The organism is Mesorhizobium sp. WSM4849, from assembly GCF_055811385.1.
This window is the reverse complement of record NZ_JBVVPW010000019.1, coordinates 56,872-142,808: the sequence shown is the minus strand read 5'-3', so window position 1 is coordinate 142,808 and position 85,937 is coordinate 56,872. Positions and strand designations below refer to the sequence as shown.

At 60.6% G+C, this 85,937-nt stretch carries 65 protein-coding genes and 3 pseudogenes (1 of these 68 running past the window's edge); 30 read left to right on the top strand and 38 right to left on the bottom strand.

What is annotated here, in order from left to right; all coding sequences use genetic code 11:
- Positions 1-313: 313 nt before the first annotated feature.
- Positions 314-2,107, top strand: a complete 1,794-nt coding sequence (locus tag AC0L3L_RS21945) for a type I secretion system permease/ATPase (RefSeq protein WP_473639080.1) — start codon at positions 314-316, stop codon at positions 2,105-2,107.
- A 238-nt stretch (positions 2,108-2,345) separates the two neighbouring features.
- On the top strand, positions 2,346-3,599 hold the full coding sequence (locus AC0L3L_RS21940; RefSeq protein WP_473639083.1) for an HlyD family type I secretion periplasmic adaptor subunit: 1,254 nt from the start codon (positions 2,346-2,348) through the stop codon (positions 3,597-3,599).
- Positions 3,600-3,816: 217 nt separating this feature from the next.
- Here the strand turns inward: AC0L3L_RS21940 and AC0L3L_RS21935 are convergent, their stop codons facing one another.
- The 6 genes from AC0L3L_RS21935 to AC0L3L_RS21910 form a co-directional block, all read right to left on the bottom strand.
- Positions 3,817-4,035 carry a hypothetical protein gene (locus AC0L3L_RS21935; protein WP_473639079.1) on the bottom strand — a complete coding sequence of 73 codons (219 nt, stop codon included), beginning with the start codon at positions 4,033-4,035 and terminating at the stop codon, positions 3,817-3,819.
- Between the two features lie 110 nt (positions 4,036-4,145).
- On the bottom strand, positions 4,146-5,141 hold the full coding sequence (locus AC0L3L_RS21930) for a nucleotidyltransferase family protein (RefSeq protein WP_473639078.1): 996 nt from the start codon (positions 5,139-5,141) through the stop codon (positions 4,146-4,148).
- On the bottom strand, positions 5,138-6,310 hold the full coding sequence (locus tag AC0L3L_RS21925) for a PqqD family peptide modification chaperone (protein ID WP_473639077.1): 1,173 nt from the start codon (positions 6,308-6,310) through the stop codon (positions 5,138-5,140). The genes AC0L3L_RS21930 and AC0L3L_RS21925 overlap by 4 nt, the downstream gene beginning before the upstream one ends.
- A gap of 305 nt (positions 6,311-6,615) precedes the next feature.
- A complete protein-coding gene (locus AC0L3L_RS21920; RefSeq protein WP_473639082.1) occupies positions 6,616-8,061 on the bottom strand; it encodes an exopolysaccharide biosynthesis polyprenyl glycosylphosphotransferase in 1,446 nt (481 codons plus the stop codon).
- A 431-nt stretch (positions 8,062-8,492) separates the two neighbouring features.
- Positions 8,493-9,653, bottom strand: a complete 1,161-nt coding sequence (locus AC0L3L_RS21915; RefSeq protein WP_473639076.1) for a glycosyltransferase — start codon at positions 9,651-9,653, stop codon at positions 8,493-8,495.
- A gap of 34 nt (positions 9,654-9,687) precedes the next feature.
- On the bottom strand, positions 9,688-11,346 hold the full coding sequence (locus AC0L3L_RS21910; RefSeq protein ID WP_473529713.1) for a GMC family oxidoreductase: 1,659 nt from the start codon (positions 11,344-11,346) through the stop codon (positions 9,688-9,690).
- Positions 11,347-11,541: 195 nt separating this feature from the next.
- Between AC0L3L_RS21910 and AC0L3L_RS21905 the strand changes: the two genes are divergently transcribed.
- Positions 11,542-12,756 carry a hypothetical protein gene (locus AC0L3L_RS21905; RefSeq protein ID WP_473639075.1) on the top strand — a complete coding sequence of 405 codons (1,215 nt, stop codon included), beginning with the start codon at positions 11,542-11,544 and terminating at the stop codon, positions 12,754-12,756.
- 37 nt (positions 12,757-12,793) lie between these two features.
- Here the strand turns inward: AC0L3L_RS21905 and AC0L3L_RS21900 are convergent, their stop codons facing one another.
- The 9 genes and pseudogenes from AC0L3L_RS21900 to AC0L3L_RS21860 all read right to left on the bottom strand — a co-directional run.
- Positions 12,794-13,198: a recombinase family protein gene (locus AC0L3L_RS21900; RefSeq protein ID WP_473489142.1), complete on the bottom strand. Its 405-nt coding sequence runs from the start codon at positions 13,196-13,198 to the stop codon at positions 12,794-12,796.
- A complete protein-coding gene (locus AC0L3L_RS21895; protein WP_473639074.1) occupies positions 13,195-14,388 on the bottom strand; it encodes a glycosyltransferase family 4 protein in 1,194 nt (397 codons plus the stop codon). Before AC0L3L_RS21895 ends, AC0L3L_RS21900 begins: the two co-directional genes overlap by 4 nt.
- A gap of 296 nt (positions 14,389-14,684) precedes the next feature.
- Positions 14,685-15,866: a glycosyltransferase family 4 protein gene (locus AC0L3L_RS21890; protein ID WP_473639073.1), complete on the bottom strand. Its 1,182-nt coding sequence runs from the start codon at positions 15,864-15,866 to the stop codon at positions 14,685-14,687.
- A gap of 22 nt (positions 15,867-15,888) precedes the next feature.
- Positions 15,889-17,187, bottom strand: a complete 1,299-nt coding sequence (locus AC0L3L_RS21885) for a polysaccharide biosynthesis/export family protein (RefSeq protein WP_473639072.1) — start codon at positions 17,185-17,187, stop codon at positions 15,889-15,891.
- Between the two features lie 306 nt (positions 17,188-17,493).
- Positions 17,494-18,804 carry an O-antigen ligase family protein gene (locus tag AC0L3L_RS21880; RefSeq protein WP_473489146.1) on the bottom strand — a complete coding sequence of 437 codons (1,311 nt, stop codon included), beginning with the start codon at positions 18,802-18,804 and terminating at the stop codon, positions 17,494-17,496.
- A complete protein-coding gene (locus AC0L3L_RS21875) occupies positions 18,801-20,525 on the bottom strand; it encodes a Wzz/FepE/Etk N-terminal domain-containing protein (RefSeq protein WP_473529708.1) in 1,725 nt (574 codons plus the stop codon). Before AC0L3L_RS21875 ends, AC0L3L_RS21880 begins: the two co-directional genes overlap by 4 nt.
- A 10-nt stretch (positions 20,526-20,535) precedes the next feature.
- Positions 20,536-21,855 (bottom strand): oligosaccharide flippase family protein, encoded by a 1,320-nt coding sequence (locus AC0L3L_RS21870; protein ID WP_473489148.1) that lies wholly within the window; start codon positions 21,853-21,855, stop codon positions 20,536-20,538.
- Between the two features lie 160 nt (positions 21,856-22,015).
- Positions 22,016-22,822, bottom strand: a complete 807-nt coding sequence (locus AC0L3L_RS21865; protein WP_473489149.1) for a WecB/TagA/CpsF family glycosyltransferase — start codon at positions 22,820-22,822, stop codon at positions 22,016-22,018.
- 170 nt (positions 22,823-22,992) lie between these two features.
- Positions 22,993-23,115, bottom strand: a pseudogene (locus AC0L3L_RS21860) (bifunctional Delta(1)-pyrroline-2-carboxylate/Delta(1)-piperideine-2-carboxylate reductase); the annotation flags it as partial.
- Between the two features lie 178 nt (positions 23,116-23,293).
- Here AC0L3L_RS21860 and AC0L3L_RS21855 point away from each other — a divergent pair.
- The 10 genes and pseudogenes from AC0L3L_RS21855 to AC0L3L_RS21810 form a co-directional block, all read left to right on the top strand.
- Positions 23,294-23,911 carry an SIS domain-containing protein gene (locus AC0L3L_RS21855; protein ID WP_473489150.1) on the top strand — a complete coding sequence of 206 codons (618 nt, stop codon included), beginning with the start codon at positions 23,294-23,296 and terminating at the stop codon, positions 23,909-23,911.
- Positions 23,908-25,176 (top strand): HAD-IIIA family hydrolase, encoded by a 1,269-nt coding sequence (locus AC0L3L_RS21850; RefSeq protein WP_473489151.1) that lies wholly within the window; start codon positions 23,908-23,910, stop codon positions 25,174-25,176. The genes AC0L3L_RS21855 and AC0L3L_RS21850 overlap by 4 nt, the downstream gene beginning before the upstream one ends.
- Positions 25,169-26,224 carry an NAD-dependent epimerase/dehydratase family protein gene (locus AC0L3L_RS21845; RefSeq protein ID WP_473639071.1) on the top strand — a complete coding sequence of 352 codons (1,056 nt, stop codon included), beginning with the start codon at positions 25,169-25,171 and terminating at the stop codon, positions 26,222-26,224. Before AC0L3L_RS21850 ends, AC0L3L_RS21845 begins: the two co-directional genes overlap by 8 nt.
- Before the next feature lie 33 nt (positions 26,225-26,257).
- Positions 26,258-27,340 (top strand): GHMP family kinase ATP-binding protein, encoded by a 1,083-nt coding sequence (locus tag AC0L3L_RS21840; protein WP_123147937.1) that lies wholly within the window; start codon positions 26,258-26,260, stop codon positions 27,338-27,340.
- 103 nt (positions 27,341-27,443) lie between these two features.
- Positions 27,444-27,977 carry a dTDP-4-dehydrorhamnose 3,5-epimerase gene (rfbC, locus tag AC0L3L_RS21835; RefSeq protein ID WP_352963810.1) on the top strand — a complete coding sequence of 178 codons (534 nt, stop codon included), beginning with the start codon at positions 27,444-27,446 and terminating at the stop codon, positions 27,975-27,977.
- 46 nt (positions 27,978-28,023) lie between these two features.
- On the top strand, positions 28,024-29,361 hold the full coding sequence (locus AC0L3L_RS21830; RefSeq protein ID WP_473529706.1) for an NAD(P)H-dependent oxidoreductase: 1,338 nt from the start codon (positions 28,024-28,026) through the stop codon (positions 29,359-29,361).
- A 41-nt stretch (positions 29,362-29,402) separates the two neighbouring features.
- A complete protein-coding gene (locus tag AC0L3L_RS21825) occupies positions 29,403-30,191 on the top strand; it encodes a phosphatase PAP2 family protein (protein ID WP_133254760.1) in 789 nt (262 codons plus the stop codon).
- Positions 30,192-30,958: 767 nt separating this feature from the next.
- Positions 30,959-31,531, top strand: coding sequence for an FkbM family methyltransferase (locus tag AC0L3L_RS21820; protein WP_473489156.1), 573 nt, complete (start codon positions 30,959-30,961; stop codon positions 31,529-31,531).
- 463 nt (positions 31,532-31,994) lie between these two features.
- Positions 31,995-33,065, top strand: a complete 1,071-nt coding sequence (gmd, locus tag AC0L3L_RS21815) for a GDP-mannose 4,6-dehydratase (RefSeq protein ID WP_473489157.1) — start codon at positions 31,995-31,997, stop codon at positions 33,063-33,065.
- 15 nt (positions 33,066-33,080) lie between these two features.
- Positions 33,081-33,335 (top strand): annotated as a pseudogene (locus AC0L3L_RS21810) (NAD-dependent epimerase/dehydratase family protein); the annotation flags it as partial.
- Positions 33,336-33,790: 455 nt separating this feature from the next.
- Here AC0L3L_RS21810 and AC0L3L_RS21805 read toward each other — a convergent pair.
- The gene (locus tag AC0L3L_RS21805; RefSeq protein WP_473497008.1) at positions 33,791-34,492 is read right to left on the bottom strand and encodes an alpha/beta fold hydrolase; all 702 of its coding nucleotides are present in this window, start codon (positions 34,490-34,492) and stop codon (positions 33,791-33,793) included.
- Positions 34,493-34,678: 186 nt separating this feature from the next.
- Here AC0L3L_RS21805 and AC0L3L_RS21800 point away from each other — a divergent pair, with 186 nt between their 5' ends.
- Positions 34,679-36,238, top strand: a complete 1,560-nt coding sequence (locus tag AC0L3L_RS21800) for a winged helix-turn-helix domain-containing tetratricopeptide repeat protein (protein ID WP_473497010.1) — start codon at positions 34,679-34,681, stop codon at positions 36,236-36,238.
- Positions 36,239-37,275: 1,037 nt separating this feature from the next.
- Here AC0L3L_RS21800 and AC0L3L_RS21795 read toward each other — a convergent pair.
- A complete protein-coding gene (locus AC0L3L_RS21795) occupies positions 37,276-37,506 on the bottom strand; it encodes a hypothetical protein (protein WP_473639084.1) in 231 nt (76 codons plus the stop codon).
- 404 nt (positions 37,507-37,910) lie between these two features.
- Here AC0L3L_RS21795 and AC0L3L_RS21790 point away from each other — a divergent pair, with 404 nt between their 5' ends.
- Together AC0L3L_RS21790 and AC0L3L_RS21785 are read left to right on the top strand one after the other, a co-directional pair.
- A complete protein-coding gene (locus AC0L3L_RS21790) occupies positions 37,911-38,045 on the top strand; it encodes a helix-turn-helix domain-containing protein (protein WP_473639070.1) in 135 nt (44 codons plus the stop codon).
- 265 nt (positions 38,046-38,310) lie between these two features.
- On the top strand, positions 38,311-38,607 hold the full coding sequence (locus tag AC0L3L_RS21785) for a hypothetical protein (protein WP_473497013.1): 297 nt from the start codon (positions 38,311-38,313) through the stop codon (positions 38,605-38,607).
- Positions 38,608-39,031: 424 nt separating this feature from the next.
- Here AC0L3L_RS21785 and ligD read toward each other — a convergent pair whose 3' ends face one another.
- A complete protein-coding gene (gene ligD / locus AC0L3L_RS21780) occupies positions 39,032-39,460 on the bottom strand; it encodes a non-homologous end-joining DNA ligase LigD (RefSeq protein WP_473497015.1) in 429 nt (142 codons plus the stop codon).
- A 508-nt stretch (positions 39,461-39,968) separates the two neighbouring features.
- Here ligD and AC0L3L_RS21775 point away from each other — a divergent pair.
- Together AC0L3L_RS21775 and AC0L3L_RS21770 are read left to right on the top strand one after the other, a co-directional pair.
- Positions 39,969-46,151 carry an AAA family ATPase gene (locus tag AC0L3L_RS21775; RefSeq protein WP_473639069.1) on the top strand — a complete coding sequence of 2,061 codons (6,183 nt, stop codon included), beginning with the start codon at positions 39,969-39,971 and terminating at the stop codon, positions 46,149-46,151.
- On the top strand, positions 46,148-47,776 hold the full coding sequence (locus tag AC0L3L_RS21770; RefSeq protein ID WP_473639068.1) for a hypothetical protein: 1,629 nt from the start codon (positions 46,148-46,150) through the stop codon (positions 47,774-47,776). The genes AC0L3L_RS21775 and AC0L3L_RS21770 overlap by 4 nt, the downstream gene beginning before the upstream one ends.
- 230 nt (positions 47,777-48,006) lie before the next feature.
- Here AC0L3L_RS21770 and AC0L3L_RS21765 read toward each other — a convergent pair whose 3' ends face one another.
- Positions 48,007-48,912, bottom strand: a complete 906-nt coding sequence (locus AC0L3L_RS21765) for a BrxR family helix-turn-helix transcriptional regulator (RefSeq protein WP_473497021.1) — start codon at positions 48,910-48,912, stop codon at positions 48,007-48,009.
- Between the two features lie 608 nt (positions 48,913-49,520).
- On the opposite strand from AC0L3L_RS21765, the gene AC0L3L_RS21760 reads away from it, so the two are divergent.
- Genes AC0L3L_RS21760 through AC0L3L_RS21745 form a run of 4 tightly spaced genes read left to right on the top strand, consistent with a single transcriptional unit; the run spans position 49,521 to position 54,084 of the window.
- Entirely contained in the window at positions 49,521-50,792 is a 1,272-nt protein-coding gene (locus tag AC0L3L_RS21760; RefSeq protein WP_473497023.1) for a nucleotidyltransferase domain-containing protein, read from the top strand.
- A complete protein-coding gene (locus AC0L3L_RS21755) occupies positions 50,789-52,495 on the top strand; it encodes a ThiF family adenylyltransferase (RefSeq protein ID WP_473639067.1) in 1,707 nt (568 codons plus the stop codon). Before AC0L3L_RS21760 ends, AC0L3L_RS21755 begins: the two co-directional genes overlap by 4 nt.
- Positions 52,492-52,953 carry a Mov34/MPN/PAD-1 family protein gene (locus tag AC0L3L_RS21750; RefSeq protein ID WP_473497027.1) on the top strand — a complete coding sequence of 154 codons (462 nt, stop codon included), beginning with the start codon at positions 52,492-52,494 and terminating at the stop codon, positions 52,951-52,953. The genes AC0L3L_RS21755 and AC0L3L_RS21750 overlap by 4 nt, the downstream gene beginning before the upstream one ends.
- 12 nt (positions 52,954-52,965) lie before the next feature.
- On the top strand, positions 52,966-54,084 hold the full coding sequence (locus tag AC0L3L_RS21745) for an SAVED domain-containing protein (RefSeq protein ID WP_473497029.1): 1,119 nt from the start codon (positions 52,966-52,968) through the stop codon (positions 54,082-54,084).
- 851 nt (positions 54,085-54,935) lie between these two features.
- Here AC0L3L_RS21745 and AC0L3L_RS21740 read toward each other — a convergent pair.
- Positions 54,936-55,202 (bottom strand): hypothetical protein, encoded by a 267-nt coding sequence (locus AC0L3L_RS21740; protein ID WP_473497031.1) that lies wholly within the window; start codon positions 55,200-55,202, stop codon positions 54,936-54,938.
- A gap of 135 nt (positions 55,203-55,337) precedes the next feature.
- Positions 55,338-55,451: pseudogene (locus tag AC0L3L_RS21735) on the bottom strand (IS3 family transposase); the annotation flags it as partial.
- A gap of 955 nt (positions 55,452-56,406) precedes the next feature.
- On the opposite strand from AC0L3L_RS21735, the gene AC0L3L_RS21730 reads away from it, so the two are divergent.
- Positions 56,407-56,766, top strand: a complete 360-nt coding sequence (locus AC0L3L_RS21730) for a helix-turn-helix transcriptional regulator (RefSeq protein WP_473497048.1) — start codon at positions 56,407-56,409, stop codon at positions 56,764-56,766.
- Here AC0L3L_RS21730 and AC0L3L_RS21725 read toward each other — a convergent pair.
- The 6 genes from AC0L3L_RS21725 to katG all read right to left on the bottom strand — a co-directional run bounded on the left by AC0L3L_RS21725 (position 56,747) and on the right by katG (position 65,025).
- Positions 56,747-58,000, bottom strand: coding sequence for a tyrosine-type recombinase/integrase (locus AC0L3L_RS21725; protein WP_473497050.1), 1,254 nt, complete (start codon positions 57,998-58,000; stop codon positions 56,747-56,749). The genes AC0L3L_RS21730 and AC0L3L_RS21725 overlap by 20 nt on opposite strands.
- Positions 58,001-58,317: 317 nt before the next feature.
- On the bottom strand, positions 58,318-59,880 hold the full coding sequence (guaA, locus tag AC0L3L_RS21720; protein WP_473639066.1) for a glutamine-hydrolyzing GMP synthase: 1,563 nt from the start codon (positions 59,878-59,880) through the stop codon (positions 58,318-58,320).
- Positions 59,881-59,936: 56 nt separating this feature from the next.
- Positions 59,937-60,602, bottom strand: a complete 666-nt coding sequence (locus tag AC0L3L_RS21715) for a 5'-methylthioadenosine/S-adenosylhomocysteine nucleosidase (protein ID WP_473639065.1) — start codon at positions 60,600-60,602, stop codon at positions 59,937-59,939.
- A gap of 4 nt (positions 60,603-60,606) precedes the next feature.
- Complete coding sequence (locus AC0L3L_RS21710; protein ID WP_095494954.1) at positions 60,607-61,065, bottom strand: PaaI family thioesterase; 459 nt, start codon at positions 61,063-61,065, stop codon at positions 60,607-60,609.
- Between the two features lie 96 nt (positions 61,066-61,161).
- Positions 61,162-62,451: an RsmB/NOP family class I SAM-dependent RNA methyltransferase gene (locus AC0L3L_RS21705; RefSeq protein WP_473639064.1), complete on the bottom strand. Its 1,290-nt coding sequence runs from the start codon at positions 62,449-62,451 to the stop codon at positions 61,162-61,164.
- A gap of 378 nt (positions 62,452-62,829) precedes the next feature.
- Complete coding sequence (gene katG, locus AC0L3L_RS21700; RefSeq protein ID WP_473639063.1) at positions 62,830-65,025, bottom strand: catalase/peroxidase HPI; 2,196 nt, start codon at positions 65,023-65,025, stop codon at positions 62,830-62,832.
- Positions 65,026-65,188: 163 nt separating this feature from the next.
- Here katG and AC0L3L_RS21695 point away from each other — a divergent pair, with 163 nt between their 5' ends.
- Together AC0L3L_RS21695 and AC0L3L_RS21690 are read left to right on the top strand one after the other, a co-directional pair.
- The gene (locus AC0L3L_RS21695; protein ID WP_473639062.1) at positions 65,189-66,097 is read left to right on the top strand and encodes a hydrogen peroxide-inducible genes activator; all 909 of its coding nucleotides are present in this window, start codon (positions 65,189-65,191) and stop codon (positions 66,095-66,097) included.
- 345 nt (positions 66,098-66,442) lie between these two features.
- Positions 66,443-66,967 (top strand): hypothetical protein, encoded by a 525-nt coding sequence (locus AC0L3L_RS21690; protein ID WP_473639061.1) that lies wholly within the window; start codon positions 66,443-66,445, stop codon positions 66,965-66,967.
- 371 nt (positions 66,968-67,338) lie between these two features.
- On the opposite strand, the gene AC0L3L_RS21685 is transcribed toward AC0L3L_RS21690, so the two are convergent.
- From AC0L3L_RS21685 to AC0L3L_RS21665, 5 genes are all read right to left on the bottom strand, one after another.
- Positions 67,339-69,090, bottom strand: a complete 1,752-nt coding sequence (locus AC0L3L_RS21685) for a TRAP transporter large permease (RefSeq protein WP_473639060.1) — start codon at positions 69,088-69,090, stop codon at positions 67,339-67,341.
- Positions 69,087-69,755: a TRAP transporter small permease subunit gene (locus tag AC0L3L_RS21680; RefSeq protein ID WP_473639059.1), complete on the bottom strand. Its 669-nt coding sequence runs from the start codon at positions 69,753-69,755 to the stop codon at positions 69,087-69,089. Before AC0L3L_RS21680 ends, AC0L3L_RS21685 begins: the two co-directional genes overlap by 4 nt.
- 75 nt (positions 69,756-69,830) lie before the next feature.
- A complete protein-coding gene (locus AC0L3L_RS21675; RefSeq protein ID WP_473639058.1) occupies positions 69,831-70,970 on the bottom strand; it encodes a TRAP transporter substrate-binding protein in 1,140 nt (379 codons plus the stop codon).
- Positions 70,971-71,304: 334 nt separating this feature from the next.
- The gene (locus tag AC0L3L_RS21670) at positions 71,305-71,778 is read right to left on the bottom strand and encodes a VOC family protein (protein WP_473529801.1); all 474 of its coding nucleotides are present in this window, start codon (positions 71,776-71,778) and stop codon (positions 71,305-71,307) included.
- 354 nt (positions 71,779-72,132) lie between these two features.
- Entirely contained in the window at positions 72,133-72,315 is a 183-nt protein-coding gene (locus AC0L3L_RS21665; protein WP_473639057.1) for a cysteine rich repeat-containing protein, read from the bottom strand.
- Positions 72,316-72,433: 118 nt separating this feature from the next.
- Between AC0L3L_RS21665 and AC0L3L_RS21660 the strand changes: the two genes are divergently transcribed.
- Entirely contained in the window at positions 72,434-73,600 is a 1,167-nt protein-coding gene (locus tag AC0L3L_RS21660) for an efflux RND transporter periplasmic adaptor subunit (protein ID WP_473529803.1), read from the top strand.
- A complete protein-coding gene (locus AC0L3L_RS21655; RefSeq protein WP_473639056.1) occupies positions 73,597-76,746 on the top strand; it encodes an efflux RND transporter permease subunit in 3,150 nt (1,049 codons plus the stop codon). The genes AC0L3L_RS21660 and AC0L3L_RS21655 overlap by 4 nt, the downstream gene beginning before the upstream one ends.
- Before the next feature lie 295 nt (positions 76,747-77,041).
- On the opposite strand, the gene AC0L3L_RS21650 is transcribed toward AC0L3L_RS21655, so the two are convergent.
- The 5 genes from AC0L3L_RS21650 to hisS form a co-directional block, all read right to left on the bottom strand.
- The gene (locus AC0L3L_RS21650) at positions 77,042-77,461 is read right to left on the bottom strand and encodes a VOC family protein (protein WP_473487130.1); all 420 of its coding nucleotides are present in this window, start codon (positions 77,459-77,461) and stop codon (positions 77,042-77,044) included.
- Positions 77,462-77,581: 120 nt separating this feature from the next.
- Positions 77,582-79,354 carry an AMP-binding protein gene (locus tag AC0L3L_RS21645; RefSeq protein WP_473639055.1) on the bottom strand — a complete coding sequence of 591 codons (1,773 nt, stop codon included), beginning with the start codon at positions 79,352-79,354 and terminating at the stop codon, positions 77,582-77,584.
- Between the two features lie 197 nt (positions 79,355-79,551).
- Positions 79,552-80,253 (bottom strand): ATP phosphoribosyltransferase, encoded by a 702-nt coding sequence (hisG, locus tag AC0L3L_RS21640; RefSeq protein WP_473639054.1) that lies wholly within the window; start codon positions 80,251-80,253, stop codon positions 79,552-79,554.
- Positions 80,250-81,371 (bottom strand): ATP phosphoribosyltransferase regulatory subunit, encoded by a 1,122-nt coding sequence (locus AC0L3L_RS21635; protein WP_473639053.1) that lies wholly within the window; start codon positions 81,369-81,371, stop codon positions 80,250-80,252. Before AC0L3L_RS21635 ends, hisG begins: the two co-directional genes overlap by 4 nt.
- Positions 81,372-81,650: 279 nt before the next feature.
- Positions 81,651-83,180, bottom strand: coding sequence for a histidine--tRNA ligase (gene hisS, locus AC0L3L_RS21630; RefSeq protein WP_473639052.1), 1,530 nt, complete (start codon positions 83,178-83,180; stop codon positions 81,651-81,653).
- Positions 83,181-83,541: 361 nt separating this feature from the next.
- Here hisS and AC0L3L_RS21625 point away from each other — a divergent pair, with 361 nt between their 5' ends.
- Positions 83,542-83,793: a hypothetical protein gene (locus AC0L3L_RS21625; protein WP_473639051.1), complete on the top strand. Its 252-nt coding sequence runs from the start codon at positions 83,542-83,544 to the stop codon at positions 83,791-83,793.
- A 52-nt stretch (positions 83,794-83,845) separates the two neighbouring features.
- On the opposite strand, the gene AC0L3L_RS21620 is transcribed toward AC0L3L_RS21625, so the two are convergent.
- Positions 83,846-84,481 (bottom strand): DNA-3-methyladenine glycosylase I, encoded by a 636-nt coding sequence (locus AC0L3L_RS21620; protein ID WP_473639050.1) that lies wholly within the window; start codon positions 84,479-84,481, stop codon positions 83,846-83,848.
- Between the two features lie 211 nt (positions 84,482-84,692).
- Here AC0L3L_RS21620 and AC0L3L_RS21615 point away from each other — a divergent pair, with 211 nt between their 5' ends.
- Both AC0L3L_RS21615 and AC0L3L_RS21610 read left to right on the top strand, forming a co-directional pair.
- On the top strand, positions 84,693-85,439 hold the full coding sequence (locus AC0L3L_RS21615; protein WP_473639049.1) for a L,D-transpeptidase: 747 nt from the start codon (positions 84,693-84,695) through the stop codon (positions 85,437-85,439).
- Positions 85,440-85,696: 257 nt separating this feature from the next.
- A protein-coding gene (locus AC0L3L_RS21610; RefSeq protein ID WP_473639048.1) for a bifunctional 5,10-methylenetetrahydrofolate dehydrogenase/5,10-methenyltetrahydrofolate cyclohydrolase crosses the window boundary here: on the top strand, positions 85,697-85,937 show its start. Its footprint extends 680 nt past the window's final position; 241 of the gene's 921 nt are visible here — the first part of the coding sequence; the start codon lies at positions 85,697-85,699; its stop codon lies off the right edge, out of view.

Here is an 85,937-nt window from a genome sequence, read left to right as displayed (position 1 = left end):
CGGCCGCGCCGCCGCGGCCGCCCCCCCCCCCCCGGCCGCCCGCCCCCGCCCCCCCGCCCCCCCCCCCCCCCCGCCCCCCCCGCCCGCCGCGCCCCGCCCGCCCCCCCCCCCCCCCCCCCCCCCCCCCCCCCCCCACTTCAGCACGGTGAGATGGGGCAGGGCTCGCGCTCGGACCAACTCGGCGGGTGGTTCCGTCGGGGGATTTTTGCATGAGACCTCGCCCTGCCCTGCCGCCTTCCTCCCTCGTGAACAGAGACCTGAAGATGGCCAGGGTTAAAGCGCCCGCGACCGCTTCACTGGATTCGGATAATAGATGACAAATTCCTCCGTGCACGTGCCCTCGCCGCTCGCGGGAGCCTTGCGCGAGATCCGTCCGGGCCTCTTCGCGGCCGGCGGGCTCTCGCTCTTCATCAATCTTCTCATGTTCGTGTCTCCGCTCTACACGATGCAAATTTATGATCGCGTCCTAACGAGCCGTAATGCCGTCACGCTCGTCATTATTTCGGTGATCGTGGGCGTGTTGCTGATGACCTATGTTGCCCTCGAACATTATCGGGCTCGTATCCTCCAGCAGGCTGGCGTGCGGTTCGACCGGCTCTTGTCCGGTCCCGCCTTCGAGGCGGCGCTTTCCTCGGCGCTGCGTGTCCGCGGATCGAATCATGCACAGACCCTGCGCGATCTCGACCTCATGCGCGACATTCTTTCGGGCGGCGTCATCATGGCGCTGATGGACGCGCCCTGGGCTCCGATCTACATCGTGATCTGCTTCCTACTTCACCCGTTGATCGGCCTTGTGGCCCTCGTCGGCGCGGTGGCGATAGTGACGATCGCACTCGCAAATGAGCGAGCGACGAAGGGCTTGCTCTTGCGAGCCTCGCTCACGAACACTCGCGCGATCGACAGGCTGGGCTCCTCGCTGCGCAATGCAGAGGCAATTCGGGGGCTCGGGATGGGGCCCGCTATCCGGTCATGGTGCACCGGAATCCGCGAGGAAGCGCTAGGTTACTCCGTCAGCGCGGGCGAGCGCGGCGGCACCCTTCTTGCGTTGTCCAAGTTTCTGCGCATGGCCATTCAAACGGCCATGATGGGCGTCGGTGCGTACCTGGCTATTAACCAGGAAATCTCCGGGGGCGTCCTGTTTGCGGCGTCGCTTATCATGGGTCGGGCGCTTGCCCCGATTGAGATCATGGTGGCGCAATGGAAAAGTATCGTGTCCGCGCGCAGCGCCCACGCGCGCCTGGAACGCATATTCGAGGAGAACCCGCCCATTGCCGGACGCGTGCGTCTGCCTGACGTCAGGGGTACGGTTTCCGTCGAGAACCTTTTCGTCCTCGCCCCCGGTACGAACACGCCGGTCGTCATGGGCGCGACGTTCACGCTGAAGGCGGGAGAGGTCGTCGCCCTCGTCGGGTCATCGGGCTCGGGCAAATCCTCGCTCGCGCGTGCGCTTGTGGGTGCGTGGCCGCCGGCGCAAGGATGCGTGCGACTCGACGGCAACGATTTGCGCCATTACGATCCGGACCAACTCGGCACCGCACTCGGTTACCTGCCCCAGGATATCGAGCTGTTCTCCGGTTGCGTGCGCGACAACATTGCGCGCTTCCGAGCGGACGCGGCCGATGCGCAGGTGACCGAGGCGGCAACACACGCCTCTGCGCACGAGATGATCCAGCGCCTCCCCAAAGGGTATATGACTGACATCGGGGAGGATGGAGTCGGACTGTCGGGTGGGCAGCGGCAGCGGGTCGGTCTCGCGCGCGCCCTGTTTGGCAAGCCGAGCTTCGTCGTGCTCGATGAGCCTGATGCCAATTTGGACAGCGATGGCAATCGCGCACTGATCCGGGCCATCGAAGGGTTGCGGGGAGACGGAAAGACCGTTGTGATCGTGACCCACAGGCCGAACCTCCTGTCGGCGGTGGATCGAATGATCATCATGCAGGAAGGACGAATAGCGCAGATGGGCAGTCGTGACCAGTTGCTGCCGTCGCTCGTCGGCCCGAACGTAGCGCCGGCACCGCGGCGGCCCGTCTGGGATGGAGGGCGCGCCGGACCGCCGGCGTCAGATCCAGCGCACTCTCTCCTCCGCCGGACACGCGTCGATGCATAACGAGTCGAGACCAATGATGATGATGCCTGACACCTCGAAAAGGACTGCAGTCATAGCACGCGTTCGCGGGCTCCCGACGCGGACGGCCCGCTCCGGGCCGACACTTTCCGCGCTCTTGCGTGCAGGACGGGTGACTCGAGCTAGCTTCCCGCAGATTTTCGCGCCGTTAGATTTTGCCGGCCCAGACCACAAGCCGGCGCACGCAAACCTCTCCGGCGACTGGCGCAAGCCCGCGCGGATGGGCTTTGGCATCGTCGTGCTGACCTTCGGCATCCTCGGCGGGTGGGCCTCTCTTGCCAGCCTCGACAGCGCGGTGATCGCTTCGGGTACAGTTGTGGTCGAAACCGACCGCAAGGCGGTTCAGCACCTTGCGGGCGGTATCGTGCGTGACATTCTCGTCTCGCCCAACGCACACGTGACCGAGGGTCAGGTGCTCGTGCGCCTTGATCTCACCGAGGCGCAGGCGCAGGGCGAAATCGCGAGGTCCGCTGTCTTCTCGCTACTCGCCGAGCAGGCACGGCTGCAGGCGGAACTGGACGGAGCCGAAATGGTCACTTTCCCGCGCGAACTCACGCTAGGGAGCGCCCCCCTGGCCCAGCGCGCGATGGAAGACCAGTTGCGACTGTTCAACAAGCGCCGCTTGGCCCGTACGAACGAAGTTCCCATTTTGCAGGAGCGCATCGCCCAGTCCGAACGGAAGATCGAGGCCGTGCAATCCCAAAGCGAGGCTGTCCGTTTGCAGATCGAGAGTATCACAGAAGAGCACGACATGCTGGCGCCCTTAGCCCATAAAGGCATCATTCTGGGCACGCGGCTGACCGCGCTCAAACGGCAGCAGGCCGATCTCCAAGGTCAGCTTGGTGCCTTCCTTGCCGGAATAGAGGGCGAGCGCCACACTATCGGCGAGGCGCGACTCCAGATCGAGCAAGTCGGGCGGGACGCCATCGAAGAGGTCTCGGCACAGTTTGCCGAGACCAGTGCCAAGCTCGCTGACGCCGGCGAAAAGCTGCACGTTGCAGATGACGTGCTCAACCGCACCGAAATACGCGCACCGCGGTCCGGGCGCGTTGTCGGCTTTAAGGTACACACGATAGGAGCCGTGGTTCGCCCCGGCGAAACCTTGATGGAGATCGTCCCTGATGACGACACTCTGATCGTCTCGGCGAAGATGTCGCCGGTCGACATCAACAATGTTGCCGAGGGCCTTCCTGCCGAGATCCGACTGCCTTCGTTCAAGGCTCGCTCGACGCCGGTCGCGATCGGCGAGGTGCAGACCGTTGCCGCGGACGCGCTCCATGACGAAGTGACGCGTGAGCCCTACTACGAGTTGAAAGTTTCCGTGCAGGTCTCTCAGTTCCCCGAACAGGTCCGCGAGAAACTTAGGCCCGGCATGCCGGCGGAGGTGATCGTTGCTACCGGCGAGCGGACCGTGCTGTCCTACTTGACGCAACCTCTGACGGACGCGTTCCGTCTCGGCATGCGCGAAAATTGAACCTTTGCCGGGCTGCTGGCATCCCTGCGGTCGACCCCTTCCTTAGACGGGGTCAGGGTAGACCGCAGAGACGCGGCAATATGGCAGGATCGATAACCGCTGGGGCAAAGATCGGGCGAAGCGCGCTTCCGATTCCACGGCCGCCTCAACCGGGTATTAGGCGTCTATCCGGATTACGCGTCATCTATGATCGGCCAGAATGACCAAAGAAACCATTCTAACGCTTGCGGCCAGGAGAGCGTTTCTTGCTGCCCCATCCATGTCCGGGACGTGCGCCATGCGATGCGGCAATAGCTTGCGAGTTCAAGCTCGTGCCAAGCAACAGAGCAATGGATGGAGGTGTTACAACAGCAAAACGCCCGGCATTCTTTAGAAATTCACGACGTGCCTGTTCTTCCGGGACAAGTTTATCTGTCTTTCCTTTGGAATATTTCATCAAACGTACTCCAGGCCATGCTGAGAATAACAACTCTAACCACATAATCTAACATATGCGGTCGTGAACACACCGCGCCATCGGGATACAATTCAGGAAATTAAGTATTACTACACTTTTGACCCGAGATCGCCGTCAAGGAGGATGCTAGTGGCGCGGCGTCCAAAGTCGAGCGGATGGCTCAAGCCATCGCCATGTAGGAGTCGCCACATACCCCACAGCGAATTGCCGACCAGGCGCAATGGAACGCCGAGGACGGGATGGTACAAGGGGAAGACACGCCGCCAGTGTTGAAAGCGAACCAATGGGCGCCGCACATATTGCGCCGGTGCTCTGACGCCAAAGAAGTGACTCAACGCCAGGAGCTGAGTATCGAACGCGTTCCGCGCGCTCTGGTCGGGCAAGGATGTTCGGAGCACCGCCCAATCCAGCTTATGCTGTTCCGCCAGCCGTGCCAGATCATAAAGGTGGCGAAAGTCGGTCCTTCCGCGCCAGTAGTCCGCCTCCTTGATGAGATCGTGCATGATCCAGTGGAGGGCCCGCGACTGTGGGGCGGGGATTTTCGCCCTAAGGCCGTGACGGCGGGCAAGCCTCGGGGACTCGCGGTCAATCTCCCGGTACGGCCGGAGCTCCAGGAGACCGACGTCTTGCGGGCGCGCCATGCCACCATCGACCGTCACTTCGGCATAGCCAAGCTTTGCAAGGCAAGCCCGGGCAGCCCCTTCTTTGGCCGTTTCCACAGCCACGTCGAGATCGCTCATGATCCTGTCGGGAACCCTGCCGCTCGACGAAAGGAACAAGGGAACGGCCCCTTTGAGCAGGACCGGAACGACGCCCCCCTGATTGAGGGCAGCAACGGTTTCATTCAGCTGCCTGCGCAAGCGCAAATTGCGTTCCCGGTTGCAGCGGTAAATGAACTGAAGATACTGGCCCACGTCTTCGGGGAGCCGGTCAAGCTGGCCCGTGTGCGCAAGAGTGGCTAACAAGACGGGCGTAAGCAGAGTGTGGTTGGCGAGTGCAATTACCGCCTGCCAGTCGGCCGTTACCACCAGGCGGCCGCTAAGTCCCGCGATCAGGGCCTCGAGCGCATCCCTGGTGGGCTTCATCGGCACGCCGCCTTCAGCAGTTCCAACGCGTCATCCAATTTGGCATAGGTCAGGCAAAAGCCCTGTGCCGATCGGATGACTTGGCAAAGAACGTCGAACGCGGTGCTGCTTAGCTCTTTATTCCGCGCAAAGGCGCCGTTCAGCAAGCCACCCAGGATGTCGGTCGGGTCAATCACCCGCAGTGAAGGTTTGGCATCCTGCGTCCGACAGAGCAAGACCACCCAGCCCACGGGCCGGGGAACGGGAGGGACATGATCCTTAGGCACAAGAAAGCGCACGCGCCTGCGATCGGGGCGCCGGTAAACCGGAGACCTGCCGAGTTCGGGGAAAAATTGTCCGAGAATGGACCATGATCCCGATTTGACTGCAGGCGCAAAAGCAAGGCCGATACCCTGTCCGGCCGAGTCGAGAAGTGTCACATCGTCTGCCGCGAAGCCAAACCCCGCGTGGACCAGCGCCAAGGTCAGCGTCGTCTTGCCCGAGCCGGGGTTACCACAAAGGAGGAGCGTGCGGCCGTTCTTGAAAAGCGCCGCGGCATGGAGGGCGAGTTCATATTCACTGTCCCCAAGCACTTCGGCCAGCAGTTGCCCTTTGACCATAATGGGTATCTCGTCTCGACTACAGGAATCAGTCCAGTGGCCATCCCGGAACAGGTGGATCCGCTCCCTGCGCTCAACCAGATGGAATAGAACGTCGACGGCCCTGTTTCGAACTTCGAGATGCTGAAATACGGTCGCGGCCGGAAAGGCGACGGCCGCCGGATACAGTATGCGCACACACACGCCTGGAACAGCAACGACCTGGCAGATATATTGATGAGCTGCGGTTGGGCACGGCGGTGGAGCAGGCTGGATTAGGCCGAGTTGTTCCCAGTCTTGAAGGGCAGCCTCGACATAGCCACAGGCCTCTTGCCTATCAACGCCACGGGCTGCCATCTCGCCCAAGATAGCCTCGACCGGCACGCCTTCTTCAAGCGAGCGCCAGATATCCGCCGCAGTGTCATTGAGCGCAAAAACTACCCCCTGCGTTGAACTGAGCAGGAAATTTTGTCCTTTGATGCATGCAAGCCGACCTTGGGGAACTAACCTCGCCGTAGCATACTCGACAAGGGGAGGCCCCGCGGTTCGGTCAGTGGTTCGGGTTTGTTGCGGACTCACAGAAGCCGTCATCCTCGTTTGTCTGGGCGTGGAGATCGTTCCATTCGAGTGGAACTCACGACCAGAGAGACACGATCTTCGTCAATCGCCCGAGTCATAGCATTCCTCTCCGCTCCCATAGCGGTACCTTGCCAACGCCGTTGCCGTGCGGGCACTTTTGCTTGAAGTCGCAGGTTATGCATTGAGCGGTCGCTGTGTTTCGCACTGATCATCGCTTGCATTCAGATGTTCTGTAACAGCGCCAGCCGCCACTCCTTGCAAATCAATCACTTGCCACACAAAATCGCCTCCAGCGGCCTCGGACCGGCAAAGTTGGGCTAGAAGGCGTTTCGCCCCGTCCAGATGCGGGGGATGGTCAGAAGCAGGATCTTTATGTCGAGCCAGACCGACCAGTTGTTGACGTACCACATATCGTGTTCGACACGCTTGATCATCATGTAGACATGCGGCGTCGCGCCGCGGCAGCCATTTACTTGTGCCCAGCCGGTGATCCCCGGCTTCACCTTGTGCCGAGCCGGATAGAGAGAAATGATCTGGCTGTATTCGCTGTCATGCGCCAGCGCGTGCGGCCGCGGGCCTATCAACGACATGTCGCCCTTCAGCACGTTCCACAGCTGCGGAATCTCGTCGATACTGAACCTTCTCAATATGCGCCCAACGCGGGTGACGCGGGGATCGCCCCTGCAGGCTTGAGGGACAACAGGCCCGTCCTCCAGGATCGTCATCGTTCGGAACTTATAGATCTTGAACGTGCGGCCATTGAACCCGGCCCGACGCTGACAGAAGAGCACCGGCCTCCCGGATTCGAGCGCAATTAGCCCCGCTACAACGGCCAGAGGGGGCAGAAGAAATGGAAGGGCGGCAGTGGTCAGCACAAGGTCGAAGAGCCGCTTCGTAAGCAGCTGAGGCGTCGTTAGGGGCGCGCGTTGCAGTTCTATCGCCCTCGTCCCCCCCAGGTTGACGACAGGCCGCTTCAAGAGCGCGCTAACGACGTGGTCCGGAAGGAGCCTTACGGGTACCGGAACCACGCAAAGGTGAGCCGTGATTTTCTCAATCAGGGATATGTCAGCCCAACTGACAGCAAGGACTATCTCGTCGACAGAACGCCGACGCACATGTTCAATGAGCTTATCCATACATTCAAGGAGCGAGCCCTCGCTGGATGCCGCCGGCAATGTAATCGTTTGGCAGACGTCGCATCCGGAAGCCTCGATTGCCTGGACTACGCCACTTGGCACGCGCACGTCCGATTGCGTTACGATCACTACTTGCGGTTTGGCAAGCATGTCCGACCTGGTCAAGGAGGCAAACAGTCGTCCGGCGCCCAAGCGCACGAAGATGATGCCGCCAAGTCCCGTCACGAAGAACAGCATGACGGCTTGGCGCGAAAACATGTCTCCCACCTTGAGTGCAAGCGCCACAACCGACAGGCAAAGAAAGACCGCCGTCCAGATAAGCACGACCTCCTTGATCTGAGAGGCCAGCGACCGCGGCTCGGAACTCAGATATGGGCAGCGCGCATATGCGGAAGTCGAAAAAAGGGCGGCTACAACAACACCGAGCCCGAAGTTCCGGCCGTACTCGCCGAGATGTCCGAAACTCACAAGATCATATACCATTCCCGAGACGATGCTGAGCAGCACGACGGACATTGCCTCGAGAAGCGGAAACGACTGCAGAAGAACATTGCCCTTGAGGGGCACGTTCCACCGCGGTGCGTTTGACGTGGCGCCCGCACGGGGGCCTTCATGAAGAAGTGCCATGACGTTCACCTGCGTTCAAAGCCGCATCCATCCACCAATGTCGTGACGACCGCCCCCTCCTCGGCTGAAAACCGCCGAAATGCCCAGCGTGACTGCGTCCGCCGCCTGCGGTCATTGCCCCTTCACGCGAAGTTCGATTGCCGTGGCTGCGGTAGCACTCGGTTCTTGGAGTTGAGAGAATGGCAGCGACACTGTGCGAATCCAATTCGGCATAAGCTCTAACCCCAAAGGGCAGAGCCGGCGGACACACGACCTTCTCCTTGCCCGCTTCCGGCGCCTGTTAGCCCTTCGGAGTACGTCGAAATGAAATGCTCTCGCGCGCAGCACTGGAGCGGCGGACGCTCCGACGGAAGCAACCGGTTCGGAACTGCCGCTCTTTCATCGTTTGAGCACCGAACCCGAAACCGGTTCCCACTTTCGGGCCTGATCGTCTAGGCGAGCGCCATCGCATCGGCGGCGATCTGTCGCAGCAGGGACTTGCGAATGTGGAGTCGCGGGAACGGCTCCATTCCGATCGTGACAAGGATGTGCTCCCAACGGTAAACCCAATCGTGCATCTCTAGGCAACGGACCGCGTTTGTTCGGCGCAACAATTCTGTGCGGCGGGGGTTTGCGTCGAGTTCGCCAATTACGTCTGCGATACTGCTCGAGTCTGGTGATACCTCGATCACCGCGTCTTGCCAGTCAAAGTGCTCGCCGAATTCGGCGCATTGCGGCGCGGTCCCAAGCATGACGGCGCCGCCCGCGGCCCCTTCGAAGAGACGGGCAGGCAGCACCTGCTCGCCGGCAACCGTGACGGACTTGGAGTTTGCAAGTGCCGCAGGACTGAAAGCCATGAAATAGCGCGTGCGCCTGATGATATTGGCGAGCAGCAACCGATGCTCATGCCAGTCCCTGACCCGGGAATCTGTGCTTGCGAGCGTGTCGTAGAGATAGAAGAAGTCCCGCTCTTCGGCCAGCTTCAGAAGCTGCCGGTGCATTTTCGCGGCTCGGTTGCCGAACGAGTATACGTCGACCACGCGTTTGACCGGCGACAAATACGGCGTTGAAATAAGGCCGTCGACACCCGTGGCAAGAAAGGAACAGGGCGTGCGGGTGTATTGAGGCAGGCGCGGTATGCACGCGCTGTGCAACAGGAACACGTGATCGAACTGGTCCAGGAGCTTCAGATATTGGCGGTCCTGTTCGAGCGTGCTCGACCAGAGTTCGAACAGATACGCGACAGCAACCTTGCAGCGGCCGCGCCAGTCGTGGATCCGAGACAATTCAACAAGACTTTGCGGGCTCCAAGCGACGAAGAAGAAAAGGTCATAGTCTTGGGTGAGCCGAACATGCTCCATGGTTGGTGCGTTCCTCAAGCCTAGCCCTTTGCGAATCGCGCTCGTCAGTCTGTTGAAGTCACGCTGGACGTTGTGAGGGTCGTGCTTTGGCAAGATGGCGTGAAAGTGTCTCGTCAGGTAGTTGTCGATGCCGGGGGCGATCAGATCGGCATCCTCGCATTCGGCAACGATGCGGCAAAACTCATACGCCAACGCAAAGTGAGCCCGGTCCTTCGCATTGAATTCAGAGGCAACCAGTGTACGTCTCTTCAAGGAATTCTCCCGGCACTTGTCGTTCGACTTTCAACTATTCGGCCGCCGCAGGTTGGACCGGCGCATGGTGTTCCAGTGCCGGGAGGGGTTGCCGACCCAGGATCATGTCTGCTGCCTTTTCCGCGATCATAAAGACAGCGGCCGAAGTGTTGGCCGAGGGAACGGAGGGCATGATGGAAGCATCAATGACCCGCAGGCCCTTGAGGCCGTGGACCCGCAACTGGTCGTCCACGACAGATTCAGCACTGTCGGACGGGCCCATCCGGCACGATCCGCACAAATGATAGGCAGTCAGCCCGATTTCGCGGGCAAACTGCAGACGGTCGGCGTCGTCGGCTATTTTCGGGCCGGGAAGCTCTTCCGTGCAGTTGTAGCGCCTGAGCTCGGGGGCCCGAAACAGCTGCTGCACGGCCTTCATGCCGTCGACGACGACCTGTCGGTCCCGATCATCGGCGAGATAGTTGGGCTGGATGAGCGGAGCTTGAAACGGATCGGCCGAGATCGCCCGAACATGTCCGATGCTCTTCGGCCGCAACTGATAGTAGCCAAGCTTGATGACCGGAAACCGCCGCGCGCCGTGGTCGGTATAATTGCCCAGGGTAAGTTCAAGCTGGATATCGGGGGTGGACTGAAGATCCCGCGAGTTGATGTACCCGTAGACGAGCGACGGACTGACGGCGAGAAAGTTCGGGCGGCCCAGCATCCATTTGGCCGCCTCGCGCAGGAGGGCGACGCCGTGTCCGCTGACCGTTTCAATGCCCTCCACCCGGGCGATCAGGTGGACGGTGTAGTGATCCTGAACCTTTGTACCGACACCGGACAATTCGTGCACGACCGGAATTCCAAGCCCCGAGAGCATACCCGCAGCACCGACGCCTGACAGCTGCAGCAATTTTGGTGAGTTCGCGGCCCCAGCCGAGAGGATCACCTCGCCACGGGCCTTCACACAGCTCGTTGGATGACCCGGCCCTCCTCGTGCATATCGAACGCCGATGGCACGCTTTCCCCCGAAGAGGACGGCAGTGGCCTGCGCGTTCGTGCGGACATCCAAGTTCTTCTTTTTGGCGATCGGCCGTAGGAAAGCCCGCCCTGCGCTCACGCGCCATCCCTTTTCTATATAGCGCTGATAGTAACCCACGCCGGCTTGGTTTGCCGCATTGTAGTCGGGATTGCGCGGGACACCGGCATTTAGCGCGGCCTCGATGAATGCATCACAAAGCGGATGTCGCCAATCGCAGTCTGTAACCGGAAGCAGCCCGTCAGTCCCGCGGTAGAAGGGATCACATGCCCCAAGCCTGCGCTCGGTTCTCTTGAAATAGGGCAGCAGGTCGGCGTAGCCCCAGCCTCGATTGCCCTGGCGGGCCCACTCGTCGAAGTCCGCAGCGGCGCCACGGTTGTAGATCATCCCGTTAATTGCGGTCGACCCGCCTAGTGTCTTGCCCTGCACCATTGGAATGGAACGATTGGCCGTGCCCGGGCTCGGCTCCGTTTCGAATTGCCAGGTATATTTCGGATTCGAGCATGTCTTGTAGAGTCCCGCCGGAATGTGCAGAAGGATGCTGCTGTCGGACGGTCCCGCCTCGAGCAGGCACACCGAATTGGTCCCGTCAGCCGCCAGACGATTGGCCAAGACGCAGCCTGCCGCCCCGGCTCCGACGATCACATAGTCAAAGACATCCGCCTCGACCGACATCGGTTCGCGCTCCGCTTATCGCCAGCTTCAGAGAATGGCAGGAAATCCGGCAGATGGCACTTTGCCCATCGGTATTAAGACCTATGAAGGGCTTTCGCGGCGGGCTGAATGGAGAGATGCTGTGCGGGCACAAGCCTGCCGCCAATCTGCATTCTTGGGGAACCTGCGCCGGCCGGCGCACAGGGGAGATGGGGGATGCCTGACGACAATCTCGCCGAGGAAGCCGCCTTGCCGAGAGGACGGATGCGGCATGCCCATCCGCATCTCGTCGGCGACCTCGACGTCTCCGCACAAGCGGAGCCGACGTCTGACACCCGAACGGGTCGCGCGGCCAGCAATCTCTTGAAGTCCCGCCCTAATCGGCGCTGTCTCCTTGCCGGGCTGGCGCTGCCCGTCTCGGGCGTCGTCGGCGCAGCGCTGCATCTGGGCATAGGGCGATCGGGCGGCGGTAAATGGTTCGGGGGCGCGGCCACCTTTCTGCGTCCAAGCGGACCGGTGCTCTCGCGCGCAGATGGGCAGATCATTGAAAATCTTGACATCTATGCCCCCCATGGCAACGGGATCACGGCACTCCATCAGGGCGTCATCGTCCGCAGCTGCCGCATTCGTCATGCCATGGGCAGCGGGATATACGCTTGCGGAGCCGCCGGAATACGCTTGCAGGATCTCGAGATCGATCATGTCGGCGTTCCCCCCTCGGGGACCGGACCAAGCCAGAACCGCAACAACATAGAGCTGGAAAGCTGCCCCGATGCGATCATCATCCGTGTCAAGGCGTCCCGCGGCTCCTCCAATATCTATGTCGTCGACTGTCCGGGCACCCAGATGAGCTTCCTCGAACTGCACGACGCGCGCGGGCCGTTCCCGCGTGGACAGAATGTGCAGTTCAACCGCTCTTCGGATACGAGCCTCGAAGAATTCTCGGCCGAGAACGGTCCCACCTCCTGGACCGAGGACAATATTTCCGCCTTTCACTCGGATCGCTGTACAATTCGACGTGGACTCGTCTTCTACAACAACAGCCCCACGGGCGCTGGCGTCATGCTGGAGGGAAGCTTCAATTGCCGGGTCGATGACGTCGATGCCGTTCAACAGGGCAACGGCGCGTTCTCGGCCGTTCCGCAGGGTAAGGTCGGCAGTGGCGGTTGCTCGTTCAACCGCTGCCGGAGCCGGGACACCTACAATGAGCCACGGGACGGCAGGGACGCCCCGACATCCAACGGCCTGTCGTTCCATACCCGGATATCGGAAGGCGCTGAAAAGCACAGCGTTAGGGACTGCTGCGTCTACGCGCTCGCCAATCCCGGCAACATCATCTGGGAAACGGCGGCCGTGCATGCCGGGTGGTCCATCGAGCGCAAGACATTTGATCCTAGGCCGCCATTGCGGCTTGCCTTCGACTGGCGGTGAGCGGAGGGTGCGCTGGCGCATCGCCTCCGACCATGCCCTACCGACGACGACGCCAAAAGAGAAACAGGTCTGCTAGCATTGACCGCGGCGGGGACATCCCAAGCGTCCACAGAGGCGCTGATGCAAGGATCATGCGTCCCGTCGTCGTGCTCGTATCGATAGGTGTGTCGACGATGCGAAGACCGACATCCTTGGTGCCAAGCCTTTCGATGAGCGCCAGCACTTCGCGGGTTGTGCGCGCAACACGGTACGGCTTCGTGACCGCAATCACGTCTCCCTTCCTGGCACATGCGATCGCCCTCTCCAGCTCCGGCGTCGAGCCGAACATACTGGCCTTCTCGCAGAAGAAGTTCTCGGCTCCCAACCGGGCAAGATAAAGCTTCTGCGCCTCCAGCCTGGCAGCGGGTTCGAAGGAGTTGATACGACAGTAGCCGATGATCATCGCATTCCCCAACCGTAAGAAGCTTTCAGGGAATGGGATGCAAGGGGCCCGACAAGCCGCTGACGATCTGCGAGCCGCGGTTCGGCAGTCCCTTTGTCTTCCTCCCCCTTCACCGAGATTCCGATGTTGGACCGCAATCCGGAGGGGTTCGCGAGCTCCAGATATTGCTTTGCAACACTGTGAGCATCGAACTGTCTAACCCTCTCGCGGGCACCCGCCGACAAACGCGACCAAAGGTCATCATCGTCCAGCACCGCCTTCAGCGCTGCGGCCATCGCCTCGGCCTGTGGTTCGACCACTGCCCCATTCACGCCATCCGCGAGCAGATCCCGGCTGAGCCTTGAAGACCCAACGATGGGCGTGCCGGTGGCGATCGCCTCCATCACCGTTGCCGAGGCGACAGGGACCGTATAGCGCGTGGGGAAAGCGGCGACGCGAACGCGGCTGTGTAGTTCGCGAACGCGTGCTCCCTCTGCCATGCCGAGAAGCACCACGTGCCCCCGTATCGCTTCAGGAAGAGCGTCGACCGCCTCCGTCACCGGTCGTGTGATGTCACCCGTCACGTAGAGCCGTACGGAAGGGTCGTTGAGGGCGCCGAATGCACGGATCGTCGCCTCCGGCGCCTTGTAAGGCGAGGTGCCGGCATGGAGGATTGCCCGCTCGCGATCTGCCAGTCCACGCGACGCATATGACTGGCGATCGATGCATTCGGGAATTTTGAGGATTTGGTCCCTTGGCAGACCAAGATCTAGCACGAGTTCTTCCTGTAGCTCGGACGTAGTGGCGACGACGTGGTGGGAGCGCCGCGAACTTATCCGTCGAATGGCTCGCCAGACTGCCGCGAGCGTCCCTTTCCGCCTCTGAAGATCGTGGACGACCTGCACGATCGTGCCATGCAGCGGAAGCGGCACCGTCTCGCTGTGGATGATAACCTCCGGCCGGAAGCGATTGATGATGCCGATCGCCCGCAGCCACGCCGCGACTGAGGCCGGCCCGGTCAAAGGCACACGGCTCAATCCGATTATCGGCAGCTCGAGGCGAGGCGAAAGAAGTCGCTGGAATTTTGCGCGGCTTTCGAAGGTGCCGACCACGATCTGCACCTGGTGCCCCAGTTCGAGCAACGCCTGGGCAAGTGCCACAATGAAGATGCTCACACCGTCAGGCGAATCCAAAGGTTCGCGCCGGGTCAAGACAATGCGCATTCGATCAAACCCCTCGCATAGGTGCCTGCGAGCGGGCCGCAGCCTCCCGTCGCACTCGCGGCTGTTTCAGTAATGGAAACAAAAGAGGTAGTCATGGGCACGCGCTGAACCTCTCCGAAGTGCACGAGGCGGTAGGATCGATCCTCGGGGCAAATCGATCAGCGACTAATAGGGAGTACCCCGGCCCGCCGGCATGGCCGCACTGCGCTCGTTGACGCGTGAAGCTTGGTGTGCCCTGTGGGCAGTCCTGGCCGGTTCCTGCCGGCGCATGTTCCGGGCCCACCTCACGACACTGCCGCGAAGGCCCGGATTGGGCGCCTGACCAGGGGTTCATAGATGGCCATCAGCCGATTGAAGTTTGCTTCGGGCGTGTACTGCTCCTGATAGGCGGCATAGGCCCGGCCTGCCAAGTCCTCCAAGGCAGATCGGTTTGAAAGCGCCCAGCGCACCTGATTGGCCAATGCGCCGGCATTGCCGACAGGAACGACAAGGCCGGTGACGTCTGGCTCCACGACCCCTTTGATCCACGGCAGCTCCGAGCAGATGACCGGCAGCCGGCTTGCGAAGGCCTCGATGACGGTCATGGGAAACAATTCATACCCTTTAGACGGAAAGAGCAGGAATGCTGCAGCCTGCATCTCCTTCAGCACCGTCTCGCGCGACTGACGCCCGAGATATTCCACGCGCTCGCCCGCAGATTGCTCGACGAGCGGAGCCAACGGCCCGTCGCCGATGATCCGCAGCGGATAGTCGATCTCCTTCCACGCCTCGAGCAGCGTGGCCACTCCCTTGTGGTGCTCATCCAGTCGTCCGACGAACAGCCCTCCATTGCGACGAAGGTCACCGAAGATCGGCGGCCTGGCAACTGCGTTCGGCTTGACGACAATGCGTTCGGCCGGCAGGCCGCCTTCCACAAGCTTGCGCCTGGCCCAGTCGGTAAGGGCAATGAAGCGGTCGACCTTGCGGGACCAGGTGCCGACTCTCTTGTGAAACTCGACCATTGCGGCAAGGGCGAGCGTACCCGCCAGGGAATTCCTGTAGACCTTCTTCGGAACAGTCCACCAGCAGGCGTGGCGGAGACTTCGCTCCCGAAGCCTCTCATCGGGATAAAGCAAGGCGCTGGGACAGAGGATCCTGAAATTGTGCAAGGTCATTACTGATGGCACGCCGGCCTCGCGGCACGCATCCAGGATCGAGGGGCTCAGGAGAGGAAAGAAATTGTGGATATGGACGACATCCGGTGAAAATTCCGCCAATTTTCGGGACAGGGCCCGCCGTGAATGACGGTTGTAGACAACCCCCAGGGCGGTAGAAATCTTGCGCGCGACCCGCACGATATCGTCATTCGTGGCGGAGAACAGCTCGACGTCGACCCCATTCTGCTTCAGGCACGCGAACTCCTCCCGAACCACGCTGTCCTCTCCGGCCCTTATCTGGTAGAAATTATGAACCATTAAGACGCGCATCGCAGTCCGCCCCGTCCGAATCTCAATTCGGCATCCCGGACGCCCGTGGCGACGACGCGACGGCTCCGGCAAAGTCGGCCTTTGGCAAAACGACCTCCACAACGTCGCCGGGCGCAAGCCCGAGATCTTCGCTGCCGGGGAGCGTCTCTGCGCCCTGCTCTCGCTTTCTATGGACTGTTATCTCGGGCCGACCCGCGGCTATCAGCAAGGTGGATTGCGCTTGACCTGTAAGCGCCAGCTTCTGCGCGGTACCCTCAAGACGCGCCGAGATCTGGGCCAGATTCATATAGGCCTCCTGTAGCTCCCCCAAGGCCGCGATTTGTCGTTCACTGTCGATCTTGTTCATCTGTCTGACATATTCACCGCGCTGGCGCTCGATGTTCGATGCCTGGACGATCGTGTCGAGCAGTTGGGTTGATGACATAAGCACCGCTCGACGGGCTTCAGATAGACGCGTGGTCGGCGCCAGGCCCTTCTGAAACAGCGTCCTGACGCTCTCGTATTCGTCGGCGTCGGCCTGGCTTCCCTCTTCGTCCTTCTTCTTCTTTTCAGACAGGAGCCCCAGTTGCAGGTTAGTCTCCTCGACAGCACGTCGCAGAAGCTCCTTGTCCTTTTCACTGTCTGACAGACGAGCTTCGATATGCGCTGTTGCCGTTTGCTTCAATCGTTCGGCGAGCGCCTCAGGCACTGGCACGTTCTCGACATGTTTGACTTCTTCGCCGAGTTCGGTGCGAAGGCGCCAAATGCGAGCCTGTTCCATTGCGAATTGCGCCCATAGGGCTTTGTACTCGGAACGGAAATCGGCCGCTTCCATGAGCGGATTGGCGATGCGAACCTGGGCAGCGCTGTAGCCACCCGCAACCGCCACAGCCTGTCGGACGGTCATACCCGGCCGGAAGATGTACTCTCCCGGCTTGGCCACATCACCATAAACATAGATGGGCCGGTATTCGGCAAGCGAAACGAAGACCTGGTCGGTCTCGATCAGGTGCGTTATTTCACGGCCGTCCGCGGTCCCCTGCCGATACTGCTTGCTGGCGAGACTGCCAGCGATTATTTCCTGCGCTTGTTGAATGGAAAGGCCGCTGACTTGAACCGCTCCAACCAGCGCCAAGTTCACCTCGCCGTCCACTCCGATCAGCAATCGCTGCCTGAAATCCGGAATACCAGGGACCGATACTTCCAGCGTATCTCCGGGCTGTAGCGTGTAGTCGGCAAGTGCCGCTGTCGGAATCAGAGCGATGGCGCCAGCCAACGAAGCGAGGCGGGTCGAAGCCATGGTCATCCACAGCGCCGACAACAAGGATCTCAACAGCTTCATGGGTCCCCCAACGGTTGCCCCCGTATCTCTACGGGCGACTTAGCACGGGTTTCTCCGGCGCGGCCGAACCTGCGCAGTGGATGGCCCTATACTACCAGAGGAGGCATAGCCAAGGCCGAGGCAAAATGGCTGGCTCGCTGGCTCTTTCGAGGCACTCCTCATGGAAGCGGCACGGGCGCCGCCGCATGAGCGGGCACATCAGCGGACGGCTCTCCTGCTCCTGCCGCGCCAAAATCGGTACAACGCGATCCCCTTCTACCGAGAACGATAGCCCGCCGATGTCGGGTGGGCCGCATCCATGTTCGGTCAGATGTATGAACAAGCGCAATGCTGCGTTCGACCCGCTTCAACTGGAGGGGGTTCCACAGCCAAGGCCGGAACGCTGGCGCGAAGTGCAATCAAATAGCCGTATGAGAAAGCAATTCCCACAATCTGTACAGGGCTCTCCAGGACTGGATTGACGAACATGGCGAGGAAAATCGTGATGAAGACTGTGGACGCATGATTGCTAACACCGCGTGGCAGTCGATTTGGCGGGAAGGCCACCAAAATGGCAGACACGATCAAAATGAAACCAATGACCCCCGTCCGCAATATGGCTTGAAAGAACGAATTGTGAATTCCTGTCGAGAGTATCTCAAGCATTTTGGCATGCGTAATATTCCTGGTGTCAGGAAGAAAGGTAATATCCTCGAACCCGGGAAACTCATATCGCCATCGGACCGATTCCTTCCCAAATCCGATGCCAAATCCGTATGTATCCGCAAGGGATGCGAGTGCGTCCGAAATGAACGCGAGTCGGATCCCGGAATTCGGGTCCAGAGCAAAGGTTTGAGGTATGAAGTTCAGCCCGACGGCATAGGCCGAAGTCAGTGCGGTCGCCAGAGCTGCGGCCATCAACCGGCCAGGCACGCCAATTAGAATGACGATCATCGTGACCGCGAGCACCTTGAACTGAGCCAAGGGGCTGGCGAGGGCTATTCCCAATAAGAGCAAAATGCCGCCGTATCGGCGCCAGTCATTCGTCAGAAAAATACCGCCTGCAATGAAAAACGCGGCAATGACCATGTTATTGATCAGCGAACCATAAAGAATCGGTATCGTGGCTTGCGGAGATGCGCCCTGATATTGCACGTCCTGCTGAAACATCACCGCCGGAGCGACAACGAGAGACAGGAACAGGAAAACGGGTGCACCAAAAAAGGCATTGCCATTCATCAGCCTGCGGCGGAAATAAGCCTTGGATGCCCATGCGACGGCGAAGAATCCCACAATCGGGACGATTTGCCTTATGACTGCTTCTTGAAGGAAGTGAACCTGCCAGGAATCCGGCATCAGCCCGTATCTGGACAGCAGGGCAATGAAGAGGCAGAAGGCGGTGTAGACCGCCAGCAGACGAGGCGGCACCGTCTGCCGCAGCACGGCATAGGCCAGACAGACACCGACCGGGATCACTATGAAGAAAGGGCCAAGCAGGCGCAGGGATATTGCGAGGGCGCAGGCCAGCCAAATGCCGGAGAGAAAGAGGGTGTAGTCGAGCACGTCAGGGGAATGGCTGCAAACGAGGTCGACCGGCTCTGAACCCTTCCTGCGTGACAATGTCGCTGGCGAGGTCATGGCCTGTATTCCCGGTTAGGACTGAAAGCCGCACGGTTGATCCTGGTCAAAATTACTGCCGAGAGTTTCTCTGCAGGGATGATGCGCAGGATTCCCTCAAGGTGGTCCGCGAAAGTGCGGCGTGCCTTCAGCACCAGGAGGACCTCGCTGATGACGCCCATGGCCGCTTCCAGATCAGCGGTGCGGTCGGTGCTGTGAAAATCAACCACTATACAACTGTATTCTTGCTGCAGATGCTGGAGTGCAGCGGAGATGGAGAGCGAGGCATTCAAGTCGGAGATTGACCCCGTGGGCCTGAGAACCAGAACTTCCAGCCCTTCCTGATCCGCGGGAATGGTGGCAAACGCCCTGGCGAGCTTGCGACCTGGCTCCGCGTTCAGCATTGGCTGGTCCATTGATGGCTTTTGCCAATTGGCATCAACGAGCAGTGTCTTTTGCCCGGTCGCCGCAATGATCCTTGCGAGATGAACCGCCACCGTGGAGCTTCCGGACCTGCCGAGGGGTGAAGCAACGCCGATTACAAATCCGCTTTGGCGGCCCTGAACTCCGCGCATCCGGGTGGCAATCTTACTCAGCGAGCTGTGAAGCTCGGGAGCGTCCTTTGAGTAGACGGGCTGCAAAGACTGCTCGCATGGCCCCACAACATTCCACCTGCGGCGGGGAATTCTGGGTATGCCTACAATCCGATCAAGGCCGGTCGACCTGTGCACATCCTCGACCGTTATAAGGCGGTGGTTCATTGCTTGCCTGATCAATGCATGACCAACGCCGGCAACCCCACCGGCCATAACGGAGAGCGCTACCATCAGGACCGTTGGCGGCCAACTGCGTTGGCGAGGCGGTTCGGCCGCCGTGATAACCCTTGCGCTCGGGATCAGCGACGAGGCGCTAAAATCGGAGTGGGTCCGCTGCAGAAGGGCATTGTAAAGCGAGCGATAAACCTCGGCCGCGCTCTGCTGCTCGCGGAAAAGGACTCTTGCCCTCTCCGCAGATTCAGGGTCTGATGGGGGTTTCTTCAGTGGTTCGGTCACAAAAGCCTTTTCCCGAAGTTCCGCCAGCCGCTTGTGCAGATCAGAGGCTTCTTCCGCGCGAGCCGCCTGCCGGCTCTCGCGCTGACTTCCGATGTAACCGCCGGCGATCGCGTTCGCGAGCATGGCCGAGAACTGAGGATCGGAAGAGGTGGCCCCTATCTCGACGGCGCGGGAGGAACCCAGCTGATGAACGGAAAACGCGCGTCTCACAAGGACCATCGCCTCATGCCGAATATTTGGCTCCGCCGTCGGCAGTTCGGTGCCGAAGAGAGACGCCAATTGGCTCCGCACATAGCTGGAGATCCGCGCGCGCAAGCTGTCATCCATCACAAACTCTTCGTCTTCCGCTAAGCCAGTGTGGTCAACAACGCGTCCGACGACCTCGTCCGACTGAATGACCTGTATCTGGCTCTCTACATAGACCCGCTCATCTGCCTCAGCTTCGCCCGGTTGCGAAGCGGGCGGAGATGAAAGGAGGATCGTCGCATAGGCGGTGTAATATCCAGGCGAAAGGACCGCATATGCGCCGCCGACACCAAGGCTCACAACCATCCAGAGGAGGCAAAGGCGCCAACTGCTTCGAACAAATCTCAAGATGTCTTTCGCGGTCAGCTCGTCGCGATCCTTGGGGGGGATCGGCTGGTGAGGCGACCCGGACGGCTGAACGACAAAGTGATCAGTGGCGAACATACATGCTCTCCTACGACCGGAAACGATCGGCCTCGTGCTCCAACGGCGCGGATTGGGACGCCGGCGGATATCCTCGCACCCGGCCTGCGTCGCAAGCCGCCGCCGTGCGAAGGACGGCCGCTCCGCCAATGAGGAAGAAGCCGGCTGAAACCACCAGCACGACGACTTCCTTCGCCACCATCGCATAAACAATGGCTTGCTCCGCCATGACGAAAGACAAAAAATATGCGGCCACCAGGAATACTAGCAGACCGGATGCGTTAAGGGCGGTCCATTCATTTTCATACCCGTAACTAAACATGAATATATTTGATGTGAATGTATTTATGTTCATCAGCAATGGTATAATTGCCATTGCGCGCACGATAGGTGTCGCTCCTGAAAATTCATCTCCAAAGAGGATCAATATTATATTTGGAGCAACAAAGAACATTCCAATACTCATCGCCGTTCCGCCTGCTATGGTGAATAGTGATCTCCTTATCAGTCGTATCCCGGCAGCAGGGTCGACATGAGCGTAGTATGAAACCCTCGGGAGGAAGGTATCCATAAGCAACTTGAAAAATACCCGCGCGGCTAATAGGAATTTTTCGGCGACAGAATATTGTCCGGCTGCGACATAACCTTCGAAATGCTCGACAAGGGCGACAGGGAGGGTGACGAGGGCAGCGTCCATGGCTACGAAGAGGCATCCGCTCCAGCCATTGCGCAGCTGCATTCCAATCGTCGAAAGCGTCACGGACCTGAAGCCGCCGAACCCAATCGGAAGGATGAAAGGTAAGCAGATGACGCCACTGACGACGGGAACTGCGCTTTGGATGGCAACGGCGAGCGCGACCTGGTCAGGTGATGCGACCAAGGCGACGAAACAGACTAGCGCCAGAACGCGAGCAACAACCACCGCGACGGCCGCCTGCCAGGCGCGTTCCAGGCCGACGAAGAGCCAGGCCGGAAAAATAATGCTGCCGGCGGCCGCGAGCATCGCGCACAGGAATGTCGGCCTACTGAGCGCCAGGACGTCGCCGGCCAGCACAAGGCCAACCAGGCATACGGCAACGAACAGCACTGCCTTGGTGGCCATGACCTGAGCAGCGAGTGACGCGATCGCCGCCGGCTCGTATCGAAGGGAAGCAACCCTGCGCTGCGCGGTCCAATGAAATCCATAGGCCACGACGACGGCAGCGAGTTGTCCGATGGCGAGCGCATATGCGTACTGCCCGAAACTCATGGGTCCGAGGACACGCCCGGCATAGGGCAAGATGATCAGCGGCTGCAGGACGTCGGTGACATGCAGGACAGCCAGACTGGCGGCCTGTTTGCTCAGAGTCATGGTAGCCTCCAGTCAGGTGCCTGTCGAGGCAATGCAGACCACACCGTCCAGACATGGGCAGCGCCGCCTCCCAGCAGCGCCAAAGAGCAGCCGCCCGTGAAGGAGTTGGCGCAGATCAGCAACACGGCGGTCCGAGTGTGTTCACTGGTTCCGCCTCCCTCTAACCGTCACGAAGTCTGCGCCTGGGAAGCAGCGACGCCTGCAGCAAAGCCAGGATGAACAGGCTGTTCGTCACGAGATACCTGCTCGCCAGGCGGCGGGGATCCTGGAAGAGCCGGTGCAGCCATTCCAGCCCGCTCTTCTGCATCCATTGCGGCGCCCGCTTGACGTCTCCGGCGTGGAAATCGAAAGCTGCTCCTACCCCCAACATGACCGCATTGATCCGGCCGCGATGCGCCTGCATCCAGCTTTCCTGCTTGGGACATCCGAGCCCCACCCACACGATCCTCGCGCCGGACTGATTGATCATTCTGACCACTGCCTCATCTTCCTCGGCCGACAGAGGGCGGCGCGGAGGTGAGTAAGAGCCCACGATGTTTATGCCGGCAAACTCGGTTCGAATGCACCCTCCGAGACGCTGGAGGGTGCCCGGGCTGCCGCCGTACAGGAACATTGGCGTGCCGAGTTCCGATGCCCTCCGGCAACAAATCCACATCAGGTCCGGTCCGCTGATGCGCGGCTGATCCGCGTGTCCCTGCCGCCTCAGCATCCAGGCCACCGGCGCTCCATCCGGCGCGACAAGGTCGGCGCTATCCATCGCTTCGGCATGGGCGCGATTGCGGCGGGCGGTGACGACACTGTGGACATTGCACAGGAAAACCGTTCGGCTCTCCCGCCGTAGGGCCCAGTCGAAGACGCAGTTGACTGCCTGCGCCAAGCCCAGGGCGTGCACGGGTACCCCAAGCACTTGCTCGCGCAACTGTCCCTGATCGATCGCGTGTCCCTGATCGATCGCGAGCTCTGTCATGCCACACCCTCGATTGCTGCAATAGGTGAGCCATCATCACAGCGTGCGAGCACTTCGAGTTCAATTGCTATTCCGAACGGGAAGCTGGCGGGCGGCGCGCTCACCGGAGGTAGCTAAAAGGAATATCCCTTGTTCTCTCCGTGGTGCCGAAAGAGCGCATGAAATGCGCAGCCCGTCCCGCCGTCGAGCAGGAGGTAAAGCCCCATCACCGCGGGTTTGCCTACGGCATTGTTGTCGGGCGACACCGTGACGATCTTGACGCCGATATGGCCGCCTGCCGACGTGCCGGCCGCAACGGAGAGAACAAGGGATTTAGGTACCTCCGATGAGCGCCGCCCGCCAGCTTCCGTTCGGAATAGCATTCGGAATAGCAATTGAACTCGAAGTGCTCGCACGCTGTGATGATGGCTCACCTATTGCAGCCATCGACGGTGGCATAACAGAGCTCGCGATCGATCAGGGAGTGGTGGGATGTCGCAAATGTTCGCGTATGATGCCCTCTGGTTGCAGCCTAAAGAATTCACGCAGGATTATCTGGCATCGCTGTGCATCGCATTGGCGCAGATCGATACGGATGCCGTGCAGGAGGCGATACAGATGCTGCGCGCCGTACGCGATGCGGGCGGCACAGTCTTCGTCGCCGGCAACGGCGGCAGCGCAGCGACCGCCTCCCACTGGGTCAATGACCTCGGTAAGGCCACGAAGCGCTCGGGAAGGCAGCCAATCCGGGTCATGGGCCTGACAGACAACGTCTCCTGGATGACGGCGCTCGGCAATGACGAAGGCTACGAGCGTATCTTTGCCGGCCAGATGGAGAACTTCGCCAAGCCGGGTGACGTGCTCATAGTGATTTCAGCCAGCGGGAACTCGCTTAATCTCGTGCGGGCAGTCGAACTCGCTCGCGAAAGGAAGGTAGCCACCATCGGCATTGTCGGTTTTGACGGCGGCACGCTTAAAGAGCTCGTCGATCAGCCAGTATGGGTGCGGTCTGAAAAAGGCACCTACGAACTCGTCGAGGACGCCCACGCCGCGATCTGTCATGCCATCACGCGATACCTCGTCGCCGACCGACCGGAGCGCGGTCAATGAATATTGTCCTGCCGAGCTCTCCCTGCCTGCAAAAGGCAGATGTCGAGGGCCGCACCTACAGCCGGCCGCGCCAGGCGGTCATCCTGGCCGGCGGGCGTGGCACGCGCATGCGGCCGATCACACTCGACCGCCCGAAACCAATGGTGCCGGTGCTCGGCCGCCCTTTTTTGGAATACCAGATCGAACAGCTGCGGCAGGAGGGGTTCGAAAGGGTTCTTCTTCTACTCGGGTATTTGTCCCATGTGGTGATGGACCACTTCGGCGACGGCAGCAGGTTGGGCCTCAGTATCGAATATGCCGTCACCCGTCCCGACGACCTCACCAGCAGCCGGGTATCCAATGCCCGTCACCTCATAGATCCGTGCTTCCTGCTGCTGTATTGTGACAATTACTGGCCGATGCGCATGGAGCGGCTGTGGCAACGCTTCTGTGCGGCCGGCAAGCCTGGAATGATCACGGTCTACAGCAACAAGGACGGCTATTCACGCGGCAGCGTGATCCTTGATGCGGACGACAATGTGACCGTCTTCGACCGGCTCCGCACCACGCCTGGGCTGCAGGGAGTCGAGATCAGCTATGCCATACTGACCGATCTCGCCCTCGAACTCCTGCCCGACGAGGACACCCTCTTCGAGGAGGCCATCTACACGCCGCTCGCGACGCAGCATCGCCTCGCCGGCTTCGTGAGCGAGCACCGCTATTACAGCGTGGGCTCGATCGAGCGTCTACCCGCGACGGAGCGCTTTATGAGGCGCGAAAAAACCATGCTCGTAGATAGGGACGGCGTACTCAACTGCAGACCGCCACGGGCTCAATATGTGTGTTCATGGGACCAGTGGGAGTGGGTTCCGGGTGCAAAGCAGGCGTTGGCCCTTCTGAACGAGGCCGGCTACCGCATAGTCATCATCTCGAACCAGGCAGGGATAGCGCGCGGAGCGATGACCGCCGCTGATCTCGAGGCGCTTCACCAGCGCATGTGCGCCGAGTCCGAAGCCGTCGGCGGCAAGATCGCGGAGATCTACCACTGCCCACACGGCTGGGACGACGGCTGCGACTGCCGCAAGCCCAAACCCGGCATGCTGTATCAGGCACAGCGCGACTTTGATCTCGACCTCACACGCACTCTCTTTGTCGGCGATGACGATCGTGACCGTCAAGCGGCCGAAGCCGCGGACTGCCTATATGCGCAAGTAAGCGAGCAATGCTCGCTTCTGGACCTCACCCGTCAACTCCTTTCGAAAGCGGAGCAGGGCAGACATGAATGAACCAACACGCGTTCTCGTCACCGGACACAATGGATATCTCGGTTCTGTCATGGTGCCCGTGTTGCAGGCGGCGGGCTATGAGGTGGTCGGGCTGGACATGGGATATTTTCGTGCGTGCACCCTGGGAGCCGACAATACCAGTGTGCCCGAGATCACAAAGGATCTGCGCGCCATCGAACCCCCGGATCTCCAGGGCTTTGACGCGGTGATCCATCTGGCGGCACTCTCGAACGACCCGATCGGAAATCTCAACGCGGATTGGACGAGGCAGATCAATGCGGAAGGGACAGTTCGTCTGGCCACGATGGCCAAGGCGGCCGGCATCCGGCGGTTCCTATTTTCCTCCTCCTGCATCATGTATGGCATGTCGAAAGCCGCCGTCGTCGACGAAACCGCCCCGCTGGCGCCGCAAACAGAGTACGCAAGATCGAAGGCTGTTGCCGAAGAAGCGCTGCGCGCGCTGGCGGACGACCGGTTCTCGCCCATCTATTGCCGCAACGGCACCGTCTATGGTCTCTCGCCGCGAATGCGCTTCGACACCGTGCTGAACAATTTCATGGGCAGCGCCTTCACAACTGGACACGTCGAAGTCCATAGCGATGGCACGCCATGGCGGCCCGTGGTTCATGTCCAGGATGTCGCGCGCTATTTCAAATTGATGCTGGAGGCGCCGCTACAGGACATCCACAATGAGGCGTTCAACATGGGTGTTGAAAGCCTCAATCTTCAGGTGCGCGAGATAGCGGAGATCGCCGTTGACGCCGTCCCCGGCGCGCAGCTCACAATGACACCGAAGCCGGGCGCGGACCAAAGGACCTACAAGGCGGACTTCAGCAAGTTCTCACGGACTTTCCCGGATTTCGAGTTTCAGTCGACGGCGCGAAAGGGAGCGCAGGAGCTTTACGAGGCGTTCCGCTCGATCGCACTTAGATTTGAAGACTTTACCGACAAGCGCTTCACGCGGCTGCGCTGGCTCGATCATTTGCTCAAGGCGGGGATGCTCGATGATCAGCTGCGCTGGCGAACCGCACAGCCGCGTGTTGCCTAATTTTCATTCCGTTGATTTTCGAGAGGGCAAAATATGGAACAGCTAGACGATACCAAAGCCGTGGGGCGCCGCTCAGGACTGGACCTTCTGACCATCATCGATCGCGCTGCACAGCGTCTACCGTCTCTCGTCCTGACGCGCACTCCTTTGCGCGTCAGTTTTGCTGGCGGCGGTACCGACCTGCCCGATTTCTACAATCTCGATTGCGGCGCGGTCTTCAGCGCGGCAGTGGACAAGTACATCTATGTCACCGTCAAGCGTCACAGCGAGATCTTTAATGAACCCATCCGCTTGAACTATTCACAGACAGAGCAGGTAAACACCATAGGGGAGATCAAGAACAACATCGCTCGCGAATGCCTGCGTTTCCTGGAGATCGAACCGCCGATTTACATCTCGACGGTCGGAGACATGCCGGCCTCGACGGGCATGGGGGGGTCGAGCTCGTTCACGGTGGGACTGCTCAACGCCCTACATGCATTCCGGGGAGAACGTGTCACCCCTGGCCAACTCGCCGAAGAGGCATGTCACATCGAGATGGACATCCTCAAGGAGCCGATTGGCAAGCAGGACCAGTATGCCGCCGCGTTCGGGGGCATGAACCTGTTCCGCTTCCAGCCTGGCGGCGCGGTAACGGTCGAGCCGCAGCGGGTGCGCAATGGCGCCGTCGAACATCTCTTCAGCAACCTGATGATGTTCTGGACATCGCATCAGCGACCGGCCAGTTCCGTGCTGGCAGAGCAGAAGGCGAACACGTCAAGCAATCTCGATACGCTCAGGCGGATGCGGGACGATGCCTTCATGCTTCAGGAGATCTTTTCGGAGCCCGTCATCGACATAGAACGCTTCGGTGCCGTCCTTCACGCAGGGTGGGAGATGAAGCGGAGTTTGGCGTCCCGCGTGAGTAACGCGGCGATCAATGGCCACTACGACCTCGCCAGGGACGCAGGTGCGGAAGGCGGCAAGCTGTGCGGCGCCGGCGGCGGCGGATTCCTTATGTTCGCGGTCAAGCCGGAACGCCGGGAAAGCGTAAGACGCGCACTCTCACACCTAGCCTATGTGCCTATCGGCTATGAAGTCCACGGCTCGCGCCTCTTGCATCCGGCGCAAGTCTGATGCCGTCCCGCGATCGCACAAGCGGACCGCCGGCGCGAGCAACCCTCAGGAGAGCGTCGGAGATGCGACCCGACGTGACACTCATTTGATCAATCGATCTACGATGCTTTTCACAAAGACCGATATTCCCGGCGCCACCCTGGTGGAACTGCAGAAATTCGAAGACGAGCGGGGCTTTTTCGCACGCGGCTGGTGTTCGCGGGAATTTGCCGAGCAGGGGCTTCCGGATCATGTCGTGCAGATGAATATTTCATACAACAGGCACAAGCATACACTGCGCGGCTTCCACTACCAGCTGGCTCCCCATGGCGAGGACAAGATGCTTCGCTGCATACGGGGCAGCCTGTACGACGTGCTGATCGACCTGCGGCCCGAGTCGCCCACCTATAAGCAGCACCTCACTGTGGAACTTTCCGCGGCGAACCAACGGATGCTGGTGATACCGAAGGGCTGCGCGAACGCCTTTCTCACCATTGAGGACCACACCGAGGCCACGTATCTCGTCTCCGAATTCTATGCACCTGCAGCCGAACGCGGTGTTCGTTGGAACGATTCTGCTTTCGCCGTGAAGTGGCCAGTGGATGAGCCGGCGGTGATCTCAGATAAGGACCGAACTTGGCCGGACTACGCCGAATGACCTTTCTCGGCGACGAACTTGCGGGAGCGCTACAGAGGAGACGCAAATGTTCATCGTCGACAGGGAGTTGGAGTTGCTCCAGGCTGAGGGGCGTCCAATTCGCGTGGGTATGGTGGGGGCCGGTTTCATGGCCCGAGGCATCGCGATGCAGATGCTGCGACATGTTCCGGGCATGAAACTCGCAGCCATTTCCAACAGACACGTGGAAAAGGCGCGAGAGGCCTATGCCGCTGCGGGCGCGGACGATGTGACGGAGGCGACCAGCACCAAAGCGCTTGAGGATCTCGTGGCCAGCGGCCGCCGCGCGATCACGGCGGACCCGATGCACATTTGCGAGGCCGAAGGCATCGACATCGTCGTCGAGGCGACAGGCGCGATCGAGTTCGCTGCCCACGTCACAATGCGCGCGATCCGGCACGGCAAGCATGTCGCCCTGATGAATGCCGAACTCGACGGCACGATCGGCCCAATCCTGAAAGTGTATGCCGACCAGGCAGGCGTGGTCCTCACCAATGTGGAGGGGGATCAGCCGGGCGTCATCATGAACCTCTACCGTTGGGTCAGGGGCCTGGGCATACGTCCCGTGCTTTGCGGGAACATCAAGGGCCTGCACGATCCCTACCGAAATCCGACGACCCAGGAGGGATTTGCCAAGAAATGGGGGATGAAGGCCCCGATGGTCACCTCCTTCGCGGACGGCACGAAGATCTCATTCGAGAATGCCATCGTCGCTAACGCCACAGGCATGCTGGTGGCCAAGCGCGGCATGTACGGGCCTGTGGTCGAGCCCGGGACCCCGATCCAGGAGGCGGTCGGCTGGTATCCGCTCAATCAGCTCCTCGAGGGGCCGGGGATAGTTGATTATTGTGTCGGCGCCACGCCCAACCCCGGCGTCTTCGTTCTTGGCACCACAGAGAATGCCGTCGAGAAACACTATCTGTCACTCTACAAGATGGGCCCCGGGCCGCTCTACTGTTTCTATTGGCCTTATCATCTGTGTCATTTCGAGGTGCCCTTCACGGTGGCGAGGGCCGCGATCTTCCGCGATGCTGCGATTGCGCCCCTGGGCGCGCCGACCGTTGACGTGGTGGCCGCCGCCAAGCGGGACCTTAGTGCCGGAGAGATCCTCGATGGCCTCGGACATTACATGACCTATGGCCTCTGCGAGAACGCGCCGACGGTGCACGCCGAGCGGCTTGTGCCGATCGGGCTCGCCGAGGGCTGCCGACTGCTGCGCGACGTCAAGCGCGACGAGGTGCTCGGCTATGACGACATCGAGCTTCCGGTAGGGCGGCTGTGCGACGCGCTGCGCCGGGCGCAGGATCTTGTCTTCTTCGGCAGCTCTGCCGCGTCACCGCAGCGCGAGGTTCTTACAACCGCTTAGTTAGCGGGATGTTCCGCAGACCGAGCCCGAGGAGGTTCGAGATGGCCGAACCGATGGCGCGAACGCTATCCGACTTCCATTACCTGAAGCATGCCGCCGCGCTTTGCCTCCTCTTTGTGGGTACGACTTTCCTGGCCCTTAACCCGGATTGGATCGACAGGCCCCTCGTAAAGGCCATTAACACCGTAGCGAGCAATCAGCCCTTCGCCAGCCGGCTCGCTTTCGGTGCCGTCTACCCAACAACCGAGGGCGCTATAGTTGTGTCCTTGCTTTGGTATTGCTGGTTCGCCCATGACAGGCCGGAATCGAGGGCAAGGCTGGTGAGCGGCGTCTGCGCAGCTGTCCTCGCGGCGCTCGTCGCGCATTTCCTGCAGGGCACTCTGCCGACGACGCCAAAGCCGATTTTTGACGCCGCACTTGGGCTTCATATCCCGGAGGTTCTGGGCGACGCTGCCGTTCTGCGCTCAGCGCCGTTCGCCGGCAGCCCCGGGTTCCCCAGCGAGCGAGCGGTTCTGTTCGCGGGTTTAGCGATCGCCATTCTTCTCGTTCGCTTCGAACTCGGACTCCTCGCCCTGGCCTGCACCTTGGTGATAGAGCTTGCGCGAGTCTACTTGGGGCTGCATTACCCGACCAATGCTCTGGGTAGTCTCGCCTTGGCCGCGACCCTGGCATGGCTAGCACAAACGCGCCCGAGCCTTGAACTCGGCGCCTTGTTTCTCCGGTGGGAGCGCGGCGCCGCACCAAGCTTCTATCTGTGCAGCTTTCTGGTCTCATACCTTGTTATTGCGTTTCAGGACTTGCGCGAACTTGCCAAAGGGCTTCTCCAGTAGGAACTGGTGTGAAGCCATGCTGAAGGGTTCGCAACAGCGGCGAATTACCACAATGCAACGGATCAAAAAATATGCATCCGGCAGCTGGATAAGGCCCCCCATACGGCTTCCACTGGCCCTATTACCTCTGCCATTTCGAGTACCCACTACGTCGCGCGGCCGCTGTTCAAAAAGCCCGATCGCTCCGCTCGGCGAAGCCCAAGGTCAATTTCGTTCGAACCGCGAAGGCCCGCCCTCCCCTGCGTTCAGCTCCGCAACGAACAGGATCACCACTCCTTCGGCTCCGCAAGTAGCCGGCACGCAGCCCTCGGACAGGGCATCGGCGTAGGGACTCGTGAGCCGGCGATCGCAGCGGGGCGGCTACTTCCTATGCAGCGGGGCGAAGACGTTGGCCGAGCCCAAGGCGACGCTCCCGCAGCATCTGTTACGAACGCCGAGCGATGGGGATTACCTCCTTTTGCTGGAGTGCCTGCCACAATGACACTCTGGTCGCGGGAGGAAATGATGTAGAATTCACAGGGCGATAGCCGCTCCGCGTTGGGCCAGACTGAACCCATCTGGCGCTCTTGTCCATTTTGGACATGGTGAGGAAGGCGCAGTCAAGCGGAACAGCTACTACAAATAAGCCAAAGGCACTATTGATGTACAATCCAGATTGGCTCCGGTATTGTAAGCGCGTTGTAAGAGCGGCCTTAGGCTTCGATCATCTTCTCCGGCCCGAATGCTCTGTTCCTACACAAAAACTCGGCTCCGTATATGGAGGTTGGGTGGTTGCGGTCGAGCCTCTTCTAGGTACTCCATCCCCTATTGTTCTTTCCTTTGGCTTAGGGGACGACATTTCATTTGATCAGGAAATCAGCAAAGTATTCGGCGCAAAGGTCTTTGGGTTTGATCCGACTCCGGCCAGTCTTGACTGGATTGCCGCTCAGGAATTACCCCCCACTGTGCGGATCTACCCCCTGGGAATATCTAATTTCGACGGGGAGCAGACGTTTGCTGTGTCCGAAGATGATACACGCAGCAATTTTTCCACGAAGATGGTTACGGGCAAGAGCATTATCTGCAACGTGAGGCGTTACTCTACTATCCTGGATATGCTCGGACTGGCAACTATCGATGTGCTGAAACTCGACGTTGAGGGGGCAGAGCACGACGTCCTTCCAGAGGTGCTTGGATCTGATGTCTTACCGAGACAGATTCTCGTCGAGTTTCACCACTGGTGGCACCGCACTCCGGTGGAGCAAACCTACCGAACAGTGGAAGCGATAAAGGGCCAGGGGTACACCCTGTTCCATGTTTCTCCTGCGGGCCACGAATTGTCATTTTTGCTGACGCGATAACAAGCCTTACGAGAACTTTCGACAAGCCGCCGTCGGTGGCGGGGATCGTCGGCAACAAGCGCCCCGACGCCACGCTTGCCAGGTGACCCGAGATGCAGGCTGGACGCGAACGTTTCTCAGCCGGCATGGCCCGCGCCGCACTGGTCAGACGACCCACATGTTCGGCATTGCCGACGGCAGCATGGGCGGCAAGCAGCTCGCGGAGAAGCGGTGGCGCAAGCGCTTGTGAACTGACGGCTCGCGGCAGGGCGGCTACGTCCGACGAGGCTAGCCAAGCAGAAAGGGGACGCACGGGAAGTAGCTGTGACGGGCATTGAGCGGTGGGGATTACCTCCTTTGCCGGCGTGCCTCCCACAATGACACTCTGGTCGAACAAAGCGCTTTCGCCTTTCATTTGAGGAGTGCGGGGGCGGACCGTCGGTCGACGGCGCCACCACGGCCCTCAACGATTGGATGGGGCACGATGACAGATCGCATTGCGCTCATAACTGGTGTGACCGGTCAGGACGGTGCCTACCTTGCCAGACTGCTGCTGGAGAAAGGCTATACTGTCCACGGACTGAAACGCAGATCCTCCTCCTTCAATACCGAACGCATCGACGACATCTACGTCGATCCGCACGAACCGGACGCACGCTTCTTTCTCCACTACGCCGACCTGACCGATGCGACTAATCTCATTCGCATCATTCAGGAGACGCGCCCTACCGAAATCTACAATCTTGCGGCCCAAAGCCATGTCCAGGTAAGCTTCGAGACGCCGGAATATACCGGCAACGCCGATGCCCTTGGCACACTCAGGCTGCTTGAAGCCATACGCATCCTGAAGATGGAAGAGCGGGTGCGCTTTTATCAAGCGTCAACCTCCGAGCTGTTCGGCAAAGTCCAAGAGGTGCCCCAGACGGAGAAGACGCCGTTCTACCCGCGCTCTCCCTATGCGGCGGCCAAACTCTATGCCTATTGGATCACGATCAATTACCGTGAAGCGTACGGAATGTTCGCTTCCAATGGCATACTATTTAATCATGAAGGCCCCACGCGCGGCGAGACGTTTGTGACCCGCAAGATCACACGTGCGGTTGCAGGTATCCAGCGAGGCTTTCAGTCCACCCTCTATCTTGGAAATCTGGACGCGAAACGCGACTGGGGGCATGCTCGCGACTATGTGGAGGGCATGTGGCGGATTCTTCTGCACGCCGAGCCTGACGACTTCGTCCTCGCCACGGGCGAAACCCATTCGGTGCGCGAGTTCGTGGAACGTGCCTTTCGGGCAGTCGGCCGCGTCATCGTCTGGGAAGGTAAGGGGGTGGACGAGATCGGCCGGGATGGCAAGACAGGAGAGATCCTCGTCCGAGTCGACCCACGCCATTTCCGTCCGACGGACGTCGATCTCCTGATGGGAAATCCGGCAAAAGCCCGCTCAAAGCTCGGCTGGTCGCCTAAGACGACGTTCAGCGACCTCGTGGCGGAAATGGTGGCCGCCGATCTCAAACGTCTGGAGCGAGAGAGCTGGCACATGGACAGTAGCGTCTAGAGAGGGCCACCGGTCATGGACTACACTTATCGGCTCGACGCAAAACGGATATTCGTGGCTGGCCACCGCGGCATGGTCGGCTCGACTGTGGCGCGGCGATTGGAGGAGGAAAACTGCGAGGTCCTAATGGCTCCGCGCGACGTTCTCGACCTTCGAAATCAGGACGCCGTGCATCGCTGGATGACAGAAACCAGGCCCGACGCCGTGGTCCTCGCAGCCGCAAAGGTCGGCGGGATTCTCGCCAACGATCGCTATCCGGCCGATTTCCTGCTGCCGCACGCCTGGACCAGCCAGGCTGCGCTCCTCGGCTTCTGACGCCCTCCCTCAAGCATCTAACTCGCAACGCCAACCATCGCTTTGGCAAACACTTGGCTACGGGATTCGCCTGACGGAGACGGATGGCCAAAAGCTAGGTGATTTCGGCGCTCACTGCGGCGTCTCAGCCAAGTGTTGCCCACTACTCGGTGCTAACCTACGGAAATGTCGACGCCATTCTGAGACGGGTGAAAAACCCGGAGATCGAGCAGACTGTATGGTGGGCCCGGAGGATGTATTAAGATTGTTGATTTCATTGTCTTTTTCGCGGGCCAAAATCAGAAATCTTCCCGTATCGCTCCGTATGGTTCCGCGCTTGGTTAGACTGGTCAGCCGGAGACGATACGTTCAGAGCAAGAAAAAAAGGGCCTGGGCGCCGCCGAGCGCCCAGGCAGCCCATCATGGCCGGTTCACTTCTTGCCGACATCGGCGGCCGCCTGCTTGATGAGGTTGGCGACAGCTGCGGGATCGGAGACGTAGACAGCGTGGCTGCCGGGCACCTCGACGGTCGTCGCCTGAGCGCGGCTGGCCATCTGGCGCTGCGCCGGCGGCGGGATCATCTTGTCGTCCTTGGCAACGAGATACCACGAGGGCTTTGCCTTCCAGGCCGGAGCGGTGACCTTGCCTTCGAGTGCCGCCACACCCCACGGCACCTGCGAATCCGCCATGAAGGAGGCGAGCGAGGGACGAACATCGGCGGCGAACGAGGCGGCGAACTTTTCCTTGTCGAGCATCAGGAAGCCGTCGACGGGCGGCAGGATCGGCGGCACCGGCGCTCCGGGCGGCGGGTTGGCGATCAGGCTCGAGACCGACTCGCCGGCGTCTGGCGCGAAGGCCGCGATATAGACGACGGCAGTCACCTTGGGATCGGTGCCGGCCTCGGACACCACGACGCCACCATAGGAATGGCCGACCAGAATGACATTGCCGGGAGCGGCGGCGATGGCGCGCTTGGTGACGGCAACGTCGTCGGCGAGCGAGGTGGTCGGGTTCTGGACGATAGTCACGTCGTAGCCGTCCTTCTTGAGGATCTGGTAGACGCCGTCCCAGCCGGAGCCATCGACGAAGCCGCCATGCACGAGGACGACGGACTTTGCTGCAGTGTTCGACATGTGAGTTCTCCTTTTCAAAGCGTTGGTTGAGCGTTTGTTGCAGGAAGACTATGCGGCAGGGCTGAGGGGCGCGCTTTGAGGCGGCCTTCAGGACCTCTTGATTTTGCATTGAGATCGCTTTGATTTTGCGTCCACGACGCGGCTACAGTGTCGGTCCATTTGGAGCGCGATCTGGAGCGAGTGATTTTGCCGTATCTTTTTGAGGATTTTGCTCTGGACGGCGATCGCCGCGAACTGCGTCGCGGTAACGACCTGATCTCCGTCGAGCCGCAGGTGTTCGACCTGCTGCAGTATCTGATCCGCAATCGCGAGCGGGTGGTCAGCAAGGACGATCTGGTCGATGCGGTCTGGCAGGGGCGCATCATTTCTGACGCCACGCTCGCCAGCCGCATAAATGCCGCCCGCAATGCGCTCGGTGACAGCGGCGAGGAGCAACGCCTCATCCGCACCATCCTGCGCAGGGGCCTTCGCTTTGTCGGCACTGTCCGCGAGGAGGTCCAGATGTCGGAAGCAGGGGCGATCGCCTCGATGGAGCAACCGAAGCCTGGCTCTGGCATTCCCGCCCGTCCATCGATCGCGGTGCTGCCCTTCGTGAATCTGAGCGGCGATCCGGATCAGGACTATTTTGCCGATGGCATGGTGGAGGACATCATTACTGGGCTGTCGCGGATCCGATGGCTCTTCGTCATCGCGCGAAATTCCTCCTTCACCTACAAGGGCCGCGCGGTCGACGTGAAGCAGGTCGGGCGCGAGCTCGGCGTGCGCTACGTGCTGGAGGGCAGCGTGCGCAAGGTGGGAAGCCGTGTCCGCATCGCCGGCCAGCTTATCGACGCCGAGGACGGTAGCCATCTGTGGGCCGAACGCTACGACCGCGACCTGACCGACGTGTTCGCGCTGCAGGACGAGATCACCGTCAGCGTGGTCGCGGCAATAGAGCCCAATTTGCGCCGGGCCGAGATCGAACGCGTCCGGCGCCGGCGCCCCGACAGTCTCGATGCTTATGATCTTCTGCTTCGTGCGCTGTCCGATGTCTACACCTTCATGCCGCAGGGGGCGTCCAAGGCTCTGCCCCTGCTCGATCAGGCTTTAGCCATCGAGCCGACCTATGCCCTTGCCCACGGCTTTGCCGCCTGGGCGCATCAGACGCTGTTCATACGCGGCGGCATGCAAGCGAAGCACCGCGAGAAGGCGGCCCGCCATGCCCATGCGACGATCGAGTACGGTTCGGGCGACGCGATGGCTCTCGCTCTGGCCGGGTTCACCATCGGCCTGGTGGAGCATGACCGCAGGCTGGCCGACGAGGCGTTCGCGGCAGCCCTGGCGCTCAGCGCATCCTGCGCCTTCGTCTATGCCTTCGGCTGCGTGCCGGTGGCCTATGGCGGCGACGCGGCGCGGGCGATCGACTGGGGCGAGCAGGCGATGCGGCTGAGCCCCCTCGACACGATGAGCTGCGTGCCGCAAGGCATCATCGGCTTCGGCAATTTCCTGTCCGGCCGACACGAGCAAGCCGTCATAGCAGGCCGGCGGGCGGTGGAACTGAACCCCGGCTTCAGCATCCTGCACGGATGGCTGGCGGCACCGCTAGCCAGGCTCGGGCAGCTCGACGAGGCAAAAGCCTCGGCTGGGCGGCTGCTCTCGCTCGACCCGCACTTCACCATCGGGCGCTGGTCCGCTGCCGTAGGAATTGCGCCTGATATCATCGATGACGTCACCGACGCCATGCGTATGGCAGGTTTGCCGGCATAGGCATAGCCAGTAAAGGCGCATGCCTAAACAGCGCACTTCGGTCGCCGCCTTGACGAAAGAAAGAGCCTCGCGGCGACCCTGCGCAAGTCCATCGCGACGAGACAATTCCGACTGGATGCCTGGAAGGTTCCGCAGGGCGCTGCACGGCGATCGGTGGAGTTGCGCCGCCACGCCATGCAAGCCGCGCGGCAGGCGATGTTCGAGCTTGCTTTCAACAAAGAGTGCCGGACGTGCAGGCGGCAGATCGAACGGGATGAACGCATCGACGTTCTCTGCGCCTGCGGTTACGCTCTCGTATCGGCCCGTTGTTCGCTTCGGCATTTTTCGACGCTCAATTGGGACCAGCTTCTTTCGGATCGTGGCGCCAAGGAACGACTGCGTTCCTTGCCGCCCCCTCTGGGAATGAAGTCGTTACTAACGGTGAGCGTTAGTCAAGAAAGCGTTCTTAGCGCCAGTGCCTTAGATTGTCGCCGACGACCCGGGCGGTTTTTTTCGGTCCCTGATGTGGCCCTGCCCTCACCTACCGCCGAAGCTGCCAACCGCGCAGTTGGTCGGTTCGATGATCGAGGGAGGCATACATGAGGGTCAAGCCTACGCAGTGAGGAAGGACTCGACGCGGGGAGTTCGAAGGGCTTCGTTGCGCCAACTTCGGTCGTTCAGAGCGGCCGCTACAAAGCGATGGATTTGGTGGGCCCGGAGTACGTGTTTAAACCATTGATTTCATTGTATTTTTCGCGGGCAAAAATCAGAAATCTTCCCGTATCATTCCGTATGGTTCCTACGCTGCACAAGATGGGGCTTCATGCAGGTCCCAGGATGTGGGCTTTGCGTGGTATGATTTCGCGGTTGTTAGCGATCAGCCGCCGCTGTCCAATTCCGTTCCGGTTCGCAGGCACTCCAGATAGGCGCGATAGGCGAAGCTGCGATCGCGCTTCCTCCCCGTGGTTTCCACGAGAATGTGGCTTCGGTAAGAGCCTCGATCGCACGGATCGCGGTCGGCTTGCTTGCGCCGATCAACTTTATGGCCGAGGCAACACTCACGATTGTCGCGGCAATTGCTCGAACAGTCTCACTGCCGGGACGGAGGCGAACTGGGCTTCGAGCAGTCGCACCCGGCCCGCAGATACGAGATTGAACAGTTCCCGCGCCAAAGCGACGGCTTCATCGGAAATCGTGGCGACCCCATCGAGGAAGAAGTCGATCCAGTCCTCCCAGTCCCCTTCGAGCCGGACCAGATTGAGGCGCCGGCAGTTCTGGCTGCGGCGCACGTCTCCGGGCTGCTTGTTCGAACCTGCACGCCGCGCATCAACCGCTTGTGTGCCTCGTTCAGGAGCCGCATGGAAATCGGCAACCGCTGCTTCGACGCTAGCTGGTCGCGGGCATAGGCGAGCGCATCGAGATAATTCGTGACTTCTTCCACATCGGCATTGGGTGCCGGCCTCTCTTCGGCCTCGAAAGCGAGAAGGTCCACGAGTGATGCCTGCGTGCCCTCGATCTGCGACGAGATCACACTGCCTCCTTGCGCACGAAGGCATAGCTGAACCAATCGAGGGAAGGCACCATATCGCCTCCGAGATCGAGCCGAACGAGCGCCTGCTCGGCTTCCCGCAGACGATGTTCGAGCTTGCTTTCAACAAAGAGTGCCGGACGTGCAGGCGGCAGATCGAACGGGATGAACGCATCGACGTTCTCTGCCCCTGCGGTTATGGGAGCGTCCGAGATAGCAAGGGCCGTGGGATGCTCACGAATGCAGGTCTATCGCATCATCCAGAATTATGCCCAGAGCATTTCGCGTTCAGACCTGTAGCCAGCTGTTTCGATGTTTTTGCATTCCTTTGGCGACGGCTTGGAGAGCGCGCAGCGTTCCGGCCTACAAGGAGAAGTCTAGTGTGGCCTATCTCGCAAAGCTGCTTCGCAAATATCAGGACGACGAGTTGTTCCGGTCCTGGCTATTGGTTCGGTTGCCATCCGGCCAAGGCCGCCCGGATTGGCTTTTCGGTCTCGCAATCTCTGCGGTAAACCGATTATGCTGCTGACCAAAGCAACTGCCGCCATAATCGGAGACTGCCCTGATGCATGAACGGAATGAAAATGCGAAGCGCGCCCGTGAAATCCTGAAGGCATGCGGGATCGATTTATGCACAGCCTTCGAGGCGCTAGATGGGCGGCAAATCGATGCGCTGCTCGCACATCTGGATCAGCATCGGTTCAACAAATACGGCCCTATGAGCAAACTTCGCCAACCGCCGGGCAGCGTCAATTCGCGAGTGCGATCGTTTCACGGCCTGCTTCAGGGCCGCGCTGCACTCCGGCAGCCTCGAATCGCTGCATCAGTGGGTACTGAACTCCGGTCGGAGACTGAAGAGTAGCTTGGTGACCAAGCGCTCCTTCTCCTCCCGCGACCACCGCCGGCGTCTCTCAACCGACGTGATCACCTCCACCCGCGGCATCGTCTAGGGCTACTCCTAGGATTATGCCTAGGGCTTCCGACGTTCGCCCTTAGCCAACAAGGCGGCCCTCACCGGAGGGGTACCAAAAATGGTGCGCTAGACGCGTTTGAGATCGCACCTTGAAAATTTCGAGGTGGCCGGAGCTTGCTTGCCGCGAGGTCCGGTTGCAGAGACAAGCCAATTCCGCGACGCTTGGCGCATGTGCAATCGCTACACATCACTACGTCGCAAGAAGCCATACGCCAGTGGACCTGCGCCCTGCGCGACATGCCCGCCCGACATCGGCAAATACACAACAGAGACCACAGCCACGTGTGTGAGCCACATGGAGGTCCAAGCCCGCCTATGCGGCCTTTTTTGCGACCGGTTTGAACGGGTTGCCAATCGGGAATGAGTCCGGCCGAATTCCGCGCTCGACCTGCATCCAGGTCACCGGATGAGCAATTGGTAGGCCGAGCCGCGCTCTTGGCGAGAACGCTCCCACGGCTGTGTTGCCGCGTCCGTTACGCAGATAGTCAATGAAGATTCGGCCTTTTCGGACCGCGGATGCGGAGGACAGCAGGTAACGATCAGGATCTGCATCAACGAGACACTGGGCAAGCGACTTCGCCAATTGTCGCGCACCGTCGTGGGTCATCTTTGTCTCTAGCGGTGCCGTTAAATGGATGCCCTTGGGGCGCTTGAAAGACCTGATGATCGATCTCCGCAACCCCTTTCGTGTCTCAGAATCGGGGTGCACTACACCATGTATCCGGTTCAAAGTGTTACCCATCTATCAACTGGACAAAGAGCATCTCTCCCCCTTCGGGATATCGTCTGATGCTTGAGCACATCTCACATCCGATAGGGAAGTTGCCATGCCGATGCGGGCAGGTTCGCAGTTCGACACTTCGCGATCGCTCGTCGCGTCGAATCCCATCTGCCACCGAGCGGCGTCATGTCCATGTCTTCTGTCGAAGGGTTCTCAGCAAGATTGCGTTGGACGGCGAACGCAAAGGCAAAATATGTGTTGAGATCGCGGAGTTTAGACAGTCTAGTATCGGTTTAATAATAGAGCCCGATTCAAGCTTGGGCTAGGGGGGAACTGTCGAGATGCCAAGTGCAGTAGAAGTGTCCAGCTTCCGTCTGCTGAGACCGATAAACGCAGAGGTTTGCGGAAATTTCTGCTTCTGTCGTGCGCGAACATCCCTTCAGCAAGGGCTCGCCATCCGAAGGCAAGCACCAAAAACACCACGTACGGCCCGGCTTATCTGCGCAGGCACTTTCTTGGCGAATCGTCGATGAAGAATCCTTTTGGCTTCGACGCGAGTAAGATGACGCCAAAAGGGTCTCCCGCGCTCCCAACCATGGATCTCTCAGACACCCCGGCAGAACCCTTTCTAATTGATACGATTAAGGATCATGAGAGGCTTCGCAGCCCAATCCTCAGTCTTCCGGCCGGCATCGATTCCAAATGGTTCGAACGCTGGATTTCAGTCTCGAATAGGAGCGTTCGGCTATTCCACAACAAATGGTCATCGAGCGTTACACAATTGACGGGCTTCCGGTGGCCAGAGAGTCGCCCTGACGTAGATTGCCTTTTCGAGATGCTGCCTGAAGGGTCAAAATACCCATTCTTTCTTCGACTCCTCGTCTCGGAACTTCAGGTCATCACAGGAAAGGACTCGCAGTACAGAAAGTTACTGACTGAGTATCGAGGCGCGTTGCAGAAGGCCAATCTTCGTCCTCTGAGAGTATCGCCGGAAGAGGGTGGGGGTAGAAAACAACTCGCGCAGTTAGCGGCGGCTGGCCAATGGGAGATCGTCAGCGCGGTCGTTCTCCTAGATTGGGCAAGTCTTCCCGCTCCCGACAAGGTTCCTGCCATGGCAGAGGTCGCAACGCACTACCCGGCCCTTGCCGACTACATTCGAACAGTTATGGCATGTGACTTCAAAGAGTTCGATAGGATCGTCCAGGTTGCCAAGCGAGGATCACAGGATGCCCCCCTGTCGGTCGAGAAGCAGCAGGAGAACGAGACTTCGACTTTTGACTCCGGGTCCGTGCAACGTGCCGCGACTGCCAAGCCAGGTTTAGAAGAAACACGGACGATGGATGTTCTTTCTGGAGAGGCGACCATCGACCTGGGCGACAGCACGATCGACAACAACGAGCCCCTCAGACGCGCATCGCAAGCGTGGGTGGCCGACCTCGCCGAGATTATCAGAACGTCCGAAAATGCGATTGCCGCCCCCCCGCGCCTGTCGGCCGCCTCGGAACTCGCACGCCTAATAAACCGTGTACACGAACATGCAGCCGGCTATGAGGCGGCCCTCCCGAAAGACGTCAATACGCATGAACTTGTTGGTCGCATGGGTGCCACCCTTGATTTTGTAAGAGACATGTTCGTCCACATGGAATTAGACGGCGACAGCACAGACGAGAGGATTGCGCAGGGCGCGGAATTGATCTCGCGTGCGCCAAACACGGCTGCCATTGTTGCAATTGAGGCAATTGAGGCCCGCATCGCGAAGGCAGAGGCGGCTCAAAAGGATGCCAGGGCAGCGATGGACGACGATGATCGCGCAAAGCTGCTGCCGCGCAAAGAGCGCATCGCTGTGGCTGCAGGGATCATCCACCGAGCCGAGAGCGCCGCAAACCTTGCTCTTGATGAGATCATCGCGGCAGCGGCGGCGCTTACAGACGCAGTTCCTGTCGCCTCTCCTGAAATGTTGGAAACGCCGCAGAATGATCCTTTGGGCGTACCGGCGACGGATGGGCAAGGTGTTGGGTTCTCCACAATTGTTGAGCCTTATCAGTCAATAACCACTCCCGTCTCTCCGGTGAGTCCCCAAGAGGATATCGCTCCAGAAGCTCTGTCTGAATTTGCCGGAAACGATCAGGAACTAGCCATTCCTGTCATTGCGCCTGTCCAGGCACCTATAGCCGTGGACGAGGAGGTCGATCCGCTGCTGCTTGATGCGGTGGGCACAGCTGACACATTGTTTGAACATCAAGAATTTGGGCTCGCGTATCATTTCGTCAGAGCCTGCGAGCGGGTCCTCGGCGAAGGGTCAGGAGTTCCCTACGGGGCCGACGAACTCCGGCTCATCGCTCTGGGCGCTCGGATGGCGGGGCACTCGCGCCACGAACCGGAAGGTTTCCGAGCTTCTTTGAATGCATGCGCCACTGGTCATGACTTTTCTGAAGATGGAGGCGCTCGACAGGAAGCTCGGCGGGTCGCCGTGACGGCTGCCGTAATCCCAACTGCACTTTTCAACGTGGCGGACAGCAGCGCAGCGTTCGCAGTTATCGACAGAATCCGCCCTACCGGGAGCTGCTCCGGTTTTTTTCAGCTGTACGAGACGCTGGAGGAGAACAGGCGATTGGGGTTTCCCCTCACCGTCGCAAGCGTCAGAGCCGCAAGCGCTGCGCACGCCGACCTTTCCTATGTCGACGAACGCAAGCGCGCAGTAGTTGAGCAGATCAGGGCTCTGCAATCCGCGACATTTCGCTTCGTGCTGGGCCAAAAGGTAAAGCATGCATTATTGTCCCCGCATGGGCCGGTGGGGGTACTAAATTCAGCTTTGTCAGGAAGTAGTGGGGCCAATGCGGCTGCCAAGTTCGCCGGGCTGTACAGGTCGCGAGAAGACATCGTCGCGACTTTGATTAAGTCGGCCAATGAGGTGGGCAACGGGCAGGTAATCGATGGTGCCGCGCGCGAACGGCTTGTTGCGTTAGTTTCCGATATCTCAGCGCTTAGCTTGGAATACGCGGAGGCCGCCCGGCAAGTCGAGGACCTGCGTTCTGCCGGTGGTAAGATGGCTCTGATACGCCGGCTCATAGACAACTTCATCAAGGGAATCGAACACTTTCGCAATGAAACATCGGCGCCGACAGGCGACTCATTGTTGGATGCGGCCAACACCTACGCGAGGCAGGTGTTGGGGCAGATAGGGAAAACCCTCAAGGGCAAAGCCGTAGCCGAATTTGACCGCAAAGAAGCTAGCCTTGCACTTTATGTTCCCCTGTTGTGGCTACCAGGCATGACTTGGAGCCACGCATGGACCCCGTCGCCTAACGACGCTTCTAGGCTGATGAGAGCGATTGCTGACCTTCCGTTGCCCAGGATAGTAGGAGACCCGACAGAAGCGCTTGAGACCGCCATAGATAAACGTTGCGAAGAGGACGCTTTCGTACCGGCGAAGATTCTCCTCTCCTTTGCGAAGCGCTTTGGCTGGAGCGATTCTCGCGTGGAAGACATCCGCGCGAGAATCGAGACAGCCGAGAGCACCCGAAAGGGCCAACTCAAGGCTAAGCACGAGCAGGTATCCAGCTTGGTCGAAAAAGTTCGGCGCATGGCCCTCGGCAGTCTGAAGGGATCATCTGAGCTGGAAGAGCGACTCCGCAACGTCCCGCTAGACGAAAAGCCAATAGTTGTGGCTGCCGAGTTCATGCCTGAGGAAATAGAGGGCACACATGTCTCGGACGTCAATGCCGCCTTCCACAGGTTGGAAGACCTAGAAAGGGAAGCTCGAAAGCTCTTAGATGAGGCCAAACGGGAGTTTGTCAAAAGCATCGACGACCTCATTCAAGGCGACAAGATCGACGAGGCCGCTCGGGATAATCTGCGCAGACTCTTAGATACGGACGATCTTGCCACACTCTCGGACTGGATTTCTGTTTTCAGTGCGGATGACGAACGGCGACCGGTGCTAGGCGGCAACATCGTAAATCCCGCACTCGACCGGTTCCTCAAGATCTGCGAAAGCACCAAGGGCGTAGATTTAGTGGCCCTGCAGCATTCTGTTGCTGCCGGAAAGGATGACGGTCCCTTCCAGTTTTCCCTTATCGAGGAAGAGCGCCGTGAGGAAATCGGAAGCGCCATCCGTGCCTGGCTTGATTTTAAGCGGAACCTGAGAGGCAATGCCGGCCTCGCGCATTTAGGGCCGAAGCTCGTCAGTCTTCTGTCTCAAATTGCGTTCGAAGCACAGATGGTGGACCTCAACAAGGAAAGAACGGATCAGAAAAGGTCCGTATTCGTCGTAGACGCAAAAATGCGCATGCCACTCGATGCTTCATCCTTGATGTTGCCTGATTTTGGCAGCTCTACCAACGGGGGATGGCGGGTCGCAGCTGCCCCGAACACGGTCAGCAATGTCGAAATCCTTAATCTTGCGGAAGGTGCGGAGCCTCGCGGCGCCATGGTTCTGGTCTTCGGGCACCTTTCACTCGAGCGACGATACCAGATAAAACTCGAATGCCTAAAACGGAAACGGAAAGTGGTCGTAATCGACGAAATGCTGCTTCTCGCAGCACTTTCGTCGCCCGAGCGTCGGCCGTTAATGCTGTTCGAAATCGCCCAAGCCTTCACGACAGCAACACCGTACCAAGATTACGGTCGGTCCGCTCAAGTGCCACCCGAAATGTTCAAGGGTCGAGCAAAGGAGTCCGCGAGCATCGTCAATCCGTTCGGCTCGTACATCGTCTATGGTGGTCGCAGGCTGGGCAAGACAGCGTTGCTGCGCCACATTTCACGAAACGCTCCAGAACATGCGCTGTTCGCATACCTCGATCTGGTAGACTCGCCGTCGGACCTATTGTGGGAAAGGGGTTCAGAGGTTCTTCTTGAGGTGTTCGGCGGCAAGCAGGCAGCCACGGCCGACGAGTTCGAAGCGGGAGTCAAAGCATATCTCGCTGGCGATGACAGGCGTCGAATTCTCCTGATGCTCGACGAGGCGGACAATTTCGTTCGCGAGCAGGCATCTGAAGGAATTCGTCACCATCATGTTCTTCGGCTGCTGACCTTGATGGCCGATACCGACCACCGCTTCAAGTTCGTGCTTTCCGGCCTGCACAACGTCTCCCGCACCTCACGTTCAGAGAACTCTCCTCTAGCGCAAATCTCAAACGACTCGGTTCGCATAGGGCCTCTCGTCTATGGCGATGCTGGCGACGCCGAGGAATTGATAAGGGTGCCCCTGGCGGCCTTGGGCTATGAATTCGCACGCAGGGAGGACGTTTGGCGCATCCTGAGTTTCGCCAACTATTACCCAATCCTGATCCAAGTCTTCTGCCAAGGACTGCTGACGAATGTCGAGGAACAGCAGCGCCGCACACAACGCGAGCTGAGACTGATCACGACTCAGATGGTCGATACCGCGATGAAGAGCCCGAGCATCAAGGCCGCGCTCTACGGCAGTTTCGAGAAGACGATCCGGCATATCGAGCAAAGGTATGAACTACTGACGTACATCGTGGCCGAGCGGGCACTAATCGACGCGGTCGAAGGCGCCGATGGCGATGGTATGACTGCGAGTGAAGTGTCTGAACGCGCCGGGCGCTACTGGCCAGAGGCATTTCCTAAGGGCAGCGATCCTTCGGAAATTGAGTACCTGCTCGACGAGATGGAGGGCTTCGGAATCCTCCGATGGATGCCATCTGGAAGGTGGGCTTTGCGTTCCCGCGTTCTACTCGATCTCATGGTCGAAGACGAGGAGGACCTGCTAGGCCGCATCTATAGCTTCAAGGGAAAGCCGCTGGAGGCCCCTTTTGATCCTAAAAACAGCCGGACGAAGATTTCGGGAACTGGGAAAGCCGAAGTCGAGGGCAAGGTTTCGCCGCTGACCGACGGACAGGAAGCTGAAATCATGTCGCCGGTTCGCGAGCACGGCCGCGCCACTGTGCTGTTCGGCGCCCCAGTTTCTAACGTCGAGCATGTTCGTTTTGCCCTTGAAAGGTCGCGGACAGCCCGAGGCAAGGGTTCGCCGGACGTCAAGGTGGAAATCCGCGGATGGAACCGCAGCGACCTCATGCAGGAGATCCGCAAGGGAAAGCACGGGAAGGGTACAAAAGTACTTGTTATAACCAACCTCACGAACTGGACGCCGGAATGGGTCGTTGATGCTGCGCGTCATCCCAACGTAGCCAAGGGATTGGTCAGGCCACTCTTCATTGGCAACGCGAAACACGCTCTGTCTTGGGCGAAGGCGTACCCGCTCGGATCAAAACCGCCATCCCGAGTTAATGTCGAGATATTGCGGCCGTGGGCGCGTTCATACTTGGCGACGCGGCTCGATGGCCTGAATGCCCTCAAGACGACGACCGTGGACAAGATTCTCAAAACAACGGGAGGATGGAACGAACCTTGTCAAACAATCTTTGCGCACGCCATGACAGGTGCGCAGCTGGAAAAGGCAATCAATGAGGCGGGTTCTGCGCTGGAGAAGGCAGGCGTAACAAGCCTGTTTGGCATAGAGCCCGAACTCGTGCCCGCCTATCGCACAATGGCAACCTACTGCGAAGACGGTACCCCCGCCGACGAAATCGCTGACTTGATAGCAGACCCATCGGGTTCCTCGGTGGCCATCCAGTATGGAGCTCTCGCTGGTATCCTGACACTGTCGGTAGATCCATTGAACGCAGGCAAATTGGTGAGCATGAACGCCCTAGCTCGTACTATGTTCGGAGCTGCACGAGACAAATGAGAGAAGGATTTGAATGGTGGACCTTGCCTGGGCCAGCGGGCTTTGTCTCCCGGGTCATGTCCGACCTGTGGACCTCCGGCATTGCCGTTGTTGAGTGTCCCAGGCCGCTGCCGGTTGGATTTCAAAATGCGCTAGCACGAAAGCTCACTGACGAGCTTGCCGCAGAGGCTGTTTCGTTCAATGCATCCGACGCGGAGGTTGGTAGTTCGATTATTCATTCATTGGCGCTGGCGCGCGGCGTAGCTGGCGTTGCCATCGGTACGGTAGCAGACTTCCTGTCAGATCCGGACTTGGAAAGAACCGCGTTTGTCGTCGACGGCGTTACCCGGGAAGAGGTAAGCGTATGGGGAGCATTGCTCCGCACGTTAGTGCTCGAGCGAAAAAGGCAAGCCATTACCTCTGGACCATACCTTGTTGTGTTCGCTCCTACTGGCCTTGGTAAAGATGACGCCAGACGGCTCAGAGGCGCAGTAACCCCGCGTAAGATGATTGGCACAGTTACATCTCTCGATACCGGCGCGTGGGTGGCAGCAAGCGGCATTCGCATCGGCGCAGGTATCATAGAACGTCTTGCTGTGGCCACGGTCATCGAAGTGGCGGCTTGGTCGCGAGAGTTACTTGAGATGGGCCTGGCGTGGGAGGAAGAAGATCAGCTTGCGCCGATCTCGCGGCTTCAAGTTCTGGCAGGATCGAGATCTTGGCCCTATCCGTGCTGGGAAAACGGCCTCGTGGACCTATGGGATGACTTGCCGGTGCCTCACGCTGCGGCGGCTGTCGCACATAATCTCCTTGATGAGATTGATCGCCGGGTTTGGGCAGCCCAAGCGCGGGCGTTGCTTCCTATGGTTGATGCCGTTCGGCGAGGTTTGATCCGAAAATATCTTGACGAGCTTGAACGCCACGCCGGCCCCGAGAACCCTTACGTCAAACAGATAAATGATCGAGTTCTTCGTTATCATAGTCCGTGGCAATTCGAGTGGTACGAAATTCTCACATTACTCGAGCCCCACATGTCCCACGATGAGCGGAACGGTGCGCTAGCTTTTAAAAGGGCCCGGGATTGGCTATCGCACGGCAAACCCGCCGCCAATTCTCACCTTTTTCAGCTTTCCGAATGGTGGGAGCGCTTGGCCGACTCGCTTCCCGCCTCAGTACCAGGATGGGACTGGCCTCGAGTTGGGCAACGCCTAATGATGACGGTGGGGCCGGCAGCGTCGGGGAAGAGTAATTGGGCCGCATCGCAAGGACTCCCGGTAGTCTCAACGGAGAGCATCACACTGGAACTCCACAGAAGTCTGTCCGTAGGAGACCTCGGGCAGATATTTCGCGTAGCCAGAAACCGGGCCGGCGACTTACTGCGCACAGGGTCCGACGTGGTGTTGGATGCCAGGCACATCGGAACTTCCGACAGGGTGCGAAATGCAAAAATGGTACCGAACGATCTTCCCGTCGAGTATGTGGTGATCGATCGCGACCCGTCCGAGGATATCTCTTCACAAGGGATGGGGAAGACAGGTCTCACAGAAGTTCCCCGTTTGCAGTTTCAAGACCCCGAAGCGGGGTGTCTTGCCGGTGATAGCCTTCCCAATGTCCGGGTCATCGATCTGAGAAATGTCGATCGCTAATTTACATGGCCAGTGGGTCTCACCCACCTCTCCCGCATTTTTAAATTAGCGGCTCATTTGGGCGGCGTCTTGCGTGCTTTGATCAGCTCGAACTGCATTCAAGACTTGCAGGTTGAGATCATACGTCGAGGACCCGCTGCCGTGACTCAAAACTGAGCCAATGGATCGTCAGCCCACCTAGGACCGGGGGCGGTGGCGTGTGTTTTGATCGCGCCGGGACAAAACAGTGCCTACACTTGTTCTACCACTCTCGCATCCGCAATCTCCGCACGATCCAGCGCTGCTTGCACGGCCTCTTTATTCAGCAAAACTATGTGCTGCGCCCGCGTAGGCTCCTTCTCGGCATCTCGAAGTAAACCGAGCCTCTTCAGCACATAGAACAGCATTGAACAGCGCACCGACAGCACCGCTTTATTGCCGGTCATACCGTAGTCCTTCGCCACGACCTTCTTCTGATTTTCGGTGAGAGCAGGATGCGGCGTGATTTCGACATGGATGCGCTCGTGCCATCTGAGATCATCTTTGCTGTGCGCGCCAGTCGGGCCAGAGGCTCGTGCTTCCAGAATGCGCGGCAGTATGAAGTCTTTGAATTTAGCATCGGTATGGCAGTATGCCCGCGCATGCCAGCGAAACCCGTCGTAGCCGAAGGCGTGGGGCGACATGCGCCGCCAAACGGGATCGGTTCGCACGCGGCTCATAGACTGATACAGAACCTCCACCGATTTCTTATCGCGCATTGCGTCGAGAACTGCTCGCAGCACGGCGGTGTCGACCTCCCGGTGCGGTGTAAGGGCGATATCAGAATCGGGACAATACCCTAGCCAGGATTCGGTTGGCTTTGACAATCCTTCCGCAAGGGAGCGCAACCGAGACAGGTACGCGTCGGGGTCGCGGGTCAGGAATTTAGGCTCGAAACTTCGTGACGGTATGTAGCGTTTCCCGCTCTTGTCATACTCAACATTTCCCGGCGCTTGATCCTGATACAGCGTCAGGTCTTTCGATGCCTGCGGCACCGAAACGCCAAACATCTTAATAATGTCCGCGCGGTTCACGCCGCCTTCCCAGAACAGCCGAAACTCTATGAATTCCAGCCTTTGTTCAACGCCCCACCGTACACCGGGTTTTTCGTTTTCCATCAGAACCTCGATATGGGTATAAAAACTATATTGACATCGAAAGGTGATGCGTATAATTCATATACCCATCAGCGCGGACGGTCAAGCTGTTGATCCCCAAGCCGATACGTTCGGAGGCTCCAACCGAAAGCGAGGCACATCAAGCTCGACGAGGTAATAGACCGCCATCCTGACCTTCCACCCCTCGGCAACGCCGACTGCACCCGAATCGATTTTGCCATGGCAAGAACATGCCTGGTCGACGATGCCAACACGTGCAATCCCGATGATCCTTATCACAAGCGTGTTGACTGCCTGAAGAACTGAAATCGGATCTCAGGGCTGCGCAGCGCAATCAACTCGATGTGGTCTGTTTCACTCATCTCGGTGACGACCTTTACTGCGGTTCCGGTGACTTCTCGTGGCTCGACCTTCCGGCCAAGTACCAAGGCAGGGCCGGAAGCCAGAGGTGAATACGGCGCAAGAAATCTGCGGGCCTGAACGACGAACGCGCTTCAATTTCAGCGCCACAGGGCCTTCCTCGACCTCAATCGCAGATAGGAATAAAAAGTGTATGGACATATTAACACTATCCATGTACTAATGCTTCTCATTGACGCCCTTCAACAATGATCTGGGCGATTTTGGCCCGTATCGAACGGATCGGGAAACAGAGGGAATTGAAGGTGACAAGCGCAAACGATCAGGTTGAGAAATTTCTTCAGGCACTCGTGGGAGAGCTCGCCATTCCGGTGTCTCGGTATGAACAGGCCGAAACGAGCTACAAGTCCCTGGGCGATTGGTTTCACCGGCCCGAGAGCACGGTAAGGAATTTCGACCCAGCGGTTTATGTACAGGGATCGTTTCGTCTCGGAACAGCGATCCGACCGATAAGCGACGCCGAGGAATATGACGTCGACTCTGTCTGTGAGTTGAAGAAGCTCACAAAAATCGAGCTGACGCAGTTCGACCTGAAGCAGCTCTTGGGCCACGAAATCAAGGCTTATCACGAGGCCAAAGGGATGACGAAGCCGGTGCGCGAAGGCCGGCGTTGCTGGATCCTCTCCTATGCGGATGGCGCCCAGTTCCACATCGACATCCTTCCCTCGTTGCCGAATGGCTCGGAACAGCGGCTCCTTCTGGAACGCGCGCACTTCGATACGCGGTGGGCGGACACTGCGATCGCCATCACGGATCGTGATGTGCCGACCTATCGGGTGCGGACGGTCAACTGGCCGCGCTCCAATCCCAAGGGATATGGGGAATGGTTTAAGTCCCGGATGGCGTCGGTCCTCGCCCGGCGCAAGCAGGTCCTCGTGGAGTCGTTGAGGAGTCAGGGGGTCATGGCTAGCGTCGAGAAGCTGCCGGACTATCGCGTGCGGACACCGTTGCAGGCCGCGGTGATGCTCTTAAAGAGGCACCGGGACAATATGTTCATCGGCGAACCCGATCTGAAGCCCATCTCTGTCATAATCACCACGCTGGCAGGCCACGCATACGGAGAACAGGACGCGATCTCCGGCGCCCTCTTTTCGATCCTGGAGGGCATGGACCGCTACATCAGTCACGATGGTACCAAATACATCATTGCGAATCCCACCGACCCGTTCGAGAACTTCGCTGACAGATGGGAGAAGGACCCGCGCAGGGCGAAGGCCTTCTTCCGGTGGCTCGAACAGGCCCGGCAGGATTTTGGACGCGCCGCCCACGCCACAACCTTGCAGCGCATGAACGACGCGGTCTCTGCCCGGATGGGCACGGCGTTGACCGACCGAGCCGTGACAAAGATTAACGGAAACGGTGGAGGACTGCTGCGCACGCCGTCCGTTGCCCCCACAGTGGCCATCCCGACCTTCGGAAACGCGCCTCGGGTGCCGACGACGCCGAAAGGATTTGCATGAGCTGGTGGCTGAACAACGCTTCCCGTGCGAGGTCCGAGCAGGTCGCGCTCGCACAGTTGCTGGAGCGCGCCGGCTGGCTGTCGGCTGTCGGCTGGAGGGTCGGCGACGACCTTCAGCTGATCGTGGATTTCGACATCCAGCACAACGGTGAGACGTTCAGCCTCTACATGGCGTATCCGTCGACCTTCCCGGATACGCCGCCCATGGTGTTATCACGGGACGGTAAGCGGCTTACCTGGCACCAGTACGGGGCCGGAGGAGAGCTCTGCCTCGAGTTCCGGCCGGACAATTGGGATCCGTCGATCACCGGGGCGATGATGGCTGAGAGCGCATACTTTCTCCTGTCGGGTGAGAGGCCGGAGGGAGACGAGGGCGGCGTTGTTCCATCGGCTCATAAGGCGTCGATCGGCCGGGACGCCCGCAACGAGCCTATGAGGTTCGTGCTTGACGGAGGCGTCATCGAAGTCCTCGAAGGACTTCCAATCGATACTGCTGTACCCATCATCGCCTGGGACCGATTCGAGAAACCGACGTGGGTTGCATCTCTCGTCAGTGTCGGGGACGAAGGCTCGATATGGTCGAACAGCGGTCCAGAGCCTTCGCGCTCCTCAACCGCAAAGGGGTTCGCCTTTCGGACAACGCGGGAGACCGACGGCTTTGGGACAAACCCAGGACGTTTCGCCGAGCTGTTACCTGCTGAGTTTCCCGAACTTGCGGAGCTACTGGAAAGCCCCTTTGACGGTTTCCTGCTGCTCGGGGACGCAGACCGGTGGATCGCGCTGAACCTCTATCCGCACGAAGGCAAGCAGACTGTCTTCAGCTATAAGATGATTATCGCACCCGGTACATCCGGCCGCTTGCCGGCGAACCACGTCGGTCTTGCAGAGAAGCGGGTCGCGATCGTCGGATGTGGCTCGGTTGGATCGAAGATCGCTACCACACTTGCCAGATCCGGCGTCCGAAAATTCACGCTCGTCGATGACGATATCTTCTTCTCGGCAAATCTCGTCAGGAATGACCTCGACGCAAGAGCGATTGGCCAACATAAGGTCGACTCCTTGACCGCTCGCCTCAAGGACATCGTCGCTAATGCCGAGATTTCCGTGCGGCGCGTGGCGATAGGTCAGCAGGAGAGTGCCGGCACGACCGACTCCGTCATGGAGGAATTGGCGCAGGCCGACCTGCTGATCGATGCGACCGCCGATCCGCGAGCGTTCAACCTGATGGCGGCGGTCGCGCGCCGGCACCGCAAACCGATGATTTGGTGCGAGGTCTTTGCCGGAGGGATCGGAGGTATCGTCGCGAGGGCGAGGCCAGAGCTCGATCCGATCCCGACGATTGCTCGAGGCCAGATACGCGCCTGGTGCGATGGCCATGGTGTGCGATGGGCGGCTGCAGCTCAAGTGGAATATGGAGCGCATCAGGAGGAAGGCTCCCCGCTCGTGGCCGACGACGCCGATGTCAGTGTCATCGCCGGCCATGCTTCGCGATTGGCGTTGGATGTCCTGACGCGCGAGCGAAGCATCTTTCCGTCCTCGGCCTATGCGATCGGATTGGCTGCGGAATGGATCTTCCGCGCAGCCTTCGATACTTGGCCGATCGACCTTCTGCCGGAAGGAAAGTGGGGCGAAGCCCAAGATGGTACGTCCAAGGAAGACCTGAAGGAGCTTCTCGCCTTTCTCTTCCCGGAAGCCGCGGCATGATCCGGGTGGGAGTCTCCCATGAGGTGCGCGATTGTATGAAGCCGGCTCTTCGACGAGCAGGATCGCGTGAGATTGGCGGCATCCTCATGGGGCAGGAAGTCGCGCGCGGTCATTTTGCGGTCATCGATTTTTCTCTGGACGAGATTTCGGGAGAACGAGCTCACTTCGTTCGCGACTCCGACCATCACCGGCAGGCTTTGGAGAACTTCTTCGATCGGACAGGTCACAACTATCAGACGTTCAACTATCTCGGCGAATGGCACTCGCATCCAAGTTTTTCAGCGCAGCCGAGCGTCACGGATCTTCGTTCGATGCAGGATCTGGTTGACGGAGAAAGGGGTATCGAGTTCGCCGTGCTCCTGATCGTGAAACTGGGATTTTTCCGGCGCTTCATTGTGTCCGCAAGCCTTCATAGGCGCGGTCGGGAGCCCGAACCTGTCGAACTGACGACCAACTAAGGAAACCGCAGAATGCGCTGGGATACAGTTGATTTTGTGATCCAATCGGCCGCCGGATGGTTCTTTCGAGCGCGCAACTCGGAGAGTTGGATTTTCCGCGGTGCTGTCGCGGTGGTGATTGCAGTTCATGGTGCGAACTGGGTATTCAAATATTCAGGCCCCATCTGGGGCACCGCCGGCTCCGTCGAGATAGGAACGGGCGGCGCTGTCTCCAACGGCATTCTCTGGGCCGTCACTGTGGTTTGCGCTCTGCTGATGATCGGCTCAGCGGTCTGGGCGTGGACGCGCTACGCCAATGAGCAAAAGAGACTCTCACGGAAGAAGGTGTTCGTCATTGAGGGCAGAGGTTTGCGCGACGACGATGGTTCGCCATTGAAGGCCGCCGTTCCCGACAGCATTGTTGGTGCTCGCGTGGATTTGGTTATGGATCTGCGCCAGCACAAAGACGGTGTCATCGTAGACCCCGGAGACCTGCTCCAGCCCGTTGCCGGGATGAAGACTTTGTTCCATCAACTCCAAAAGGGAAACGACAGAAGCGACCTGACGACTGTCTATGGTGGACTGACAGCCGTGCCGTTTACCTTTTTGACCGGTGTGCTTCTGGATGATGAGGGAGATGTCGTCGTCATGGACTGGGATCGAGGCGCAAGTCGGTGGCGGTTGCTCGATGGACCGGACGATGGTTTACGTTTCGAAGTTACAGGGAGTGATGAAGCTGGGGGCGCCCGAGAGGTGGTGCTGGCTGTCTCGGTTTCATACACTGTGAAATCGGAAGATTTAGCCACCACCTTCGCGCATCCGATTGTCCGCATGATGCTGCCCGACCCGCAGTCATCACATTGGTCCCAAGTCAAGCAATCGGCACTTGCCGATCAGTTTCTCGGGGTTTTGAAGCAACTCGATGCGGCGGGAGTCGAGAGGATCCATCTGGTCCTGGCTGCGCAAAACAGCGCCGTCTTCAACCTAGCTCGCCGTTATGACAAACGAAATCTGCCTAACCTGGTCGTCTACCAATTCGAACGCGCGCAAAATCCGAAGTACCCGTGGGGTATCGAGATGCCTGTTGCAGGTGTGGGGACTGCTCGAGTCGTTCATGGCGTTGTATCTGAGGCGCAATCTCAGGGAGGCTAGCTGTGCGTATGAGAATCAGACCGCGTCGATGGTCGGTGGAGCAACAACCATCCGCCATGGCGCGCGATGCCGCGAAGCTTCAATTGCTGCTTGCGACTGCCCGCCTGACCAACCTTCTCAACGAGGGTTTGAAGTAGCGCGCATCCTATGAAAGATGTCGGCGCCGGCGGCTGGGCGGCGCTTAAGGAAAGAACGGAGTATATGCCGCAGTCCTGCGCGCGTCCGCACCAGCGGATGATTGTCGCGCGTGGGACGAAGGAATTCGCCCCCGCCGCGGGCGGTGAACAGGACAGCCGTAGGAGCGTCAGCACAGCGCCGGCCGCAGGACGGGGCGCGGGACCGACTGTCCCCGACCGCGGTGGTCCGCGTGTTGCCTCGGAGATAGAAGCCAATCGGCCGAGATCTCGCGCAGTTCCAGTTCTCGACATCCGGCAACTGATCGAACGGATTGGCATCGTGGGGCAAGGGGATGAGCCGATTGCTGAGGATTGAGCCTCGGCGGGCGCCCGTGCGTGGAGGAAGGCGCCTCCAGCCGAATTGCGCGCGCTCATGAAGGAATTGGCGAGTCTGGATCAGCAGTGTTGCAACTTTGATCGAAGCGCCAGCGCTCGAGCTTGCTCGCATAGGAATTAATTCATCGCCATTGTACCAGCCCGTCGCCGGGCCGCATGCCTTCCCGCTTGCACGCCTTCCGAGTCGTTCTTGAAGTGACGAGTGTAGCGCTCGCGGGGAAATAGGAAGCCATCGCTGCCGATTTAGTATTTCTCGAAGGTCGGATTATAGTCTTTGCAGGCCATCTCGCTCAGAATAATTCGCGGCGCAGGGCACGTAGCAGAGATGGGTTCGCAAGCTCAATCGACGCCATCTTCTCTGTCGAAACGCCAATCGTGACGCGCAGAAGAACGGCGAACGCGTGACGAACGAGATCGAGAGAGTGTCGGCCCATAGTCGCTGGCGATGTCATTCCTGATCGCAAATGCAAGAATCTGAAGAAGGGTGCGCTCGTCTCCCGCTGGCGGGGTTGACGCGAATGTTTCAAGCATCCCGATCAAATCAGAGATCTTCGCGTCGATCTCGGGTCGAATGCCCTTTGGATTGACGCCCTTGAGCTTCCACAACGCCCGCTCCCCAGGTGGTGTTGTATGCTGGCGGGGAAGATGATGATCGGCGCAATGCGCTGCCCAACGTAACGGCCCTTTCATAGGTCATTCGCGATCTCGCGACACCTTGCCCGGACGGGGCGGACCATACATTTTCGCGGCGGCATCCTTCAGGATCGCATTGTCGAGCATCTGCTTCGCCAGCAGCTTCTTGAGCCGCGCGTTCTCGTCCTTCAGCGCCTTCAGGCGCCGGGCGTCGGACAGTTGGCGCGCTTCTGAATGAGGCCAAAGAACTGCTTCATGTTTGTCAAACCGGCGCTATTTCTTCTTTTTCACCCTTTGCGTAAGAGCGGATCCCGCGACCGATTTGACTGCCTTTGAGGAGCTCTTAGAACGAAGCAACTTGGATGCCGTAGAAGCAATTTTCTTGCTCGTAGTCTCATTAAGTTTCTTTGCCATTGGTTATCCCCGCGCGGTTGAGTTGGCGTAATACGCATTGTGATGCGTCTGCAATCAACTGCCGGAGAGCACTGTCCCCAACTTTCATTTTCCAACACTCGGTCCGGTTCCGCAAACAACCAAGCGGAGCAGGAACTATGCTCGCCTTCACTGTCTTTCACCTTTTGTCGGTCGGCATCGGCTGTTCTGTCGTCCTCCGCGATCAGCCACGCCTGGCACGCAGGAATTCGAAATATGCGCGCACATCTTCGATGAAGATGTTGGCGATGCAACGTTTCTCATCCCAGCATTTGACAAGGTAGCCGTTGCGACCGCCGAGCCTGCTGCCGTTGAACCAAAGACCAAGTCTCGCTGTCCATGTCGGCATCTCTCATTATCGGTGAGATCGGCGACGGCATAACTGCGAAGCCGGCGGCGCTTCGCGTTATCGCGGCTGTGAGCGTGATCTCGCGGCGCTTCCCCTCCGCTGCGATCTATCCGCGCCGGCCGATTAACGCGTCAATTCGCGCAAGGTCATTGTAAGAGCGCAGCTTGAGATATTCGGGCCTCGACAAGCCGGCAGCGAGGATCGCCTGTCGGATCTTATGCAGCGCCTGCTCGATGGAAACCCATTGGTGGTGCGGTCCTGACATAATCCGCAGTGGAATGCCCTTGAGTCTTCACGTCAGTAGGCGAGGATACGTGGTCGCAATTGAGGGCTGTACGAAACCTCGAAAAGTTGCGCGATTGTTGGCCAGCAAGGCAACCCATCCCGGTCACGCAAATGGTCAAACGGCAGCAGTTTTCCGAGGTCGATAAATTCAAGGGCATCGAAATCGGGCAGCCGGACCCACTTCCGGTTCTGCCACACATCGGGTCGTGTCGAGTAGTGCGAACTGTTCGCCGGTCGCAGCTGCGAGAAATCGTTCCGCTGTCGGATACGACTGTTTATGAGATGGAACAACGTGGTGAGTTTCCACGACGCTTCAATCTCACTCCCCGCTGCGTTGTCTGGGACTTGGCAGAAGTCGAAGCTTGGATCGAGGAGCGGCGGAATGCGTCATCTGCCGGAAAAATCGAGACCAGCCCTGCTCCTGACGTAAGACTCCGAAAGACGCGACCCGTCAAGTCGGATCAAGGATAATCGCTGCCTCCGCAGGCGGCTGAAGTGTGGGGGTGTGCTTTTTGCCTGCCGCCCACGCATCAATCATGTCCGCCCATTCCTGCAGCATATGACGACGCTGCAGCTCATATTCAGCTCTGTTGTAGACACCTCGAGAGGACCGGCTGTCGTCGTGGGCAAGGCATTTCTCAATCCAGTCGCGATTAAATCCGATCTCGTTCAGGAGTGTTGAACCGGTGCGCCGAAGGTCGTGCACCGTGAAATGCGCGAGCGGAAAGTCTTGCTTCTTTGCCCGCTCGACAATCGAAGTGGTTACCCGATTGAAGGTCGCGCGCGACATGGGCTCATCGGCATCGTAACGGGACGGCAGCACATATCGGGAGTTCGCCGCGCAAGTCTTGAGCGCGATCATGATGTCGAGGGACTGGCGTGACAGGTAGACGTTATGCGGCTTCTTCCGTTTCATTCGCTCTTTTGGGATGCTCCAGACGGCGTTCTGGAAATCGACCTCGTCCCAAGTCGCCTCGAGTAGTTCACTCTTCCGGACCATCGTGAGCAGGATGAACTTTAGGCCGAGCCGAATGGTCGGCAGCGTCGGCACGCTTTCCAACTCTTTCAGCATAATCCGGATTTCTGCAGGCGACAGAGCACGGTCTTTCGCCTCGAACGTGGCAATTGAGGCCGGTCCCACCTCGTCCGCGGGGTTGGCGATCTTCTCCCCGTGCAGAATGGCAAAGCTATATATCTGCTTCACGATATCGCGGATATGAACAGCGGTTGCCGGCGCACCACGGTCCTTCACCTTTGCGCAGAGCGCCCGCAAGTCGTCAGATGTTATCTCGGTTAGTTGTCTTTTCTCCCAAATCGGCAAAATGTCGCGATCGAAAATGGCCTTGCGCATCGAGCGGGTGCTATCCGCCATCTTCGCTTCCTTGAACCAGCGCTTGCCTTCATCCCCGAAACTCGCCGTGGCTGACAGGCGACGCTTTGCGCGCTGCTTTTCATGCGCCGGCGACTTTCCGGCTGCCACCATTTTTCGCGCGGCAAGGCAGCGGTCGCGCGCCTCTGCCAGCGTGAGGCCTCCCTCCCCATATCGGCCCAGCGTCACAGTCTCTCTCCGACCATTCGTCCGGTAGTCATACCGAAACGCAATCTGCCCAGTCGGAGACACCGCCGCGTACATACCGTCACGGTCGGCAACTTTGTACATTTTGTCTCTTGGTTTCAGCCGCTTAAGGGCAATATCTGTTAGCATAATGACAGAGGATCGGATCACAACTTGGGTTTCTCGGACGCCAATTTTACCGTCATTGATTTTACCGTCAACTGTTAGGAAGAATCCTTGTATTTCAATGCCTTGATGGGCAAGAAGTGAGTGCGCTTGCAATCGGCGGGACGACGGTATCGCATGGCATGAAAGAGAACGCAGAAACGCATGCCGTCAAATTTACCGCCAAATGATTCCGCTTCGAGGCGATAGATGGCGATAGATGGAGTAAGGAAAACAAAGTTATTTCAGAGGTTTATACAACTCTGATCGATAGTTACCGAAAGCTCGCTAATGGTGCACCTTTATTCCCACTCGATTGTGCCCGGCGGCTTGCTCGTCACGTCGTAGACGACGCGGTTGATGCCGCGCACTTCGTTGATGATGCGGGTGGCGGCGGCGCCCAGGAACGCCATGTCGTAGTGGTAGAAATCCGCCGTCATGCCGTCGACCGAGGTGACGGCGCGCAGCGCGCAGACGAATTCATAGGTGCGGCCGTCGCCCATCACGCCGACGGTCTGCACTGGCAGCAGCACGGCAAAGGCCTGCCAGATGGCGTCGTAGAGGCCGGCCTTGCGGATCTCGTCGAGATAGATGGCATCGGCCTCGCGCAGGATCTCCAGCTTTTCGCGAGTGATGCCGCCCGGGCAGCGGATGGCGAGACCGGGGCCGGGAAACGGATGCCGGCCGATGAAGCTGTCGGGCAGGCCAAGCTCCTTGCCGAGCGCCCTGACCTCGTCCTTGAACAGTTCGCGCAGCGGCTCGACCAGCTGCATGTTCATGCGCTCGGGCAGGCCGCCGACATTGTGGTGCGACTTGATGGTAACCGACGGGCCGCCGGTGAAGGAGACGCTTTCGATGACGTCGGGATAGAGCGTGCCCTGCGCCAGGAAGTCGGCGCCGCCGAGCTTCTCGGCCTCTTCCTCGAACACCTCGATGAACAGCCGGCCGATGGTCTTGCGCTTCTTTTCCGGGTCCGTTTCGCCCTCGAGCGCGCCGATAAAACGGTCAGAAGCGTCGACCAGGATGAGCGGCAGATTGTAGTGCTGGCGAAACATCTCGACCACGCCTGATGCCTCGTCCTTGCGCATCAGCCCGTGGTCGACAAGGACGCAGGTGAGCTGGTCGCCAACCGCCTCGTGGATCAGCAGCGCGGCGACCGAGGAATCGACGCCGCCCGAAAGCGCGCAGATGACCTTGCCCTTGCCGACCTGCTTGCGGATCGTCTCGACCGCGTGCTCGCGGTAGGCGCGCATCGTCCAGTCGCCCTCGATGCCGGCGATCTTATGGACGAAGTTTTGCAGCAGCCGGGCGCCGTCCGGCGTGTGCACCACTTCGGGGTGGAACATGATGCCGTACATCTTGCGCTCGACACTGCCGAAGATGGCGAACGGCGATCCTTCCGATTTTCCGAACACCTCAAATCCCTTTGGCAAGGAGATGACGCGGTCGCCATGGCTCATCCACACCTGGTGGCGCTGGCCGGGCGCCCACAGGCCCTCGAACAGCGGGCTGTCCTTCTGGATCTCGACGAAGGCGCGGCCGAATTCGCGATGGTCGGAGCTTTCGGCGACGCCGCCCATCTGCACGCACATGGCCATCTGGCCATAGCAGATGCCGAGCACCGGCACACCGGCGTCGAAGACGATCTGCGGCGCGCGCGGGCTGCCGATGTCGCCGGTCGAGGCCGGGCCGCCGGAGAGGATCACCGCCCTCGGATTGATGCGCTTGAACGCCGCTTCGGCCGACTGGAACGGCACGATCTCGGAAAACACGCCGGCCTCGCGGATGCGCCTGGCGATGAGCTGCGTGAACTGGCTGCCGAAATCGACAATCAGGACGGTGTCGGGATGATTGGCTATCTTCATGGCGAGCGTTTAGAGAAAGAAACGAGTCGGCGCAATGGGTTGAAAGGGTGTCTGTCTCAATCCGATTCCGCGTTTTCATGCGACGGTCGAAATTCCAGGATGCCGGACCCGATCGCCTGTTCCAGCCGCATGACCGCATCCGCCAGCTTCTCGTCGATGACGTGGAGATACTCCTTCCAGTCGCCGACATGCCTGAGATCGGCGGCGCCATCGGAAATGCCGCGCAGGCCGACGAGCGGCACGCCGAACAGTTGGCAGGCTCGCAGGCAGGCGAAGGTCTCCATGTCGACCATGTCCTCGGCAATCGCATCATAAGCGCTGCCGGAAATGATGGCTGCGCCGGTCGACAGCGTCGCCTCTCTTATGCCTGGAATCCTGAACGGCAGCGGCACGGTCACCGGCAGGTCGAGAAACGGCGTCGCACCCTTCTCGAAGCCCAGAGGCGAGGCATCGATGTCGCGGTAGGCGACCGAAACGGCCTGGTAGATTTCCGTCTGTTCCAGTGTCCGGCTGCCGGCCGAGCCGAGCGAGACGACGAGGTCCGGCAGCGCCTTTTCAGTCTTCAGCCATGACAGTTCCGCGCCCAGCCTGACACCCGCCTCGACCGGCCCCACCCCTGTCATGACAGGCGTGAACAGCCGCTGCAGATGCGGACCGTATTCGGCCTGCGCCGCCATCACGAAGAGGACGCCCCTGCCCGCAATTCTGACGGCCTTGCGCATCGGATCAGCCTTCAATGCCATCGCGACCGACCACCGTCATCATCGTTCCGGTCATGGTGGCGATCAGCTTGGCCTCGCCGTCGACGGCGAAGGCATAGGCCTGGCCGTCGGCGACGATGATGGTGCGGCCAGGCTTGGTCACCGAGCCGCGGAACAGGAAGCGTTCGCCCCGACCCGGCGCCAGCAGATTGACCTTGAACTCGATGGTCAGCACACTGGAGCTTTCCGGCATCAGCGAGAACGCCGCATATCCGCAGGCTGAGTCCAGCGCCGTCGAAATGACGCCGGCATGAAGAAAGCCATGCTGCTGGGTCAGCGCCGCCGAATAAGGCATCTCGATCTCGATGATGCCGGGCGTCACCAGCGTCAGCTCGGCGCCGATGGTGGTCATGGCGTTCTGGCGTGCGAAGGACGTCCTGACGCGATCCTCATAGTTGGGGGCGGGTACGATCTCTGCTGCCATGGCTTGTCACGCTCCTGTCAGAAGAGCTTATTGCAGAGGCATGAGCGGCAGGCAATCGCTATTGCTGCACTGCAGCAATAGGCCCGCCGGCAACGTTCAGCCGCCCTTGCGCAGTGCGCAGACATAAAACCCATCGGTACCGCTCAGCGCCGGCGACAGCGAAATGCCGCCTGCTGCGCCGATACGCGCGGCCGTCTCGTGGCCCGGAAAGCGGCTGTCCCAGAGCTGGCGATGATCGACCGGGGCAAAGCCGCTGTTACGATCCAGGAAGGCAGCGACCTGCTCGCCATTCTCCTCGTCGAACACCGAGCAGGTGATGTAGACCAGCAGCCCGCCGGGTTTGACGAAGGCTTTGGCCGCGTCGAGGATCGCCGATTGCTCGCCCTTGCGCGCATCGAGCTGCTTCTGCGTCAGCCGCCATTTGGCATCGGGCCGGCGCCGCCAGGTGCCGCTGCCGGTGCAGGGCGCATCGACCAGGACGATGTCCATGTGGCCCGAGAGGGTGCTGAGTTCCGCCGGCTTGGTGACGATTTGCACGTTGCGGTTTTCCGAGCGGCGGATGCGGTCGAAGATCGGCGCCAGCCGCGCCTTTTCGGCATCATGGGCAAACACCTGGCCGCGATTGTCCATCGCCGCCGACAGTGCCAGCGTCTTGCCGCCGGCTCCGGCGCAAAAGTCGAGGACCTGCATTCCGGCCTCGGCGCCAGCCAGCATGGCGGCGAGCTGCGAACCTTCGTCCTGAACCTCGAACCAGCCTTTCTGGAAGGCCGGTTCCGCCTGTACGTTCGGGTGCCTGCCGTCGCCCGCGATCGGCGGGATGCGGATGCCGTGCGGTGCGATCCGTGCGGCCCTGGCGCCGGCCTCGGCCAGTTCGGCAAGAACCTTGCCGCGATCGGCCCGCAGCGTGTTGACCCTGAGATCGAGCGGCGGGCGGGTCGCCAGCGCCGCACCTTCTTCGACCCAGCTGGCGCCGAAGGCCCGTTCGAAAAGCGGTTCGCACCAGTCGGGAATGTCGGCGCGCACCGCTGGCGGTGCATCGTCAAGCCGGCGGCCGGCAACCGCCTTCAACTCATTGTCGTTGAGCAGCGGCGGCGCGAATTTGTCGCCATCGAGCGCTTCATTCAGAGATTGGGCTGTCTGGTTCCATTCGAGCAGCAGCGCGCCGAAAGCGACGGCGCGCGGCGTATCTTCGCCCAGCAAAAAGCCGGCCGAGCGCTTCCGGCGCAGCCCGTCATAGACGATGTTGCCGATTGCGGCCCGATCGCCGCCGCCGGCGAAGCGGTGCGACAGGCCCCAATCCTTCAGCGCATCGGCCACCGGCCGGTGCCGCCGGCCGATATCCTCCAGCACTTCGATGGCCGCCGCCAGCCGTCCGCCCAGTCTCATCTTTGTCTTCCGTTACTCAGCAAATTAATTCCGGCCCTGCTCTAAAGCGCGCGACTGGCGCACACAAGCGGGGAGAGCCTTGGAGGCAGAGGGCAATCGCTTCAGGTTTGCGCTGCCCCTCACCCTTACCCTCTCCCCGTGAACAACGGGGAGAGGGGGGCGCCGCGTGGTTGCCAAGACACGCATTTTCGAGAAGGACCGACGGCTGAAGGAAACCCCAATACAAAAAGGCGCGGGGCCAAGCCCGCGCCTTTTTGTTGCCAGAGCGCCTTGGCGCTAGAGTCCCATCCCGATGGAATCGGGATGGGACTCTGTCTTTTTATTGAGCATGATCTTTTCCGAAAACCGGATTCCACTTTTCGGGATCATGCTCCTAGATCAGGCGAGTTCGAAGCGATCGGCGTTCATCACCTTGTTCCACGCCGCCACGAAGTCGTTGGCGAATTTCTCCTTGGCGTCCGCGGTCGCATAAACTTCTGCTAGGGCGCGCAGCTGCGAGTGCGAGCCGAAGATCAGGTCGACGCGGGTGCCGCTCCACTTGAGCTCGCCTGTTGCCCGGTCGCGTCCTTCGAACACGTCCTTGGCGTCCGATCTCGACTTCCACACCGTGCCCATGTCGAGCAGGTTGACGAAGAAGTCATTCGTCAGCGTCTCGGGCCGTTTGGTGAAGACGCCGTGCGTTGACTGGTCGGTATTTGCGCCGAGCACACGCAGGCCGCCGACGAGGACCGTCATCTCCGGCGCCGTCAGCGTCAGCAATTGCGCCCGATCGACCAGCGCCTCCTCGGGCGACAAACGCTGCGGGCCGCGCAGATAGTTGCGGAAAGCGTCGGCGGTCGGTTCGAGCGGGGCGAAAGAGTCGACGTCGGTCTGCTCCTGCGAGGCATCCATGCGACCCGGCGTGAACGGAACCTTCACGTCGTTGCCGGCGTCCTTCGCGGCCTTTTCGATTGCGGCGCCGCCGCCAATGACGATCAGGTCGGCAAGCGAGACTTTCTTGTCGCCGGACTGCGAAGTATTGAACTCCTTCTGGATCGCTTCGAGTTTCTCCAGGACCTTGGCCAGCTGAGCCGGCTGGTTGACGACCCAATCCTTCTGCGGCGCCAGGCGAATGCGCGCGCCGTTGGCGCCACCGCGCTTGTCGGAGCCACGGAACGTCGAGGCGGACGCCCAGGCGGTCGACACCAGTTGCGGCACCGAAAGGCCGGAGGCGAGGATCTTCGCCTTCAGGGCGGCCACGTCCAGCTCATCGACCAGCACATGGTCGACTGCCGGAGTGGGATCCTGCCACGGCAGCTCTTCCTTGGGAACAAGCGGGCCGAGATAGCGCACGATCGGGCCCATATCGCGGTGGGTCAGCTTGTACCACGCGCGGGCGAAGGCATCGGCGAACTGGTCCGGATTCTGATGGAAGCGCCGCGAGATCTTTTCGTAGGCAGGATCGAACCGCAAAGCGAGGTCGGTGGTCAGCATCGATGGCGCGTGACGCTTGGCCGCGTCGTGCGCATCCGGCACGGTGCCGGCGCCGGCGCCGCCCTTCGGCGTCCACTGGTGCGCCCCGGCCGGGCTCTTGGTCAGCTCCCATTCGAAGCCGAACAAATTGTCGAAGAAGTTGTTGCCCCACCTGGTCGGCGTCGTCGTCCAGGTCACTTCCAGGCCGCTGCCGATCGCGTCACCGCCTTTGCCGGTGCCAAACGTGCTCGCCCAGCCGAGGCCCTGCTCTTCGATGCCAGCGGCTTCCGGCTCCGGGCCCACCAGCGCCGCATCGCCGGCGCCGTGGGTCTTGCCGAAGGTGTGGCCGCCGGCGATGAGTGCGACAGTCTCTTCGTCGTTCATGGCCATGCGCGCGAAGGTCTCGCGAATATCGCGCGCCGCGGCCAACGGATCCGGATTGCCGTTCGGCCCCTCCGGATTGACGTAGATCAGGCCCATCTGCACGGCGGCGAGAGGGTTCTGGAGATCGCGGTCGCCGCTGTAGCGCTCGTCAGCCAGCCATTTGCCTTCCGGACCCCAGTAGATGTCCTGTTCGGGCTCCCAGACATCGGCGCGCCCGCCGGCAAAACCGAAGGTCTTGAAGCCCATCGATTCCAGGGCGACGTTGCCGGTGAGAATCATCAGGTCGGCCCAGGAGATCTTGCGGCCATATTTCTGCTTGATCGGCCACAGCAGCCGGCGGGCCTTGTCGAGGTTGACGTTGTCCGGCCAGCTGTTGAGCGGCGCGAAGCGCTGCTGGCCGGCTCCGGCACCGCCACGGCCGTCGCCGATGCGATAGGTGCCGGCGCTGTGCCAGGCCATGCGGATGAACAGCGGCCCGTAATGGCCAAAATCGGCCGGCCACCACTCCTGCGAGTCCGTCATCAGCGCATGCAGGTCCTTGATCACGGCGTTCAGGTCGACACTCTTGAATTCCTTGGCGTAGTCGAACGCCTCGCCCATTGGATCGGACAGTGCGGATTGCTGGTGGAGTACCTGCACATTCAGCTGGTTCGGCCACCAGTCACGGTTGGCCCTGGCGATAGTCGTGTGCACGACCGGGCATTTTCCCTCGCTGGTGTCATCGGTCTTTGCGTCCATCGTTCTCTCCGATTTGTCTTTTTCCGGGATTTGTTGATTTTCCGGGGATTTGTTGATTTTCCGGACGGGCCCTGAGCCACGCCATTCTGGAACGGTTCCAGACTAGGCCGCATTGCCGATAAAAACAAATTGCCTTTCCTGTTTGTTGCGATAGGTTTTCCTTATGATTGGTCTCACCGTCCGGCAAATGCAATATTTCGAGGCGCTGGCGCAGACACTGCATTTCGGCCGCGCGGCAAAGCTGGCCGGCGTCAGCCAGCCGGCGCTGTCGTCGCAGATCGCGGAAATGGAGCTGCGGCTCAACTGCCGGCTGTTCGAGCGCGGCGGCAAATCGGTGCGGATGACCGACGAGGCACTGGCCATGCTGCCGCGTATCGAGCGTATTCTTGCCGACATCCGCGAAATCGAGACCACGGCCCGGCGTGGCCGCCCCGCCATGGAAGGGCGCTTCCGGCTCGGCATCATCCCGACGGTGGCGCCCTACCTCCTGCCGCATGTGCTGCCGGAGCTGAGACGTCATTTCCCGGCCTTGCAGCTCGAATTGCGCGAAGCGGTGACCGCCTCGCTGGTCGAGGACACCGCCCTGGGAAAGCTCGACGCCTTCATCGCGGCCCTTCCCCTCGATCAGCCTGGGCTGATCACCGAGCCGCTTTTCTCCGACCGGTTCTTCCTTGCCGTACCGGCCGGCGACCCCGCCTTCGCCTCGCCGCCGGTTCCGCCGGAAAGCCCGGCATTGGAAAGGCTGATGCTGCTTGAGGAAGGCCATTGCCTGCGCGAACAGGCGCTTGCCGTCTGCGGCAGCGTGCGGCCGGTGGCAATGGCAAGCTATGGCGCGACCAGCCTGACGACGCTGCTGCAGATGGTGGCGCACGGGCTCGGCGTCACGCTCATCCCGGAAATGGCCGCAGGACCGGCCAGCGCCATGCGCGACCTGAAGATCGTGCCGTTCCAGGAGCCGATGCCGCAGCGCACGATCTGCCTCGCCTGGCGACGCAACAAGGCCCGGCACGACGAATGTGTGGAACTGGCGAAGATTATTCGTGGGCTGGACGAGGCGGTGCTGGCGGCGTGAGGCGCGTCGCACCATCCAATGGAAAGTCTGCTATGACCCAAAGCAAATGTTCAAATCATCGCACTGAGAGTCAGGAATACGCCAAGGGGACGAAAGCAGCCCCACCTCCTGAAGGATGGCGTTCGGGATCTCAGGCATTCCAGGTGGAGCGTGCAACGGGTGCGGAGAGAGTTAGGGAGCGCAGTCAGTGTACGCTACGGGGACGTATCATTCCCCGTCCGCTCGGCCTGGGAAACATCAACTTCAATCAAATCACCGTGAATTGTACCGAACGCCCGGAACCGTCGACGCGTCTACGGCATTGATTTTGCGGAGAAGTCTGCGTCCAGAACAGGGAGCAGTATGATGGCTTACCGTGATTACATCCATACGCCAGTGACGCCGCGCGACATCCGATGGGGACTCCAGCAGGGGGCCGTTGCGGGCATTGTCGCAGGCATCGTCTTTGCGGCGTTCGAAATGACGGCGAGTGCGTTCATGATGGGGGCGGAAGCGTTCTTCATGCCCCTGCGCATGATCGGCGCCATCGCACTTGGACCGGAAGCTCTCGATCCCGGCTACCCGCTCCTGACGGCCAGCATCGCCGGCGTGATCGTGCATTTGATCCTGGCCATCGCCTATGGGATCGTGTTCGGGGAGATTGCCGCAATGCTGCGAGGGAGAGCAGCCTTCATTGGTCTCGGCAGCATCTTTGGCCTCGCCTTGTGGCTCGTCAATTTCTATGTGATCGCGCCGATCGCATTCCCCTGGTTCCTGCAAGCAAGCCCGGTCGTGCAGTTCGTTGCCCACACATTCTTCTTCGGTACCGTCCTCGGCTGGTTCCTGTGGGAATCGCACGAGAGAAGCGGGCTCGAAGGACCGGCGGTTTAGCCTTTGCCAACATGCGCGATCTGAAGATCGTGCCGTTCCAGGAACCGAATCCGTAGCGGCGCAACAAGGTCCGGCACGACGAGTATGTTGAGATGGCCAAGATCATCCAGGGGATTGGATGAGGCGGTGCTGGCGGCGTGAGGCGCGTCGTACGATCCAACGGAAACTCTGCTATGAGCCTATTGCCGAAGCTCGTTCGTCCTCGGCCGAGCCCATGATCTAAGCCGTCATTCGCTCGCGTCGATTATCGCCCGAAAGTAGACCTTCCGATCGCCTGTATCTCCGAGATCCTGCTTTCAATAGAACATACCGTGGGTCGAAGCGGCCGAAAACACGCGATCCGCCGAAAGCGTCCGAGAACAGAGTCTTTCTCAGCCGCCGTAAAGATAGTTCGGAAGCCAGAGCGCCATGCCGGGCCAGATATACATGAGGATCATGCAGAGGATGACGATCAGCATGTAGGGCATCATCCCGGCGAATATCTGGTTGAGCGTGACATGCGGAGGCGAAACGCCCTTGAGATAATAGGCCGACATCGCCACTGGAGGTGACAGGAACGCCGCCTGCAGATTGATGAAAACGAGAACGCCCCAGAGAACCGGATCGATGTCGAAGTGGCTCAGCATCGGTAGGAAGATCGGCACGAAGATGATGATGATCTCGGTCCATTCGAGCGGCCAGCCGAGAATGAAGATGATCGCCTGCGACAGGATCATGAACTGCACGGGCGTCAGGTCGAGCGCAAGCACCCATTGCTCGAGAAGTGCCTGGCCGCCGAGGATCGCAAAAACGGCGGAGAACAGCGCCGAGCCGACAAAGAGCCAGCAAACCATGGCTGTGGTCTTGGCCGTCAGGAACACTGCTTCCTTGATGCGCTTCCAGTCGAGCGTTCGCGCCTGTAACGCCAGCAGAAAGGCACCAGCGGCGCCGACTGCCGCGGACTCGGTCGCCGTCGTGATTCCGAATAGGATGACGCCGAGCACGACGACAGTAAGTATGGCCAGCGGCATGACCGACGAGACCAGGAGCTTTACGACCTCGAGCCGTTCGGCAGTCATGTTCCGGTAGTAACGGACGAGCACCACTGCAGCGAGTGCTGCGATGATGCCGAAGGTGGCGTAGAAGCTGGTTGCCGGCCCTGCGTCCACTGCGGGTGCGCCGAGTTCCTCCACTGCCGGAGCGCCGAGCTGCTCCAATCCCTCTGGAGCTTCGACGTCGGCCGATGCCTGCGGATGGATGACGACATACCACCACACCAGCAGGAGGGTGAGTGCTGTCAAGGCGAGGGGTACCAGCGCAGCGCAGAAATTCTTGAACAGCACCCAATATGTGAGGCGTCCGTTCTCCGTCTCGAGCGCCATCGCCCTGGACGGCGAGAACAATGCGCAAAGAAGTCCAACAAGCATGTTGCGCGAGTAAACTGTCTGAAGGCTTCGCATCCACGCAGGCACGGGAACCTTTGTTTGATTCTCCGGCAAAGGCGGGGCGATCTTCGGACTGATTGTCGCCCAGCCAAGAATGTAGACGAGATAGAGGAAGGCGAGGAAAAAACCGGGGAACATCGCCGCAGCATAGAGCTTCACGACGGACTGGCCTGCAACTGCCGCATAGACGATGATCATGACTGACGGCGGGATCAGGATGCCCAGCGTGCCGCCCGCGGTGATCACGCCGGAAGCGAGCTTCACATCGTATCCGGCGCGCAGCATCGGATTGAAGGCAATCACCCCCATCAAAACCACAACGGCGCCGACGAGGCCACTGGCGATGCCCCAGAAGGTGCAGACAATGAGCGTAGCGATGGCCAGCGACGCCGGTACTCGTCGGAACGAAAGCTGGATGCTGTAGAACATCTTGTCGACCAGCGCCCCGCGTTCCATCACATATCCCATGAGCACGAAAAGCGGGATGGAGATCAGAACGTCATTGGTCATTGCCCCATAGGTGCGCTGGACCATCAGATCGAAGACGCGGTTGTCGATCCAGTGCTCCGCCGGGTTGTAGAACGCGTAGAACCCGAAAAACATGCCAAGGCCCATCAGCGTGAAGGCTGTCGGGAAACCCATGACTATGACGACCACGATGAGCATAAGCATCGTGAGTCCGAGGGCTGGATCGCTCAACTCTGCAGGTCTCCACCCATTCCGCGCTGGCGCGCTTGCTCGTCTATCTTTTGTGCGCGCTCGATCGCGGTCTTGCGCGTCTCTTCATCCACAAATTCGCTGAGCGCGAGCTGTTCCTCCACGACGTCGATCTCCGCAACGTCCTTGCGCCGGCTGGGCCATTGCCCGGCCCTGAGACAGACGATGCAGCGCACGATCTCGGCCACGCCCTGGAGCATCACCAGGGCGCCGGCCAGCGGAATGACCGACTTGAAATGGTAGATCGGCGGACCCTCCGCTGTCACGGTCGAATGCTCCCCGATCCGCCATGAAATCGCGGCATAGTCGTAGCCTGCATAGACGAGCGCCGCGATCCCCGGCAGGAAGAAAACCACGTACAACAAAAGATCGAGCGCGGCTTGAGTCCGGGGCCGCATCGAGCTGTATAGAAAATCGCCGCGCACATGTGCATTCTGCGCCAGCGCATAGGCTCCGGCGAGCATGAACAGCGAGCCGTAGAACATGTTGCTGGCGTCGAATATCCACGCCGTGGGCATGTTCAGGATGTAGCGCTTGAAGACCTCGACGCAGACCAGCGTCATCAGCCCGATGATAAGCCACGCCGCGGCCTTGCCGACCCACGTGCTGATTGCATCGACTGTATCCAGGAAATGCTGGACGTTCATGAGCGCCCCCGGATGACGGGTACCTTGGTCAGAAGCATCACCGGGCCGCTGCCCGGTGATGCCCGAACTTTCGGGTCAGAACTCCTTCGCCACGCCGCCCTGTCCGAAGTAGTGATCGAACGCCAGCCGCCGGCCGACGACGGTGTCCTGCTCCCACCGCGTTGCCCGCTCGGCAAAGGCGATCTGGGAGAGGATGATTTCCTTGAAAGCCGGGTTTTCAGCCGCCTTCTTCTTCACGACCTCGTCGTAGACCTCCAGCTGTTGCTTGAGGATCGCTTCCGGTGTCTTGTAGAATTTGACCTTGTCGGTCGTCTGCATCTCCAGATAGTCTTTCGAATAGCGGTCGATCGCCTTCCAGTGCATGTCCTGCGAGGCCGCCTCGACCGCATTGGTGATGATGGCCTTCATCTGGTCAGGCATGGCGTCGTATTTCGCCCTGTTGAACAAGATCTCGAACTGCTCGGCATTCTGGTGATAGCTTTGCAGCATGCAGATCTTGGAGACGTCCGGGAAGCCGAGGACCCGATCGGACGAGGCGTTGTTGAACTCGGCCGCATCGAGCAGGCCGCGATCCAATGCCGCGACGATTTCGCCGCCCGGCAGCGCGTTGACCGCAGCACCGAGTCCGGTGAACACGTCAATGGAAATGCCGACGGTACGGAATTTCAGGCCCTGGAGATCCTCGGCCTTCGCCACCGGCTTCTTGAACCAGCCGAGCGGCTGCGTCGGCATCGGCCCGTAGAGGAACGAAACGACATTGGCGCCAATGGATTCATAGAGCTTTGCGAGCAGTTCCTTGCCGCCGCCATATTTGTGCCAGGCGAGCAGCATGTTGGCATCCATGGCGAAGCCCGGACCGGAACCCCACAGCGCCAGCGCCGACTGTTTGCCGTAGTGATAGACGACCACGCCGTGGCCGCCGTCGAGCGTTCCTTGCGACACCGCGTCAAGCAGGCCGAAGGCCGGCACCACGGCGCCCGCCGGCAGCACCTCGATCTTCAGGTCGCCGCCGGTCATGTCATTGACCTTCTTGGCGAAATCGAGCGCGAATTCGTGAAAGATATCCTTGGAGGGCCATGTGCTCTGCCAGCGCATGTTGACCGGCCCCTGCGCCTTGACGACGCTTGGCGCGGCAACGATCGCCGCAGCTGCAACGGCCGCCTCGCCAAGGAACTTGCGGCGCGACCTCATATTCTGGATCCTTGCTTTGGTCATCGGTTCCTCCCGAAGGTGTCGGCTTTTCAAGCCCACGTCCGACAATAGTACTCAAAGACGGCCCAGCAAAAATTGCAGCGCACGTCCCATCGCCTACAACTAGTGCGGTTCTCCCTTAAGGACAGGTGCCGGTACTTTCCCAAGCAATGGGCGAGTAGCAGTTACGCATCGCGCCACTGAATAACCGCTCTCGCCAAGGATACAGAGGTCCGCATTTGGCGCTACCCAATCGTAGGTGACTGATCGTCGCCGCAACGCAAGCTGGCGGACGGCCGCACTGGGTGGCGAGCTGACACGCTCTGGCAGCAATTTGGCCGCAGGACGCGATGGAGCGTCAACCGCGCCGCGCCGCCTCGATCGCGGCGACGTCGATTTTCACCATGGTCATCATGGCATCAAACGCGCGCTTTGCCTCGTCGCCGCCAGCCGCCATCGCGTCAGTCAGCACGCGCGGCGTGATTTGCCAGGAAATCCCCCATTTGTCTTTGCACCAGCCGCACACGCTCTCCTGGCCGCCATTGCCGACGATGGCATTCCAATAGCGGTCGGTCTCCTCCTGATCGTCGGTGGCGATCTGGAACGAGAAGGCTTCGTTGTGCTTGAACTCGGGACCCCCGTTGAGGCCGATACAAGGAAGGCCCGCAACTGTGAATTCAACCGTCAACACGTCGCCTTCTTTGCCGGCTGGGTAGTCACTGGGTGCACGGTGCACAGCACCCACCACGCTGTCAGGAAAGACCTCGGAGTAGAAGCGGGCGGCAGCCTCGGCGTCCTTATCGTACCAGAGGCAGATCGTATTCTTTGCCATTTGCGGGTTCCTTTCGCTTTAAGGCCAGGATTTCGGCCTTGTTTCCCCATCCGCGCTCTTCCGAAATAGGTAGCCAACCGCTTTTCTCCACCCCCGGAAGCGTCTGTCTCGCCCGGGCGTCGCAAAGGGCAGCTTACCTTAACGTCACTGTCCGCTTGGGGCCGGGTTCCGGACGATGAGCGAAGGTCCGCTCCTGAAATGCGTCGGGAATGTTCGGGAAAATCCGCAAAGCGGACCAGCTTTGCAACTCCAAACCAGACGGCAGGGCCACGATCCGGCGCCCGCAGACCTCGCCCACCGGCGCTCCAGTCCGACACGTCATGTTCACCTGCGGCTCGGCAAGGCACAGTGGTGCTATCCAGGCGTGTTCGCCTTGACGACCTTTTGACATTCGGGCGTCAGCTCGCTCATGTGATCGGCCAGGCATTTGATGACGTGGCCGCCGCCCGGCAACACGCCCTTGCAGAACTTCTGGTAATCTGCCTGGCAGGCCTCACGCTCGGCCGCCGTCTGCGCCAGCGCCACGGTGGTTGCCATCTGAGTTGCCAAGAAAAGCACGCTCAACGCAATCCGCATGACAAACTCCCCTCAAACATGTAGATTAGCTCACTTTTATACAATGCGATATACACCGGGAAGTATATAGAGGGGGGAAATGCTTTTCCTATCGGGTAGAATCGCGCAGGCGGCAGGCTTGTTCGCCGTTACACTACTATTGTCCGCTTGTAGCGAGGAAAACACATACGTACCGCCACCTCCGCCCAAGGTCGACGTGGCGCTCCCGATGAAGCAGAGCGTGACCCCTTATCTCGAGGCCACCGGCATTGCCGCGGCGGTGAACACGACGCCCCTGGTTGCGCGCGTCTCGGGCTTCATCCAGGAAATCGATTACAAGGACGGCGACGAGGTCAAGGCCGGCGCCCGGCTGTTCCTGATCGAGCCCGATTCCTACCAGCTGGCGCTTGAGCAAGCCGAGGCCGGGCAGGGTTCATCTGATGCCGCCGCCAAGCAGTCCGGTGCTGACCTAAAGCGGCAGCAGGAGCTGTTGTCCCAGAAAATCATCTCGCAATCGACCGCCGACCAGGCGGCCGCGGCAGCAGACGTCGACATCGCCAAGCAGAAGCAGAGCGCGGTCGACGTCAAACAGGCTCAACTCAATCTGAGCTATACGGAGGTCAAAGCGCCGTTCGCGGGCATCGTCACCTTACGCCAGGTGTCGACGGGGCAGCTCGTCGGCGCCGGCAGCGTCACCACGCTGGCGACCATCGTTCAGACCGCCCCCATCTACGTCAATTTCAACATCTCGGAGCAGGATGTGCTGCGCATTCGCGCCGCCATGGCGAAGCGTGGAACGACCGCGCAGGATCTCAAGAAAATACCGGTCGAGGTCGGCTTGCAGACCGAGACGGGTTATCCCCACGCGGGAACGCTGGACTACGCCGCGCCAGAGGTTACCGCTGCCACCGGCACGCTAGCGGTCCGCGCAGTGCTCCCCAATGAAGGCCGGGAACTGCTGCCTGGCTATTTCGTGCGTGTGCGCGTGCCGTTGGGCGTAGAGCCGAACATGCTGCTCGTTCCCGACCGGGCGATCGGTAGCGACCAGAAGGGTCGCTACGTGCTCGTCGCCGGAAAGGACGACGTCGTCGAACAGCGTCCGGTTGAGATCGGCCAACTCGTCGGCGCGTTGCGAGTGATCACCAAGGGTATCGCGGCGGACGACCATGTCCTTGTCTCCGGCCTGCTGACGGCCGTACCCGGCCAGAAGATCGAGCCGCAAGAAACGAAGCTGGAAGCAGTCGTCACGGACGGCGCCGCGCAATGATCTCCAAATTCTTCATCGAGCGGCCGGTCCTGGCGAACGTAATCGCCATCCTCATGGTCATCATAGGCGTCATCTCGCTCTTTGCCCTGCCGGTGGCGCAGTATCCCGACGTGGTGCCGCCTACCGTTTCGGTGACCACGCGCTATCCGGGAGCGAGCGCGCGTGCGGTGATCGACACGGTGGCGTTGCCGATCGAGCAGCAGGTTAACGGAGTCGAGGGCATGATCTACATGCAGTCATTTGCTGCATCGGATGGCACCTATAACCTGACCGTCACGTTCGCGATCGGCACCGATCTCGACCAGGCGCAAGTGCGTGTGCAGAACCGTGTGTCCGCCGCCCTAGCGGCGCTGCCGCAAGCGGTGCAGGTGCAAGGTGTCACCGTTCAGAAGAAGTCGACCTCGATCCTCGAAATCGTCACGCTGACTTCGCCGAACGGAGAATATGACAGCCTTTATCTCGCCAACTACGCCACCATCCGGCTGAAGGATGAGCTCTCCAGGCTACCCGGAGTCGGCAATGTCAATGTCTTTGGCGCCGGTCAGTATTCCATGCGCGTTTGGCTCGATCCCGAGAAGATGCAGGCGCGCGGCCTTACCACGCAGGACGTCGTCCAGGCGCTGGGGCAGCAGAGCGAACAGGTCACCGCAGGCCAGATTGGCGCGCCCCCGACGCCCGGGAGCCAGTCCTTCCAGTACACGATCGAGGTGTCCAGCCGCCTTGACGATCCCGATCAGTTCGGCGCCGTGATCGTCAAGACTGGCGCCAATGGCGACATGACGCGCGTGCGCGACGTCGGCCGGGTCGAGCTCGGCGCCCAGACCTATGGGCAGCTCTTCAATCTCGATGGCCAGGAAGCGGCGGGTCTGGCTGTTTTCCTGTCGCCGGGCGCCAACGCGCTCGATGTGGCCGGCAAGGTCGAGACAAGGATGAAGGAGCTGTCGCGCGAGTTCCCGCAAGACCTGGCGTACTCGATCCCCTTCAACACCACGATTTTCGTCAGCCAGGCGATCCACGAGGTCTACAAGACGCTGATCGAAGCCGCCGTCCTGGTGCTCATCGTCATCCTGCTTTTCCTGCAGGACTGGCGGGCGATGCTGGTGCCGGCAACGACCGTTCCGGTGACGATCATCGGGGCGTTCGCGGCGATGGCGGCGCTCGGCTTTTCGGTGAATCTGTCGACCCTGTTCGCCATCGTGCTTGCCATCGGCATCGTCGTCGACGACGCCATCGTCGTGGTCGAGGGAGCCGCTCACAATATGGAGCGCGGCATGTCGGGCCACGACGCGGCGATTGCCGCCATGAACGCGCTGTTCGGACCGATCATCGGCATCACCTTGGTGCTGATGGCGGTGTTCCTCCCGGCTGCGTTCCTGCCCGGGCTCACGGGGCAAATGTACGCGCAATTCGCACTTGTGATTGCGGCAACTGCCATAATCAGCGCCATCAACGCGGCCACGCTCAAGCCGACGCAGTGCGCGACCTGGCTGAGGCGTCCGGTGCCGCCGGACCAGCGCAATGTCTTCTTCCGCGGCTTCAACACGATCTACCAGCGCATGGAGAACCGTTATGCCGGCCTGATCGGCTCCATGGTGCGTCACAGTGCGGTGATGGGCGTCATTGCGCTGCTGATCATCGGTGCGGCGGGCTATGGCATATCGCGCGTGGCCACCGGCTTCATTCCAATCGAGGATCAGGGTTACCTGCTCGCCGCGGTTCAGCTGCCCGATGGCGCGGCACTGGGCCGTACGCAGGAGACGCTGCAACAGGTTTCGAAGATCGCCAAGGCCACGCCTGGCGTCGATCAGGTCGTGACCATCGCCGGCATCTCGGCACTCGACAATAACTCGACGCTGGCGAACGCCGGCGTTGCCTACATCATCCTCAAGGACTGGAAGCTGCGCGGCAAGAGCGAGGATCTTGCGTCGCTATATGCGACGCTCAACAAAGGTCTGTCCGACATGGATGACGGACGTGTGCTGGTGCTGCCGCCGCCGCCGATCCAGGGCATCGGCAACGCGGCCGGGTTCACCATGCAGGTCGAACTGCGTGACAGCAGTTTTGACCTCCCCAAGCTGCAAGGCGTGGTCGAGGCGGTGACCAGGACCGCGGGGACGCAGTCGGGCATACAGCGCGTGTCGGCACCGTTCCGGGCCAACGTCCCGCAATACGCGGTCGAACTCGATCGCGAGAAGGTGCAAACCCTTGGGCTGACCACGGACCAGGTCTTCCAGACGCTGGCCGGCTATCTCGGCTCGACCTATGTCAGTCAGTTCAACAAGTTCGGGCGGGTGTTCCAGATTTACGTGCAGGGCGATTCACAATTCCGCCTGACGCCGGAGAATATCGGCCGTCTGACTGTGCGCAACCAGAACGGCGACATGATTCCGCTCGGAACGCTGCTGACGGTCACACCAAGCGTCGGCCCGTCGCTGATCAGTCTCTACAACCTTTATCCCTCGGCATCGATCATTGGCGTGCAGGCGCAAGGTTTCTCGTCGGGCGACGCGATCAAGCTGATGGAGGAGGTCGCGGCCGACACTCTGCCGCCCGGCGCCGGCTTTGAGTGGACGGCGTTGTCCTTCCAGGAGAAGCTCGTCGGTAACCAGATCTATCTGGTGTTCGGCCTGGCGCTGCTGCTGGTCTATCTGGTGCTGGCAGGCCAGTACGAGAGCTGGCTGGCGCCGATCTCTGTCTTGCTCGCCGCGCCGCTGTCGCTGGTGGGTCCGGTCCTGGTCCTCACCATCGTAGGCGTCGACAACAATCTCTACGTGCAGATCGGCCTGATCCTGCTGATTGCGCTTTCGGCCAAGAACGCCATCCTGATAGTCGAGGTCGCTCGCGAGTTGCGCGCCGCCGGCAGACCGATCGTCGAAGCGGCGATCGAGGCAGCACGAGCGCGCTTCCGGCCCATCCTGATGACGTCCTTCGCGTTTATCCTTGGTGTCGCGCCGCTGGTGGTGGCGACAGGCGCCGGGGCCAGCGCGCGCAAGTCGATCGGCATCACGGTCTTTTCCGGCATGATCGCCTCGACCTGCCTCGCCATTCTCTTCGTGCCTTCCTTCTTCGTCATTCTGCAGCGATTCGAGGAGTGGCGCGCCGCGCGAAAGAGGAGGCGTGAGTACACACCTACACTTCCGGGGTAGCAGTACGACATTATCGCTGCCTGTCACTGGTGCTGGCTCAGGGTCCGTCGTCGCAGATCTCAGCGGGGACGCCGCGTTCGACCGGGTCATTGTCGCCCGACATTGAGACAACGCCTCTGTTCTTGAAACGCGTACGGGAGCCCGTTGCCCGCTCAGGCGGTCTTCGGCGTCACCAGCCCCAGTTCGTCAACCATCGCCTCGCGCATCGAGGGTGCTCATATGAGAACGGAGTTTCTGGGCAACATGTTGCTCAACTCTTCATTGCATCGGGTCGTTGGGGGCCTGCAGGCGCAGTTTAAACCTCATGCATCCAGGGTGCATAGGACATGCCGACGATCGCTCCTTCAATCGTCAGGACTCGGGCGACGGTCTGGCCCCAGGGCTCGGTGCGTGCACCATGGAGCAGGTCATACCCTTTTTCCTGAAGCTCCTGTGCGGCGGCAGCAACGCTGTCTGGGGTTTCGACTTCGAACTCGATACAGGCTTGCGGTATCGGCCGATCCGCCGGCCACTCGCGTGTGCCAAAGCACGCTTCGGCAGCCTGCGAGAGCGGCCATACGCCAAAATGCTTACTGCCGCCGATGCTCTCGCTGAAGTAGTACTCATCGCCCTCGTGGCGCTTGAGCGGCAAGCCCAGCACGTCAATGAAGAGCTTGCGGCTCTCGGCTGGATCCGGCGCAATGATGGCCATACTCGAAATGAACAAGACCTTCATTTTTGGACACTCCATTCTGACGGCAATTCTATTGCTGATTTGGCCAGATCGCGGTGACCGAATCCCGCCTTGGAATCGTGGGAGCGTAACGGCCGCGTGGCGCGACGCGGACATCCCGCTTCAGGCGGTCCTCGGCGTCACCAGCCCCAGTTCGTCAACCATCGCCTCGCGCATGAGAAACTTCTGCGGCTTACCGGTCACCGTCATCGGCAATTCGGTGCGGAAGCGGATGTGGCGCGGGATCTTGTAATGGGCGATCTGGCCGGCGCAAAAGCCCTTGATCTCCTGCTCGGTGGCGATCTGGCCCGGCTTGAGCACGATCCACGCACAAAGCTCCTCGCCGTATTTCGGGTCGGGAATGCCGAAAACCTGCACTTCCCTGACCTTGGGGTGGCGGTAGAGAAACTCCTCGACCTCGCGCGGATAGACGTTCTCGCCGCCGCGTATGACCATATCCTTGACCCGGCCGACAATGTTGCAATAGCCCTCGGCATCGATCGTGGCGAGGTCGCCGGTGTGCATCCAGCCGTCGGCGTCGATCGCCTCGCGGGTTTTTTCCTCGTCGTCCCAATAGCCCTTCATCACCGAATAGCCGCGCGCGCAGAGTTCGCCCGGCGCGCCGACCGCAACGGTGGCGCCGTCGGCATCGATCGCTTTGACCTCGACATGGGGGTGGACGCGCCCGACCGTCGAGACGCGCTTTTCCAACGGATCGTCGACGCTGCTCTGGAACGACACGGGGCTGGTCTCGGTCATGCCATAGGCGATTGTCACCTCCGCCATGTGCATCAGCGACACCACCTTCTTCATCACCTCGATCGGGCACGGCGAGCCGGCCATGATGCCGGTGCGCAGGCTGGTGAGATCGAAGGTGTCGAAATCCGGATGGTCGAGCATGCCGACGAACATGGTCGGCACGCCGTAGAGGCCGGTGCAGCGCTCGCCCGCCACCGCCTTCAGCGTGGCGCCGGCATCAAAGCCCTCGCCAGGGAAGACCATGGTAGCGCCCTTGGTGACGCAGCCGATCGTGCCCATCGACATGCCGAAGCAGTGATAGAGCGGCACCGGGATGCACAGCCGGTCCTCGACGGTGAGCCTGATCGCCGAGGTGACAAAATTGCCGTTGTTGACGATGTTGTTGTGGGTCAACGTCGCGCCCTTTGGCGCACCTGTCGTGCCTGACGTGAACTGGATGTTGATGGCGTCACCGGGCTTCAGCCCCTCGGAGATCCGGTCGAGGCTGTCATGCTCGTCGCGCCCGGCCATCGCCAGCACGTCGGCGAAATTGAACATGCCCGGCGAGTTCTCCTCGCCCATGCGGATGACGATTTTTAGCGCCGGCAATTTCTTCGCGTTGAGCTCGCCCGGTGTCGCCGTCGCGATCTCCGGCGCCAGCGTCTCGATCATGCCGAGATAGTCGGAGCTCTTGAATTTGACGGCCGTGACCAGCGCTCGGCAGCCAACCTTGTTCAGCGCATAGTCCAGCTCGGTCAGCCGGTAGGCCGGGTTGATGTTGACCAGGATCAGCCCGATGCGCGCGGTGGCGAACTGCGTCACCAGCCATTCCCAGCGGTTGGGCGACCAGATGCCGACGCGGTCGCCTTTTGCCAGGCCAAGGGCCAGGAAGCCTGCGGCCAGCGCGTCCACCGTGTCTGAAAGTTCGCTCCAGGTGAAGCGCTTGTCCTGGTCGACAAAGACGGCGGCATCGAGCGTGCCGTATTTGCTGACGGTATCGGAAAGCAGTGCCGGGATGGTCTGCTGCAGCAACGGCACGGTGCGCTCGCCCGATACATGCGCCCTGCCGTCGATCGGCGCGACGAACGTGGCGCCGTTGCGCGGGCGGCGGCCGCGCAGGTTGGTGGCATTCTTCAACTCGTCGAGATTGATCGGCATCGCCGTCTCCTCCGCAGGCGACCGAGTCTATCAGCCTGCAGGGGTAGTGGAAATCCCGTTGATGGTTAAGGAGCGCCATCCCTCCCCCTTGAGGGGAGGGTGGACAGCCGCCGAAGGCGGATGGACGGGTGGGGTCGTTGCGGCAGTGCTCGACGTGAGACGACCCCACCCGCCTCGCTCCGCGAGGCACCCTCCCCTCAAGGGGGAGGGAAGGCAGCCATCTTCGCCGCGATATCGCGCAGAACAGCCTCGTCAGCCGCCGCGCGAGGCTTCCGCGATGCAACCAGGCAGGCCTGCGAGCGCAGGATGACGCCGTCCGCCAAAACCTTCAGATGGTTGGCGCGCAGCGTCGAGCCTGACGTGGTGATGTCGACGACGACATCGGCCAATCCCGCCGCCGGCGCGCCTTCGGTGGCGCCCAGGCTCTCGACGATGCGATAGACCTGGATGCCGTGCTTTTGCGAAAAGAACTGCTGCGTCAGCCGCCAGTATTTGGTGGCGATCCTGAGCCGCCTGCCGTGGCGCTGGCGGAAATCGGCGGCGACATCGTCGAGGTCGGCCATCGTATCGACGTCGAGCCAGATATCGGGCACCGCCACCACGACATCGGCATTGCCGAAACCGAGGCGGGCGACGATCTCCGCGCGCGCCTCCCAGTCGGCGAGGCTTTCGCGCAACAGATCCTCGCCGGTGATGCCGAGGTCGACCGAGCCCTGGCCGATCTCGCCCGATATTTCGGACGCCGACAGGAACGCCACCTCGACGCTCTCCACGCCTTCGATGCGGGCGCGGTATTTGCGCTCGTCGCCGGGCAGGCTGACGGCAAGCCCGGCCTTGGCCAGCACCTCCAGCGCCTGCTCCTTGAGCCGGCCCTTCGACGGGATCGCCAGCGTGATCATTGCGCCTTCTCCCGCAGCGCTTCAATGCGGTCGAGCCAGACGGAAAAGCCGACGCCGGGGATCGGCGTTTTCGCACCGAGCAGCGTCAGCAAGCGGTCATAGCGGCCGCCGCCGGCCAGCGGCCGGTCGCCGTTTTCCGCCGCGATCTCGAAGACCAGGCCGGTGTAGTAGTCGAGCGGACGGCCGAAGGCGGCATCGTAGCGGATTTTTGCCGCGGGCAGCCCAAGAGATTCGATCGCGTTGGCACGTGCGGAAAAATTGTCCAGCGCCGCGCCCAGCGAAAGACCGGCGCCGGCCGCGAAGATTTCGAGGGCTTTTGCCGCGCCGTCGAGCGCCACATCGATCGCCAGAAAATCCTTCAGCGCCGAAAACGCCTCGTTCGATAGCCTGACGCTGCGCAGTTCGGCCTTCTCGATCAAGCGGCGCGCAATGTCGGCCGGCGAGCGCCCGGCCGACGCCGACAGACCCGCTTGCTCCATGCCGCCGGCGATATGCGTTGAAAGCCCTTCCAGATCGCCGTCGAGGACAAGGGCAGCGACCGGGCCGGCGAGCTGGCCATTGCGCGGCGGGTTGGCGAGGTCGGCAAGCGCTGCCTCCAGCATCGCCGCCGAACCGAAGGCGCGCGCCAGCCGCATACGCCAACCGCGCGGCAGGCCGAGCGCGGCGAGCACGGCCTCGAATATGGTCTGGTCGCCGAGCGTGATCGCCAGTGCCTGGTCCGGCAGCACCAGCGAAAGCAGCGCATGCGCATCGGCCAGCGAACGAGCGTCGGCTTGCGCGGTGTCGCCATCGCCGAGATCCTCGATACCGGCCTGGAAGAATTCATTGCCGCCCTCGCGGCGCTGGCGAAACACCTCGCCGAGATAGGAATAACGGCGCGGCGTGCCGGCCTGGCTGGCGATGTGGTCGAGGCAGACAGGGATGGTGAACTCAGGCCGCAGGCAAAGTGTGAGGCCGGTCTCGCTTTCGGTGAGGAAAATGCGGCGGCGCAGATCCTCTCCCGCCATGTCGAGGAACGGGTCGGCCGGCTGCAGCACCGCCACCTCGACCGCATGCGTGTTTCGCGCAGCGAAGAGTTTGGCGATGTCTGATGCGATGGCGGGGTAGCGGGATGTCACGGCAGGCGCCCTTCCCTTCTCCCCCTGTGGAAGAAGGTGGATCGGCGCGTAGCGCCGAGACGGATGAGGGGTGCTGGACGGAGTGCGGAGGGTGGCGTTCTATGGCGCCCCCCTCTGTCCTGCCGGACATCTCCCCCACTTGGGGGGAGATCAGCTGTCGTCGCAGCTTTCGCCAATCGCCAACGCTGAACGGATGGAGCCGCCGGTGAAACTTGCGATCTCCCCCCAAGTGGGGGAGATGTCCGGCAGGACAGAGGGGGGCGCGACGAAACGCGACCTCTACTTACCACGCGCCCGCTCCTCCGCCTGCGCCGCCAGTATCTTCCTCACCTCAGCAACCAGTTCGCTTTCCGCAACCGTCACCTGCGCCGGCCGTGCCGCGCGCCATTCGGCATTGTCGGCGATTTCGGCCGACATTCGGGCGCCTTCGATCAGGTCCTTGATCTGCACCTCGCCTTTCGCCCGCTCGTCGCCGCCCTGGATGATGGCGACCGGGCTGCCGCGGCGGTCGGCGTATTTGAGCTGCGCCTTCATGCCGGCGCCGCCGAGATACATTTCCGAGCGGATGCCGGCGGCACGCAGACCGGCCACCATCTTCTGGTAGCGGCCGAGGCTTTCCGTGTCCTTGTCCATGGTGAGCACGACGACCGGCGCGACGACATCCGACATGTCGAGCTTGCCGAGGTTCTTCAGCGCCGTCATCAGCCGGGAGACACCGATGGAAAAGCCGGTCGCCGGCACCGGCTCGCCACGAAAACGCGAGACAAGGCCGTCATAACGACCGCCGCCGCCGACCGAACCGAAGCGCACGATTTTTCCCTCTTCGTTGGGGATCTCGGCCAGGAGCTCGGCTTCGTAGACCGGACCGGTGTAATATTCGAGGCCACGAACGACCGAGGGGTCGATGCGAATGCGGTCCGGACCATAGCCGGCAGCTAGGACAAGCGCTTCAATCTCTTTGAGTTCAGCAAATCCCGCTTCGGCCGTGGGGTTGGCCTCAAGTGCCCCGTTCCATTTCCCTACATGGTTTTTGAGCCCAGCCTCAACGTGTTGGCTATGAAGAATGACGGCGACAACGAACTCTGCTTGAACCTCGTCCAGTCCAGCACCCTTGGTGAAATCCCCCTCGCCTTCCTTACCGCCGTCCCAACGACCTTCGCCTAGCAAAAGCTTGACGCCTTCCGGACCAAACTTATCCAGCTTGTCGATAGCCCTCAGCACCTGCAGCCGGCGGCCGACGTTCTCGTCGCCACCGAGGCCAATCGCCTCGAGCACGCCGTCGAGCACCTTGCGGTTGTTGACCCGGATGACGTAGTCGCCGCGCTTGATGCCGAGCGCTTCCATCACGTCGGCCATCATCATCGCCATCTCGGCGTCGGCGGCAACGCCCGGCGTGCCCACAGTATCGGCGTCGAACTGCATGAACTGGCGGAAGCGACCGGGGCCGGGCTTCTCGTTGCGAAACACCCAGCCGGAGCGGTAGCTGCGATAGGGTTTCGGCAGGCGCTCGTAATTCTCGGCGACGAAGCGCGCCATCGGCGCAGTCAAATCGTAGCGCAGCGACAGCCACTGGTCGTCGTCGTCCTGGAACGAGAATACGCCCTCGTTCGGCCGATCCTGATCGGGCAGGAATTTGCCCAGCGCATCGGTGTATTCGATCAGCGGCTGGTCGACCGGCTCGAAACCGTAAAGCTCATAGACCGCGCGAATCGTCGCCATCATCTTCTCGACGGCACGGATGTCGTCGGCGCCGCGGTCGACAAGCCCGCGCGGCAGCCGCGCTTTCATCTTTTCCGATTTGTCGGCCATGGCATGGGTCTTTTTGCTAAGTAAAAACTGACTTATTTCGAGTGGGCGTGTCCTAACCGATGGGGCTTGGCGCGGCAAGGGTTTGCTCCCTGCCTTCTCCCCGTGTGGGAGAAGGTGGCCGAGCCCACGGGTCTTGCCTCCGGCAAGCCCGAGGACAGGCTCCGCTCGGACGGATTAGGGTGCTCCAGCTTGGCATCGACCGCGCTCCGTCCAACACCCCTCAACCGTCTCGGCGCTACGCGCCGATCCACCTTCTCCCACAAGGGGAGGAGGAAAAAGCTGAAACAATTCCGCCATAAGCGCGGCATCGTGCCGACACAATCGCAGCCGATAAAGCGCGCCGAAACAAAGGGTTCGGGCCATGACCACGGCACGGAAATTCGACATTATCGACAGCGGCGCCCGCGAGCTGCCCCGGCTGCGGCCGACCGATCATCATGCACCGAGACCTGCAGCCCAAATGGCGGGACCATTCGAGGTTGCCGCAGACAAGCGTACGGGACCGACCATGCGCGATGCGCTGATAACTGGCCTGCTGGTCATCTATCCGGCCTTCGCCACGTTGGCAGCCATCGTCGCCGGGCTCTTTCTGGCCGGCGCCGGCGGCGTTTGAGTTTTTGAGCGCCCCTTGCCTTCTCCCCGTGTGGGAGAAGGCAAGAAGGATGCTACTTCGGCCGCTTGAACGCCTTGCGCTCCGCCTCGACCTGCTCACGGCAGACGCAGCCCTCGAGATGGTCATTGACCAGCCCCATGGCCTGCATGAAGGCGTAGACGGTGGTCGGGCCGACAAAGCTCCAGCCGCGCTTCTTCAGCTCCTTGGAAATGCGCACCGAGACCGCCGTGGTCGGGTTGGCGCGCAGATGGGCGAGATCGACGATTTCGGGCCGTTCGTCCGGGCCGGGTTCGAACTTCCAGAACCAGGCCGCCAGTGAGCCGGCCTCGTCGGCCAATTCACGCGCGCGCTTGGCGTTGTTGATGGTCGAGGCGATCTTGCCGCGGTGGCGGATGATGCCGGCATTGCCGAGCAGGCGCTCGACATCCTCGTCGGTAAAGGCGGCGATCTTGTCGACATCGAAGCCGGCGAACGCCTCGCGGAAGTTCTCGCGCTTGCGCAATATGGTCAGCCAGGACAGGCCCGATTGAAAGCCTTCGAGACAGATCTTTTCGAACAGCCTGCGGTCGTCGGTGACCGGCCGGCCCCATTCATGATCGTGGTAGTGCAGATAATCCGGCAGATTGCCGTGCCAGAAGCAGCGCGCGATACCATCGGGGCCGGCGAGCAGGCCTGTCTTCTCATCCATGGCGGAATTCCATTCGTTAATGCGCCTCAGCGCTGCCTTTACCGCGGCTTTACCAGATTCCTGAACCGGCCGGTAACCACACCGAAAGCTTTACTGACAATGGAGCATTTTACGCATTCCGATTCATGTTTCGGTTGCTGCTCCGCGCCCAATGTCCGCGAACCGGGGACGCTTTTGCGCCCGGCGTGTTCGACGATCAAGGTGCGTTCCGATGAAGACATTTTTGTTCCCGCTGCTCGGCGCCGCAGCCGTGCTGGCCACTGCCGCTACATCCTCCGGCGCCAACGACCGCTATGCTGACAGGCCGCCGGTGATGGTGAGCCCCGACCTTTCGGCGCCCTGGGTGCTGCAGCTTGGCCGCGCGCCGGGCATCGTCCGCCAGAACCGGCAAGAGATGCAAAAGCCGCAGCGCCGTTCTCAACGGCAGGCGCAACCGGCTCAGCTGCACACGGCGGCGATGCAGGCGCCGGCCAAGAAGCGCCTGGTGGCGCGCCCGCAGATCAACCCGATCTACCTGCCGCAGGAAGTCGCCTATGACGGTCCGGAGAAGCTGGGCACGATCGTCATCGATACGAGGGAGAATTTTCTCTACCTAGTCGAGAACAACGGCAAGGCGCGGCGCTATGGCGTCGGCACCGGCAAGCCGGGCTTCGAATGGGCCGGCACGCACAAGATCAGCAACAAGCGCGTGTGGCCGGACTGGCGCCCGCCAGCGGTGATGATCGCCCGCGAGGCCGCCAAGGGCCGCTATCTGCCGACCTATCTTGCCGGCGGCATGGAAAATCCGCTCGGCGCGCGCGCGCTTTATCTCGGCTCGACGGAATACCGCATCCACGGCACCAACCAACCCTGGACGATCGGCGGCGCGGTGTCGTCCGGCTGCATTCGCATGCGCAACGAGGACGTCGTCGACCTCTATGAGCGGGTCGATGTTGGCACGACGGTTGTGGTGATGTAATCTGCAGTTGATTTTATCGTCGATTCTGCCAAAAAGACTCTGGATCATCGGATACGGGGGACGGGCCGTGTGGGGATGCGGTCAGTCACGAAAGGGCAGCGCGGTTTGCCGCGCTGCCCTTTTTGTTTCTGGGAAACGATAGGATCAGGCTTGGCCGGTACGTCGCGCCAGAGGTATGGCGGTTCGCATTCTCGCTGCCATTCTCCTCGTTATTTTGCTATGTCGGCTGCAACGCTTCCAGACAAAGGCCTATCTCCATGTCCCTGTCCGATGACAACCGCTATCTCAGGGGCGGCCCGGTCGCCCAGCGCATCATCGCTGCCGTGCGCGAGGATGCAGCGGTCGCCACCGCCGAAGGTTTTCCGCCCAACCTGATATCGATTACCGTCGGCGACACAGCTGCAGTCGATGTCTATGTGCGCAACCAGCGCGCCAAGGCGGCATTGGCCGGTATCGGCTTCGAGGAAAGGCGGTTTGCCGCCGACATCACCGCCGGCG

Coding starts and splice junctions, on each gene's coding strand:
- katG (WP_473639063.1), bottom strand. CDS start 65,025: ATGGACGCAAAGACCGATGACACCAGCGAGGGAAAATGCCCGGTCGTG.
- AC0L3L_RS21870 (WP_473489148.1), bottom strand. CDS start 21,855: ATGACTCTGAGCAAACAGGCCGCCAGTCTGGCTGTCCTGCATGTCACC.
- hisG (WP_473639054.1), bottom strand. CDS start 80,253: ATGATCACGCTGGCGATCCCGTCGAAGGGCCGGCTCAAGGAGCAGGCG.
- gmd (WP_473489157.1), top strand. CDS start 31,995: ATGACAGATCGCATTGCGCTCATAACTGGTGTGACCGGTCAGGACGGT.
- AC0L3L_RS21750 (WP_473497027.1), top strand. CDS start 52,492: ATGATCCGGGTGGGAGTCTCCCATGAGGTGCGCGATTGTATGAAGCCG.
- AC0L3L_RS21745 (WP_473497029.1), top strand. CDS start 52,966: ATGCGCTGGGATACAGTTGATTTTGTGATCCAATCGGCCGCCGGATGG.
- AC0L3L_RS21900 (WP_473489142.1), bottom strand. CDS start 13,198: ATGATCATCGGCTACTGTCGTATCAACTCCTTCGAACCCGCTGCCAGG.
- AC0L3L_RS21825 (WP_133254760.1), top strand. CDS start 29,403: ATGGCCGAACCGATGGCGCGAACGCTATCCGACTTCCATTACCTGAAG.
- AC0L3L_RS21730 (WP_473497048.1), top strand. CDS start 56,407: ATGGTCAAACGGCAGCAGTTTTCCGAGGTCGATAAATTCAAGGGCATC.
- AC0L3L_RS21665 (WP_473639057.1), bottom strand. CDS start 72,315: ATGGCAACCACCGTGGCGCTGGCGCAGACGGCGGCCGAGCGTGAGGCC.
- AC0L3L_RS21695 (WP_473639062.1), top strand. CDS start 65,189: ATGATTGGTCTCACCGTCCGGCAAATGCAATATTTCGAGGCGCTGGCG.
- AC0L3L_RS21650 (WP_473487130.1), bottom strand. CDS start 77,461: ATGAAGGTCTTGTTCATTTCGAGTATGGCCATCATTGCGCCGGATCCA.
- AC0L3L_RS21940 (WP_473639083.1), top strand. CDS start 2,346: ATGGGCTTTGGCATCGTCGTGCTGACCTTCGGCATCCTCGGCGGGTGG.
- AC0L3L_RS21855 (WP_473489150.1), top strand. CDS start 23,294: ATGTCGCAAATGTTCGCGTATGATGCCCTCTGGTTGCAGCCTAAAGAA.
- AC0L3L_RS21920 (WP_473639082.1), bottom strand. CDS start 8,061: ATGGCACTTCTTCATGAAGGCCCCCGTGCGGGCGCCACGTCAAACGCA.
- AC0L3L_RS21645 (WP_473639055.1), bottom strand. CDS start 79,354: ATGCCGATCAATCTCGACGAGTTGAAGAATGCCACCAACCTGCGCGGC.
- AC0L3L_RS21690 (WP_473639061.1), top strand. CDS start 66,443: ATGGCTTACCGTGATTACATCCATACGCCAGTGACGCCGCGCGACATC.
- hisS (WP_473639052.1), bottom strand. CDS start 83,180: ATGGCCGACAAATCGGAAAAGATGAAAGCGCGGCTGCCGCGCGGGCTT.
- AC0L3L_RS21850 (WP_473489151.1), top strand. CDS start 23,908: ATGAATATTGTCCTGCCGAGCTCTCCCTGCCTGCAAAAGGCAGATGTC.
- AC0L3L_RS21840 (WP_123147937.1), top strand. CDS start 26,258: ATGGAACAGCTAGACGATACCAAAGCCGTGGGGCGCCGCTCAGGACTG.
- AC0L3L_RS21725 (WP_473497050.1), bottom strand. CDS start 58,000: ATGCTAACAGATATTGCCCTTAAGCGGCTGAAACCAAGAGACAAAATG.
- AC0L3L_RS21755 (WP_473639067.1), top strand. CDS start 50,789: ATGAGCTGGTGGCTGAACAACGCTTCCCGTGCGAGGTCCGAGCAGGTC.
- AC0L3L_RS21620 (WP_473639050.1), bottom strand. CDS start 84,481: ATGGATGAGAAGACAGGCCTGCTCGCCGGCCCCGATGGTATCGCGCGC.
- ligD (WP_473497015.1), bottom strand. CDS start 39,460: ATGGGTAACACTTTGAACCGGATACATGGTGTAGTGCACCCCGATTCT.
- AC0L3L_RS21805 (WP_473497008.1), bottom strand. CDS start 34,492: ATGTCGAACACTGCAGCAAAGTCCGTCGTCCTCGTGCATGGCGGCTTC.
- AC0L3L_RS21625 (WP_473639051.1), top strand. CDS start 83,542: ATGACCACGGCACGGAAATTCGACATTATCGACAGCGGCGCCCGCGAG.
- AC0L3L_RS21765 (WP_473497021.1), bottom strand. CDS start 48,912: ATGGAAAACGAAAAACCCGGTGTACGGTGGGGCGTTGAACAAAGGCTG.
- AC0L3L_RS21710 (WP_095494954.1), bottom strand. CDS start 61,065: ATGGCAGCAGAGATCGTACCCGCCCCCAACTATGAGGATCGCGTCAGG.
- AC0L3L_RS21910 (WP_473529713.1), bottom strand. CDS start 11,346: ATGTCGGTCGAGGCGGATGTCTTTGACTATGTGATCGTCGGAGCCGGG.
- AC0L3L_RS21880 (WP_473489146.1), bottom strand. CDS start 18,804: ATGACCTCGCCAGCGACATTGTCACGCAGGAAGGGTTCAGAGCCGGTC.
- AC0L3L_RS21705 (WP_473639064.1), bottom strand. CDS start 62,451: ATGAGACTGGGCGGACGGCTGGCGGCGGCCATCGAAGTGCTGGAGGAT.
- AC0L3L_RS21885 (WP_473639072.1), bottom strand. CDS start 17,187: ATGAAGCTGTTGAGATCCTTGTTGTCGGCGCTGTGGATGACCATGGCT.
- AC0L3L_RS21925 (WP_473639077.1), bottom strand. CDS start 6,310: ATGACGGCTTCTGTGAGTCCGCAACAAACCCGAACCACTGACCGAACC.
- AC0L3L_RS21660 (WP_473529803.1), top strand. CDS start 72,434: ATGCTTTTCCTATCGGGTAGAATCGCGCAGGCGGCAGGCTTGTTCGCC.
- AC0L3L_RS21760 (WP_473497023.1), top strand. CDS start 49,521: ATGATCTGGGCGATTTTGGCCCGTATCGAACGGATCGGGAAACAGAGG.
- AC0L3L_RS21790 (WP_473639070.1), top strand. CDS start 37,911: ATGAACGCATCGACGTTCTCTGCCCCTGCGGTTATGGGAGCGTCCGAG.
- AC0L3L_RS21655 (WP_473639056.1), top strand. CDS start 73,597: ATGATCTCCAAATTCTTCATCGAGCGGCCGGTCCTGGCGAACGTAATC.
- AC0L3L_RS21715 (WP_473639065.1), bottom strand. CDS start 60,602: ATGCGCAAGGCCGTCAGAATTGCGGGCAGGGGCGTCCTCTTCGTGATG.
- AC0L3L_RS21945 (WP_473639080.1), top strand. CDS start 314: ATGACAAATTCCTCCGTGCACGTGCCCTCGCCGCTCGCGGGAGCCTTG.
- AC0L3L_RS21905 (WP_473639075.1), top strand. CDS start 11,542: ATGCCTGACGACAATCTCGCCGAGGAAGCCGCCTTGCCGAGAGGACGG.
- AC0L3L_RS21875 (WP_473529708.1), bottom strand. CDS start 20,525: ATGTTCGCCACTGATCACTTTGTCGTTCAGCCGTCCGGGTCGCCTCAC.
- AC0L3L_RS21675 (WP_473639058.1), bottom strand. CDS start 70,970: ATGACCAAAGCAAGGATCCAGAATATGAGGTCGCGCCGCAAGTTCCTT.
- AC0L3L_RS21615 (WP_473639049.1), top strand. CDS start 84,693: ATGAAGACATTTTTGTTCCCGCTGCTCGGCGCCGCAGCCGTGCTGGCC.
- AC0L3L_RS21930 (WP_473639078.1), bottom strand. CDS start 5,141: ATGAAGCCCACCAGGGATGCGCTCGAGGCCCTGATCGCGGGACTTAGC.
- guaA (WP_473639066.1), bottom strand. CDS start 59,880: ATGAAGATAGCCAATCATCCCGACACCGTCCTGATTGTCGATTTCGGC.
- AC0L3L_RS21770 (WP_473639068.1), top strand. CDS start 46,148: ATGAGAGAAGGATTTGAATGGTGGACCTTGCCTGGGCCAGCGGGCTTT.
- AC0L3L_RS21680 (WP_473639059.1), bottom strand. CDS start 69,755: ATGAACGTCCAGCATTTCCTGGATACAGTCGATGCAATCAGCACGTGG.
- AC0L3L_RS21865 (WP_473489149.1), bottom strand. CDS start 22,822: ATGACAGAGCTCGCGATCGATCAGGGACACGCGATCGATCAGGGACAG.
- rfbC (WP_352963810.1), top strand. CDS start 27,444: ATGCTTTTCACAAAGACCGATATTCCCGGCGCCACCCTGGTGGAACTG.
- AC0L3L_RS21775 (WP_473639069.1), top strand. CDS start 39,969: ATGAAGAATCCTTTTGGCTTCGACGCGAGTAAGATGACGCCAAAAGGG.
- AC0L3L_RS21830 (WP_473529706.1), top strand. CDS start 28,024: ATGTTCATCGTCGACAGGGAGTTGGAGTTGCTCCAGGCTGAGGGGCGT.
- AC0L3L_RS21890 (WP_473639073.1), bottom strand. CDS start 15,866: ATGCGCGTCTTAATGGTTCATAATTTCTACCAGATAAGGGCCGGAGAG.
- AC0L3L_RS21935 (WP_473639079.1), bottom strand. CDS start 4,035: ATGAAATATTCCAAAGGAAAGACAGATAAACTTGTCCCGGAAGAACAG.
- AC0L3L_RS21785 (WP_473497013.1), top strand. CDS start 38,311: ATGCATGAACGGAATGAAAATGCGAAGCGCGCCCGTGAAATCCTGAAG.
- AC0L3L_RS21670 (WP_473529801.1), bottom strand. CDS start 71,778: ATGGCAAAGAATACGATCTGCCTCTGGTACGATAAGGACGCCGAGGCT.
- AC0L3L_RS21845 (WP_473639071.1), top strand. CDS start 25,169: ATGAATGAACCAACACGCGTTCTCGTCACCGGACACAATGGATATCTC.